The 113,496-nt window shown below is 68.5% G+C and carries 104 protein-coding genes (2 of these 104 running past the window's edge); 41 read left to right on the top strand and 63 right to left on the bottom strand.

Annotated features, from left to right (window positions below; translation table 11 throughout):
• From MicroSTF_RS13360 to MicroSTF_RS13345, 4 genes are all read right to left on the bottom strand, one after another.
• Positions 1-23: the beginning of an NAD-dependent epimerase/dehydratase family protein gene (locus MicroSTF_RS13360; RefSeq protein ID WP_021200220.1), read on the bottom strand. 1,012 nt of this gene lie to the left of the window's left edge; the window shows 23 of its 1,035 coding nt (coding positions 1-23); the start codon lies at positions 21-23; the stop codon falls past the left edge of the window.
• 19 nt (positions 24-42) lie between these two features.
• A complete protein-coding gene (locus MicroSTF_RS13355; protein ID WP_021200219.1) occupies positions 43-948 on the bottom strand; it encodes a carbohydrate ABC transporter permease in 906 nt (301 codons plus the stop codon).
• A complete protein-coding gene (locus MicroSTF_RS13350; RefSeq protein WP_021200218.1) occupies positions 945-1,850 on the bottom strand; it encodes a carbohydrate ABC transporter permease in 906 nt (301 codons plus the stop codon). Before MicroSTF_RS13350 ends, MicroSTF_RS13355 begins: the two co-directional genes overlap by 4 nt.
• A 75-nt stretch (positions 1,851-1,925) precedes the next feature.
• Entirely contained in the window at positions 1,926-3,167 is a 1,242-nt protein-coding gene (locus MicroSTF_RS13345) for a sugar ABC transporter substrate-binding protein (protein WP_322956212.1), read from the bottom strand.
• 189 nt (positions 3,168-3,356) lie between these two features.
• Between MicroSTF_RS13345 and MicroSTF_RS13340 the strand changes: the two genes are divergently transcribed.
• The 3 genes from MicroSTF_RS13340 to MicroSTF_RS13330 are packed head-to-tail and all read left to right on the top strand — an operon-like array spanning position 3,357 to position 6,585.
• On the top strand, positions 3,357-4,541 hold the full coding sequence (locus MicroSTF_RS13340) for an ROK family transcriptional regulator (protein WP_021200216.1): 1,185 nt from the start codon (positions 3,357-3,359) through the stop codon (positions 4,539-4,541).
• Positions 4,538-5,566, top strand: coding sequence for a Gfo/Idh/MocA family protein (locus MicroSTF_RS13335; RefSeq protein WP_021200215.1), 1,029 nt, complete (start codon positions 4,538-4,540; stop codon positions 5,564-5,566). Before MicroSTF_RS13340 ends, MicroSTF_RS13335 begins: the two co-directional genes overlap by 4 nt.
• A complete protein-coding gene (locus MicroSTF_RS13330; protein ID WP_292768266.1) occupies positions 5,563-6,585 on the top strand; it encodes a Gfo/Idh/MocA family protein in 1,023 nt (340 codons plus the stop codon). Before MicroSTF_RS13335 ends, MicroSTF_RS13330 begins: the two co-directional genes overlap by 4 nt.
• A gap of 138 nt (positions 6,586-6,723) precedes the next feature.
• On the opposite strand, the gene MicroSTF_RS13325 is transcribed toward MicroSTF_RS13330, so the two are convergent.
• Both MicroSTF_RS13325 and MicroSTF_RS13320 read right to left on the bottom strand, forming a co-directional pair.
• Entirely contained in the window at positions 6,724-7,179 is a 456-nt protein-coding gene (locus MicroSTF_RS13325; protein ID WP_322956208.1) for a hypothetical protein, read from the bottom strand.
• A 199-nt stretch (positions 7,180-7,378) separates the two neighbouring features.
• Positions 7,379-9,487 carry a hypothetical protein gene (locus MicroSTF_RS13320; protein WP_322956207.1) on the bottom strand — a complete coding sequence of 703 codons (2,109 nt, stop codon included), beginning with the start codon at positions 9,485-9,487 and terminating at the stop codon, positions 7,379-7,381.
• 461 nt (positions 9,488-9,948) lie between these two features.
• Here MicroSTF_RS13320 and MicroSTF_RS13315 point away from each other — a divergent pair, with 461 nt between their 5' ends.
• The gene (locus MicroSTF_RS13315) at positions 9,949-10,953 is read left to right on the top strand and encodes a magnesium and cobalt transport protein CorA (RefSeq protein ID WP_029258864.1); all 1,005 of its coding nucleotides are present in this window, start codon (positions 9,949-9,951) and stop codon (positions 10,951-10,953) included.
• A gap of 10 nt (positions 10,954-10,963) precedes the next feature.
• On the opposite strand, the gene MicroSTF_RS13310 is transcribed toward MicroSTF_RS13315, so the two are convergent.
• The 7 genes from MicroSTF_RS13310 to MicroSTF_RS13280 all read right to left on the bottom strand — a co-directional run bounded on the left by MicroSTF_RS13310 (position 10,964) and on the right by MicroSTF_RS13280 (position 17,612).
• Complete coding sequence (locus MicroSTF_RS13310) at positions 10,964-11,431, bottom strand: hypothetical protein (RefSeq protein WP_322956204.1); 468 nt, start codon at positions 11,429-11,431, stop codon at positions 10,964-10,966.
• Complete coding sequence (locus MicroSTF_RS13305; protein WP_136024597.1) at positions 11,428-12,336, bottom strand: LssY C-terminal domain-containing protein; 909 nt, start codon at positions 12,334-12,336, stop codon at positions 11,428-11,430. The genes MicroSTF_RS13310 and MicroSTF_RS13305 overlap by 4 nt, the downstream gene beginning before the upstream one ends.
• Before the next feature lie 55 nt (positions 12,337-12,391).
• Complete coding sequence (locus tag MicroSTF_RS13300; RefSeq protein WP_322956202.1) at positions 12,392-14,215, bottom strand: glycoside hydrolase family 15 protein; 1,824 nt, start codon at positions 14,213-14,215, stop codon at positions 12,392-12,394.
• Positions 14,216-14,221: 6 nt separating this feature from the next.
• Positions 14,222-15,541, bottom strand: coding sequence for a hypothetical protein (locus MicroSTF_RS13295; RefSeq protein ID WP_322956200.1), 1,320 nt, complete (start codon positions 15,539-15,541; stop codon positions 14,222-14,224).
• A gap of 3 nt (positions 15,542-15,544) precedes the next feature.
• Positions 15,545-16,498: an NmrA/HSCARG family protein gene (locus MicroSTF_RS13290; RefSeq protein WP_322956199.1), complete on the bottom strand. Its 954-nt coding sequence runs from the start codon at positions 16,496-16,498 to the stop codon at positions 15,545-15,547.
• Positions 16,499-16,563: 65 nt separating this feature from the next.
• Positions 16,564-17,199 (bottom strand): NADPH-dependent F420 reductase, encoded by a 636-nt coding sequence (locus MicroSTF_RS13285; protein ID WP_322956197.1) that lies wholly within the window; start codon positions 17,197-17,199, stop codon positions 16,564-16,566.
• Between the two features lie 32 nt (positions 17,200-17,231).
• A complete protein-coding gene (locus tag MicroSTF_RS13280; protein ID WP_322956195.1) occupies positions 17,232-17,612 on the bottom strand; it encodes a nuclear transport factor 2 family protein in 381 nt (126 codons plus the stop codon).
• A gap of 94 nt (positions 17,613-17,706) precedes the next feature.
• On the opposite strand from MicroSTF_RS13280, the gene MicroSTF_RS13275 reads away from it, so the two are divergent.
• Entirely contained in the window at positions 17,707-18,405 is a 699-nt protein-coding gene (locus tag MicroSTF_RS13275) for an alpha/beta hydrolase (RefSeq protein ID WP_021200203.1), read from the top strand.
• 50 nt (positions 18,406-18,455) lie between these two features.
• Here the strand turns inward: MicroSTF_RS13275 and MicroSTF_RS13270 are convergent, their stop codons facing one another.
• Positions 18,456-18,995 carry a hypothetical protein gene (locus tag MicroSTF_RS13270; RefSeq protein WP_029265613.1) on the bottom strand — a complete coding sequence of 180 codons (540 nt, stop codon included), beginning with the start codon at positions 18,993-18,995 and terminating at the stop codon, positions 18,456-18,458.
• 37 nt (positions 18,996-19,032) lie between these two features.
• Positions 19,033-20,166, bottom strand: coding sequence for an MFS transporter (locus tag MicroSTF_RS13265; RefSeq protein WP_322956192.1), 1,134 nt, complete (start codon positions 20,164-20,166; stop codon positions 19,033-19,035).
• Positions 20,167-20,348: 182 nt separating this feature from the next.
• Here MicroSTF_RS13265 and MicroSTF_RS13260 point away from each other — a divergent pair, with 182 nt between their 5' ends.
• From MicroSTF_RS13260 to MicroSTF_RS13240, 5 genes are all read left to right on the top strand, one after another.
• Positions 20,349-21,086, top strand: coding sequence for an SGNH/GDSL hydrolase family protein (locus MicroSTF_RS13260; RefSeq protein ID WP_021200191.1), 738 nt, complete (start codon positions 20,349-20,351; stop codon positions 21,084-21,086).
• Positions 21,087-21,188: 102 nt separating this feature from the next.
• Positions 21,189-21,929, top strand: coding sequence for a peptidase E (locus MicroSTF_RS13255; protein ID WP_029258853.1), 741 nt, complete (start codon positions 21,189-21,191; stop codon positions 21,927-21,929).
• Entirely contained in the window at positions 21,926-23,281 is a 1,356-nt protein-coding gene (locus tag MicroSTF_RS13250; RefSeq protein WP_021200189.1) for an anaerobic C4-dicarboxylate transporter family protein, read from the top strand. The genes MicroSTF_RS13255 and MicroSTF_RS13250 overlap by 4 nt, the downstream gene beginning before the upstream one ends.
• Positions 23,282-23,301: 20 nt before the next feature.
• Positions 23,302-24,627: a threonine/serine ThrE exporter family protein gene (locus tag MicroSTF_RS13245; RefSeq protein ID WP_322956187.1), complete on the top strand. Its 1,326-nt coding sequence runs from the start codon at positions 23,302-23,304 to the stop codon at positions 24,625-24,627.
• 174 nt (positions 24,628-24,801) lie between these two features.
• Complete coding sequence (locus tag MicroSTF_RS13240; protein ID WP_322956185.1) at positions 24,802-27,279, top strand: LuxR C-terminal-related transcriptional regulator; 2,478 nt, start codon at positions 24,802-24,804, stop codon at positions 27,277-27,279.
• Positions 27,280-27,349: 70 nt separating this feature from the next.
• On the opposite strand, the gene MicroSTF_RS13235 is transcribed toward MicroSTF_RS13240, so the two are convergent.
• The 3 genes from MicroSTF_RS13235 to MicroSTF_RS13225 all read right to left on the bottom strand — a co-directional run bounded on the left by MicroSTF_RS13235 (position 27,350) and on the right by MicroSTF_RS13225 (position 36,113).
• Positions 27,350-32,563, bottom strand: a complete 5,214-nt coding sequence (locus MicroSTF_RS13235; RefSeq protein ID WP_322956183.1) for an isopeptide-forming domain-containing fimbrial protein — start codon at positions 32,561-32,563, stop codon at positions 27,350-27,352.
• 251 nt (positions 32,564-32,814) lie between these two features.
• Positions 32,815-35,346, bottom strand: a complete 2,532-nt coding sequence (locus tag MicroSTF_RS13230) for an ABC transporter permease (RefSeq protein WP_322956182.1) — start codon at positions 35,344-35,346, stop codon at positions 32,815-32,817.
• Positions 35,346-36,113: an ABC transporter ATP-binding protein gene (locus MicroSTF_RS13225; RefSeq protein WP_322956180.1), complete on the bottom strand. Its 768-nt coding sequence runs from the start codon at positions 36,111-36,113 to the stop codon at positions 35,346-35,348. Before MicroSTF_RS13225 ends, MicroSTF_RS13230 begins: the two co-directional genes overlap by 1 nt.
• 108 nt (positions 36,114-36,221) lie before the next feature.
• On the opposite strand from MicroSTF_RS13225, the gene MicroSTF_RS13220 reads away from it, so the two are divergent.
• The 7 genes from MicroSTF_RS13220 (at position 36,222) to MicroSTF_RS13190 (ending at position 41,371) form a co-directional block, all read left to right on the top strand.
• Entirely contained in the window at positions 36,222-37,454 is a 1,233-nt protein-coding gene (locus tag MicroSTF_RS13220; protein ID WP_322956178.1) for a sensor histidine kinase, read from the top strand.
• Positions 37,442-38,080, top strand: a complete 639-nt coding sequence (locus tag MicroSTF_RS13215) for a response regulator (RefSeq protein WP_136024589.1) — start codon at positions 37,442-37,444, stop codon at positions 38,078-38,080. Before MicroSTF_RS13220 ends, MicroSTF_RS13215 begins: the two co-directional genes overlap by 13 nt.
• Positions 38,081-38,129: 49 nt before the next feature.
• Positions 38,130-38,891: a LysM domain-containing protein gene (locus MicroSTF_RS13210; protein ID WP_322956175.1), complete on the top strand. Its 762-nt coding sequence runs from the start codon at positions 38,130-38,132 to the stop codon at positions 38,889-38,891.
• A gap of 206 nt (positions 38,892-39,097) precedes the next feature.
• Positions 39,098-39,460 carry a PadR family transcriptional regulator gene (locus MicroSTF_RS13205; RefSeq protein WP_021200180.1) on the top strand — a complete coding sequence of 121 codons (363 nt, stop codon included), beginning with the start codon at positions 39,098-39,100 and terminating at the stop codon, positions 39,458-39,460.
• Between the two features lie 2 nt (positions 39,461-39,462).
• Positions 39,463-39,834 (top strand): DUF1048 domain-containing protein, encoded by a 372-nt coding sequence (locus MicroSTF_RS13200; protein WP_021200179.1) that lies wholly within the window; start codon positions 39,463-39,465, stop codon positions 39,832-39,834.
• Complete coding sequence (locus MicroSTF_RS13195) at positions 39,831-40,607, top strand: ABC transporter ATP-binding protein (protein WP_322956171.1); 777 nt, start codon at positions 39,831-39,833, stop codon at positions 40,605-40,607. The genes MicroSTF_RS13200 and MicroSTF_RS13195 overlap by 4 nt, the downstream gene beginning before the upstream one ends.
• A complete protein-coding gene (locus tag MicroSTF_RS13190) occupies positions 40,604-41,371 on the top strand; it encodes an ABC transporter permease (protein WP_322956169.1) in 768 nt (255 codons plus the stop codon). Before MicroSTF_RS13195 ends, MicroSTF_RS13190 begins: the two co-directional genes overlap by 4 nt.
• Positions 41,372-41,566: 195 nt before the next feature.
• Here the strand turns inward: MicroSTF_RS13190 and MicroSTF_RS13185 are convergent, their stop codons facing one another.
• From MicroSTF_RS13185 to MicroSTF_RS13170, 4 genes are all read right to left on the bottom strand, one after another.
• Positions 41,567-41,950: a RidA family protein gene (locus MicroSTF_RS13185; RefSeq protein ID WP_021200176.1), complete on the bottom strand. Its 384-nt coding sequence runs from the start codon at positions 41,948-41,950 to the stop codon at positions 41,567-41,569.
• A 24-nt stretch (positions 41,951-41,974) separates the two neighbouring features.
• Entirely contained in the window at positions 41,975-43,510 is a 1,536-nt protein-coding gene (locus MicroSTF_RS13180; RefSeq protein ID WP_322956166.1) for an N-acyl-D-amino-acid deacylase family protein, read from the bottom strand.
• Between the two features lie 62 nt (positions 43,511-43,572).
• Positions 43,573-44,826: an amino acid aldolase gene (locus tag MicroSTF_RS13175; protein WP_322956164.1), complete on the bottom strand. Its 1,254-nt coding sequence runs from the start codon at positions 44,824-44,826 to the stop codon at positions 43,573-43,575.
• A gap of 2 nt (positions 44,827-44,828) precedes the next feature.
• Entirely contained in the window at positions 44,829-46,178 is a 1,350-nt protein-coding gene (locus MicroSTF_RS13170; RefSeq protein WP_029265625.1) for an MFS transporter, read from the bottom strand.
• 157 nt (positions 46,179-46,335) lie between these two features.
• Here MicroSTF_RS13170 and MicroSTF_RS13165 point away from each other — a divergent pair, with 157 nt between their 5' ends.
• The 3 genes from MicroSTF_RS13165 to MicroSTF_RS13155 are packed head-to-tail and all read left to right on the top strand — an operon-like array spanning position 46,336 to position 48,091.
• Positions 46,336-47,052, top strand: a complete 717-nt coding sequence (locus MicroSTF_RS13165; RefSeq protein WP_021200172.1) for a helix-turn-helix transcriptional regulator — start codon at positions 46,336-46,338, stop codon at positions 47,050-47,052.
• Positions 47,049-47,687 carry a bifunctional 4-hydroxy-2-oxoglutarate aldolase/2-dehydro-3-deoxy-phosphogluconate aldolase gene (locus MicroSTF_RS13160; RefSeq protein ID WP_231479842.1) on the top strand — a complete coding sequence of 213 codons (639 nt, stop codon included), beginning with the start codon at positions 47,049-47,051 and terminating at the stop codon, positions 47,685-47,687. The genes MicroSTF_RS13165 and MicroSTF_RS13160 overlap by 4 nt, the downstream gene beginning before the upstream one ends.
• Positions 47,684-48,091: a rhodanese-like domain-containing protein gene (locus MicroSTF_RS13155; RefSeq protein ID WP_029265628.1), complete on the top strand. Its 408-nt coding sequence runs from the start codon at positions 47,684-47,686 to the stop codon at positions 48,089-48,091. The genes MicroSTF_RS13160 and MicroSTF_RS13155 overlap by 4 nt, the downstream gene beginning before the upstream one ends.
• 150 nt (positions 48,092-48,241) lie before the next feature.
• Here MicroSTF_RS13155 and MicroSTF_RS13150 read toward each other — a convergent pair whose 3' ends face one another.
• From MicroSTF_RS13150 to MicroSTF_RS13130, 5 genes are all read right to left on the bottom strand, one after another.
• A complete protein-coding gene (locus tag MicroSTF_RS13150) occupies positions 48,242-49,717 on the bottom strand; it encodes a lipase maturation factor family protein (RefSeq protein ID WP_036331186.1) in 1,476 nt (491 codons plus the stop codon).
• A 149-nt stretch (positions 49,718-49,866) separates the two neighbouring features.
• Positions 49,867-51,075, bottom strand: coding sequence for an ABC transporter permease (locus MicroSTF_RS13145; protein ID WP_029258842.1), 1,209 nt, complete (start codon positions 51,073-51,075; stop codon positions 49,867-49,869).
• Positions 51,072-51,782, bottom strand: a complete 711-nt coding sequence (locus tag MicroSTF_RS13140) for an ABC transporter ATP-binding protein (protein WP_021200167.1) — start codon at positions 51,780-51,782, stop codon at positions 51,072-51,074. The genes MicroSTF_RS13145 and MicroSTF_RS13140 overlap by 4 nt, the downstream gene beginning before the upstream one ends.
• Positions 51,779-52,834 carry a peptidoglycan-binding protein gene (locus MicroSTF_RS13135; RefSeq protein WP_081859691.1) on the bottom strand — a complete coding sequence of 352 codons (1,056 nt, stop codon included), beginning with the start codon at positions 52,832-52,834 and terminating at the stop codon, positions 51,779-51,781. The genes MicroSTF_RS13140 and MicroSTF_RS13135 overlap by 4 nt, the downstream gene beginning before the upstream one ends.
• Entirely contained in the window at positions 52,831-53,589 is a 759-nt protein-coding gene (locus tag MicroSTF_RS13130; protein WP_322956158.1) for a hypothetical protein, read from the bottom strand. The genes MicroSTF_RS13135 and MicroSTF_RS13130 overlap by 4 nt, the downstream gene beginning before the upstream one ends.
• Before the next feature lie 136 nt (positions 53,590-53,725).
• On the opposite strand from MicroSTF_RS13130, the gene MicroSTF_RS13125 reads away from it, so the two are divergent.
• Positions 53,726-54,391: a response regulator transcription factor gene (locus MicroSTF_RS13125; protein WP_021200164.1), complete on the top strand. Its 666-nt coding sequence runs from the start codon at positions 53,726-53,728 to the stop codon at positions 54,389-54,391.
• Between the two features lie 5 nt (positions 54,392-54,396).
• Positions 54,397-55,674, top strand: coding sequence for a sensor histidine kinase (locus MicroSTF_RS13120; protein ID WP_322956155.1), 1,278 nt, complete (start codon positions 54,397-54,399; stop codon positions 55,672-55,674).
• A gap of 6 nt (positions 55,675-55,680) precedes the next feature.
• Here the strand turns inward: MicroSTF_RS13120 and MicroSTF_RS13115 are convergent, their stop codons facing one another.
• Genes MicroSTF_RS13115 through MicroSTF_RS13090 form a run of 6 tightly spaced genes read right to left on the bottom strand, consistent with a single transcriptional unit; the run spans position 55,681 to position 61,993 of the window.
• Positions 55,681-56,535: an ABC transporter ATP-binding protein gene (locus MicroSTF_RS13115; protein ID WP_322956153.1), complete on the bottom strand. Its 855-nt coding sequence runs from the start codon at positions 56,533-56,535 to the stop codon at positions 55,681-55,683.
• A complete protein-coding gene (locus tag MicroSTF_RS13110; protein WP_136024583.1) occupies positions 56,532-57,326 on the bottom strand; it encodes an ABC transporter ATP-binding protein in 795 nt (264 codons plus the stop codon). The genes MicroSTF_RS13115 and MicroSTF_RS13110 overlap by 4 nt, the downstream gene beginning before the upstream one ends.
• 3 nt (positions 57,327-57,329) lie before the next feature.
• Complete coding sequence (locus MicroSTF_RS13105; protein WP_021200160.1) at positions 57,330-58,178, bottom strand: ABC transporter permease; 849 nt, start codon at positions 58,176-58,178, stop codon at positions 57,330-57,332.
• Positions 58,175-59,125, bottom strand: coding sequence for an ABC transporter permease (locus tag MicroSTF_RS13100; RefSeq protein ID WP_322956149.1), 951 nt, complete (start codon positions 59,123-59,125; stop codon positions 58,175-58,177). The genes MicroSTF_RS13105 and MicroSTF_RS13100 overlap by 4 nt, the downstream gene beginning before the upstream one ends.
• Positions 59,126-59,130: 5 nt before the next feature.
• The gene (locus MicroSTF_RS13095) at positions 59,131-60,774 is read right to left on the bottom strand and encodes an ABC transporter substrate-binding protein (protein WP_136024581.1); all 1,644 of its coding nucleotides are present in this window, start codon (positions 60,772-60,774) and stop codon (positions 59,131-59,133) included.
• A gap of 34 nt (positions 60,775-60,808) precedes the next feature.
• The gene (locus MicroSTF_RS13090) at positions 60,809-61,993 is read right to left on the bottom strand and encodes a C45 family autoproteolytic acyltransferase/hydolase (RefSeq protein WP_021200157.1); all 1,185 of its coding nucleotides are present in this window, start codon (positions 61,991-61,993) and stop codon (positions 60,809-60,811) included.
• 103 nt (positions 61,994-62,096) lie between these two features.
• Here MicroSTF_RS13090 and MicroSTF_RS13085 point away from each other — a divergent pair, with 103 nt between their 5' ends.
• The gene (locus tag MicroSTF_RS13085; RefSeq protein ID WP_322956146.1) at positions 62,097-62,984 is read left to right on the top strand and encodes a MurR/RpiR family transcriptional regulator; all 888 of its coding nucleotides are present in this window, start codon (positions 62,097-62,099) and stop codon (positions 62,982-62,984) included.
• A 97-nt stretch (positions 62,985-63,081) separates the two neighbouring features.
• Here the strand turns inward: MicroSTF_RS13085 and MicroSTF_RS13080 are convergent, their stop codons facing one another.
• From MicroSTF_RS13080 to MicroSTF_RS13065, 4 genes are all read right to left on the bottom strand, one after another.
• A complete protein-coding gene (locus MicroSTF_RS13080) occupies positions 63,082-63,990 on the bottom strand; it encodes a glycine betaine ABC transporter substrate-binding protein (RefSeq protein ID WP_322956144.1) in 909 nt (302 codons plus the stop codon).
• A 52-nt stretch (positions 63,991-64,042) separates the two neighbouring features.
• Entirely contained in the window at positions 64,043-65,038 is a 996-nt protein-coding gene (locus MicroSTF_RS13075; RefSeq protein ID WP_322956142.1) for a proline/glycine betaine ABC transporter permease, read from the bottom strand.
• Positions 65,038-66,339 carry a quaternary amine ABC transporter ATP-binding protein gene (locus tag MicroSTF_RS13070; protein WP_021200153.1) on the bottom strand — a complete coding sequence of 434 codons (1,302 nt, stop codon included), beginning with the start codon at positions 66,337-66,339 and terminating at the stop codon, positions 65,038-65,040. The genes MicroSTF_RS13075 and MicroSTF_RS13070 overlap by 1 nt, the downstream gene beginning before the upstream one ends.
• A gap of 353 nt (positions 66,340-66,692) precedes the next feature.
• The gene (locus MicroSTF_RS13065; protein WP_036271531.1) at positions 66,693-67,904 is read right to left on the bottom strand and encodes a class I SAM-dependent methyltransferase; all 1,212 of its coding nucleotides are present in this window, start codon (positions 67,902-67,904) and stop codon (positions 66,693-66,695) included.
• A 90-nt stretch (positions 67,905-67,994) separates the two neighbouring features.
• Here MicroSTF_RS13065 and MicroSTF_RS13060 point away from each other — a divergent pair, with 90 nt between their 5' ends.
• The 7 genes from MicroSTF_RS13060 to MicroSTF_RS13030 all read left to right on the top strand — a co-directional run bounded on the left by MicroSTF_RS13060 (position 67,995) and on the right by MicroSTF_RS13030 (position 74,617).
• Positions 67,995-68,987: an ABC transporter ATP-binding protein gene (locus MicroSTF_RS13060; protein WP_021200151.1), complete on the top strand. Its 993-nt coding sequence runs from the start codon at positions 67,995-67,997 to the stop codon at positions 68,985-68,987.
• The gene (locus MicroSTF_RS13055) at positions 68,987-70,720 is read left to right on the top strand and encodes a polyketide antibiotic transporter (protein WP_322956139.1); all 1,734 of its coding nucleotides are present in this window, start codon (positions 68,987-68,989) and stop codon (positions 70,718-70,720) included. Before MicroSTF_RS13060 ends, MicroSTF_RS13055 begins: the two co-directional genes overlap by 1 nt.
• The gene (locus MicroSTF_RS13050) at positions 70,621-71,136 is read left to right on the top strand and encodes a helix-turn-helix domain-containing protein (RefSeq protein WP_322956137.1); all 516 of its coding nucleotides are present in this window, start codon (positions 70,621-70,623) and stop codon (positions 71,134-71,136) included. The genes MicroSTF_RS13055 and MicroSTF_RS13050 overlap by 100 nt, the downstream gene beginning before the upstream one ends.
• A gap of 186 nt (positions 71,137-71,322) precedes the next feature.
• Positions 71,323-71,712, top strand: a complete 390-nt coding sequence (locus tag MicroSTF_RS13045; RefSeq protein WP_029258829.1) for a GntR family transcriptional regulator — start codon at positions 71,323-71,325, stop codon at positions 71,710-71,712.
• Entirely contained in the window at positions 71,709-72,623 is a 915-nt protein-coding gene (locus tag MicroSTF_RS13040; RefSeq protein ID WP_322956134.1) for an ABC transporter ATP-binding protein, read from the top strand. The genes MicroSTF_RS13045 and MicroSTF_RS13040 overlap by 4 nt, the downstream gene beginning before the upstream one ends.
• Positions 72,623-73,309, top strand: a complete 687-nt coding sequence (locus MicroSTF_RS13035) for a hypothetical protein (RefSeq protein WP_297557098.1) — start codon at positions 72,623-72,625, stop codon at positions 73,307-73,309. Before MicroSTF_RS13040 ends, MicroSTF_RS13035 begins: the two co-directional genes overlap by 1 nt.
• 198 nt (positions 73,310-73,507) lie before the next feature.
• Positions 73,508-74,617, top strand: coding sequence for an FUSC family protein (locus MicroSTF_RS13030; RefSeq protein WP_031207473.1), 1,110 nt, complete (start codon positions 73,508-73,510; stop codon positions 74,615-74,617).
• 14 nt (positions 74,618-74,631) lie between these two features.
• On the opposite strand, the gene MicroSTF_RS13025 is transcribed toward MicroSTF_RS13030, so the two are convergent.
• Complete coding sequence (locus MicroSTF_RS13025) at positions 74,632-75,222, bottom strand: ArsR/SmtB family transcription factor (RefSeq protein WP_021200144.1); 591 nt, start codon at positions 75,220-75,222, stop codon at positions 74,632-74,634.
• 74 nt (positions 75,223-75,296) lie between these two features.
• Here MicroSTF_RS13025 and MicroSTF_RS13020 point away from each other — a divergent pair, with 74 nt between their 5' ends.
• Complete coding sequence (locus MicroSTF_RS13020; protein ID WP_029258826.1) at positions 75,297-76,610, top strand: MFS transporter; 1,314 nt, start codon at positions 75,297-75,299, stop codon at positions 76,608-76,610.
• 33 nt (positions 76,611-76,643) lie between these two features.
• Here the strand turns inward: MicroSTF_RS13020 and MicroSTF_RS13015 are convergent, their stop codons facing one another.
• On the bottom strand, positions 76,644-76,862 hold the full coding sequence (locus tag MicroSTF_RS13015) for an SCO4848 family membrane protein (protein ID WP_297557099.1): 219 nt from the start codon (positions 76,860-76,862) through the stop codon (positions 76,644-76,646).
• 69 nt (positions 76,863-76,931) lie between these two features.
• Here MicroSTF_RS13015 and MicroSTF_RS13010 point away from each other — a divergent pair, with 69 nt between their 5' ends.
• The 4 genes from MicroSTF_RS13010 (at position 76,932) to MicroSTF_RS12995 (ending at position 82,287) form a co-directional block, all read left to right on the top strand.
• The gene (locus tag MicroSTF_RS13010; RefSeq protein WP_231479796.1) at positions 76,932-77,612 is read left to right on the top strand and encodes an RNA polymerase sigma factor; all 681 of its coding nucleotides are present in this window, start codon (positions 76,932-76,934) and stop codon (positions 77,610-77,612) included.
• The gene (locus MicroSTF_RS13005; protein ID WP_029258824.1) at positions 77,609-78,064 is read left to right on the top strand and encodes a hypothetical protein; all 456 of its coding nucleotides are present in this window, start codon (positions 77,609-77,611) and stop codon (positions 78,062-78,064) included. The genes MicroSTF_RS13010 and MicroSTF_RS13005 overlap by 4 nt, the downstream gene beginning before the upstream one ends.
• Before the next feature lie 57 nt (positions 78,065-78,121).
• The gene (locus MicroSTF_RS13000; protein ID WP_315072562.1) at positions 78,122-79,693 is read left to right on the top strand and encodes a S8 family peptidase; all 1,572 of its coding nucleotides are present in this window, start codon (positions 78,122-78,124) and stop codon (positions 79,691-79,693) included.
• A gap of 143 nt (positions 79,694-79,836) precedes the next feature.
• Positions 79,837-82,287 (top strand): CHAT domain-containing protein, encoded by a 2,451-nt coding sequence (locus MicroSTF_RS12995; protein ID WP_322956126.1) that lies wholly within the window; start codon positions 79,837-79,839, stop codon positions 82,285-82,287.
• A 253-nt stretch (positions 82,288-82,540) separates the two neighbouring features.
• Here MicroSTF_RS12995 and MicroSTF_RS12990 read toward each other — a convergent pair whose 3' ends face one another.
• The 5 genes from MicroSTF_RS12990 to MicroSTF_RS12970 are packed head-to-tail and all read right to left on the bottom strand — an operon-like array spanning position 82,541 to position 87,022.
• Positions 82,541-83,317 carry a DeoR/GlpR family DNA-binding transcription regulator gene (locus MicroSTF_RS12990; RefSeq protein WP_021200137.1) on the bottom strand — a complete coding sequence of 259 codons (777 nt, stop codon included), beginning with the start codon at positions 83,315-83,317 and terminating at the stop codon, positions 82,541-82,543.
• Positions 83,317-84,171, bottom strand: coding sequence for a class II fructose-bisphosphate aldolase (locus MicroSTF_RS12985; RefSeq protein WP_322956124.1), 855 nt, complete (start codon positions 84,169-84,171; stop codon positions 83,317-83,319). The genes MicroSTF_RS12990 and MicroSTF_RS12985 overlap by 1 nt, the downstream gene beginning before the upstream one ends.
• A complete protein-coding gene (locus tag MicroSTF_RS12980) occupies positions 84,168-85,112 on the bottom strand; it encodes a 1-phosphofructokinase family hexose kinase (protein WP_322956122.1) in 945 nt (314 codons plus the stop codon). The genes MicroSTF_RS12985 and MicroSTF_RS12980 overlap by 4 nt, the downstream gene beginning before the upstream one ends.
• Complete coding sequence (locus MicroSTF_RS12975) at positions 85,109-86,101, bottom strand: ROK family protein (protein WP_021200134.1); 993 nt, start codon at positions 86,099-86,101, stop codon at positions 85,109-85,111. The genes MicroSTF_RS12980 and MicroSTF_RS12975 overlap by 4 nt, the downstream gene beginning before the upstream one ends.
• Positions 86,102-86,125: 24 nt before the next feature.
• A complete protein-coding gene (locus tag MicroSTF_RS12970) occupies positions 86,126-87,022 on the bottom strand; it encodes an SIS domain-containing protein (RefSeq protein WP_021200133.1) in 897 nt (298 codons plus the stop codon).
• Positions 87,023-87,347: 325 nt separating this feature from the next.
• Here MicroSTF_RS12970 and MicroSTF_RS12965 point away from each other — a divergent pair, with 325 nt between their 5' ends.
• Genes MicroSTF_RS12965 through MicroSTF_RS12955 form a run of 3 tightly spaced genes read left to right on the top strand, consistent with a single transcriptional unit; the run spans position 87,348 to position 90,524 of the window.
• Positions 87,348-88,592: an extracellular solute-binding protein gene (locus MicroSTF_RS12965; RefSeq protein ID WP_021200132.1), complete on the top strand. Its 1,245-nt coding sequence runs from the start codon at positions 87,348-87,350 to the stop codon at positions 88,590-88,592.
• Between the two features lie 31 nt (positions 88,593-88,623).
• A complete protein-coding gene (locus MicroSTF_RS12960) occupies positions 88,624-89,595 on the top strand; it encodes a carbohydrate ABC transporter permease (protein ID WP_029258818.1) in 972 nt (323 codons plus the stop codon).
• Between the two features lie 2 nt (positions 89,596-89,597).
• A complete protein-coding gene (locus MicroSTF_RS12955) occupies positions 89,598-90,524 on the top strand; it encodes a carbohydrate ABC transporter permease (RefSeq protein WP_315072541.1) in 927 nt (308 codons plus the stop codon).
• Positions 90,525-90,605: 81 nt separating this feature from the next.
• Here MicroSTF_RS12955 and MicroSTF_RS12950 read toward each other — a convergent pair whose 3' ends face one another.
• Together MicroSTF_RS12950 and MicroSTF_RS12945 are read right to left on the bottom strand one after the other, a co-directional pair.
• Complete coding sequence (locus tag MicroSTF_RS12950) at positions 90,606-91,772, bottom strand: ROK family protein (protein WP_029258817.1); 1,167 nt, start codon at positions 91,770-91,772, stop codon at positions 90,606-90,608.
• Positions 91,773-91,936: 164 nt separating this feature from the next.
• A complete protein-coding gene (locus MicroSTF_RS12945; protein ID WP_021200128.1) occupies positions 91,937-92,236 on the bottom strand; it encodes a chorismate mutase in 300 nt (99 codons plus the stop codon).
• Between the two features lie 62 nt (positions 92,237-92,298).
• On the opposite strand from MicroSTF_RS12945, the gene MicroSTF_RS12940 reads away from it, so the two are divergent.
• A complete protein-coding gene (locus tag MicroSTF_RS12940) occupies positions 92,299-93,516 on the top strand; it encodes an AI-2E family transporter (protein WP_322956117.1) in 1,218 nt (405 codons plus the stop codon).
• Between the two features lie 63 nt (positions 93,517-93,579).
• Here MicroSTF_RS12940 and MicroSTF_RS12935 read toward each other — a convergent pair whose 3' ends face one another.
• The 14 genes from MicroSTF_RS12935 to MicroSTF_RS12875 form a co-directional block, all read right to left on the bottom strand.
• A complete protein-coding gene (locus MicroSTF_RS12935; RefSeq protein WP_322956115.1) occupies positions 93,580-94,494 on the bottom strand; it encodes an ABC transporter substrate-binding protein in 915 nt (304 codons plus the stop codon).
• Between the two features lie 81 nt (positions 94,495-94,575).
• Positions 94,576-95,301 carry an ABC transporter permease gene (locus MicroSTF_RS12930; RefSeq protein ID WP_322956113.1) on the bottom strand — a complete coding sequence of 242 codons (726 nt, stop codon included), beginning with the start codon at positions 95,299-95,301 and terminating at the stop codon, positions 94,576-94,578.
• Positions 95,298-95,981 (bottom strand): ABC transporter permease, encoded by a 684-nt coding sequence (locus tag MicroSTF_RS12925; RefSeq protein WP_021200124.1) that lies wholly within the window; start codon positions 95,979-95,981, stop codon positions 95,298-95,300. Before MicroSTF_RS12925 ends, MicroSTF_RS12930 begins: the two co-directional genes overlap by 4 nt.
• Positions 95,978-96,850: an ABC transporter ATP-binding protein gene (locus MicroSTF_RS12920; protein WP_021200123.1), complete on the bottom strand. Its 873-nt coding sequence runs from the start codon at positions 96,848-96,850 to the stop codon at positions 95,978-95,980. The genes MicroSTF_RS12925 and MicroSTF_RS12920 overlap by 4 nt, the downstream gene beginning before the upstream one ends.
• 79 nt (positions 96,851-96,929) lie before the next feature.
• The gene (locus MicroSTF_RS12915; protein ID WP_021200122.1) at positions 96,930-97,232 is read right to left on the bottom strand and encodes a DUF427 domain-containing protein; all 303 of its coding nucleotides are present in this window, start codon (positions 97,230-97,232) and stop codon (positions 96,930-96,932) included.
• A 178-nt stretch (positions 97,233-97,410) separates the two neighbouring features.
• Positions 97,411-98,847 (bottom strand): NAD(P)/FAD-dependent oxidoreductase, encoded by a 1,437-nt coding sequence (locus tag MicroSTF_RS12910; protein WP_322956109.1) that lies wholly within the window; start codon positions 98,845-98,847, stop codon positions 97,411-97,413.
• Between the two features lie 247 nt (positions 98,848-99,094).
• Positions 99,095-100,327, bottom strand: a complete 1,233-nt coding sequence (locus MicroSTF_RS12905; protein WP_322956108.1) for an RHS repeat-associated core domain-containing protein — start codon at positions 100,325-100,327, stop codon at positions 99,095-99,097.
• A gap of 156 nt (positions 100,328-100,483) precedes the next feature.
• Positions 100,484-101,089, bottom strand: coding sequence for a hypothetical protein (locus tag MicroSTF_RS12900; protein WP_136023609.1), 606 nt, complete (start codon positions 101,087-101,089; stop codon positions 100,484-100,486).
• Positions 101,090-101,306: 217 nt separating this feature from the next.
• Positions 101,307-101,825: an RHS repeat-associated core domain-containing protein gene (locus MicroSTF_RS19220; protein WP_416338488.1), complete on the bottom strand. Its 519-nt coding sequence runs from the start codon at positions 101,823-101,825 to the stop codon at positions 101,307-101,309.
• Positions 101,826-103,584: 1,759 nt separating this feature from the next.
• Positions 103,585-104,118: a hypothetical protein gene (locus MicroSTF_RS12895; protein ID WP_322956105.1), complete on the bottom strand. Its 534-nt coding sequence runs from the start codon at positions 104,116-104,118 to the stop codon at positions 103,585-103,587.
• A gap of 5 nt (positions 104,119-104,123) precedes the next feature.
• Positions 104,124-104,861 (bottom strand): RHS repeat-associated core domain-containing protein, encoded by a 738-nt coding sequence (locus tag MicroSTF_RS12890; RefSeq protein ID WP_315069037.1) that lies wholly within the window; start codon positions 104,859-104,861, stop codon positions 104,124-104,126.
• A 216-nt stretch (positions 104,862-105,077) separates the two neighbouring features.
• Positions 105,078-105,575, bottom strand: coding sequence for a hypothetical protein (locus tag MicroSTF_RS12885; protein ID WP_136023616.1), 498 nt, complete (start codon positions 105,573-105,575; stop codon positions 105,078-105,080).
• Positions 105,572-107,458, bottom strand: coding sequence for a hypothetical protein (locus MicroSTF_RS12880; RefSeq protein ID WP_322956102.1), 1,887 nt, complete (start codon positions 107,456-107,458; stop codon positions 105,572-105,574). Before MicroSTF_RS12880 ends, MicroSTF_RS12885 begins: the two co-directional genes overlap by 4 nt.
• Before the next feature lie 18 nt (positions 107,459-107,476).
• Complete coding sequence (locus MicroSTF_RS12875; protein ID WP_029268205.1) at positions 107,477-108,061, bottom strand: biotin transporter BioY; 585 nt, start codon at positions 108,059-108,061, stop codon at positions 107,477-107,479.
• A gap of 30 nt (positions 108,062-108,091) precedes the next feature.
• Here MicroSTF_RS12875 and MicroSTF_RS12870 point away from each other — a divergent pair, with 30 nt between their 5' ends.
• Positions 108,092-109,663, top strand: a complete 1,572-nt coding sequence (locus tag MicroSTF_RS12870; protein ID WP_322956100.1) for a class I adenylate-forming enzyme family protein — start codon at positions 108,092-108,094, stop codon at positions 109,661-109,663.
• Positions 109,660-110,904 carry a beta-ketoacyl-[acyl-carrier-protein] synthase family protein gene (locus MicroSTF_RS12865; RefSeq protein WP_322956098.1) on the top strand — a complete coding sequence of 415 codons (1,245 nt, stop codon included), beginning with the start codon at positions 109,660-109,662 and terminating at the stop codon, positions 110,902-110,904. The genes MicroSTF_RS12870 and MicroSTF_RS12865 overlap by 4 nt, the downstream gene beginning before the upstream one ends.
• A gap of 12 nt (positions 110,905-110,916) precedes the next feature.
• Here the strand turns inward: MicroSTF_RS12865 and MicroSTF_RS12860 are convergent, their stop codons facing one another.
• From MicroSTF_RS12860 to MicroSTF_RS12850, 3 genes are all read right to left on the bottom strand, one after another.
• Positions 110,917-112,023, bottom strand: coding sequence for a lactonase family protein (locus MicroSTF_RS12860; RefSeq protein WP_322956096.1), 1,107 nt, complete (start codon positions 112,021-112,023; stop codon positions 110,917-110,919).
• Between the two features lie 9 nt (positions 112,024-112,032).
• Positions 112,033-113,319 carry an adenylosuccinate synthase gene (locus MicroSTF_RS12855; RefSeq protein ID WP_029260850.1) on the bottom strand — a complete coding sequence of 429 codons (1,287 nt, stop codon included), beginning with the start codon at positions 113,317-113,319 and terminating at the stop codon, positions 112,033-112,035.
• Between the two features lie 115 nt (positions 113,320-113,434).
• Positions 113,435-113,496, bottom strand: partial view of a hypothetical protein gene (locus MicroSTF_RS12850; protein WP_021200112.1) — the end only. Its footprint extends 316 nt past the window's final position; only the last 62 of its 378 coding nucleotides appear in the window; its start codon lies beyond the right edge, outside the window — the gene reads right to left on this strand; the stop codon is at positions 113,435-113,437.

Here is a 113,496-nt window from a genome sequence, read left to right as displayed (position 1 = left end):
GAAGTGAACTGGTGCTGAGTCATGTGGTGCTTTCCCTTCTTCTCAGCCCTTGATGCCCGTACCGGCCACGCCCTCCTGCACGTACCGCTGAGCGATGAGGTACGCGAGGAAGATGGGCAGCAGTGCCACGACGGATCCGGCGAGCATGGTGCTCAGCGGCACGTTCTGCTGCTGCAGCGACGAGATGCCGACGGTGAGTGTGAACATCGCGTTGGACTTCGCGATGATGAGCGGCCACAGGAAGTCGTTCCAGTGCCACAGGAAGACGAAGATGCCGAGCGTCGCCAGGATCGGCTTGCACAGCGGCAGCACGATCCGCAGGAAGATGCGGAACTCCCCGGCGCCGTCGATGCGTGCGGCCTCGAACAGCTCGTCCGGCAGCCCCTGGATGAACTGCCGCATCAGGAACACGGCCTGTGCGTTCGCGAGCGACGGCAGGATCAGGCCCCAGTACGTGTCGACGCCACCGAGGTTCGCCATCAGGATGAACGTCGGGATGAGGGTGACATGGAACGGCACCATCACCATCGCGAGGAACGACCAGAACATCACCTCCTTGCCGCGGAAGCGCTTCTTGGCGAACGCGTAGCCGGCGAGCGCCGAGAGGAACAGCACCGCGACGACCGAGACGAGCGAGTAGATGAGGGTGTTGCCGAGCCAGCCGAGGATGTTCTGCCCGGCGAGCACCTGCTCGTAGGCGTCGAACGAGATGTCCTGGAAAGGCAGCAGGGAACCCGGGAGCTCGACGACCATGCCGGGCTTCAGGCTCAGCACGACCATCGCGTAGAAGGGGAAGAAGCTGAGGATGCCGGCCAGGCTCAGCCAGATCCATCGCCCCACGATCCCCCAGCCGGTGGGCTGCAGCGCGCGGTAGGCGCGGCGCTGCTTCGTCGACGTCTTCGGCGGCGTCGCCGGGGTCTGGGTCGGCGGCTGCAACAGAGCGGTCATTTCTGCTTTCCGATCACCAGGCGCTGGATGAGCGCGACGACGAGGGTCATGACGAACAGGGCCACACCGATCGCGGCCGCGTAGCCGTAGTCGAAGTAGCGGAAGCCCTGGTCGTAGAGCATGTAGACGAGCGAGTAGCTGGCGTTCGCCGGCCCGCCCTGGGTCATCACGTAGATGACGTCGAACACCTGGAACGCGGCGGTCGTCTCGATCACCGCCAGGAAGAAGAACGTCGGCCGCAGCACCGGGAGGATCACGTAGCGGAAGCGCTGCCAGGCGTTGGCGCCGTCCATCAGCGCCGCCTCTTCGAGCTCGCGCGGCACGTCCTGCAGCGCGGCGATGAGGATCATCATCCCGTAGCCGAATCGCGACCAGACGCCGACGACGACGATCGCGGGGATCACCAGGACGGTGCTGCCGAGCCAGGATCCGCCGAGACCGAGGGGTGCCATCAGCGCCGACCAGGGTCCGTTCGCGGAGAAGATCCAGACGAAGATCGACCCGGCCAGCACGAGCGAGGTGATGACGGGGAGGAAGAAGATCGAGCGGAAGAAGCGTGCGCCGCGGAAGGCCCGACGCACGCCGAGGGCCATCACGGTCGAGAGCACCAGCGCGATCGGCACGGCGCACACCGTGTAGATGAGCGTGGTGCCCATCGCCCGCCAGAACAGCGGGTCGGCGATCATGCGCTGGAAGTGGTCGAGACCCCGCCACGAGATCTCACCGGTGATGTCGTAGTCGAAGAAGCTCAGCGCGACTCCGGCGATGCTCGGGCCGAAGCGGAAGGCGATGAACAGGAGGAAGGCGGGGAGCACGAACAGGAACGCGATCCGCGCCTCTCGTCGTGCGAGCACCCGCGTGACCCGCCCTGCGGGCTTCTTCGCCGTGGTTGCCGTCGTCATCAGTGGTACCTCACGTGGGGGGAGTGAAGGGGTGCGGGGGCGTGCGGAGTTCGGGCTCCGCACGCCCCCGAGGTGTTACTTCTTGGCCAGCGGCGCCGCGGCGGTCGCGGCATCCTTCAACGCGTCCTCCGGCGACTTGTCGCCGAGGAGCGCTGCCTGGATCTCCGGCGCGAGCACGCCCATCAGCGCACGGGACGAGGCGTTGAGCTCGCCGACCGTCGTGTCGGGAACATACTTCTCGACCTCGCCGAGCAGCGGGTCGTCCGCGTACAGCGGCTCGGTGGTGCTGAGTGCGGAGAAGTAGCCGGCGGCCTTCAGGTACGGCTCGACGACGTCGGCGCCGGTGGCGTACTCGACGAACTTCGCCGCCGCGTCCTGCGCTTTGGAGCCCTTGAGCACCGAGAGCGATCCGACCGTGCCGTAGGCCACGGACTCCTTCTCGGTCAGCGGCGCCATGACCTTGACGTTCTCCTCGCCCCAGAAGGGCACGACCTCGTTGACCGCGTTGTTCCACGTGCACGCGACCTTGCCCTGGGCGACGGCGGTCTGCTCGAGCGGGACGTTGGTGGTGAGCGCCTCGGGGTCGAGAGCACCCGCCTCGGCCAGGTCGGTGAGGAAGGTGAGCGCCTGCACGCCTTCCTTGCTGTCGAAGCCGACGTCGCCGTCCTTCGTGTAGACCTCGCCACCGGCCTGCCACAGCAGCGGGTAGTAGGTGAGGTTGAGGGTGTTCTCCGCGGATGCCGGGTAGTTCAGGGCGTACATGCCCTTCTCGGTGAACCGGGGGGCCATCGCGGTGACGTCGTCCCAGGTCTCGGGGTACTCGGTGACGCCCGCGGCCTCGAACGCGGCGGCGTTGCAGATGAGCGGCTGCGCGCTGGTGAGGATCGGGGCTCCGAGGATGTCGCCGTCGAGCGTGACCGACTTCTTCACGTTGGGCAGCAGGTCGTCCTGACGCTCCGTGCTCAGCAGGTCGTTGAGCGGGGCGATCGACTTCTGGTACGCCGCGAGCTGGTCGGGGATCAGGTAGACCACGTCGGGTCCCTTGCCGGCCGCGATCGCAGTCTGGAGAGCCTCGTCGCGGTTCGCCCACGGGAAGATCTCGTACTTCACGTTGATGTTCTCGTTCTGCTTCTCGAAGTCGGCGATCGTCGAGTCCCAGAAGTCCTTGTGCACCGCCTCGTCGGCGATGACCGGGTAGAGCCAGACGGTGATGTCCTGCTCTCCCTCTGCGGTGTTGCCTCCGCCGGCCGAACATCCGGCCAACAGGGTGGCGGCCGCGATTCCCGCGACGACGCCGGTGATCTTGCTGACGCGCATGGTGCTCCTTTGCTTATACCGTGCTGAGTACGGTTCATTATGACACTGCAATGGGATAATTCGTCAAGTACAAGTTCTCAGAGCCATGTTTCCGCCGTGTTTCCCGTTCGAGAACATCAAAGCTTGATCTGAGAATTGGGTGTGCTAATTTGATCGCACCCGACGACGGAGATGAGGAAGGGACCGCACATGGCCGTGAACAGCCCGCTCTCGATCGTCGCGCGATCCGCTCTGCAGCTGCGCGACTCGGGGCCCGCGACCGTGAACGATCTGTCCCGCTCGCTCGAGATCTCGCGCACGTCGGTCGAGAACGCGGTGACCGTGCTGGCCGACTCGGGCCTGATCGTCGACGCCCCCGCCCAGAACGGCGGCGGTGCCGGACGCCCCGCCCGTCGCTATTCGTTCCACGGTGCCGCCGGGACCGTCGTGGGCGTCGACATCGGTGTCGCGAGCGTTCGCGTCGTGCTCGCCGATCTGTCAGGGGTCGTGATCGCGCAGCGCAGCTACTCCGGTGTGGCCGAGCAGCTCGACGGCGCAGCCAAGCTCGCGGCCGTGATCGACGACGTGCGCCGCACCCTCTCGGTCGTGTCGATCCCCGCATCGAAGGTACGAGCGGTCGGGGTCTCGCTCCCCGGCATCGTCGACGATGCGGGACGCGTGACCACCTCGGTCGTGATCCCGGAATGGTCGGGCATCGACATCGGCTCGCAGCTGCGGCACGCGTTCGGCTGCCCCGTCGCGGTCGACAACGGGGTGCGGCTCGCGGCCGTCGCCGAGCACCATCTCGGGGTCGCGCAACTCGTCGACGACGTGATCTACTTGTCCGTCGGCAACCGGATCGCGATGGGACTGATCCTCGGCGGACGACCGCGCCGCGGCATCCACAACGCCGCGGGCGACATCGGCCGCCTCGCCTTCCGCGGGCTGAACACCGAGACGGGCCAGATCACGTGGCGCACCGCCCCGACCGCCGCCGAGGTGTTCGCTCTGGCCCGCGGGGGCGATCCCGCCGCACAGCAGGAGCTCGACGCCTTCATCGACGAGCTCGCGCACGGCATCGCCACCCTGACCATGACGGTCGACCCGGCCATGATCGTGATCGGCGGCGGGCTCTCCGCCGCGCACGAGCAGCTGCTCGATCCGCTCCGGGCGGCTCTGCCCGGCCACCTGGGCCTGCCCTTCCAGGTGCCGATCGCCGAAGCACGGCTGGGCGCCGAAGCCGCCGCGCACGGAGCCGTCGTGCACGCGTTCCAACGGCACGCCGCCGAGATCTACGGCATCGAGGACATGCCGGCGCCGCCCATCACCCCACTGCCGCTCGAACCGGCGGGGGCGGAAGACACCGTCATCGACACAACCGAGGAGAAGCAGTGAGCACGTTGAAGGTCGGACTCATCGGCGCGGGCGGCATCTCCCGCGTGCATGCCGACGCCTGGCGGGCACTCGGGGCGGAGGGGTACGTCACCTCTCTCGTCGGAGCGGAGGAGATCGCCGAGGAGTACGGATTCGAGCTCGTGCCCGACGTCGACACCCTCATCGGGCTGGTCGACATCGTCGACATCGTGACCCCCAGCAGCACCCACGCCGACTTCGCGCAGCGCGCCATCGCCCGGGGACTCGACGTGATCTGCGAGAAGCCGCTCGCAGCGACGGCCGAAGCCGCGGCGACCGTGGCCCGATCCGCCGAAGAGGCCGGGGTACGGCTCTTCCCGGCCCACGTCGTGCGGTACATGGGTGAATACGCCCAGATCAAGGCCGGCATCGACGCCGGGCGGATCGGCACGCTCGCCGTGCAGCGGTTCAGCCGTGCCGGCTCCGCCCCGCAGACGCCGTGGTTCTTCTCCGAACGCGCGGGCGGGGGCGTCATCCGCGACCTGATGATCCACGACATCGACCAGGCCGTCTGGTTCGCCGGCCCCGTCGCGAGCGTCTACGCAGTGCAGAACCCGCCGACGATCGACGACCGCGTTCCCGCCCCCGTCACGTCGCACGTGGTGCTCACGCACCGCAGCGGCGTCATCAGCCACATCCACGGCAGCTGGGTCGCTCCGGGCATGCCGTTCCGCACGAGCGTCGAGGTGTCGGGTTCCGATGGACGTCTCCGCTACGACAGCGCCGAGGACCAAGCGCTGCGCACCGACGCCGTGCTCCCCGCGGGCGACGCCGACTACCTGCCGCCGATGTCTCCGCAGGAGAGTCCGTACTACGCCGAGATCGCCGACTTCGTCGCCGCGCTGCGCGAGGGGCGCGAGGCGAGGGTCAGCCCTGCAGACGGCATCGAGGCGGTCGCCGTCGCCGAGGCCGCATACGCGTCGATCGCTTCCGGCGCCCCCGTGGCGCTGTCCGAACACCGTGCTCCTGAACTTTTCGCGCCCGATGCCGAGGAGGCCGCCCGATGACCGCTTCCGCCCCGCTGCGCATCGCCGTGCTCTCGTTCGCGCACACGCATGCCCTCAGTTATGTGCACGCGCTGCAGACGATGCCGGGAGTGGAGCTGATCGCGGCCGACCCCGACGGCGCTTCGGCTCCCGACGACGCCCCTCGCGGCGCAGACCTCGCGTCCGAGCTGGGCGTCGCCTACGTCGAGACCTACGACGAAGCCTTCGCCTGGAAACCGGATGCGGTCGTGATCGCCGCCGAGAACTCCCGGCATCGTGCCCTCGTCGAGCGCGCGGCCGCGGCCGGGGTGCACGTACTCTGCGAGAAGCCGCTGGCCACGACGGTCGCCGACGCGATCGCGATGCGCGAGGCGTGCGACCGCGCCGGCGTGATCCTGATGGTCGCCTACCCGGTGCGGTTCGCGCCGAGCGTGCGCGAGGCGATCGCCGAGCTGCGCAGCGGCCGTCTCGGCACGATCCTCGGTGTCACCGGCATCAACAACGGCAAGCTGCCGCAGGATCGTGCCTGGTTCACCGATCCGGAGCTGGCCGGAGGCGGCGCACTGGTCGACCACGTCGTGCACTGCGCCGACCTGCTCGACGAGCTGCTGGGTGAGCGCGCCCAGTCGGTCCGCGCCGTGTCCAACAGCATCCTGCACGCGCAGAGCGAACTCGACGTCGAGACCGGCGGACTCGTGACCATCCGGTACCCGAGCGGGGTCATCGCCACGATCGACTGCTCCTGGAGCTGGCCGATGAGCTCGGCCACCTGGGGTGGACTCACCCTGCAGGTCGTCGCCGAGCGCGGCACGGTCACGGTCAGTCCCTTCGCCAAGGGGGTCGCCGGGCACGATGCGCACGGCGAGACCTGGAGCCCGGTCGGCGCCGACCTCGACGCGCTGCTGCTCGACGAGTTCGTGCGCGCCGTGAGCGAGGGGCGCCAACCGCAGCCCGACGCCGGCGTGGGCATCCGCACGGTCGAGATCGCCACGGCCGCGCAGGCCTCCGCCGCCCGCGGCGGCGCGGTCATCGCCCTCTGACGCGCCTCGCGACGGACGATAACCACAGCCGCGGACACAGCCGTCACGAGCTCACCCGAACCGAGCGGTGAGCTCGTGAACCTGGTCACGGTTGATCGTGCAGGTCCCGGCGTGCGACAGCACTCCGTCTGGCGTCGTCTACTCCTTGCAGAAGTAGGCGACGTCGGAGGCGAACGCGGTCCCGCGCTCCGCAAGCTCCTGGGATATCTTCGTCGCATCCGTCCCGGCCGGCAGCGCCCTGATATCCACCGCGTACCCGTCCATGGCTGTCGCGTAGTCGGGAGTCAGACCGGAGTCCGCATCCTCTTGTCCGCTGATGAACCTCTCGCGGATCTTGTCGACCAGCGAAGCCGCAGCTGCGGGGTCGGACTTGACGAGTTCGGAAGCCCTCTCGAGATCAGGCACCACATCGGCGGCGACCTTCTTGAGAGCCGTGCACATGGCGAGCTCCGCAGTGCTGAGGGTGCTCGCCGACGTGCTCGTCGGTGCCCCCGTGGGCGACCCTGCGGGTGCACCCGAGGAACTGGTGCACGCGGCAAGCAGACCCGCAGCCAGAACCAGTCCACCGAGAGCTGCTGCTGTCTTCGTCTTCATGAGATGACCTCCGGTCCTCGACGTTCGCATCATCCGGATGGACACTCACTGAGCGTGATGCGTAACGTGTTACGCGATCATCCCTGAACCGGACTATGCATCTGCCGAGGCCGCGAGCGAACGGCCGGTCGGAGCGCTCCCGACTGGCCTTCCTCGACGCTCCCGCCTCGGTCCGCGTCAGCTCACGTGTCCGTTCAGATCAGCTCACGTCGTGGCGAGCCCCACGGCGCCCGCGGAGGACGAGCCCTGCACCGACGGCGATGACCAGCACGGCGCCCACGATGCCGCCGATCGCGACTCCGCCTCCCGTGGTCGCAAGGCCGGCAGCGGGGGGCGGGACCCGGTCGTGCGTGGTCGTGCAGGCGGTGCTGCACCCCGGGCTGGTGACCGTGTTGACGAGGTCACCGTCACCGCGCGTTCCCACGGTCACCGAATACGTGATCGTGACCACGTCGCCCACTGCCAGGTCGCCTCTCCACGAGAGCGTCCCCGCGGCCACGTCGAAAGATGCGGCACCGGCAGAAGCGGAGGCATCACCGTTGTAGGCGGCGTCGTCCAGCACCTCGGCGAGATCATCCTCGAGCACCGCTCCGGGAACGGACGCCAGACCGCGTTGGGTCACCGTGAGCGTGTAGGCGATGACGGAACCCGCCGCCACCGAGCTGCCAGACCTGGGGTCCGACTCCTTGGTCACGATGTAGCCGCCGACCGGTGTCTCCGTGGTGTCCGGAGGGGTGATGACAGGGGGCTTACCCGGGGGCGTGCCTGTCCCCGTCGCCGTGTTGACCACCGCGCCCGCGGCGAGATCGGCCGGCGTGATCGTATAGGGCCGGTCCGCCGTGCACACCACCGACTCCGCCGGGGCGAGCGCGTCCGGATCGCAGGTGATTCCGATACCTGCAGCAGCGAGCCTGTCGTCGTCGATCGTGAGTCCCGCGAGCGGAGTCTCGCCGGTGTTGGTGAGTTCGAACTCCCACGTGATCCGGTCGCCCACATCGTCGTAGCCGTTTCCATTGGCGTCGACGACTCCGGTGACCCTCTTGTCGAGGCTCATCCCGGGCACGAGCGGGTCATTGAACACGGTGCAGACCACGGCGACGCCGGCGATCTGCGGAATCGTGACGCTCCCCGACGGACCGGTGCCGGAGCCGATCGTGGCCCCCGCGGGTCCCTGCGCATCGACGCACTCCCAGCGGGATCCGTAGTCCGCGAGAGTCGTCGTTCCCGCGGCGGTCTCGCCGAAGTCGTAGGTGGCGTTCGGCTGCACGATCACCGATCCGGCGGTCTCGGCCGGCGACTGCGTCTGCAGCCCGGGCTCAGCCCCCTCGGTGACCCCGATGCTGCCTGGTCCCGGCACGATGCCGCCGCCGGTGATCGAGAGGGCGAACTGATCGGTGGGCTGCACCCGCCCCGCCACGTTCTTCTGCACCGTCAGGGTCGGCGGCGCACCACAGGTCGCGAAGTCCGTCATGTTCGAGGCGACGGCCCCCGAGACCGGCACGTTCCCGACCAATGCCCCGGTGGTGGCGTTCACCCGGAGGATCGGTCCCGCGCCTCCACCGATGTACACCTCGCCGGTCCCACCGAAGGCGATGGCGGCATAGGTCACACCGGCGACGGGCTCGATCGTCGTGAGCAGCGACGAGGTGAGTGCGGAGTTCGACCCCGTCGAGGGGATCGAACCGTCGACGCGGATCAGCGCACCACCGGTCGGTGTGCTGCCCACGATGTACATCTGACCGAGGGTGTCGAACGCGAAGTCGCTGTTGGTGAGCGCGATGCCGTCGGGCAGACGGATCGTCGAGGCGACGCCTCGATTCGTGTTCGTCACGGGGTCGTAGACGGCGATCTGGTACTCGGTGCCGCCGGCGCCGATGCCCCCGTAGTAGTAGAGCCCGCTCGTCGGGCTCACCGCCCCGCCGACGGCCGAGTAGCCCGTGAGCACCTGGGCCGGTGTGGAGTCGAAGGAGTCGGTCGCGAGCGTGTAGTCGTACACGGTCCCCGCCTTGGTGAACAGGAAGTTCCCCCCTCCCGGCGCGATGCCCAGCTGATTGACGACGTTGTCACCGGGAAGGTCGACCAGCGCGGTCGCCGCCCCCGTCGTCGCATCGATCTGCCAGAGATCGCCGTCACCCGCACCCTGGTTGGTGACGTAGACCGTCGACCCCGTGCACTGCAGGACCGGCGCCGCCTGAGCGGCGGGTGCGGCGGCGATGGAGGCCCCGACGAGCCCGGCCGACACCATCAGCACGGCGGCGATCCCACCCCGCAGACCGCGGGCTCGAGGACGACTGAGGGCAGCGGACATGGAGTCTCCTTCGTGCGGCGCATCGCCCGCACACACCGGGCGCACGAAGAGGCTGCGCCGGGAGTGGACGGATCGATGCGGAAAGGGGCGACGCCGGACTCTCCGCATCGCTTCGAGGTCCGATGCTACTAGCAGGTAACGTGCTACTCCACCTCTCGGCGAGCAGAATACTGCTCTGATCGGGGGGCAGGAGCGCGACCGGGAAGCCTCACAGCAGACAGGAGTATGCTGACGTGTTGGGTCGTTCGGCCCGAAGAGTCCCGAAAGGCGGTGATGGCGATGTCCGGTGATAGTTACGACGCCGCCTTCGCTGCGTCGCGACTCCCTGCGCTCGCGCGTTGACCTTCCGGTCCGCTTTCGCACGTCCTTCTCCGCAGCCGTCGGCGGCGTCATCCGCCCCCTGACGAAACCCGCGCACGGATCTCTCTGCTGCCGTGCACCTGCGAGAACGGAGCCGCATCATGGCGCTCATCGACAACGGCGTGTACGTCCACGGACGTCGCGTGGAGACCCCCAAGAACCTGGACGAGACCTACCGGATGCTGGACGCCGCCGGGGGCATCGCCTGGATCGGCCTGTACCGGCCCAGCCCCGAAGAGGTGGCGTCCGTCGCGCGCGAGTTCGACCTGCATCCCCTCGCCGTCGAGGATGCGCTCTCAGGCCACCAGCGCTCGAAGGTGGAGCGCTACGGCGACACCCTGTTCGCGGTGCTGCGTCCGGCTCGCTACCGCGACGAGCAGGAGTCGATCGAGTTCGGCGAGCTGCACCTGTTCGTCGGCCCCGACTTCGTGGTGACGATCCGGCACGCCGAGTCGCCCAACCTCGCCGCCGTGCGCGCACGCATGGAGGCGAACCCCGAACTGCTCGCGATGGGGCCGGAGGCCGTGCTCTACGCGATCCTCGATGAGGTCGTCGACGGCTACGAGCCGATCGTGGCGGGTCTGCTGAACGACATCGACGAGATCGAGGACCAGCTCTTCGGCGACGGCGACGACGACAGCGCGCTCTCCCGCCGCATCTACGAGCTGTCCCGCGAGGTCATCAACTTCCAGCGCGCCGTGCACCCGCTGAACGGGATGCTGGAGTGGCTGCGTCGGGGATCGGCGAAGTACCGCATCGACGAGGAGCTGCAGCGTTCGCTGCGCGACGTGCTCGACCACACGATCCGCGTCAACGAGAAGATCGACTCGTTCCGGGCGATCCTCGAGAACGCGCTCACCGTGCACTCCGCGCTGGTCGCACGCCGCCAGACCGAAGCCGGGCTCGCGCAGAACGACGAGATCAAGAAGATCTCCTCCTGGGCGGCGATCATCTTCGCCCCGACGCTGGTCGGCACGGTGTACGGGATGAACTTCGACGTGATGCCCGAGCTGCACTGGGCCTTCGGCTACCCGATGGCCATCGGCGCGATGGTCGCGTTCGCCGTCGGCCTGTTCGGGGTGTTCAAGTACAAGAAGTGGCTCTGACCCGACGGCCTCACCCGAGTGGCTCACCGGTGCTGATGAAGCGGGGGTCGTTGCGCCGGGCGAAGCTCCGGGCGCTCTGCGCCGACAGGGCGAGCAGCACGAGGATGTCGAGCGCGACGCTCGCGAGCGAGGTGCGGAACGTGACGGGGATGCCGGCGTTCCACCAGTCGAGGAAGACGACGATGATGCTGAGCGAGGCGAAGCTCATCGCCACGATGCGGGCCCAGTTCGACCCGGCGAACACCAGGCCGGCGAGCACACCGTAGAACAGGTACCAGACGCCGAGCGCGCTGAACCCGACGATGAGGAGGATGTCGGCGACATCCGGCGGAACCAGCACGGTTCCGTCGCCGGTGGAGAAGATCTCCTCCCTGATCGCTGTCCAGTTCAGCACGTAGACGAGGATCGAGACGAACCCCCAGATCACCCGGAGCGACATCAGCACCGTGCCGAGGCCGGTGGCCAGAGGACGCTTCACGACAGACCCCGCAGCTCGGTGACCGGCGCCTCCTCGACGGCCTCCTCCGCGGCATCCGCCGACCGCGCCTGCACCACGCGGCGGAGATCGACCACGGGCAGATCGCCATCGGTGTGGATGCTGTCACCCCCGCCGTTTCGGGAGTGGTATCCCGTGGAGAAGTCACGGATGATGACGATGCGCACCCCGGTGTGCGCCTCGCGAAGAGTGCGGACGATGTGATCGCGTTCGATGTCGATGTCCGCATCGATCTTGTGGGTGATCTGGAGGGTGAACAGCGAGAACCCGACCGCACGGTCGAACGTGCCGGCGGCCACCCAGTCGACACGGTGCCCACCTGGCAGCATCCAGCCGTCAGGGCAGCGCCAGAATCTGACATGGTGCCGCTTGGCCGGGTTGCCCTCGACCTCCTGCTGATAGGCGAGATCCTGCCGTCTCCCGAACAGGAAGAGCGGGCTGACCGGTGCCTCGTCGTAGCTGCGCCTGAGCATGGTCGACGACACGATGCGCCAGGTCGATGCGGCCGTGATGTCATCGGCGCGTGTCCACCCAGCCTCGGCCATGCACCGGGTGAGCTGCTCCTCGGTGCCGAGGACGGCGAGGTTCACCGGGTCTCCGAGCAGGCCGTCGCTCGTTCGCGCCCGCCCGATGAAGTAGCTGGGCACGTAGATGCGCGTGAGGATGGAGTGCAGTCTCGGCAGCACGAGGTAGGCGAGGATCAGCCAGAACGCCACCGCGAACCCGATGGCCCACCAGCCCCACGAGAACGCCTCCGTGATGATGAGATACGCGAGCCAGATCGCGGCGAGACCGGCGAACACGAAGAAGACGTCGTCGAGAGCCGCGTTGACGGAGAACCGTCGGCGCGGGACCAGAGGGTCCCGCCGCTTGATCGGTTCCGTCATGTCCACATCCTAGGAACTGCGCGCTCGGGTGAGAAGACGCCGAGGGACCGCCCCTTCAGCGCGACCTCTCCTCTGCGGAGCCGAGATCCGCCAGGGCCAGCGCATCCGCTGCACGCACGAGCGCGAGGTGCGAGAAGGCCTGCGGAGTGTTGCCGAGTTGCCGCCCCGCCACCGGGTCATACTCCTCCGACAGCATCCCCACGTCGTTCGCGAGCCCGCACAACCGCTCCATGAGGGCATGCGCATCCGCACGCCGCCCCGTCAACGCGTACTGCTCGACCAGCCAGAACGAGCACGCCAGGAAAGCACCTTCCGAGCCCGAGAGTCCGTCGACCCCCGTACCGGTGCGATACCGACGCACGAGCCCGTCGGACATCAGCGTCTGCTCGATGCGTGCGACCGTCGCCAGCATCCGGGGATCATCCGGCCGGCAGTACCCCACCTGCGGAAGGAGGAGCAGCGAGGCGTCGACCTCGGTGGTCGCGTAGTGCTGCACGAAGTGACCGTCGACGACACCGTCGCGATCGATCTCCTCGCGCATCCGATCCCGCAGCCCGCGCCAGCGCTCCACGGGGCCTTCGAGCCCGTGCTCCTCGACCGCGCGCACCGCGCGATCGAACGCCGCCCACATCATCACCCGTGAGTGCGTGAAGAGACGGGGTTCGCCCCGGATCTCCCACAGTCCCTGATCCGGGCGCTCGATCTGCTCGGAGGCGAATCGGACCAACTCGCGCTCCAGAGGCCAGGAGAAGCCCGACTCGTTGAGTCCCGCCGCCCGCGCGGCCGACAGCGTCACCAGCACCTCGCCTACGACGTCGGCCTGATACTGGTCCGCCGCACCGTTGCCGATCCGCACCGGTGCGGAACCCTCGTATCCCGGGAGATTCGTCAGCACGCGCTCCAGGAGATCTCTCTCCCCCGCCGGGCCGTACATGATCTGGAGGTCGGCAGGGTCCCCGGCGACGGCCCGCAGCAGCCATTCCCGCCACTGCCCCGCCACCCCGAGGAACCCGTGGGCGAGCAGCGCTTCGAGGGTGAGGGCGGCATCGCGCAGCCAGACGTAGCGGTAGTCCCAGTTGCGCACGCCCCCGATCTCCTCCGGCAGGGCCATGGTCGCCGCGGCGGCGATCCCGCCCGTCTCGTGGTTGGTGAGTGCCCGCAGGATCAGCAGCGACCGGACCACCTCGTCCCGGTGCGGGCCGTCGTGCGAGATCCGATCGGCCCAGTCCTGCCACCAGGCCTTCGTGGCGTCCAGCTCGTTCTGCACGTCGAGCGCATGGGGGAGGTCGAGGTGCGAGGGGAACCACGTCAGCTGCAGGTCACGCACCTCTCCGGCGTCGACCGCCAGCTCGCCCCGGTGCTGATAGTCGATCGGCTTCAGCGGTGCACCGCGCAGGGCGAGGGCATCCGGGCCACCCATCGCGACCAGACAGGGGTCTCCCTCCGGCCCGACCTGGCGCACCCAGGGCATCACCCTGGCGTAGTCGAAGCGGATGCTCAGCCGCTGCTCGAAGACCATGGAGCCGCGCACTCCCACGATCCGGCGGACCAGATCGGTCCGCCGGATCGCCGCATCGGGATCGAGTCCCATCGGCATGAAGTCGTGCACCTCGGCGACCGCATCGCCGCTCTCCCATCGGGTGACCAGCACGAAGGTCTCCCGGTCGTAGCGTCGCGTGCTCGTCGCAGCGGGGTCGGTCGGATGCAGCAGCCACCGCCCGTGGGACTCGTCGCCGAGGATCGCCGCGAACGTCGATGCCGAGTCCAGCCGCGGCAGGCACAGCCAGTCGATGCTGCCCGCGCACGACACCAGCGCCGCCGTGCGGCAGTTGCTCAGCAGCGCGTAGTCCTCGATGCGGACGCCCGCCTCATCCCCCACGGCGCCTCATCCCCTCGGGCCGGACGATCGGAGGCCGATGTCCGCGCTGTCGATGTCCGCACTGTCGAGCAGCGACACGGCCCTCGAGCCCGCTCCCGTGGCGCGGACGCCACCGGCTATCGACACCTCGCCCACACGTCCCCCCACTTCCAGTGTGACCACGTTAGCCCCCGCGGTGACGAGCCGTCCGCCGATGCGGAGCGCGTCGACGGATCCCGTCCCCGTCACGCTCAGCGCGATCGCCGGGAGCATCATCTGCACGCCTTTGACGAGGCTCAGCCCCTCACCGCCGCTCGTCGTGACATCGCCATCCACCGCAAGCCTCCCCATCGGCCTGCTGATCTGGATGCCGATCGACCCGTCGCCCGTCGTGCGGATGCTCTGGAACCTCGCCTCCCGCAACGTGCCGTCGTAGAGGTTGAAGCCCCGGGCACCCTTCCCCGTCGTGACGATCGGCGCGCGCACGTCGAGGGTGTCGATATCGCCGAAGTTCACGACCCCGATACCGCTCGGCCCGTGCGACGCGACCTCTCCCGTGGCGATCCAGGTGCCCACCGATCCCCAGTTGTCGAGCACCATGTCGTTCGGTCCGTACGTCGTGACGGCCCCCGCGGTGCGCACCGCGTCGACCGTCGCCCCGCTGAGCACGAACACCCCGGCCGAGATCAGATCCGGCGTCCCCGCCGGGATCGCCCCGTCGGTGTGCACCTCTCCGGTGCGCAGTCGGGTGACGTGCACGGTTCCGCCCGCACCGCGCCCGTCCCGATCTCCGTGTCCCCCGACGAAGATCCCGCTTCCGTACACCGGCTCAGCCTCCGTCCCCGCAGAGATCTCGAGCAGTTCCGCCGTCAGCTCCACCTCGGGATCCGCCTGCCGGTTCCACAGCGTGAAGCCTCCTTGCAGGACGTCCACGCCGAACCCGTGCGGACGGTGGAACCGTCCACGCAGGTCGGCGGTGAGCACCCGCACGTTCTCGGCCTGCACGTGCCCGCCGCGCACACGGTCCTCCGCCAGGATGACGATCTGCCCCCGCGTGGTGACGTTGCGCAGCGTGAGGGTGCCGAGATCGGTCACCCCGGTGTCGTTGAGGATCGCCGCCTCCTCATCGGCCGTCAGGATCGAGATGTCCTCGAGCGTGTTGTCCGAGGTCAGCCGCACACCCCTGGCCCCGAACTGCAGGGTCCCTCCGCGAAGACTCACACCGGGCGCGAGGGTGAATCCCGGCGCCCCGACGATGCTCCCGCGCACCTCGATGTCCTCGACACCTGCGCTGACGGCGGCCAGCAGCTCCCGAGCCGTCGAGACGGTCACCGTGTGTTCGCTCATCGTCTACTCGGCCGTCAGCAGCGCGACGTTCTCCTGAGCCCACGTGCGGAAGTCCTTGAGCCCGGGAACGATCTTCCGCAGTGACGTCAGGTCGCGCGCCCCGGTGAACTCGGCGTCGAAATCGCCGTAGTACTGGAACATGTTGCCGAACTCGTCACTGCCGGGAGCGCCTGACCTGCGCGCGTCGTCGTACGCGATCGACCGGAATCGCACGGGTTCCCCGAGCACGTCGCTCAACACGGACGCGTACTCGGCTCCCGTCAGGTGGTCCCCCGCCAACCCGACCGTCCGGCCGATGTACTCGTCGCCCGCGGCCAGGATCGCGAACGCGGTCCGTCCGATGTCCGAGACGTCGACCGCCGACATCCGCTTCCCGTCCTCGAGCGGAAGCGTCAGCGTCAGCACACCGTCATCCTCTCGACGCGCCCCCATCGCGGAGGCCGCGAGGTTCTGGAAGAAGAATGCCGTGTTCAGGTAGGTTGTCGGCACTCCTGCCGCGGCGAAGAAGGCGTTGCCCTCGCCCTTCGCGTCGAAGTGCGGCACGTTGTAGTGATCCTGCAGCACAGGCATTCGCGGATCTTCCAGGGGCAGCAGATCGCGCGTGTCCTCCAGCGTCGACCACACCACGTGGCCGACGCCGCTCGCGGCGGCGGCGCGGGCGAGCGTCGCGATCTCCGCGAGCTCCCTGGCAGCGGATCCGTGCGCCCAGAAGTTCGTCACCAGGAACGCGCCATCGACGCCGGTGAGTGCGGCGACCACGCTCGGCTCGTCGGCGAAGTCGGCCTGCACCACCTCCACTCCGCGTGCGGCGAGCGCGCGTGCGGCCGGGGACGCCGGGTCGCGCGTGAGCGCGCGGACGGCGAATCGCTGCTCGGGGTCGGCGAGGATGGCGTCCACGACGCCACCGCCCTGGGAACCGGTCGCACCGGCGACCGCGATCTTCTTCTGTTCGTTCATCGGCTTTCCTTCTGTTGCTCTTCGTGCGGTTGCAGTTCGTGCGGTTGCGGGTTCGGGAAGATCCATCACAGGGCGGCGCGGGCCTCCTCCGCGGTGACGGTCCGGCCGAGCCCACCGATCTCGTGCAGTTCGCCGTACACCTCGATGCGCACGGACTGGTCGAGTCCGCCGACGTTCACGGGTGCGAAACCGGCGGAGCGGATCAGCGAGGCGACGGCCTCCCCGGCCGCACCGTCGTCGGTCGTATAGAGGAGTGCGATCGCAGGATCCTGCCGAGCGCTCACCTTCATCGATTCCGCGCCCAGCGTTCCGAAGGCCTTCACGAGGGATGCTCCGGCGGGGAGCTTCTGGGCCAGGATCTGCCCCGAGGACTCCTCGGGCGCGAGGATCTTCACGTATCCGCCGTTCCCGTCCGGGCCGAGCGGATTGGAGGGATCGACGACGATCTTGCCGTCGAGAGCGTCGCGGTTCTCGTCGATCAGCTTCTTCGACACGTCGAACCAGACGGCGAGGATGACGATGTCGGCAGCGGCGATCGCGGCGGGCACCTCGGCCGCACGCGCACTCCCGCCGACCGCGGCGGCGAGCGACGCCGCCTTCTCCAGGTCGCTGCCGGCGATGATCAGGTCCTCTCCTGCGTCCGCGAGGTCCTGGGCGATGATGCTGCCGATCTTTCCGGTTCCGATGATGGCGGTGGTCATGGTGATCTCCTGTAGGTCTTGTGCGGTCGGTGCTATGCGGACTTGTTGAACATGTAGCGGCTGATCTTCCATCGGCCGTCTTCGACGGCGAAGGTGAACAGCTCGCGATTCGACTCCGGCGTGGTGGTCGACGTGGCGCGGACGGTCTGGGTTCCGTTGCTGCGGGTCAGCGCGGCGGCCGCGGTGTCGCTGAACACGGTCACCTCGTCGATCGTGAACACCACCGCGAGGTGGATCGCCGCGAACACGGCGTCGTAGGCCTCTGCGAGCTCGGGGCCCACGGCCGTGGGCAGCGTCGTCGGCATGAACATGCCATCTTGCGTGTAACATGACACGGCAAGCGCGGTGTCATCGATATTGAGTGCCCGCTCGTAGGTGGCGAGCAGCTCGCGGATATCTTCTTCGGCTGACATGGTGTCCCTCTCGGTTCCTGCGATGCCTAGATTACTTTCCGTGGAAAGTATATGGTCGGAGTACGGTAACCGATCCCACGCAGGAGGTATTCCCATGACCACGAAACCGACGATCATCCTCGTTCACGGATTCTGGGGCGGCGCCGCCCACTGGGCGAAAGTCATCGTCGAACTGCGGCGACGCGGGTACGAATCGATCCAGGCGGTCGAGAACCCGCTCACCTCGCTCGCCGACGACGCGGAGCGCACGCGCACGATGATCCGGCAGGTCGACGGCCCTGTCCTCCTGGTCGGGCACTCCTACGGCGGGGCGGTCATCACCGAGGCAGGAGACCTGCCCAACGTCGTCGGACTCGTCTATGTGGCGGCCTTCGCTCCGGATGCGGGCGAGAACCCCGGGCAGATCAGCGCGGAGCACCCGCCCGCAGCGTTCGAGAACATCGCACCGGACAGCGACGGCTACCTCTGGGTCGCCCAGGACAAGTTCCAGGAGAGCTTCTGCCAGGATCTGACGGACGACGAAGCGCTCGTGATGGCCGTCACCCAGAAGGCACCGCTCGCCTCCACGTTCGGCGACGACGTCACCGCACCCGCCTGGAAGGTCAAGCCCACCTGGTACCAGGTGTCGACCCAGGACCGCATGATCCACCCCGACAACGAGCGGCGCATGGCGGCGCGGATGTCACCGCGCAAGATCGTGGAACTGGATGCCAGCCATGCCTCGCTCGCCTCGCACCCCGCCGCGATCTGCGATCTGATCGACGACGCGACAACCGCCCTCGCCGGCGCCTGACCCCCGATCGACCGTCGGATGCCGCGGGCCCACGCCGCGGCATCCGACGGTCACTTCTCGTCGGGACCGCTGATGTGGTCGAGCAGTTCGTCGAGCGTCTCGAAATCGATGCTCTCGGAACCGTCGAGCTCTCGCACCTCGACCCCGTCGACGTCGAGCTGGTCGTCGAGCTGCACGAGGATGCGCGACTCGGGGAACTGCTTCGGCGCGACGAAGGCGAGCAGCACGGCGTCGGCGAACACCACGACCGAGGTCGCCTCGAGGTCGTCTCGCAGGTCGATCTGCTCGACCACGGACTCGTCATCCACCGCATCATCGATGTCGGTCGCCACCTCGTCGATCACCGCGCGCCAACGGGATTCCCCGACGGAGAGGATGCGCGAGACGGCCGCGATCAGCACATCGAGATCGACGTCGTCGCCGTGTTCGTCATCGTCGTCGAGCTCCGGGTCGATGTTGACGTTGACCACGGTTCCCGCCGCGTCGATGCTCGCCCGTCCGTAGACGAGGCCGTTCTCGGCGATGGGATCTTCGAGCAGCCCGCTCTCGACGATGCGGGCCAGGAGGGAATCGAGCGCAGGCGAGGTCATGCCTCCAGTCTTTCGCATCGCCCGGGTTCCCGGGCGGTCATCGCGCGCGAAGGAGGGGAGCGAGGAGCACACCGACGGCCGCCAGAGCGGCAGCCGCGACGAGCACCCCGGGCGCTCCGGCCTGCGCGTAGGCGAAGCCGGCAGCCATGGGACCGACGAACGCCCCCAGGTTCAGCGCTGCCGTGGCATAGGCGCCGCCGAGCACCGGGGCACCCGACGCCTGCCCGACGATGCGGGCGATCAGGGCCGAGCCCACGGCGAACGACAGCATGCCCCCGACCGCGGCGCCGAAGAACACCCCCGGCACGGAATCGACGGACAGGGCGAAGACGCTCCAGGCCGTGGCCGTCACCGCGGCACCCACCACGATCCAGCCCCGCTCGAAGCGGGCCGCCCATCGGCCGGTCGCGGAGACACCCACGAAGGCTCCCACCCCGAAGGCGGCGAGCAGCAGGGGGATCCCGGTCTCCTCCACCCCGGCATCGGCACCGATCACAGCGAGGAATGTGAAGACGCCGAAGGTCGCGGCGTTCACGAGCACCGCGAGCACCACGGCGACGACCACCGGGCGACGCCTCAGTTCCCCGAGCTCTGCACGCACGGCGATCCTCGGCGAACGCGGCACCGCGACGAGAGTGCGGTCCCGCAGCAGGGCGACCACAGCGGGCAGGCACAGCAGCGCGACGGCCCAGAAGGTCGAGCGCCAGCCGTACGCATTCGCGAGCGCCGCACCGGCAGGGACGCCGACGATAGTGGCCAGGGTCGTGCCCGAGAGGAGGACGGCGACGGCGCGCGTCACCGTCGCCGGATCGACGACGGCCCGGACCGTCGCCAGAGCGATCGCGAGGAATCCCGCGTTCGCCAGGGCAGCGAGCACGCGCGTCGCGAGCAGCAGCCAGAAGGAGGACGCGAGCGCGCCGACGACGTGCGCGGCGATGAAGACCACCAGCAGCAGCACGAGAGCGCGCCGCGGAGCCCAACGGCTGGCGAAGACCGCCATGGTCGGGGCGCCGATCACCATGCCGACCGCGAAGGCCGAGGTCAGCAGGGCCGCCGTCGACGGATCGACATCGAGATCGACGGAGAGGGGGAGGAGGAGGCCGGCGAGCATGAACTCGCTGGTGCCCTGGGCGAAGATCGCCAGAGCCAGGACGGGGACGAGCAGGGGCATGGAGCATCCAGACACGAAGACGCCGCTCGAATCGCACAGCGCGATGAACAGCGGGTGAGAAGGGTCGACAGCGGATGCGGGGAGCGCGCGGAAGGCGCTCGACCCGCGATCTACGGTCTGTCGGACTCAGGGCTCACGGTCCCAACCTAGCCGATGCCGAAGCGGCCGATAGGCTCGGTGCCGTGTCGAACGCCGAATCCTCCGTCTCCGCATCCGCCGCCTCCGACCTCCGCCGCATCGCCGCGGCCCTCGCGGATCCGGAGCCGCTGAACTGGGTCATCACGGGCGACTCGATCACCCACGGGCTAGTGCACACACAGGGCGGGCGCAGCTACCCGGAGCACCTGCACGAGCTGATCCGCGGCGAACTGGAGCGCGTGCGCGACGTCGTGCTGAACACCGCGATCAGCGGCAACCGCATCGTCGACCTCCTCGGCGACTGGGACCGTCGCGTCGCGTCGTGGCACCCCGACGTCGTCACGCTCATGATCGGAACGAACGACGCCTCCGACGGTGGACCGCGCGAGGTCATCACGGCGGACGACTACGCCGCGTCGCTGCGGGAGTTCGTCGAGCGGGTGCGCGGGCTCGGGGCGATCCCGGTGCTGCAGACCCCGCCCGCGATCGACACCCGCAACGCCCCGGAGCGGGCGCGCATCGGCGAGTTCGCCGATGCCGTGCGGCACGTCGCCGCGAGCGAGGACGTGATCCTGGTCGACCAGTACGCCCGCTTCGCCGATATCGGCGCCGGTGGCGTCCCGTGGGGGCTCATGAACGATCCGTTCCACCCGAACACCGAAGGGCATGCGGCCCTCGCGCTCGAACTCGCGCACGTGATCGGCATCCGCCCCGACGGGCCCCGCGCGCGCACCTTCGCCCTGCTCGAAGGAATGGTCGCGACCGCCCGGCTGAACGGCTAGACCGCTCGGACGCCCTCACCCTCGGTGGACGAAAGGCCTCTGGACGCCGCCGCAGGCCCCCGCTAGGTTGAGCGCATTCGCAGTCGTCGGAGAGGTGGGGGCATGTCTCACGTGGTGGCAACAGGGGCCGGGAAGGCCATGATGGAGCGTCGGAACGACCCGACGCACGATTACATCCTCGAGCTCACCGGCAAGGAGCGACCCCGCGTCCTCTTCGTCGGCACGGCCACGGGTGACGACAGCGCGTACATCGTGAGCTTCTACTCCACCTACGACTCCGACAGGTGCGCGCCACACCACCTGCCGCTCTTCCACCGCGCGGTCGACGACCTCGCCGGCTTCGTCAAGGGCTTCGACGTGATCCACGTCGGCGGCGGGAACACCGCGAACATGCTCGACGTGTGGAAGCGGCAGGGCCTCGACGAGATCATGCGCGAGATGTGGGAGGACCCCGACTCGAATGTGGTGTTCACCGGAGGCAGCGCCGGGGGCATCTGCTGGTTCGAAGGCGGCACCACCGACAGCTACGGTCCCACCCTGCAGGTCCTTCCCGAGGGACTCGGGTTCCTGCACGGCAGCTTCTGCCCGCACTACGACGCCGAGGACCAGCGCCGTCCGCTGTTCCACGCCTCTCTGCTGAGCGGCGAGCTCTCCACCGGGTACGCGGTCGGCAACCTCCAGTCCCTGCACTTCGAGAACTCCACCTTCGTGACCGCGGTCAGCCCCGTGGAGGACGCCCTCGCGCTGCGCGTCGAGGCCATCGACGGCAAGATCGTCGAGACCGAACTCCCCACGACGGTACTCGCCGGGAACGCCCCGATCGTGAAGGGACCGTCGTCATGAACGACAACGTGTGGATCCTCGTCGCCGAGCTGATCGTCGTCATCGGCGCCATCTACATGGGCACCCGCACGAGCGGGATCGGGCTCGGCGTGTGGGGGCTGGTCGGCGTGGCCGTCCTCATCTTCTTCTTCGGCGAGGCGCCCGGCAATGCGCCGGTCGATGCGGTGTTCATCGTCATCACCGTCATCACCGCCGCATCGACCATGCAAGCCGCCGGCGGCATCGACTGGATGGTGTCGGTCGCGGCGAAGGTGATCAGACGCAGGCCGAGATCCGTGGTCTTCCTCGCCCCGGCGATGTCGTTCCTCTTCACGGTGGGTGCCGGAACGGGGAACATCTTCTACCCGTTGCTGCCCGTCATCTACGACGTCTCGTATCAGCAGAAGATCCGTCCGGAGCGGGCGCTCTCGGTCTCCGCCGTCGCCTCGCAGGTCGGCATCCTGTGCTCCCCCGTCTCCGCAGCCACCGCCTCGATGGTGGTGCTGCTCGCCCCTCAGGGAGTCGACCTCGGCGGGCTGCTGCTCATCATGTGGCCGGCCTCGATCGTCGGGCTCTTCGTCGCCGCACTCGTCATGATGCGTCACGGCAAGGACCTGGAGGACGACCCCGAGTTCCAGAGGCGCCTGGCCGACCACCAGATCAAGCCGCCGGAGACCGACGCCCACGAGAAGAAGCTGCCGTCGACCGCCGTCCTCTCCGCCTCGCTGTTCCTGGCCGGCGTCGGCGTGATCGTGCTCTTCGGCCTGTTCGAGAATCTGCGTCCGGTCATCGGCACCGACGACGCCGGCGACCCGGTTCGACTCAGCGTCACCGTGATCATCGAGGTCGTGATGGGCATCATCGCCGCCCTGATCTTCGTCTTCTGCAAGGTGAAGGCAGCCGACGTGCCCAAGCAGCCCACGTTCCCCGCCGGCATCGTCGGCGCCATCGCGCTCTTCGGCATCGCCTGGCTGGCGAACACGTTCGTCGCCGCGAACCAGACCCTCATCGTCGACGGACTCGGCTCGGTGGTCTCCGGGTCTTCGGCTTTCCTCGGCGCGCTGCTGTTCGCGCTGGCGCTGTTCGCGGTCGCGATGCTCACGACCAGCCAGTCGAGCGCCACGAACGCGATCGTGCCGATCGGCATCACGATCGGCCTGCCCGCCTCGCTCCTGGTGGGGCTCTGGCCGGCGGCGATGGGCATCTACACGCTGCCGGCCAACGGCAGCCAGGTCGCGACCGTGGCGTTCGACCAGACGGGAACCACCAAGATGGGCAAGTTCGTCTTCGACCACTCGTTCCAACTGCCGAACCTCATCTACGTGGCCGTGGCGATCATCGTGGGCGTGCCGCTCTCGTTCCTGTTCACGTGAGCTGAGCGGTCGTCCACGACATGACCGACGGCGTCGACCGGACCGCACTGCGACAGTTCCTGCTCGGGTTGGCGCAGGGCATGAACGCCTCGGCCGAATCGGTCGACCGCATCCGCGACACGATGACCGACGTCGCGAAGGCCTATGGTGGCGGTGACGCCGACTTCGTCGTGCTGCCGACGATCATCCTCGTCGAGACCGGGGAGTCGGAGGAAGCCCGCGTCGCGATCCGCTCCGCCACGAACGCCTCTTTCCGCTTCGATCAGATCGCCGCGCTGTACGAACTGATCGGCCAGGCGCGGACGGGGGCGATCCCGCCACTCGACGGCATCAGACGGCTGAACGAGATCGGAGCCATGCGCCCGCGGCTCGACTGGTTCACGCGCACCCTGGGTCACGCCATCCTCACCACCGGGCTCGCCCTGCTGCTCGCGCCGACCTGGCAGGGCGTGATCGTCGCGTTCGTGCTCGGCTTCGGTATCGGGCTGCTCAAGCTGGTGCGGTCGCCGACACTCCAGCTGATCCTGCCCATCGCCGCCGCGTTCGTGTGTGCGGCGGCAGTCTTCCTCCTGGCCGAGGTGATCGAGATCGGCGATCCGATCCGTCTTCTCATCGCGCCGCTGGTGACGTTCCTCCCCGGCGGCGTGCTGACCACGGCGACGGTCGAGCTGGCGGCCGGACAGATGATCTCCGGCGCCTCCCGCCTGGTCTACGGCTTCGTGCAGCTGGCCCTCCTGGCGTTCGGCATCCTCGCCGCCGGCACCGTGGTGGGAGTGGAGTCGCGATCGTACGAACCGTTGGAGGCCACCTCCCCCCTGCCGTGGTGGGTGGCGATCATCGGCATCCTCGTCTTCGCGCTCGGCAACTATCTGCATTTCTCGGCGCCGCCCTCGACCTTCGGCTGGGTGCTGATCGCCCTGGTCGTCGCGTATTCGGGGCAGTGGGCAGGCAACGAGTTCGTCGGCCCCACGGTCGGAGGTTTCGTCGGCGCGCTCGTGATGGCCCCCGTCGTCTTCTGGATCGCGGGGCTCCGGCACGGGGCGCCGTCGCAGCTCACGTTCCTGCCGGCGTTCTGGCTGCTCGTCCCCGGAGCGGCCGGTCTGGTCGGACTCACCGAGGCGGTCGCCACCGACGGCGGACTCACCGACTTCGTCGCGGCCCTCGTCTCGGTCATGTCGATCGCCCTCGGTGTGCTCATCGGCACCGCGCTGTACCGCGTCGTGCATCATGGTGCGGAAGAGATCGTGCAGTTCGCCGTGGCCCTGCCCGCGCCCGACGAGACCACGTCGACTCCGAGATTCTGGTCACGGCTCACGGCTCCGTGGCGTCGGTCGGCCGACCGCTGACGCGACCGGACGGCGCAGAGTCCGGCATCCCTCCCCCGGGTATCACCGGCACTCCCTCCCGCTGGCTTGCCCCTCTGGCTTGCCCCTCTGAGATTTCGGAATATCGTAGGGGTGGGGACCTGGGGAGGTACGGTGTCGGCATTTGTCGCGCAGGGGGACGGACATATACCGCGAGTGTCGGCGCACGCGATCAGTCGTCCACGACTGATCGCCGCGCTCGAGACCGAGACGCCGTTGACGCTGGTCCGGTCGGCATCGGGGTCGGGCAAGACCACCGCCCTCGTCGATTGGGCGGCCGCGACCACCTCACGTGTCGTGTGGATCACCGTGACGCCTTCCATCGCGACCGGCGACGCCCTCGCCCGCGCGCTGCTGCGGGTACTGCCGGGCACGGCTCCCGCGCACTCCGCCGCCGCGGAAGACGGCTGGGCCGCCGTGACCTCGCGTCTGTGCGACGTGGACGGTCCACTGGTCGTGGTGCTCGATGATGCGGCCGCCGTCGACCGCGAGGGCGTGTTCGCACTGTGTCGAGCCGTCGCCACCACCCCGCTGACCCGCCTGATCGTCGCCACGAACCGCCCCAGCCCCTTCGACAGCGAGGGCCTCGACCTCGTGATCGACACGACGCTCCTGGCCCCCGAAGAGCTCATGTTCGACGCCGAGGAGATCCGCCGGGCGCTCGATGTCGACGAAGACACGGCCATCGCCACGCGCGAAGCGACGGGAGGGTTCCCCGCTCTCATCCGTGCGCTGGCCCTCCGCGGCGCCGGAACGGACGCGGTGTCGTTGCGCGCCGCCACCACCGTGATCGAGGACTACCTGCAGGATCGGCTCGCCGAATGCGCCTTCGATCGGCAGACCCTGCAGGGCCTGTTGCGGATCAGCGTCACGGAGTCGGTCGACGTTCCGCTCGCGGTGGCGCTGACGGGTGACGCCGAGATCCCCAGAGCCCTGGACCAGGCCGAGACGTTCGGCTTCGGTCGCTGGGCCGCCGACGGGCGCAGCGCCTTCGCCCTGACGCCGCTCACGCGAGGCATGCTGCGCCGCGAGCTCCGCCGGGTCGCTCCGCACGAGATCCCCCAGCTGCGGCGCGTCGCGGCAGAAGGTGCGGTGCGCCGCGACCTCCCGCTCGAGGGACTCCGCCTCGCCCTGGAGGACGACGACCTGCGCCTCGCGACGCACGTCACGATGTCGGGATGGAACCGGCTGCTCCACCGTGATCGGAATGCGGTGGTCGAGCTGCTCGGGGATGTGCCCGTGGCGCGGCTCAAGCGGGAGCCCCTCGTGGCCATGCTGCTCGGGATGTGCCTCAAACCCAACCGGCTCCGACGCCAGCGCGGGCTCCAGCTGCTGCGCATGGCGGTGGCGGCGGCGAACGCCCGCCGCACGACGCTCTCGGCCACAGAGCGGATCTTCATCTGGGCGGCCGAGAGCGCGTCGCTGCGAGCCATCGGTCGACCGGAGCGGGCAGCCCAGGTGGCGGCGCGCGCACTGGCGCTGTTCCACGAGACCCCCGAATCGCAGTGGCAGCAGTACGCCCGCGACATGCCGCTGCTGTGCACCCATCTGGGCATCTCGCTCTATTACGGCGGAGAGCAGGAGGAGGCCATCCGGCTGTGGGAGGAGGCCACCGCCCTGGCCGCGGCGCACGGGAGCACCAACACCTTCCACGGGATATGCCTCCTCGCCGGGGTCCACGCCCTGAACGGGGATCTGCCGGAGGCGCGTCACTATGTCGGTCTCATCCGCGACGGCGAATGGGACCCGGTGCTCCTCGACAGCTATCGGGGCACCTACTACCGGGTGGCCGAGGCGATGCTCGCGGTCGAGGACGGCGACATCGCCGCGGCGAAGCGGCACATCCGCTTCTTCGAACCGTACCGGGCGACGAGCGAGCACTGGACGACGATGGCCTCCGTGGAGGCATGGATCGCTCTGCACGAGGGTGAGGCCGCTGCCGGACTGGAGCGCCTGGAGTCGTTCGTCCGTCTCCGGGGAAAAGAGGCGAGTGCACCTCACGTGCGCCACGCCCTGTCGCGCCCGAGGACGCTCCTGCACCTCGCCCTCGGTGATGTGAGCACCGCCAGGAACATCGTGCAGCGGGATACGCTTCCCGACCGTTTCGGCACGGTCCTCAAACGGGCGCGTCTGGCACTCGTCGACGGCAGGACCGCCGACGTGGTCCGGCTTCTGGGGCAGACCCGCCTGCGCCCGTCCACCGCCCGAGAGCGCGCCGAAGCAGCGGCCGTGCACAGCGCCGCGCTGCACCGGGTGTCCGCTGCGGCCGCGCAGCCGTCGAGCGAGGCCCTGAACGCCCAGCTCACCGACCGGGGACTCACCACCCCGCTCGTGCTCCTGGGCGCCGAGGACTTCGGCGCCGTGCGATCCGATCTCGACCCCACCGGTCGGGCGACCTTCCCGCTGCGATCGGCGTTGCCGTCGTTCGCGACCCGGCCACGACTGTCATCCCGCGAGCAGATCGTGCTGCGCGCCCTGACGTCGGGAGCGCCGCTGCCGGCGATCGCCGACGAGCTCCGCGTCTCGCAGAACACGCTCAAGACCCAGCTCCGCAGCATCTATCGCAAGCTCGGCGCGCACAACCGCGCCGAGGCGATGGAGCAGGCGGCGCGCCACGGCCTGCTCGCGGAGTGACCCGCGGTCCCGCGGGAACGCGGAAGGCCTCGTCCGTCGCATGCGACGGACGAGGCCTTTCCCGTGTCCGCTAGACCTGCGCCCGGCGACGACGCACGATCAGCAGCACGGCACCGCCGAGCAGCAGCGCGATCGCGAGAGCCAGCACCCACGGGGCCAGCAGGCCGCCGGTGAGAGCGAGCGGCGTGAGCACCGGGTTCTCGGTCACGCTCGTCGGCGGAGTGATCGTCTCGCCACCGGGAGGCGTGGCCGTCCCCACGGCCACGTTGCGCAGATTCGCTCCGGCGGCGTCGGCGTGCACGGTCACGGAGTACGTGATCGTGACGCTCTCGCCCTCGGCGAGGCTGCCGGACCAGCGCAACTGCGTGCCTTCCACCGTGGGAGCGGCCACCGTGCGTGCGGATGCCGTGCCGTCGCTCACGACGGCGGTCGCGCCGGCGCGGAGGTCGGCGTGCCGCAGCACTCCGGAGAGATCATCCGAGATGACGACCTCGTCGAGGCCCGTCTCGCCGGTGTTCGTGCCGACGAGCGTGTACGTGACGACGCTTCCCGTGGCGACGGCCGTACCGGTTCCGGGATCGGCGGTCTTGACGAACGCGAAGCCGGGGGTGCCGACAGGGTTCTCCGTCGTGACGGGCGGAGGCGTGATCACCGCACCACCCGGCGGGGTGGCGGCACCGGAGACCGTGTTCGCGATCGTCGCACCGCCCGCGTCGCCGTTCACGGTGACCGAGTACGTGATCGTGACGCGCTGGCCCACGGCGAGAGCGCCCGTCCAGGTGAGCGCGTCGCCGTCCACGACAGGAGCCGGGGCTGACCCGTCGACCACCGTCGCGGTGGCGTCGCCGTTGTAGGCGGCGTGGGCGAGCACGCCCGACAGGTCGTCGCCGATGCTCACAGGCGCCAGTGCGGTCTCACCGGTGTTCACGCCGGTCACCGTGTAGGTGATGACGCTGCCGGGGTCGACTCGGGTTCCCGAGGAGGGGTCGGCCGACTTGCGCACCTCGAAGCCGGGCTCGTTCACCGGATGCTCCGTCGTCGCGGGAGGCGTCTCGATCGGCGGCACACCTCCCGGCGGGGTCGCCGAGCCCGAGACCGAGTTCGCGATGACCGTTCCCCCGGCGTCGGCCTGCACGGTCACGGAGTACGTGATCGTGACGGTCGCACCGACGGGGAGGACACCATCCCACGACAGCCGGTCACCGGTCACCACAGGGGCGGTCGCCGCGGTGGTGCCGATCCTGGCGGTCGCGTCGCCGTTGTAGTCGGCGTGCGAGACCACTCCCGAGAGGTCGTCGACGATCGTGACCGGGGCGAGGATCGTCTCGCCGGTGTTCACACCGGTCACCGTGTAGGTGATGACACTGCCGGGGTCGACCGCGGTGCCCGCCGCCGGATCGGCGCTCTTCGACACCGAGAATCCGGGCACGTTGACGGCGTTCGTCGTGATGCCGGGCGGCGGGGTGATGACCGAGCCACCCGGCGGAGTGGCGGTCGCGCTCGCGTTGTTCTCGAGCACGGATCCCACGCCGTCGGCCCCGACCGTCACGGAGTACGTGACGGTGACGGTCTGGCCGACCGCGAGCGCGCCCGACCAGCGGAGCTTCGCTCCGGCGACAGACACCGCAGCGGCGGGCAGCCCGCCGATCATGGCCGCGGCATCGTCGTTGTACGACGCGTACGGCAGCACCTTCGACAGGTCGTCCGTGATGTCGACCGGGTCGAGGGCGGTCTGGCCGGTGTTGACGGCCGTCAGCGTGTAGGTGAGCACGTCACCGGGGTCGACGGCGGTGCCCGGTGCCGGATCGGCCGTCTTGGCGAACGTGAAGCCGGGTGCGTTGACCGGATGCTCCGTCGTCGAGGGCGGCGGGGTGATCGGCGTGCCCGGGGTCGTCGGGCTGTCGGGGTCGCTCGGGTCGGTCGGGATCAGCGGAGTCGCCGTGCCCGTCGCCGTGTTGGCGACCGTCTCGCCACCGGCGGTCGGATCGACCGTCACCGAGTAGACGATGACGACGTCCTGGCCCGGGCGCAGCATTCCGCTCCAGGACAGGGCCCCGCGAGCCACGCTCACGTCCCCGCGGGTGGCGGTCACGTCGTCGTTGTACGACGCGTGGGCCAGCGCACCGCGCAGGTCGTCGGCGATCGAAGCCGGGTCGAGCACGGTGTCACCCGTGTTGGTGCCGGTGACCGTGTAGGTGATGACGCTGCCGGGATCGACGCGCGTCCCGGTGACGGGATCGGCCGACTTGGTCACCGTGAATCCGGGGGTGGCGACCGGGTGCTCCGTCGTCGACGGGGGCGTCGTCACCGGGGTTCCCGGTGTGGTCGGGCTGCCCGGGTCCGTCGGGTCGACCGGAATGAGGGGTGTGCCCTCACCCGTGACGGTGTTGCGCAGCAGCACACCGGTGGCATCCTCGTCGACCGTGACCGTGTAGGTGATCTCGACCCGAGCGCCGGGAGCGAGCGTCCCCTTCCAGGTCAGGGTGGTGCCGTCGAGGGCGATCGCGCCGGTCGAAGCGGTCGCGTCGTCACCGTACCGGGCGTGCGCGAGCACGGCCGACAGGTCGTCGACGATCGTCGCCGGATCGAGCGTCGTGTTGCCCGTGTTGACACCCGAGATCGTGTAGGTGATCGTGTCACCCGCACGCACGGCGGTACCGGAGGCCGGGTCAGCGGACTTCACGACCTCGAAGCCGGTGTCCACGACCGGGTGGTTCGTCTCCACCGCCGGCGGGACGATCGGCGTTCCCGGGGTCGAGGGACCGGCGGGGTCGGTCGGGTCGACGGGGATCTGCGGCGTGGCGGTGCCGGTGGCGACGTTGTGCAGCAGCGCCTTCTGGACACCCGCGTCGACGGTCACCGAGTAGCGGATCGTGACGGAGGCTCCGCGGGGCACCTCACCCGACCAGGTCAGCGTGCTGCCGGTGACGGTGACGGAGCCGCGGTCGGCGGTGACGTCGTCGTTGTAGCCGGCGTCGTCGAGCACACCCGAGAGGTCGTCGACGATGCGGGCCGGGTCGAGGTCGGTGTCACCGGTGTTGGTGCCGGTGATCGTGTACGTGACCGTGTCACCGGCCGAGACCGCCGTGCCCGACGCGGGATCGGCGGACTTGCTGATCGTGAAGCCCGACCCGATGACCGGGTGCTCGGTGGTGACGGTCGGCGGGACGATCGGCTCGCCCGGCACCTCCGGCCCCTCGGGATCACCGGGCTTCGGCGTGGTCGGCGTCGCGGTGCCGGTGACGGAGTTCTTCAGGATCTCTCCCGAGGCGTCCGCATCCACGGTCACGGAGTACGTGATGGTCACAGCCTGCCCGGGGGCGAGCGCGCCGGTCCAGGCGAGGTCGTCACCGGTGATGGTCGCGGCGCCCGTGGTGAGGGGCGCGCCGGCGACCGAGGTCGCGATGTCGGAGTTGTAGGCGGCGTGCGCGAGCACACCGGACAGGTCGTCGGCGATCGACGCGGGGTTCAGCGTGGTCGCCCCCGTGTTGGTCCCGGTCACCGTGTACTCGATGACCTGACCCGGCTCCACGACCGTTCCCGCTGCGGGGGTGGAGGTCTTGGCGACGGTGAAGCCCGCGACGGGGTGCTCGGTGGTCACGGGCGGGGTGACGGGCGGAGGGAGCGTGCCGGGCGGGGTGCCCGAGGCGGTGACGCTGTTGGCGATCCGCTCACCCTCGACGCCGGCGTCGACGATGACCGAGTAGGTCACGGTGAGCACCTGACCGGGCTCGAGCGCACCGGTCCAGGCGAGGTCGTCACCTGTGACGGTGGCGGCCCCAGACGCCACGGGCGTGCCGTCGATCTTGGTGACGACATCACCCTGGTACTCGGCGAACGCGAGCACGCCGGAGAGGTCGTCGTTCACCTGCACGGGGTCGAGGACCGTGTTCCCGGTGTTCTCGGCCTCGACCGTGTACGTGAGGCGCTGGCCGGCCTGCACGGCGAGGCCGTCGGCGGGGTCGGACGTCTTGCGCAGAGCGAGGCCGGGCACGAGTCGCACGTTCGTGAACGTGCACGTGACGTCGGTGCCGCGCGAGCCCGACGGCTGCGTCACCTCGCCCGAGGCGGTCACCGCCACCGGGGTCGTGGTCCCGTTGGGGTTCACCTGCACGCAGTCCAGCGACTCGGCGTACCGGGTGCGATCCGTCGTGCCGGATGCCGCCTCGGACAGGCGGAAGGTGTCGCCCTGGTTGGTGAAGATCGGGCCCGCGTAATCGGGCTGCAGGCCCGTGCGCTCTCCGCGCGTGGTGGCGTCGGTCTGCGCGACCTGGTAGCCGGCGGGCGACTGCACGCGCAGCGCGAACTGGTCGGTGGCCGAGTGGCGCCCCGCGGGGAGGTCCTTCTTCAGCGTGAGGGTGTTCGGGAAGGTGCAGCTGGACATGTCGGTGGGAGCGAAGGACCCGAGCGACGTGGTGTTGACGGTCTGCCCGCGGGGCAGGTCGACCTCGATGATGCGGTTTCCGCCACCGGACGCGGAGACGAAGATGTGTCCGAGGTTTCCGAACGCGATGCCGTTGCCCTGCACACCGGTACCCATGTCGTGCACCTGCTTGGCCTCGATGGTGGCCGTGCTCGGCGTGACCGTGGCGGGCAGGTCGGCGGAGTAGATGAAGTTGTCCGCGACCAGGACGAGCTGACCCGAGGCGCTGAAGGCCATGTCGCCGTTGGCGCCGAACGCGCTGCTGCCGGCGGTCGGGCGGAGGGTTCCGACCTGCACGTAGGTCTGCGGCGTGAGGTTCTCCTCCCACGCGTAGATGTTGATCGCGCCGTTGATCGTGCCGCTGGCGAAGTAGTAGACGCCCGTGTCGGGGTGCACGGCGCCACGCAGCACCGACGAGTTGAGGGTGAACGACGTGCGCGTGGTGACGTCGGTCACACGGTCGTGCTTGGCCAGCACCTTGCTTCCGGCGGCGTTGGTGACCGTGTAGGCGTACTGGCCGCTGGACGAGATGCCCAGGGCGTTGTTGGAGTGGTCGACGCCGAGGGTCGTGGCACCGAGCGTTCCCCCTTCGCCGGGGGCACCGCCCTGCTCGTTCACGACGAACTCGCGCACCTCGGTCGCGCTCTGCACGTACACCGCTCCGGGGGTGCAGAGGAACGGATCAGCCGCAGCTGCCGGCGCTGCCGTCAGCGTCCCGCCGATGAAGACCATCGACGAGGCGACGAGCGCCGTGCTCACGGCGCCGCCGATCAGCTTTCTCGCGCGGCCCCGCCAGCGGCTGCGCCGCTCGGACGGAAGGCCATCGGATGTGCGGTCCTTGCGGGCAACACGAAACGCCATGACTGTCTCCCCATTCATCGCTTCCCCGGCGCGCACTCGCGCACGGAAGCCCCCGCCCCCTCAGGCGACCGCCGAGCACCATTCGGGCATGGTGAACTCGGTCCGGGCCACCGCCAGCCTGCCCGTCGGCCGAGACGCGATCCTGCCGATCCCGGAGAATTCACCCCGCCTTTTCACCCCGTACGACGGCTTCCCCCGTTCCCGCGAAGAGGGGCGCACCGACGACTCCGGCGCGCCCCTCCGCAGCGTGGCTACTGCCGGGACCCGATCTCGTCGATGGGACGGGTGCGCATGGTCGCCGTGGTCCCGACCCACATCGCCACGAGTGCCAGCGCGCCCATCGCCCCGACGATCAGGAACGACCCCAGCACGGGCAGCGCGGGGATCGGCTGCCCCGAGATGCCCATGCTCACGCCGATGAGCGGAGGGATCGCGACGACCACGCCGAACACCATCGCGATCACCGCCACGAGCACGGCCTCGATCCGCATCATCGAGCGCACCTGCCCGCGGGACGATCCGATCAGCTGCAGCAGAGCCAGCTCCCGTGAGCGCTCACCCGTCGCCATTACGAGCGTGTTCACCACGGCGATCGCGATGTAGCCGAGGATCACCAGCAGTGCGACGAGGTTCACCCACCCGTTCTGGGCGTGCGCTCCGGCCCCCGCGGCCTCCTGCCCCGATCCGTCGGTCACGAGCAGACCGCGCGCCTCCAGCGCGGCCCGGACCTCGCCGGTCGCCGCCTCGTCGACCGCCACGAGCGCGAAGGAATCGAGACCCGTCGTGGTGTGGGCTCTGACCTCTTCGGCGGCCATGGTGAGGTCGCCGAAGCCCAGACCCCGCTCGTACACCGCGACGACCGTGGCCTTTAGCGGCGAACCGTCTCCGAGGTGTCCGACGACCGTGCCGCCGATACCCAGCCCGAGCGTCTGCGCGGCATCCGTGCTCACCGCGACCGTCGCGATGCCGTCGAGGTCGGCGAGCGATCCTTCGCGCACGCGGAGATCGAGACTGTGCGCGATGTTCTCCGGGTCGACGCCCTGCAGCACATGCTCGGCACGCTCCAGCTTGCCCTCGAAATCGAACGAGTCCACCACCGCCGCGCTGAGTGCGACCCCCGACGCCTCGATCACCCCCGGCATCTCGCGGATCACGTCGACCGCCTCCGGCGAGAGTCCCGACGGCGCGGCCACCCGCAGGTCGGCGATCACCCCGGCGCTGGCCTGGGTCGCCGCCTCCGCGGCGATGATCGACGGCGCCCCGATCTGCACGAGGCCCAGCCCGATGCCGAGAGCGACCGGCAGGATGGCCGACGCCAGCCGCCTGCTGTGCGCCGCGGCGTTCGCCGACGCGAGGAAGCCCGCACACGACGAGCGACGCAGCACGGTGCCGACCAGCCGGACGCTCAACGACACCAGCCACGGGCCGAGCACCGCGAGCGCGACGATCAGCAGCATGGCCGCACCGGCAGCCGCGCCGGCGGCGACCTGCCCGCGCACGACGAGCGGCACCGTCGAGACCGAGATCCCCGCGGCGGCGAGCACGATTCCGGTGATGATGCGCGGCAGACCGATGGCCGGAGCGCCCGTCGCCGATTCCCGCAGCGCTTCGACCGGATCGAGCTTCGCGACCCGGGCCGCCGCGATGCGCGCCGCACCCCAGGCCGAGGCCAGCACGAGCAGCACCGCGCCGACGGCGGGGAGAGGACCTGTGGCCAGGGCGAAGTCGCCGGGGATCACGCCACCGGATACGAAAGCCGCCTGCAGCACGGTCGACAGCAGGTATCCCGGCGCGATGCCGAGCAGCACCGCGACGGCCGAGACCCACAGCACCTCGCGGGCGACGAGCGCGTGCACCTGGGACGGACTCGCCCCGACGGCCCGCAGCAGCGCGTAATCACGGCGGCGCGACTGCACCGACAGCGACAGGGTGCCCGCCACGATGAACATCGCCACGAGGATGCAGGTGCCGACGAACGCGCTGCCGATGGCCACGAGCGTCGAACGCGCGGCGCCCGAGTCGAGGAACTCGACGTCGCCGCGGGCGTCTCCCGTGCGGGCGATCAGGTCGGGGAAGGCCTCGCGGATCGCACCGGCCGTCTGCTCGGGGTCGACGCCCGAGACGAACACGCCGAGTGCCTGCGCGGCCCCCTCGTGCGGGTCGAGCTGGTCGATGCGACGCTCGCTGAGGAACACGTGCGCTCCTCGCTCCGGCATCACCGGTGCCGCGACCTCGCCGACCACGCGGTACTCCGACGGGACGCCGCCGTGCGCGAGGACGACCCCGTCGCCCACGGCAAAACCGCTGCCCGCGGTGACGACGACCTCGTCGGCTGCCGCGGGCTCCTGACCCTCGCGCAGCTCGAAGCCGGTCAGCGCAGTGGAGGGCCACGGGTGCGCCTCGACCAGGACGGAACCGCCGGCACCGGCATCCGCACCGGCATCCTGCAGTGAGAGCGGAATCGTGACGTCGGCCACGACGCGGTCGACTCCGGGAAGAGCGGCGATGTCGCGCGCTGCGTCGGCGGGCAGCGGCACGCGTTCCCGCAGGGGAACCGGCAGGTCTTCCGGCACATCGACCTGCTGCGGCGCACCGACCACCACGTCGACCGCGGCATAGCGTTCCGGCGCCAAGCCTCCGCGCATGCCGGATTCGACGAGGACTCCGAGGCCCGTCACCAGTGCACTCGCTACGAACACCGCGACCGCCACTCCCACGAAGCTCCCGCGGTGATGGCGAAGATCGGCACCGACGAGTCGACTCAAGCCCAGCGTGCCCGACATCACCACTCCCCCAATGCGCTCATGCGGGCGTTGATCTGCGCGGGGTCGGCACCGTCGAGGTATCCCGCGAAGGCTCCATCGGCGAGGAAGATGGTGCGATCCGCGTGCGCGGCCACCACCGGGTCGTGCGTGACGACCACGACCGTCTGATCTAGCTCGCGCGCCGTGTGCGCGAGCAGGTCGAGAACCTGCTTGCCGGAGCGGGAATCGAGCGCGCCGGTCGGCTCGTCGCCGAACACCACATGCGGCCGGGTGATGAGCGCGCGGGCGATCGCCACCCGCTGCTGCTGGCCCCCGGAGAGCTCGGAGGGGCGACGACGGCGGTACTCGATGAGCCCCACGGCGTCGAGCAGGAAGTCGAGCCACTGCGCCTCGAGTCGACGGCCGCCGAGTCGCAGCGGCAGAGTGATGTTGTCTTCGACGTTCAGTGCGGGGAGCAGGTTGTACGCCTGGAACACGAAGCCCACGTGATCGCGGCGGAAGGCGGTGAGCTGGCGTGCCTTCAGCCCCGAGATCTCGGTTCCGCCGAGGTGCACGGTGCCACTGCTCGGCCGGTCGAGTCCTGCGGCGCTGTGCAGCAGGGTGCTCTTGCCCGAGCCCGAAGGGCCCATGATCGCGGTGAACGTGCCCTTCGCGATGGCGAGGTTCACGCCACGGAGGGCCGTGACGCGGCTGGCACCTGTGCCGTAGGTCTTGACGACGGACTGCAGCCGCAGTGCTTCGGAGGGCCGCGCGTCGACGGCCGGGGAGAGTGGGGTGAAGGTCATGATCCGACGCTAGGGACGGGGCGGACGGCATCCCATCCCGCCCGCTGCCGCTTCGATGGTGGTGCTGGCTATACCGTGCCGCTCCGACCGCTCGGGCAGACTGTGAGAGTGAAGGACGGACGGATGCGGCGATGGCTGCGCGCGTGGGGATACCTGGCCGTCGAGGCCGGAGTCTCGATCGCCTCCGTGGTGTTCCTCTGCCTGGGCATCGTCCTGCTTCCCTTCATGATCCTCACCGGCGGCGTGCTGCTGATGCCCGAGACCGTGCAGAGCCTGCACCGCTGGACGGACCTGAACCGCCGTCGTGTCGGCGCCTACCGGGGCGAGGAGCTGACGCCGATCGGCCACGTGCTCCCGCCGGCCTCGACCATCGACGATCGTCTGCGCTTCGCTTTCTCGCGCGCCACCGGCCGCGACGTGCTGTGGCTCGCCGTGCAGGGGCTCCCCGTGCTGTTCGTCTCACTGCTGACGATCTCGCTGCCGGTCGCGGCGGTCAACACCCTCGCGATCACCTACTACTGGCAGTTCGCTCCCGCCGACGACCCCGTGGGTTCGGTGTACCCCGTCACGTCCTGGGAGCTCGCGGCCACGATGCCGCTGCTCGCGGCGGCGTACGCGATCCTGTCCATCCTCCTGATCCCCGCGGTCGCACGGCTGGTGTCGTACGTGTCGGCGACGCTGCTCGCGACGCCGGAGAAGTCGCGCCTCGCCGCACGGGTCGACGCCCTGACCCTCAGCCGCGCCGCCGCGCTCGATGCCCACGCGGCCGAACTGCGGCGCATCGAGCGCGACCTGCACGACGGTGCGCAGAACCGCCTGGTCAACGTGGTGATGATGCTCGGGATCGCCGAGCGCGCGCAGGAGACCGGCGGCGACGTGCTCGAACCGCTGCGGCGAGCGCAGGATGCCGCCAGCGATGCGCTCGCCGGACTCCGCCGCACGGTGCACGACATCTACCCGCCGATCCTCGACGAGCTCGGGCTGGAGGGGGCGCTGGCGTCACTGGCCGGGCGCAGCGCCGTGCCCTGCACGATCGAGACGTCGCAGGTCGGACGCGTCCCGGCCGCCGTCGAGTCGGCCAGCTACTTCGTGGTGGCCGAGGCTCTGACCAACGTCAGCAAGTACAGCGACGCCACGCGGGCCGCGGTGCGGGTCGAACGGGAGGGGGAGGTGCTGCTGATCACGGTCGAGGACGACGGCGTGGGCGGAGCAGCCGAACGCCCGGGCGGCGGCGTGGCCGGCATCCGTCGTCGCCTCGAGGCCTTCGAGGGTGGGCTGGAGCTGTCCAGCCCGGTCGGCGGCCCCACCATCCTGAGAGCGGAGCTGCCATGCGGATCGTGATCGCCGAAGACGACACCCTGCTCCGCGAGGGGCTGGCGCTGCTGCTGCGCAGCGAGGGGTTCGAGGTCGTGGCGGCCGTCGACAACGCCGAGGCATTCCTCGCCCGGCTCGACGAGGCCGATGCCGCCGTGGTCGATGTGCGGATGCCGCCCACCTTCACCAGCGAGGGGCTGAAGGCCGCGGCCGAAGCCAGAGCCCGCCGCCCCGGTTTCCCCGTGCTGGTGCTGTCGGCCTACGTCGAGGATCGGTACGCCGGTGAGCTGCTGGCTGCCGGAGCCGACGGCCTCGGCTATCTGCTCAAGGAGCGTGTCGGCAAGGTCGCGGCCTTCATCGATGCCCTGCACCGCGTGGCCGCCGGCGGCACGGTGATGGATCCCGAGGTCATCTCGCAGCTGATGAGCCGCCGTCGCGCCGACGATCCGGTGCAGACCCTCACGCCCCGCGAGCGCGAGGTGCTGGGCCTCATGGCCGAGGGGCTCGACAACGGCACCATCGCCGAACGGCTCTTCGTGACCGAGACCGCGGTCAGCAAGCACATCGGCAACATCTTCGCCAAGCTCGGCCTCGCCGCAAGCGACAGCGGCCACCGGCGTGTGCTCGCCGTGCTCGCGTACCTGCGCAGCTGACGACGCCCGCTCTGGCGCCGCGGTGCCGAGCGATGCCATGCTGTCGGGGATGAAGCGCAACACCAAGATCACCACTGCCGTCGTCGTCGTGGCCGTCGCCGGGCTGGTCGCCGTTGCCGCTCCCGCCGTGATCAGCGCCGCACCCGCCGTCGTCGACGCGGCCTCGTGGGCGTCGGAACGCTTGGTCGCCGAACCCTCCACGGCCCCGACGAGTGCCGCCGACGCCTCTGATCCGGTCGGATACGTCGATCTGGGCGACGGCATCAGCGTTCCCGCCGGCGGACCGGGTGATTGCACCACCAACGCGTTCATCAACATCGGGAGCGACGACGGCTCCCCGGCCCACGGGAAGCTCCTGGGCGAGCTCGTCGACATGGGCGCGTCGGAACTGGCACGCGGGCCGGTCACCCTCGATGCCGACGGCCAGATCTTCTCTTACGAGGTGCAGGCCGGAGACAGCCTCATCGCGATCGGCGAGCGCTTCTGCGTCGACTACGTCACCGTCGGCAGCTTCAACCACGTGCGCGGCAGTGAGCCGATCGCTCCCGGGGACGTGCTCTACCTGCGACCGGACCCGACGCTTCCGTTCGTCGACATCTACTCGCCGTACAACGCCGAACCCGGGTCTTCGACCATCCCCTACTACGACGGAGTGGCAGCGTTCTCGACCGCTGTCGCCACCGCAGACCTGGGTGCCGCGCGGTGGCTGTGGCAGCGGCTGGAGAAGGACATGCCCCCGGAGACGGCGGCCGTGATCTCACAGGCCCTGAGCATCGACGACCTGGCGCTGCTGCGCCGCATGTTCCCGTAGCAGCGCTTCCCCCTCTCCGCGCTTCCCCTCTCCACGCCTCGCCTCTCCACCCTCGCCGTCGACGGTCGTTCTCGCGCGCCCGGAACCGCTTCGGGATCTCGTCCGAAAAAGTTTGGTATTCGGTGTTGCTAAGTACCGGTACTCGGTGTTACTTTGTACCGGTACCCAGCAACACTGAGTACCAACCGAAACGAAAGGAGGACCTGATGGGCAAGCAGATGACCGAGATGCTCAAGGGCACTCTGGAGGGCATCGTTCTGGCCCTCCTCGCCGAGCAGCCGGCGTACGGGTACGAGATCACCACACGCATCCGCGACCACGGGTTCACCGACATCGCCGAGGGCACGATCTACGCACTCCTCGTGCGCATCGAGCAGAAGAACCTCGTCGACGTCGAGAAGGTCCCGAGCGAGAAGGGTCCGCCGCGCAAGGTGTACACCCTGAACGCACAGGGCCGGCAGGAGCTCGAGGAGTTCTGGAAGACCTGGGACTTCCTCGCGCAGCACATCGCACAGCTGAACAAGACCGACACCGACAACACGAGCACCACCCCGAACAAGGAGAACTGATCATGGCCGCAAAGTGGATCGAAGCGCTCACCGGATCGCTCGAGCAGAAGAAGCAGTACAAGCAGGCCAAGGCCCGCATCGACGCCCTCCCCTCGCCGTACCGCGAGGTGGCGAACGCCCAGTACCGGTACTACCTGTACTACGGCGGCATCACCGACGGCGACACGATCGTCACGATGTTCCTCGACCTCGCCGACCTGTGGGAGCGCGCCGCAGTCGACGGCACCCCGGTCAGCGCCATCGTGGGCGATGACCCCGTGGAGTACGCCGAGGACTACGCCCGTGCCTACGGCGGCACGCAGTGGATCGACAAGGAGCGCGCACGCCTCATCAAGGCGTTCGACGACGCGAAGAAGAAGGAGAACGAATCATGACGAACCCCGCCATCTCGGTGCGCGGCATCGAGAAGTCGTACAAGGATCTGCACGTGCTGCGCGGCGTCGACTTCGAGGTCGAGAAGGGCAGCATCTTCGCCCTCCTCGGCTCGAACGGCGCCGGCAAGACCACCATGGTGCGCATCCTCTCCACCCTGCTGAAGGCAGACACCGGCACGGCGACCGTGCAGGGCGTGGATGTCGCCTCCGACCCGGTCGGCGTCCGTGAGCGCATCAGCCTCACCGGACAGTTCGCCGCCGTCGACGAGATCCTCACCGGACGCGAGAACCTCGTGCTGGTCGCGAAGCTGCGGCACCTGCCCGACGCCGGGAAGGTCGCCGACGACCTGCTGGCGACGTTCCGTCTGACCGATGCCGGCGGCCGCAAGGTCGGCACCTACTCCGGCGGCATGCGTCGCCGGCTCGACATCGCGATGAGCCTGGTCGGCGACCCCGAGGTCATCTACCTCGACGAACCGACCACGGGCCTCGACCCCGAAGCCCGCATCGAGGTGTGGGACGTGGTCAAACAGCTCGCGAACAGCGGCACCACCGTGCTGCTCACCACGCAGTATCTCGACGAGGCGGAGCAGCTGGCCGACCGCATCGCGATCCTGCACGAGGGTCGCATCATCGCCGACGACACCCTCGCCGGCCTCAAGCGGCTGCTCCCCGCCGCCAAGGTCGAGTACGTCGAGAAGCAGCCCACCCTCGAGGAGATCTTCCTCACCCTCATCGGCCCCAAGGCCTCCGGAAAGGAGAACGCAGCATGAGCACGCACTTCGCCGCCGATACGGCGACACTCACCGGCCGCTCCATGCGGCACATCTTCCGCAGTCCCGACACGACCATCACCACGGCGGTCACCCCGATCGCGCTGATGCTCCTGTTCGTCTACGTCTTCGGCGGTGCACTCCAGCAGAGCACCGGCACCGACAACTACGTGAACTACCTGCTGCCCGGCATCCTGCTCATCGCGATCGCATCCGGCATCGCCTACACGGCGTTCCGGCTGTTCACCGACATGCAGAGCGGCATCTTCGAGCGGTTCCACTCCATGCCGATCGCGCGATCGAGCGTGCTGTGGGCGCACGTGCTCACGTCTCTCACGGCCAACGCCATCACCCTGGCGATCATCTTCGGCGTCGGATTCCTGATGGGCTTCCGCACCGGGGCGAGCTTCTGGGCCTGGCTCGGAGTCATCGGCATCCTGATGCTGTTCACGCTGGCGCTCACGTGGCTGGCGATCATCGCGGGTCTGAACGCCAAGACGGTCGACGGCGCGAGCGCGTTCTCGTACCCGCTGATCTTCCTGCCGTTCATCAGCTCGGCATTCGTGCCGACCGACACCATGCCGGCTCCGGTGCAGTGGTTCGCCGACAACCAGCCGGTCACCTCGATCGTCAACACCATCCAGGCGCTCTTCGCCGAGAAGCCCGTCGGCGACGACATCTGGGTCGCCCTCGCCTGGTGCGTCGGCATCCTCGTGGTCGCCTACGTGTTCGCGATCATCTCGTACCGGAAGAAGGTCAGCTGATCTTCGCCCAGCGAGACGGGACGCTCCGACCGGGTCACTCGACCCGGCCGGGGCGTTTCGCCGCGCTCGGCGAGGTGTCGGACCTCGGCGTAGCTTCGGACCTCGGCGTAGGGAGGAGTTCCCCCTCTCGGGAGGATCCTTCCGCCCGGATGCTCCTCCCGACGCGGAGAACTCCGCCCGGGAGGAGGCGCGGGATCACGCCTGGCGCAGAGCCGCGACCACGTCGATCTCGACGAGGATGTTCGCCAGTTGCGAGCCCACGGTTGTGCGCACGGGGTACGGCGCGGTGAAGAACTCCTCGTAGGCCTCGTTGAACTCGGCGAAATCGGCGAGGTCCTGCAGATGCACAGTCGATTTCACGACGTCGTCCGTGGTCAGCCCGTGCACCGCGAGCACCTTCTGGATGTTCCGGAGCACCTGGCGGGTCTGGTCGCCCACGCTCGCGGGAACCGCGTGGTCGTTCGCCGCATCCTGTGGTCCGAACCCCGCAGTGTAGAGGAATCCGTTCGCGACCACTCCGTGGCTGTAGGGGCCGGCGGGCGTGGGTGCCCCGTCTGCGTAGAATCCGGTCTTCGGCATCTTTCTTTTCCTTTCGTTGACGATTCAGGTCTGAGGTGAACGGCGGAGCCCGCGGCCCGGCAGGGCACCGGTCAGGCACCCGTCAGCGAGAACACGGATACCGGCGACGAACACGTCGTCGATACCCGCACCGCGACCCCGAGGGTTCTCGTAGGTGGCGGTATCGGTGACCGTCTCCGGGTCGACAACCACGAGGTCGGCGATCGCCCCGGCCACGACGGCGCCCCGACGCCCGAGACCGAAGCGTCGCGCAGGCAGCGCCGACAGGTGGTGCACCGCATCCGACCACGTCCAGCTCGCCCGCTCCCGCACGTATTCGCGCAGGAAAAGCGAGAACGAGCCGGCCGCTCGCGGATGGGGATGGGCGCCGATGAAGATCCCGTCGGAGCCGCCCATCTGCCCGGGATGCCGGAAGATGCGAGCGAGTTCCGCTCCCGAGCGAGGGCTGCGTACTGCCATCACCGCGCTGCACTCCAGACGGCAGGCGGCGAGCGCATCGAGGGCGAAGTCGACCGGTGCGACGCCGGCACGGGCGGCCGCCTCGCGCAGCGTGAGCCCGTGCGCCCACGCCCACTCGGGCGCGGCGAGGTGAGCGAGTGTGATCATGTCCGCCCATTCCGGGCCGAGGCTGGCGCTGCGTTCCGCCCGCAGCGTGCACAGCTCGCGCAGCTCGGCACGGCGAGAAGGATCCGCGATCACCGCAACCGCCGCCGCCACCGGCAGTGCCGACACCGCAGGTGGGAGCAGCGGCATGCCCAGCAGCGTGCAGCCGCGGGTGTAGGGGTAGGCGTCGAAAGTCGCGTCCACACCGGCGGCACCCAGCGCATCGAGCTGATCCAGCACGATGTCGGCGTCGGCGTGGAAGTGCGAGATGTGCACGGACAAAGGAGATCCCGCATGCGCAGCGGCCATCCGGGCGATCTCCGCGATCTCCTCCATACCGGCAGCCGTGTTCGCCTCATATCCTCCGCGCATGTGCGTCACGTACACTCCGCCGGCACGCGCGACCGGTTCACAGAGGGCGGCTATCTCCGCCGCGTCCTGGAAGAGACCGGGCGTGTAGTCCAGACCGGTCGAGAGCCCGAGGGCGCCGTCGGCCATGCCTTGCGCGACCAGAGCACGCATGCGTCGGCGCTCGTCCTCGCTCGCTGAACCAGCCTTGCGCCCACACACCTCGAAGCGCACGGTGCCCGCCGGTACGAGATAGCCGGCATTCACTGCTGAGATCCCGTCGACGGAGGCGAGGTAGGCGTCCACGCCCCCGCCCCGAAAGGTGGGGTGCGTCCCGTTGATGGCGGCGAAGTACTCCGACGCGTACTCACCGCTGCCCGGCGCGTACGACACTCCGTCCTGGCCGGCGATCACGGTCGTGATCCCCTGTCGCAGCAGAGCGAGAGTGACGTCCGGATCGTTCAACAGGCCATCGGCATGCGAGTGCACGTCGATGAATCCGGGGATCACCAGGCGATCAGAGACGTCGATCATTTCGTCGCCGTCATGCGCATCGACCCGACCGACCTTCGTGACGAGCCCGTTCTCGATCGCGACATCAGCGCGCATCGGGCCTGTCGCGTCGACGACTGAACCGCCGCGGAGAACTGATCGAATCATCATCGCTCCCCTCAGAAATAGGTGCGGACGAGGCCGGTCACGACGTCGGATCCGGCGGACTCGACGACCGGCAACACGCGCCACTTGTCGAAGGCGGTGCAGGGGTGCGACAGCCCGAGACGAACGACCGAGCCGATCGCGAGAGACTGTTCCGAGCGGACGTACGAGTGCTGATCGTTCATCGCCGAGACCTCGCCGTGCAGCGGCTGCCAGGGCCCGGCGACACTTCTGGACCAGGAGCGCGGGATCGGCAGACCTTCGTCGTAGGGCAGGTCTCGCTTCCCGGCGTCGACGAGAGCCAGTCCCGGTTCCGGCGCCGACACGACGCGCGCGATCGCGTGCATCGCGTTCAGGAATCGAGGAGAGTCTTCCGCCTGCACTGCCCCCTCATCGCACGGCGAGATGCCTCGATAGAAACCATCGTCATGCACGATGTAGGCGCCGGAGCGAAGGGTGAAATGCGTACGGTCATCGCGCGCGGTCGTCCCCCAGACGTCAGCGACGACATCGAAGTAGGCACTGCCGCCGGCGGTCACGAAGAGCTCGCCGGCGTCGTAGAGAGGCGTGATCGCGGAGTGCAGTTCGAGCTGGGACTGCAGGTACGCGCGGACGGCCGCGAGAGCCGCGGGGGAGCGATCGTGCGCGAGGCTCCCCTCGTATCCGGCCACTCCGGCGAGGCGCAGCACGGAGGATGCGGCGATGCGCTCAGCCACGCGCACGGCCTCCGCGATCGACCGCGCACCCGTGCGACCCCCTTCGCCGCCGAGCTCGACGCAGACGTCGACCGGGCGCGGTGTCGCGGTGGAGAGCAGAGCCGCCTCCATCGTCTCGACCGTCGCAACCGAATCGGCCCAGCTCACGAACCGGAAACCCGGATCCGCCAGCTCCTGCGCCAGCCACGCCAGCGCCGGCCGATCGACGGCGGCGTTCGCGAGCATCACCGAATCGACGCCCAGATCGCGGGCGGTACGAACCTGCCCCATGGTCGCGAAGGTGATGCCGAGCGCGCCCGCATCCCTCTGCCGCTTCCACAGCGCAGGCGCCATGGTGGTCTTGCCGTGGGGCATGAGGGCGAGGCCCCGCTCCGCGCACCACTGCGCCATCGTGGCGACGTTCGCCGTCATCGCTGCGTCGTCGAGCACGATCAGCGGAGTCCAGAACTCCTCGAGTCGTGGGGCTGTCGCGAGGAACTCCGTCACCGTCAATCCGGCCGCACGCCCAGGTAGGCCCTTGTCGCGCGCGGTGAGCACTCCTGCGTCATCCATCGTCATCGCGTCTTCACCGGCGTGCTCGTCTTCAGCTCGTGCAGGCGCCCCGCACCCTCGACATCGGGCTGGACCGAGGCCACCAGTGTGGCGATCACACCGACCACCGCGATCACCGCCGCGTACACGACGACCGGCCAGAAGGCGCCTCCGGCAGCCGCCACCAGTGCCGTGCAGATCAGCGGGGCGAGGCCGCCGCCGAGGGTGTTGGAGATCTGGTAGCCGATGTTCACGCCTGTCGTCCGAGCCTCCGGATCGAACATCTCCACGAGCATCGTCGAGAGGGTCGCCTGCATCGCAACGCCGAAGACGACGAACCCGAGGATCTGTCCGAGCCAGATCAGCCACATGTTCCCCGTGCTGAACATCATGAAGGCCGGATAGACCATGGCCGCGAAGCCGAGACAGCCAATGATGTAGACCGTCCGCCTGCCGATGCGATCGGAGATCGCACCCCACAGCGGAGCGACGACGATCTGCAGCAGACCCACGAGCATGGTGCCGGCGAACCCCATCCAGGCCGGCAGATGCTGGTTCGACACGATGAACGCCAGACCGTACGTGAGGATGACGTAGCCGGCGATCGACTGCGGCAACCCGATGAGGATGCCCATGATCGCGTTCTTCGGGTGACGGAAGACCTCGATGAGCGGGTTGGGCTTCTTGCCCGTGGTGGCGAGGAGAAGCGTCTGCGTGTCGGTGAACGCCTCAGACTCCTCGAGCTGGCGACGAAGCAGCACTGCCGCGATCGCGAGCACGATCGAGAAGACGAACGGGATGCGCCACCCCCACTGCAGGAACCACGATTCCGGCGTGAGCCCGAGACCTGCCATCAGACCGCCCGAGACCACGTTGGCGACACCCGCACCGCTGATGAGGAAGGCTCCGTAGAGCCCTCGCTTGCCGGTCGGCGCGGCTTCGACGACCATCGTGGCCGCACCGCCCATCTCGCCGCCGACGAAGAAGCCCTGGCAGAGCCGGAAGAACAACAGCAGCAGCGGTGCAGCGATGCCGATCATCTGGTCGGAAGGGATCAGGCCGATGCCCGTGGTCGCTACCCCCATGCCGATGACCGTGCTCATGAGCACGACCTTGCGTCCCCGGCGGTCGCCGACGATACCCCAGATGATGCCGCCGACCGGACGGAGGAAGAATCCGACGGCGAAGGTCGCGAACGACGACAGCTGGGCGATGACGGGGTCGTTCGAGGAGAAGAACACCGCGGGGAACACTGCCGCAGCCGCGAGGCCGTAGAGGTAGTAGTCGTAGTACTCGATCAGCGTTCCGATCGCCCCACCGGCGATCGTCTTGCGCTGCTTCGGGGTCAGGCCAGATGAGGCGACAGTGGCCATCCGGGGCTCCTTCTTCGGGGAATGCAGGGCCGCATACGTTGCGGTCCGGCCTCGACGGATCGTCTGGGCGTGGATAAACTAACAGCGGAATAGACAATCTGTCTATCACTCGTATTTTTTGTACGCCTGTATCGTTGCTCCGGATTGGAGTCACAGAATGTCGACATCGACGACAGCAGAGAACGCGGTTGCAGCCCTGGCCGATGATCTCGCACGGGAGACGTACGAGAGTGCAGAAGAGGTCCTCCGCCTCTATCGACCCGTGCTCCGTGCCCTCGCCACCGCGGCCGGACCGACCGTCGAAGTCGTGCTCCACAATCTCGACGGCACCGACGTCGACCTGGGTCACACGATCATGGCCATCGAGAACGGGCACGTCACCGGGCGCGCTGTCGGGGGCCCCTCGACCTCTCTCGGTCTGGACGTGCTCAAGGACCGCCGGGGGAACCACGACGCCTTCGGCTACACCGGCTACACCAGCGACGGGCGGGAACTGCGCTGTTCCTCGGTCTACTTCCACAATGGCGCCGGCGACATCATCGCGTCGCTGTGCGTGAATGTCGACCTCAGCCCGCTGCTCCTCGCCCGCAAGACGCTCGACGCGCTCCTCCCGGCGCCCGTACCCGCGAACGCTCCGAAGGAGCACTTCGGCGCCGACCTCGTGTCGGTGATGGATTCGATGATCACCGAAGCCATCCGCGAGATCGGGCGACCCCTCGAGAGCATGTCGCGCGATGACAAGATCACCGTGCTGGAGCGGCTGGATCAGCGTGGTGCCACACAGATGCGCAAGTCGGTGGAGGCCATCGCCAAGCGCCTGGGCATCTCCCGGGTGACCGCCTACTCGTACCTCGAAGAGGCCAGGACGCGATGACAGGACCGACAGGGAACATGATGGACAACTCCGGCTTTGATGCGATCTTCGGTGGCACGCGCCTGATGGCGATCCTGCGCGGCATGGGGGCGGAGCGCAGCCTCGCCCTGTCGACCACCGCGTGGAACCTCGGGATCGACGTCGTAGAACTCCCCATCCAGACCCCCGACGACGTCGAGGCGCTGCGCGTGGTCGCCGCCGCCGGACGCACGCGCGGCAAGGCCGTCGGCGCCGGCACCGTGGTCTCGGCCGAGCATGTCGCGCAGGCGCTCTCCGCCGGCGCCACGTTCACCGTCAGCCCCGGGCTCGATCTCGACGTCGTGCGCGCCTCGCACGAGGCCGGAATGCTCAGCCTTCCCGGTGTCGCCACGGCCAGCGAGGTGCAATCCGCCACTTCCGCGGGACTCACCTGGCTCAAGGCGTTCCCCGCGTCCGTACTCGGTCCGCAGTGGCTCACGGCGATGAACGGCCCCTTCCCCCAGGCACGATTCGTGACCACGGGTGGCATGAACGCGGCCAACGCCGCCGAGTACCTCGACGCCGGCGCCCATGTCGTCGCCGTCGGCTCGGCGCTGGAAGACGCCGCGCAGCTGCCGCAGCTCGCCGCGCTGCTCGGTGCGGGCGCGCGGCGATGAGCTCTCTCGACGCGAGGCTCGCCCACGTTGACGCTCGTCTCGCGTACGAGATCGATGTGGTCGCCGCCCGCGAAGCCGTGGCCACTGGAGAGGCGGTGCTGGTCGATACGCGGCGCCTCGAGTCGTGGGATCACGGCCACATCGCCGGGGCGGTGCATCTGCCCACGAGCGACGTCGACGCACGGCTCGCGACGCTTCCCCGCGATCGCACGCTCATCGTCTACGGCTGGGGCCCCGGGTGCAACGGCGCCACCTCGACCGCCCGAGTGCTGCTCGCCGCCGGGCTCGATGTGCGCGAGCTGCTCGGCGGCTACGAGTACTGGGTGCGCAACGGTTTCGAGGTCGAGTCGTCCGGGGTCGTCTCCCGGCGTCGTCCCGACCCTCTGGTCACGGCCGAACCCTGACGGCGTCCCGGCCCGTCCGCCCTCTCGTTCCGGTCGCACTTACTGTCGCCAAAAGGCCGCCCGCACGACAGAAAGTGCGACCGGAACGAGGGAGCGGGAGCGCCGGAGGGGACGGAGTTGGAGGGAAGGGACCGAGGACTGGGGGAGGCGTCACCGGAGCCCGAAGGGCGCGAGCACCACACGGCGGTCCGTCCGCACCCACACCGCACCATCGGCACGCTTCTCGGCGCGGGTGGCGAAGCGGTAGCGGTACGACACCGCACGCACCCACCGCGGTCTTTCGCCCTCGAACGGGTCGATGCGCAGCAGCGCGAGGGTCGGAGCATCCGCTTCCAGCAACCGCACCAGGAAAGCGGTGAACCAGTCGTCGAGCGAATGCCCGAGCGGAAGGAACCACATCAGCCAGTCGAGCCGCAGATGGTAGGGAGCGAACTGTCGCGGCATCCTGCGCACATCACCGGGCTTGCCCCGGAACTCGTACTCGCGCCACTCCACCCCCTCTTCGTCGGCTGAGCCCTCGACGATGATCTCGATGCGCTCCTTCGTGACCGTGCCGAATGCGCCGTAGGCGTTGGCGAGCTGCCAGCGGTTGAAGCTCGCGTTCATCAGCTGCCGCCGCGCGAAGAGGTTGCGCAGCGCCGGCACGCTCAGCACGACATACAGCAGCCCGACCGCCGAGGTGACCACGACCCAGGCCAGCGGCATCCCGTCGATGATCCAGGGAGGATCGGTCCGCGGGGCGGCCACGGGCATCCCGACTCCCGGCAGCCCGATCACGGAGAACGCGATGACCATCGTCGCCGCGTTCAACCACGCGAAGTTTCCGGTGACGACGAGCCACAGCTGCGTCAGGATCACGATGGATGCCGCCACCGCACCGACGACCTGCGGTACCGGGCCGCGCACCCACAGCGCCAGGACCGGCGCGAACAGGAAGATCGGCACGACCAGCTGCGCGAAGTGGTTGCCCAGCACCTCGCCGCGATGGAACCAGCGCGGCAGCAGATGCGCCTGCCTGCTGAGCGGACCCGGCATGGGCTGCGTCTCATGGTGGTACATGAGTGCCGTCAGGTCGCGCCATTCGCGTCCGCCGCGGATCTTGATCATCCCGGCACCGAACTCGAGCCGGAAGACCAGCCACCAGAACAGGACGATCACGACGGTGGGCGGCGGCTGATCGCCCGAGCCGAGGAACGCCGCGAGGAACCCCGCCTCCAGCAGCAGCATCTCCCACCCGAACGAGTAGAACGTCTGCCCGATACTGACGATCGACATGTACCCGAGCCACAGCGCGAGGAAGCACAGCATCGGAACCCACGGCGGCCCCCACTGCGGGATGCCGACCACGAGAAGTGCCGCGACCACGATGCCGGCCGCGCACAGCAGCACGAGGCGGCGGTCGGTATAGCGGATGCGCGAGAACAGGGTCGGATGCAGCATCCGTCGTCTCGCCTTGTCGCGGCCGACCCATTCGAGCAGCGCCGGCGCGGGAAGCAGTCCGTGTTCGCCCAGCAGCGGCCGGAACTGGTTCAGGCTGGAGACGAACGCGACGAGATACAGCGCCGCGATGCCGCGCTGCAGCACCTCGCGCGCGAATCCGAAGTCGACCGCCGCGAACCCGTCCACGGCCACAGGCTACGCCCGGGCTCGTGAACGGGTCAGGGGGTTGCACCGCGTCGGGAGGAGGTCTCCGCGTCGGGAGGAGGTCTCCGCGTCGGGAGGAGCCTCGAGGTCGAGATCTCCTCCCGAACGCGAGATCTCCTCCCACCGCGCACTCACACCGTGCGCAGCGCCGACGTGGGCGAGAGGCGGGCGGCGCTGATCGCCGGATACAGCCCCGCGATCACACCGACCACCAGCGCCACGGCCGGGCCCCCGACGAGCACCACGAGGGGTATCGTCGCCGCCTGCCCCTGGATGCCGGCGTAGACGAACACCCCCGCGGCCCCCAGCAGCAGACCGGCGACGCCCCCCAGGCCGCCGAGCACGATCGCCTCCGCCACGAACTGACCCGCGATCTGACCCGAACGCGCGCCGAGCGCCCGCCGGAGTCCGATCTCGCCACGCCGCTCCAGCACCGCCACCACCATGGTGTTCGCGATGCCGATCCCTCCGACCAGCAGCGCGATCGCCGCGAGACCGACCGCGAGGCCGGACAGCGAGTCATCCGCGGTGTCCCGCGCCCCGGCGAGGTCGCCGAGTCCGGTCACCTGCACATACGGGGACGACGGATTCGCGGCGCGCGCGATCGCGTCTCGGACCTTCTCGCCCGTGCCGCCGTCGGCCATGCGCACGTAGATCGAGGCGATCGTGTCATCGCCCTTCGCCGACACGTGCTCGGCCGCCCAATGATCGCCGAGGAAGGCACTCGCGTCGATGTCCTCCGCGAGCCCGGCCGAGTCGAGGATCCCGATCACGGTGTACCACTGCTCGCCGATCCACACCCGCACGCCCGGCTCCGTGATGCCCATGCGCGCAGCTGCCGCTGACCCGAGCACGGTCACCGGCAGGGAGCGGTCGGTCTCGTCGAACCACGACCCCTTCGCGACCGATCCCTCCACCGACGAGAGGAAGTCGGGACTCGCCGCATACGCGGTCAGCCCGTTGCCCTGGCTCTTCGGCATGAGGTCGTTGCGATACACGCCGGTACCGTCCGGCACCTTCTCGAGCACCCCGACCTGCTCCACCCCCGTCACCCGCTCGATCATCCCGCCGGCCGTCTCGGGCAGTGCGACCGGTTTGTTGTCCGGCCCGTACCCCGGCTGCACCACGATCATGTTGGCGCCGAGCGCGTCGAGCTTGGCCAGCAGCTCCGCCTGGTTCGACGCGGCGATGCCCGTGATGGCGGTGAGTGCCGCGATGCCCACGGCGACGCCGAGCGCCGACAGGGCCGTGCGCATCTTGCGGCTGCGCGGTCCGATGAGCGCCGTACGGATGCTGTCCGCGACGCTCAGCCGCGGCATCCGCTCCCCTCGGCGCCTCATGCCGCGACCTCTTCCCGATCCGGTGAGCCCGTATCGCTCACGATGCGTCCGTCGTGGATGCCGACCTGCCGCTGCGTGCGCTCCGCGATGTGCGGGTCATGAGTGATGATCACGACCGCAGTGCCGGAGTCGGCGATCGAGGTGAGGAGTTCGAGGATGCGGTCGCCCGTGGTGGAGTCGAGCGCCCCCGTGGGCTCGTCGGCGAAGAGCACCGACGGATTCCCGACGATCGCGCGGGCGATGGCCACCCGCTGCTGCTCCCCGCCGGAAAGCTGCCCGGGCCGGTGCTTCATGCGGGCGCCGAGACCGACCCGTTCCAGGGCGGCCGCGGCACGCACCGCGCGCTCCGCAGCAGGCACTCCCGAGTAGAGGAGTCCGAGCGCCACGTTGTCGACCGCGCTGAGCGCCGGCAACAGGAAGAACTGCTGGAACACGAAACCGATGCGGCGAGCGCGCAGCACCGCCCGCTCGCGCTCGGCAAGGGCTGCGGCATCCGTCCCGTCGATCAGCACGGTGCCGCTGGTGGGATCGTCGAGCGTGCCCATGATCGAGAGCATCGTGCTCTTGCCGGATCCGGATGCCCCGACCACGGCCACCAGTTCTCCGCTCTCGATCGCGAGACTCATGCCGTGCAGCACGCGCAACGGCGGACTTCCCGGATACTCCTTGATCACGTCGACGAGCTCGACCACGGTGTCCGGCGTCATCGCGCCACCACCACGGCGTCGCCGGCAGCGAGGTCTCCGCCCGTGACCTGCACCTTGGTGTCGGCGATCAGTCCGACCTCCACGGCGACCCGTTCGACCTTGCCGCCCTTGCGCAGCACGTCGACCGCATAGCCTCCGTCGGTCGTCGCCACCAGGGCGGTGACCGGCACGACCAGCGCATCCTTCACCTCCGAGGTCGCGAACACGACCTTGACCGCACGCAGTCCGATGCCCTCGGCGACGGCCGGATCGTCGAACTCCACGTTCGCCGTGGCGGGCGTGGTCTCGCCCTCCTTCTCGGTCGGCTGACCACCGGGGTCGACGGCGGTCACCGTCGCGGGCACCTCCGTCCCGTCCGGCAGCACCACGGTCACCCGGGTCCCCGGCAGGATCTCGCGGGCCTGCGCGTCGGTGAGCTTGGCGACCACACGCAGGGTGGTGCTGGTGTAGGTCAGCGGACTCGTCCCGGCGGGGTCTCCCAGCTTTCCTTTCACCGACTCGATGCGCACCGATGCGGCGGTGATCGCGACCACGTCTCCCAGCTTCACGATGCCGTCCTGCGGCACCCCGAGCGACTTCTGCCAGGCCTTGACGTTGGTCTCCGTGACCGCGGTGAACTCGTCGTCCACCGTCATGTTCCTGCCGAAGCCGAGGTCGGCGAGCGCCTGCTCCAGCTGGCGCACGTCCGGGCCCTTCTCGACGCCGACGCCGAGGTCGCGCCAGAACGGACGGTCGCCGCGCATCGCGATCACCGGCTTCCCGTCGACCTCGTAGATCGCCTGGCCGACGCCGATCACCTCACCCGCGGTGGGCAGGCGTGTGATGGTCCCCCCGCGCCCCGGCAGCGCGATGGACGCTCCGTAGCTGAGGGTGCCGTTCAGCCGCAGGTCGGAGGTCAGCGTGGTGAGCTCGGCCGTGGCGGTGACCGGCTTCTCGGCGTCGTCCGGAGACTCGGCCACCGAGCTCCACGGCTGCAGCACTGCGAGTGCCACCGCCGCGGCCACGAGCAGCACCCCGACCGGCAGCAGCACCTTCGTCACCCGGCGGCTCATTCTTCGCCTCCGGAGGGCATGACGGTCGCCGCGGTGAAGGCGCCTTCGAAGTATTCGCTCATCAGGGCGAACCAGTCGAAGTCGACGGCTTCGATGCTCTCCTGCGTGAACATGGGCGGCATGTCGCCCGCCTTCTCCGCACACGCCTCGAGGAGGGTGCGCGCCTCGTCTTCGGTGATGCCCGTCGGCAGCGTCAACATGCCGTCGGAGTCGGGGTCGGCGAAGTCCGTGAAGCCGTTGTCCCGTGCGCACGACGCGAAGGCGAGCCCGGCCTCCGTGAGCTCCTCGGGGGAGATCATCTGCGTCTCGGCGCCCGCCTTCATCGAGATGTCCGGCTCCGGCTGCGTGAACTCGGGGACCTTCTCCTCGCACGCCTCCCACGCCGCGCGCTGGCCGCCGTCCTCGGGGTAGCCGGATGCAGCTGTCGAGGCCATCCACGTGCCGTCGTCGTCCGTGAAGATCATCGTCATCGCCATCTCCTCTCCGGCGCCGGCAGAGGCGGTACTGTCGCTCAGCGTGCCCATCGCCCCGTCACCGGGAGCATCCGGCATCAGCAGCCCGACCTGACCGCCTTCGACGATCTTCGCCGTCTGGCCCTCGTCGGTCAGGCAGCTCACGAACCGCGCAGCGGCCGCATCGTTCGCGCCGTTCTTCGCCTTGTCGTCCCCGGACGGGGCGGTGCACGCAGAGAGCGCGAAGAGCGCCACGACAGCGGGCATCACCACCATGGACCGGCGTGCTTTCGAGTCGAACATGACTTTCCCTTTCTCGCGGTCGCAGCTCGTCCGCGACGTGCAGTCAGTTCTACGGATGCGCTGGTTTGCTGGGGGTATGACGGCGCCTAACCGGAAACTAACCGCGCACCGCGCACCCTCGGAGACGGGAGGTGCCATGCGACTGCTGCTGGTGGAAGACGAGGCCGACCTGGCCGACACCCTCGCCGACGGCCTGCGCCGGGAGGGATACCTCGTCGACGTGGCGCGCGATGGGGCGAGCGCCCTGACCGCCGCCGCATCGAACGATGTGGACGTGATCGTGCTCGACCGTGACCTGCCCGTGCTGAGCGGCGATGCCGTGTGCCGCACCCTCGTGGCGCAGGAGTACCCGGCGCGCATCCTGATGCTCACCGCCGCCGGCACCCTCAACGACCGCGTCGAGGGCCTCGACCTCGGTGCCGACGACTACCTCGCCAAGCCGTTCGCGTACGTCGAGCTGCTCGCGCGCCTGCGTGCTCTCGGCCGCCGCGGACACTCCGCGCGCGCGAGTGCGGTGCTCGAATTCGCCGGGGTGCGCCTCGACGTCGTGCGGCGCATCGTGGAGCGCGACGGCACGCCGATCCGCCTCACGCTCAAGGAGTTCGGGGTGCTCGAGACGCTTCTCGCGGCGGAGGGCGGCTACGTCAGCGCCGACGATCTGCTCGACGAGGTGTGGGACGAGCCGCACGAGCGCACCCGAGGCGTGGTCAAGATCGTGGTGCACACGTTGCGCCGCAAGCTCGGGGCTCCCGAGGTCGTCCAGTCCGCGGCAGGGCACGGGTATCGAGTGGGGACGACATGAGACGCATGAGCTTCCGCACCCGGCTGGTCGTCACCATCGCGGCCGTGTTCATCGCCGCGGGTGCCGCACTGCTCTCGGTGCAGTACCTGGTGGTGCAGTCGCTGTTCGCCTCGGCCATCGACACGACGGCCGCGACGTGCGTGCCCGCACTCTCGGTCACACAGGTCGCACCGGGGACGCCGGCCGCGGACAGCACCGACATGAGCGGCGTCTCCCCGCTCACCGAGAGCGGCGATCTCCTCTACGGCACGACCGGCACCGGATGCGCCTACTTCGCCGAGACCGCCGATGTCACCGGCTTCGCGGTGGCCACGCCGATGCAGACCGTCGCACTCGACGCCGTGGAAGGAGCGGTGCTGCAGCAGTCGACGTTCCTCGCGGACGAGGTCGGCAGCGGGCTCCTCCTGTGGTCGATCGTGGTGCTCGTCGCCTTCACCGGTGTCGCCGCCGCGATCGCGTTCTGGCTCGCACGGCGCTCACTTGACCGCATCGGCGAGGTCACCGCCGCAGCCCGCGACATCTCGGAGCGCGACCTCGGGCGCCGCCTCGATCTGCCGGGCCCCGACGACGAGATCAAGGAGCTGGGCGACACGATCGACGGGATGCTCGACCGGCTGCAGTCGGCGTTCACCGCGCAGGATCGCTTCGTGGCCAACGCCTCGCACGAGCTGCGCACCCCGCTGACCACGACCAGGACCGCCTTGGAGATCCCGCTCGAACAGGGGGCGGTGCCGGCGGACCTGCAGGCCAACATGCAGCGCGCGCTGCGGGCCACCGAGCAGAGCGAGCGTCTCATCACGGCCCTGCTCGCCCTCGCCCGGGCCCACACCGGGCTGGACGAGGTCGAACCTGTGCAGTTGAGCACGCTCATCGAGGACCAGGTCGACGACCTCGACGCCCAGGAGATCGAGGTGCACGCGAACCTGCGCGACCTCACGGTCGAGGGCGATGCGGTGCTGCTGGCCAGGGCCGTGCGCAACCTGCTCGAGAACGGCATCCGCCACAACGTGCCCGGCGGTGAGCTGTGGGTGCGATGCCGGCGGGAACGCGGACGAGCCGTCATCGAGGTCGAGAACACCGGGACGCCGATCACCCCTGCCACCGTGCAGCTGCTCACCGAGCCGTTCTACCGCGGCGATGCGAGTCGCACCTCGGCCGGCCCGGACGGCACCGGGCTGGGACTCGCGATCGTGCAGAGCATCGCCAAGACCCATGGCGGCGAGGTGCGTCTGCGCGCCCGCAAGGGCGGCGGCCTGATCGCCGCGATCGTCCTCCCGCTCTGACCCGACCTACCTCCGGTCGCCCCGACCGACGACCTCCATGCGTTGCGTGAAGGTCATCCGGTCCTGCACGACCCGCTCCGGGTCCCACCCCGGGCCGGGCGTCGAGGCGATGAGGAGCTGCGAGTACGGGTGTTGCGGGCTTCTCAGCACCTGGCCGGTCTCTCCCTGTTCGACGACCGTGCCGCGGAACAGCACGAGCACGCGGGAGCAGAGCTCGCGGATGACGGCGAGGTCGTGACTGACGAACAGATAGCTCACCCCCGACTCGCGCTGGATCTCGGCGAGGAGTTCGAGCACCTGCGCCTGCACGGAGACATCGAGTGCGGACACGGCCTCGTCGAGCACGACGAGGCGCGGAGACACCGCCAGTGCGCGCGCGATCGCGACGCGCTGCCGCTGACCGCCCGACAGCTCATGCGGCTTCGCGTCGGCGTGCCGCTCCGTCAGCCGCACGCGATCCAGCAGCTCTCCGATCGTGCGGTCGATGTGCGCGCCCGCCCCCTGTTCCCGCAGACGCAGGGTGCGCCGCAACGCCTCGCGCACGGTCAGCCGTCGATCGAGCGAACCGTTCGGGTCCTGGAACACCATCTGCACCGCACGAGCCCTCGCACGGCGCTCGGCTCTGCCCCGCGGCCTGCTCAGGCGGTCGACACCGTCGATCACCGCCGACCCCGCGTCGGCGCGTTCCAGACCGACGAGGATCCGAGCGATCGTCGACTTGCCCGAACCCGATTCACCGACGAGGCCGAGCGCCTCACCCGATTCGATGGCGAAGCTCACTTTGTTCACCGCGACGACGCGCTCGGCTCCCGGACCCATCCGAAAGGCCCGATACAGCTCGGAGACCTCCACCAGACTCATGACGCCTCCTTCGTGTCGAGCACCGGGGCCGCGGCGATCAGCGAGAGCGTGTACGGATGGACGGCGTCCGCGAACAGCCCCGGTGTCGTCAGCGTCTCGACGATCTCGCCCTGCCGGAGCACATGGATCCGATCGCAGATCGCTCCGGCGAGCGCCAGGTCGTGGGTGATGAAGAGCATGCCGAGACCACGGTCGCGGATCTGCCGTTGGAAGATCGCGATGATCTCGGCCTGCGTCGTCACGTCGAGCGCACTCGTCGCCTCATCGGCGAGCAGGAGCGCGGGATCGGTGCTCAGTGCGGAAGCGATGACCACGCGCTGGAGCATGCCGCCCGAGAGCTCATGCGGGTACTGTCGCATTCTCCGCTCCGGGTGGGTGAGTCCCACCGCGGCGAGGAGCTGGACGATATGCGCCTCGGCGCGACCTCGTCGCCAGCCGTGCACGCGGACGAGTCGTTCGGTGAGCGAGTCCCCGATGCGGCGCACCGGATTGAGCGCGGCGCGCGGATCCTGCTGCACCAGCGAGACGGAATCGGAGCGCACTCGGCGCCGGGTGCTCCCATCGGCGGCGACCATCTGGGTGCCGTCGACGCGGATGCTCCCCTCGATCGACGCCTCATCGCCGTAGAGCGCGAGGACGGCGCGAGCCGTCGTGGACTTGCCCGAGCCCGACTCTCCCACGAGTCCGACGAGCTCACCGCGGTCCACCGTGAGGCTGACACCGGCGAGGATCCGAACCGCGTCGTCTCCTTCGCCGAAGGCCAGGTCAAGGTCCTGGATGTCGAGGAGCATCTTTCATCCCTTCGCAAGCAGTCGGTCGGCCACGCGCACCCCGGCGACGTTCACCGCGATGACGACGATGGCGATGGCGGCACCGGGGACGAGCGTGGGAAGGAACTCCCCCTGGATGATTCCGGGTTGCCCCTCCTGGACCATCAGGCCCCACTCCGAGCTCGGAGGCTGCGCCCCGAACCCGAGAAAGCTGAGCGTCGCGAGACTCATGAGGGCTTCGCCGAAGAGGACGACGAGATACCCGACGAGCGGAGGGAGCAGGTTCGGGATGACTCCGCGCACGCAGATCGTCAGGCCGCCGAGCCCCTGAACCCGGTACGCGTCGATGTAGGGCCGCGTCATCTCGCTCAGGGCCAGGCTGCGCGTGTACTTCGCGATGACCGGCGCGTATGCGAGCGCGAGCGCCACGATCGCCGTGGCCGGCCCCTTGCCGAACACGGCGATGACGAGCACGACGAAGAGCAGCCCGGGGAACGCGAACATCACGTCGGTCGCGCGGGCCAGGACCGTATCGATCCATCCGCCCCGCCACGCCGCCAGGACACCGATCGCCACTCCGAGCACGGTGGCGAGCGCGAGCAGCACCACCGGCCCGACGAGCGTTTCACCCGCTCCGATGAGGAGCCGGGAGAAGAGGTCGCGTCCGAGCTGGTCCGTGCCGAGCAGGTGCTGTGCGCTCGGCCCTTCCCAGATAGCGGCGAAGTCGACGCTGTCGGCCTGGTAGGGGGCGAGGAGCGGGGCGAACGCGGCCGCCGCCGCGATGAGTGCGAGAAGGCCGCAGGAGATCCAGAAACCGAGGTCGGATCCGGACCGCCGACGGCGGCGCACCCGCGGGAGGATCACGGAGGTCATGCGGACACCGTCCTTCGTCGGATACGGGGGTCGAGCACGGGAAGGAGCAGATCGACGATCGTCGTGACGATCATGTAGGCCACGACCATGAACAGGAGCACCGCCTGCACCACCGGGAAGTCGTGCGTGTTGATCGCGTCGACGAGGAGCGAGCCGACGCCGGAGATCCCGAACACCGTCTCGACCGCGACCGTTCCGGCGATCATGCTCGCGATGACGAGCGCGACCATGGTGATGATGGGTCCCCAGGCCCCGCGCAGGACGTGATCGCGCACGATGTACCGCTCGCGGAGACCCGAGGCACGGGCGGCCTCGACGTGCTCCGAGGAGAACTGCTCGATCATGGACTGTCGTGTCACGCGGCTCACGATGGCGAGCGCGGTGATGGCGAGGGTGAGTGCCGGGAGTGTGAGCGCATACAGACGATCGAGTCCAGCGGACCCCGCACCTGCCACGGGGAACCATCGCAGTTCCACGGCGAAGAACGCGACGAAGGCGATTCCCAGCACGAAGGAGGGGATGCTCGCGGCGAGAGTCGTGAATCCGATGATGGCGGTATCGGCCGCCTTTCCTCGGCGCACGGCCGCGACGATGCCGATGCCGATGCCGACGACGATGAGCACGACGGCCGCGTAGGCGACGAGCGACAGGGTGATGGGCACCCTCGCCGCCAGGAGCGCGCTCACGGGCTGGTGGTACTGGAACGACTGTCCGAAGTCGCCGGTGAGGACTCCGGAGGCCCAGTGCCAGTACTGGACGAGCATCGGCTCGTCCAGGTGGTACTGGGCCCGGACGCTCGCGATCCGCTCCGGGGTCAGGTTCTCGGGGTTGCCGATGAGGAACGTGACCGGGTCACCCGGCGCTGCGTACATCGCAGCGAAGATGATGAAGGAGGCGATCACCAGCGTGAAGACCATGCCGGCGAGCTTGCGGAGCGCGAATGGCATCGTGACTACCCCTTCGCGCTGCCGAGATCGACGGCCCACGGGTAGTAGATGAACGCCGCAGAGGCGGGGACACCCGTCACCGTCTTCGACATGATGAGCGTCGACGGCGTCGCGACGACCGGGATCCACACCGCGTGCTCCACCCAGCGCTTCTGCAGCTCTGTCGTGATCTCGGCGCGCTCGACGTCATCGGTCGCGGCGTAGCCCTCGTCCACCAGCGCATCGTATTCCGGGTCGGAGAAGACGCCGAAGTTCACGCTCGCATCGGACGCGCCGTTCTTGTAGAAGCCGAGGGGGTCGTTCTTCGAGATGTAGTACTCGTCGGGCCACAGATCGGCCTGGCCTCGGAGGTCGGGGTCGGAGTAGAAGTCGCCGTACTGCACCTGCGGGATCACGGTGATCTCCGCCTCGAGCCCGATCGATTGCGCCGCGGCGACCAGCGCATTCGCGATCACGTTGTGCGTCGAGGAGCCGTTCGAGGCGACGACGATCGGGGCGGAAGGGGCGCCGGCCTCGGCGATCAGGTCCTTGGCCGCCGCGAGATCGGCCTCGCTCGGCTTCGCGGGCGCGCCCTCGAGAGCGTCGTAGGCCTGCTCGAAGGTGTCGACCTCGTATCCCCATGCTCCCGAACCGACGGGTGTCTTCCATGGCTGGGCGAGACCGCCGAAGGCAGCCGTGGCGACACCGGTCCGGTCGAGGGCGAGCGAGAGGGCCTGACGGATGCGCTCATCCGTCAGTGCGCCGCGATCGGTCGCTTCGAGCACCCATGCGTTCGTCGAGGGTCCTTGATAGACGGACACGTCGGCGCTGCCGATGAAACTCCGGGCGGCGCCGGCGTTCTCGAGGAACGACCCCTGGGCCTCACCGGTCGTGACCGAGTTGGCTATCGCGGTCTCGTCGGCCCATCGGAAGACGACCTCGTCCGTGAGGGCGTCGACGTCGGAGTCCCAGTAGTCGGGGAACCTGGTGATGGTGAGCTGCGACCCCGCGTCCCACGACGTCACCTGGTACGGCCCGCTGCACGCGGAGGCCGAACCGGGGCTGCCGAAATCCTCTCCTTCGGCTTCGATCACACGCGGGTTCCAGACGATACCGCCATCGCCCGCCATCGCCTGGAGCAGGATCGCATCCGGCTGCGATGTCGTGACGGTGATCTGGTCGGCGCCGGTCTGCTCGATCGAGACCACGTTCCGGTACTCGTCGGATTCGGCGGCACCGTCCTCGGAGTGGCGCTGCATGCTCCACACGACGTCCGCCGTGCTCACGGGGCTGCCGTCGTGGAACAGCGCCCCCTGCCTGATGGTGAAGACGAGATGGGTGTCGTCGGTCCACTCGGCGTCCGATGCCAGCCCGGGGCCGAGGGTCAGGTCGGGCTGCACCTGCATGAGCCGGTCGCAGACGTTCGCGAGAACCGTGTCGTCGGCGGTGGTCGCATCGATGTCGGCATCGAGTGTCGTCGGCTCTCCGCCGAGCATCCACGTCACGCTCTCGAGCGGGCCGGAGGCGGCGGGTGTCGTCGCGCCGAAAGGCACGTCGAGCGCGGCGTCGCCGTCTTCGCCCTTCGAGCCCGAACTGCATCCGGCGAGCACGAATGCCGAGGCGGCGAGCACGCCGATCGTCACGGTGATGGGGTGATGCTGCTTCTTCATTGAACGCTATCTCCTCGGGTTCTCAATCTGTCGGTCAGGGGGAGGGGAGTTCGACGTGCGGGCCGTCGTAGAGGTTCCAGGGCAGCACCTCGTACTCGGTCTCGCAGGGGAATCCGTTCGCGACGCGGTACTCGCCGGTGGTGAGGTCGACACAGCTCGAGAGGAGCGTCGACCACTGCTTCACCGAGGGGGAGTCGGGATGCGGATGCGTGCAGACACCCTCGGGGAAGCCGAGGTGATCCGACATCGCCTCACGCACGAGCGCGTAGCTCTGTTCGGGGTTCTCCGCACGAGCGACCGCCGCCAGCCCGGCCTGGACACGCGGCAGACGAAGCAGCGAATCCGCTGCCACCGGAAGGTAGGACCCGGCGAGCTGCGGCGGCACGGACGCCTGGAAGTGGTTGGTGTGCGCGATCACGCCGCGTTCGGGATAGATCCAGTCCACGCCGCTCGGCGTGGTCTCGAGGTCGATGCCGAATCCGCTGCGGTCGGCGAGGAGCGCATTGCTCGCGATATGGGGACGGGTCTTGACCAGCATCCTGAGCGCGCTCGCGATATCGCCCTGATCGAGCACGAGTCGGCGGATCAGGGTCTGCGGCACGCCGACCGCCGCTCCGAAGCTCCCCCCGAGCCCGTTGGCGTTCAACGAGATGCCGGCGGAGTTGGCACCGTGGCGTCCCACCTGCCCGGCTTCCACCTGCATGATCACCGTGGGAAGCGGATCCTGCACGACGCGGACGATGAGGGTCGTTCCCGCGGTGCGCGTGCGCCAGTCCCAGTTCTGCCCGACGAGCGTGTGACCGGTGCCGCTGCCCTCACCCGTCAGGAAGAACGACGTGCATCCGTCGACGGCGTCGTCGCGCTCGTCGTCGGCGGCACGGGCCGTGGTGCTCGTGACTCGCGACGGTCCCTGGTGGTCGTAGACGAACTCGCCGCGCACGTTCAGCGTGACGATCTCGGCGAAGGCGACACCCGCCCCCTCCGCGATCCCCCGCATCTCCTCGACGAGGTGCGGCGCGATCTGCTCGCTGATCGGAACCCATCGCGAGACGGAATCCGTGATCGCGGCCCAGCTCATGCCGGTCTGCTGGGTCAGCGCTTCCGTGTAGTACTCGATCGAGCCGGCGATGAGGTCGGCGGCGGCCTCGCCGTATCGGCGCCCGCGCTCGCGGGGCGCCCCACTGATCTCGATCGTGCGGATCGGTGTCATGGCCGCCATGTGACCTCCCTGTCAGGTGCGCCTGTTGCGCAATGTGGTTGCACCCGAGATGATTGAATCATCCGTTACGGATGATGCGCCTCTCGAACAGAATGATACAGCAATGGAACCGTTTGTAACAAGCGATACAGAGAACCCCGCGCTCTCCGGCCTCCGCGCGCGCATCACCAGGACGTGGAACGATCTCTCGAAATCCGAACGTGCCGTCTGCCGCGTGCTCTCATCGACGTCAGCCGAGCACATCCTCTATGCGAGCGCCGCCGAACTGGGCACCCAGAGCGGCACCTCGAACGCCTCCGTCGTGCGCACCCTGCAGAAGCTCGGATACTCGGGCCTCTCACATCTGAAGCAGGAGGTGGCCGCTCCGTTCTCGAGCAGCGTCTCGCCCGAGGTGCGCCTCAAGACCCGCATCGAGCACATCGGCCAGGATCTCGCCCGCATCCAGCAGGAGACCTGGGATGAGGCGGCGTCGCTCATCGAACTCGCCCGCAGCTCGAACGACGACGACGCGTATTCCGCCGCCATCACGCTGCTCATGCGCGCCGAGAGCATCTATTGCTACGGCCTCGGCGCCTCCGGGATCGCCGCCGAGAACCTCGCACTGCGCCTACGACGCACGGGACTCTCCACTCGACGGCTCAGCACCGACGGATTCCGCCTCGCAGACGAGGTCCTGAACCTCGGGGCGAAGGACGTCCTCGTCATCTTCGCGCCTGGACGGGTCACCCGCGACATCGATGTGCTCCTGGACCACGCGCAGTTGATGGGCGCCGGCGTCATCCTCGTGACCGACGAGCTCCACGAGAGGCTCTCCTCCCGTGTCGACGCGATCCTGACCGCACCGCACACCCCCACAGGGCTGACCTCCGAGAGCCTCTCGGCGATCCTGATCTCGGACGTGCTGGTCCAGGGCATCTCCGCCGTCGCCCCCGATGCGGCACTGCGTTCTTCACAGCTGCTCAACGACGTTCGGGCACGACTGGGCTACTGAGCCCCCACGCAGAAGCTCCGGTCGCCCTTCCTGTCGCCCGGCGGACCGGGAAGCGGCAGGAAGTGCGACCGGAGCACACCTCTGAGGCGGGTTCGCGTCAGCTGGTGACGGCCCAGTCGAACTGGTCGCCGTACTCCTTCAGCCACGCGTCGACCGCGTCGGCTTCCTTGCCCTCGCCGTACTCGTTCACCACGAGGTCTTCGAGTGCGCCGTACTGCGCGTCGTCGAGCTTGATCTTCTCGATCAGCTCAGCGGCATCGGGGAACTCCTCCGCGAAGCCCTTGGTGCCCAGGAAGTGCAGGCCCTCGGCCTTGCCCATGGCGCCCTTCGGGTCTTCGAGGTCCTTCACGGGGAAGGCATCGTTGGCCCAGAACGGACGCCACAGCGTCACGACGATGTCCTCCTGCTTGTCGGTCGCGGTCTTCAGCTCGGTGAGCATGGCCGCGGTCGACGAGGTCACGAGTTCGTACTCGCTGTCGAGTCCGTACTCGGGCATCATCTTCTGGGTCTGGGCGGTGAGACCGGCGCCCGGCTCGATGCCGTAGATCTTGCCGTCGAACTCGGCACCCTTGCCCACGAGGTCCTCGATCGAGGTGAGCTCGGAGTACTCGGGCACGGCGAGCGTGAGCTTGGCGTTCTCGTAGTACTTGCCCAGATCCTCGATGTCGTCGCCGTACTTCTCCATGTACGAGGCGTGGGTGAGTTCGGGCCACGCCGACGGGTACATGTCGACGTCACCCTGCGCGAGTCCGGTGTAGAGCGGTCCCGCCTCGGTGAGCGTCTTCATCTCGACCGTGTAGCCGATCTTCTCGAGCTGGTCCTGCAGCAGGTATGCGGTGCTGAGGCCGTCGGTCCACGAGGGCAGGAAGCCCAGCGTGATCGTGCCCTTGTCGTCGGCCGAGCCGTCGCCGCCGCCCGTGCCGCCCGCGCCGTCGCCGCTGCATCCGGCGAGGGTGAGCGCCGCTGCGGCACCGAGCGCTGTGATTGCGAGGATCTTCTTCTTCATGTGATTTCTCTCTCTTGCGTTCCGTATGGGTGTTGTTTCGTAGGGGTGTGAGTCAGTGCACTCCGCCACCGACGGCGTTGCGTCGCGGAGCGACTTCGGCACGTTCCGCCGCAGCCGCGGCATCCTGCTGCTCGATGACCTCGGGAGCGGGAGCGGATGCTGTTCCGCCACCGTTCGGAGTGCGTCGACGCTCGATCATGCCGAGCAGCGACGACCGGTTCTCGCCCGGCGCGCCCAGCGCCGCGGTGACGCGGTCGAGGAAGACCGCGATCAGCACGACGCCGAGGCCGGCCTCCACGCCCTTCGGGATGTTGATCGTCGAGATCGCCTCGACGACCATCTTCCCGAGACCGTCCGCGCCGGCCATACCCGCGATGACCGCCATCGACAGTGCGAGCATGATGACCTGGTTGACGCCGGCCATGATGGTCGGCATCGCGAGCGGCAGCTGGATACCGCGCAGGATCTGGCCGGGCTTCGCACCGAAGGCCTGTCCCGCCTCGACGGTCTCGGAGTCGACGCCACGGATGCCGAGCTCGGTCAGGCGCACGCCCGGAGGCAGCGCGAAGATCACGGTGGCCACCAGGCCTGGCACCACGCCGATGCCGAAGAACACGATCGCGGGGATCAGGTACACGAACGCCGGCATGGTCTGCATGAAGTCGAGCACGGGCTTGAGCACCGCGCGCACCGTGGCGTTGCGCGCCGACCAGATGCCGAGCGGCACGGCGATCAGTACCGCGATCACGGCGGCGACGAGCACCAAGGCGAGAGTCTGCATGGCGGGGACCCAGAGGTCCATCCCCACGATCAGCGCGAACGACATGATCGTGCCGATCGCGAGCTGCCACGAGCGCACGACCCAGGCTATGAGTGCGGCGATCACGATGATGACCACGAAGTTCGGGGCGAGGAGCGCTCGGGTGAGACCGTCGACGAGGAAGCTCATCACGAACGAGATCACATCGAGCAGGCCGTCGAGGTTGTCCTTGATCCAGTCGACAGCGGACTCGATCCAGGTTCCGATGGGAATGCGGAAGCCATCCATCAGCGCACCTCCTCCGTGGTCGGGGCGTCGACCGGGTCGGCGGTCCACCCGTCATCGAGCACGGCATCGATCTCGGCCTGGGGCATCGGCATCATCGGCAGGGTGATCTCCTCGGTTGCGCCGGGCCCGGGGCCGAGGGCGGCGAGCAGGGTGACGCGCGGGATCACACCCACGAGACGGCCGTCGGCGTCGATCACGGCGAGCGGCAGCGGAGACTCGACGGCGGGGACGAAGAGGTTCATCAGCACGTCGTCCTCGCGCACGCTCTGCAGCACGGGCTTGATGATCGAATCGAGGGTGGTCGCGCCGTTGCGCACGAGCTTGACCGCATCCCGGTCGGTCACGACGCCCACGAGCTGCCGGTCGCGGCCGACGACGTAGGTGGCCGACATGTACGCGTCGCGCATCTGCCGCAGCGCCGTGCGGGGGCCGGCGGTGTGCGGCACGACGGGGCGCGGGCGCTCCATCACGTTCGCGGCGGTGAGCACGCGAGCGCGGTCGACGTCCTGCACGAACTGCTCGACGTAGTCGTTGGCCGGGTCCATCAGGATGTCCTCCGGCGTGCCGATCTGCACGATACGGCCGTCGCGCATGACCGCGATGCGGTCGCCCAGGAACATGGCCTCGTTCAGGTCGTGGGTGATGAAGACGATCGTCTTCTGCAGCTTCTGCTGCAGTTCGAGCAGCTGCTCCTGCATCTCGCGGCGGATCAGCGGGTCGAGGGCACTGAACGCCTCGTCCATCAACAGGATGTCGCTGTCGGCGGCGAGCGCACGGGCGATGCCCACGCGCTGCTGCATTCCGCCGGAGAGTTCGGAGGGGAGCTTCTCGCCCTGGCCCTCGAGGCCGACCAGGGAGAGGATCTCCTCCGCCTTGGCCAGACGCTCGGCCTTGGGAGTGCCCTTGAGCTCGAGCGGGTAGGCGACGTTCGCGGCGACCGAGCGGTGCGGCAGCAGTGCGAAGTGCTGGAACACCATCGAGATGCGGTCACGACGGATCTCGCGGAGCCTCGATGACGGGATGCCCGTGATCGGGTCGCCGTTGACGGTGACGGTGCCGTCGGTGACGTCGTGCAGGCCGTTGAGCATGCGGATGATGGTGGACTTGCCCGATCCGGACAGCCCCATGATGACGAAGATCTCACCGCGGTTGACGGTGAAGCTGGCGTCGATGACCGCCGCGGTACCGGCATCCGCGACGGCGGCACGGCTCTCACCGGCTTTCAATCGACGGACGGCGGTGTTCGGATTCTTACCGAAAACCTTGTACAGATGGCGCGCTTCGAGAGCGATTTCGGACACGTTTCCCCCGCGGCTCGCCTTCGGGTGGCTGAGCCTGCTTCGGTTACGCCCGGGTGAGGCTCTCGGGGCCGTTCGACGTGTTCGCTGTGGCGGCACAGACGGCGGATTTCGGATCCGCCGCGATAGAGCATCGACCGTACGTCCACGCCTCTTCGCAGCACAGCTCATCGAAAGAAGGACGTGGTCGCGGACTGGTCTTCGGGCCGTCAGGCCCACGTTCCAACGTAACGAAATGGCCGATCAGGGGCAAATCCTGGGTCCGCGGCGCGCTCGGGTTTCCGTCGCTGACCGGGGAATTGCACGGGTATTCAACAATCCCTCCGCGTGGCTGGCGGCAGGCCGGAATCGCCCTCTCAGGAGCCGCGGATGCTGCGTGTCACGGTGAACTTCGGTGTACGTTCCACCTGCACCGTCGCACCGACCAGCCGGGTGAGTTCGGGGCGGTACGCGAGCGAAGAGTTGTAGACGGTGAAGAGTTCGCCGCCCGGTCGGAGCAGGCGTGCCGCGGCCTCGAACAGGCGGGTCGCCGCCCCCGTGTGGATGCTCGCGCCGAGGTGGAACGGCGGGTTCAGCAGGATCACGTCGAAGGAGGCGTCCGGCAGCTCGGAGGCCGCGTCGTCATGGGTGACCGTGACCCGGTCGGCGACGCCGTTCGCGGCGACCGTCGCCTGCGCGGATGCCACAGCGGCGGCGGATCGGTCGGTCGCCGTCACACGTGCATCGGGGTGAGCGAGCGCGTACGAGACGGCGAGCGCTCCCGTGCCGCAGCCGAGATCGAGCACGCGTGGCGCGGCGGCCGGCGGCTGAGCACGGAGCGCGTCGAGCAGCACACGCGTGCCGATGTCGAGGCGCGCGCCCGCGAAGGCTCCGCCATGGGCGACCAAGGTCAGCCCGTCATGCTGCGCGGTCACGGGGTACGGCGGATCGACCGGGACCGGCAGGGCTTCCGACGCCACGATCAGACGCGACTTCCGCTCGGCGCGTTGGGGCTGAACCCGCGCGAAGCTGCGTCCCAGCACCTCGTTCTGCGTGAGGGTCATGTGCTTCACCCGCCCTCCGGCGACGAGCACCACGTCGGGAGCCGCCCAGCGGGCGACCGCATCCGCGATCTCCTCGAGCTCCGCGAGCGCCTTCGGCAGCTGCAGCAGCACCAGTTTCGCGCCGGTGAGCAGTTCGGCATCGAGCTCGCGGAGGTGGAACGGTCGGCCGAAACCCAGACCATCCGACTTACCCTCGGCGTGTTGCGGGGCGACGCGCCGCACCGGGGCGTCCTCGTCTCCGTCTCGGCCGTCCGCGACGGAGAGTCCGAGCTCCTCGGCGTTGCGCAGCAGAGCCCGCCGACCGGTCGCGAGGTCCTGATGTACGCGGATGCCGTGTCTCCCGGCGGCGACGAGAGCGAGGGTGATCGCACCGTACTCCTCACCGATCACCACGGTCTCGGAGCCGGCGACATCGAGCGCGAGCGCCCGTTCGACGAGCAGCAGATCGGTCGCGTCATGAGCCTGGAGGTTGTCCGCCTCGACGTCGGGCCAGCGGCGCAGGCGGCTGTAGGGGAACTCCGGCACCAGCCCACTGTACGCGGCGGCCGTAAGGATTTCGCATGCGTTGTTTTCGCCCGATTCACAAGTTTGTGAATCGGGCGTACGCTCCCGCGCATGACCACCGTCATCACCACCCGGAACCTCACCAAGCACTACGGCCACGTGCACGCTCTCGACGGCCTCGACCTCACGGTCGAACACGGCCAGGTGCACGGCTTCCTCGGCCCGAACGGTGCGGGCAAGTCGACCACCATCCGCGTCCTCCTCGGCCTCGCGCGGCGCACCGGGGGCGAGACGACCGTGTTCGGTGAGGACCCCTGGAATCGCGCGGTCGAGCTGCATCGACGCATCGCGTACGTTCCCGGTGACGTCAGCGTCTGGCCCAACCTGTCGGGAGGTGAGGCCGTCGATCTGCTCGCCCGGCTGCGGGGAGCGCACACCAAGGACCCCGCCTACCAGCACGAGAAGAAGCGGCTGATGGACGCGTTCCAGTTCGATCCGCGCAAGAAGGGCCGCGCCTACTCGAAGGGAAACCGGCAGAAGGTCGCCCTCATCGCGGCGTTCGCGGTGCCCGCCGACCTCTACATCCTCGACGAGCCCACCAGCGGCCTCGATCCCCTGATGGCGGTCATCTTCCAGCGCGAGGTCGCCCGTGCGCATGCGAACGGTGCGACCGTGCTGCTGTCGAGCCACATCATGAGTGAGGTCGAGCAGTTGTGCGACCGGGTGTCGATCATCCGCGCCGGCCGCATCGTCGAGACCGGCACGCTCACGGAGCTGCGGCATCTCACGCGCAGTGACGTGTCGTTCACCCCCTCCGGAGCCACCCTCGAGCAGGTCGCCCGCATCCCGGATGTGCACAGCCCGGAACAGCAGGGCGACCGCATCCGCCTCGCCGTCGACAGCGACCGCACGGCCACCGTGCTCCCCGCGCTCGCGGCCCTCGGCATCAGCGACCTGCGCGTCGCGCCGCCTTCGCTCGAGGAGCTGTTCCTGCGCCACTACGGCGATGACCTCGCGACGCTCGAGGCCGCGGAGGACGGTCGGACGGACGACGCGAGCCCCTCCACCCGCCGCGAGCGGCGTGCGCAGAAGGAGCGTGCGTGATGAGCGCCTTCGGAGTGCTGCTCCGACAGCGGCTGCGGCGTGACCGGCTGCAGCTGACCCTGTGGATCGTCGGCACGGCGCTGATGGCGTTCGCGGGGTACGCCGGCGTCAGCCAGTCGTACGCCACCCTCGCCGACCGGCAGAACATCCTGGCCGCGGCGCTCGCGAACCCGGTGATCCTAATGTTCCGCGGCCTCCCCTCCGGCACATCCGAGGGCGCCTTCCTCGCCTTCGAGGTGCTGCCGTGGCTGGCGCTGCTCGCCGCGCTCATGAGCACGTTCCTCGCCGTGCGGCACACCCGCGGCGATGAGGAGGCCGGGCGCGCCGAGCTCGTGTGGGCGACTCCGGCCGGACGCCGCCTGCCGACGATCGCCACCATCGTGCACGGCATCCTGGCGAACGTCGTGCTGGCCGCGCTCACAACGCTCGCGCTGGTCGCCACCGGACTCCCGGCGGGAGGATCGCTCCTCACCGGAGCTGCGGCCGCGTCGTGCGGCATCGCATTCCTCGGCATCGGCCTGCTGGCCGCACAGTTCATGCGCACCTCGCGCGGGGCGAACTCCCTGACGGTCTGGGTGCTCGTGGCGACGTTCCTGATCCGCGGCATCGGCAACGCGGCAGGAACCCCGAGCGATGACCTCACGAGCATGACGAGCGCCTGGCCCGCCTGGCTCTCCCCCTTCGGCTGGGTCGAGCAGACCCGCCCGTACGACACCGATATCGTCTGGCCGATGCTGCTCGGGCTCGGTTTCGGGTTCGTGCTCGCCGGTGCCGCCGTCGCCCTGCAGTCGCTGCGCGACATCGATGCCGGTTTCGTCGCGGAGCGCCTCGGCCGGGTCTCGGCACGACCGTCCCTCGCCTCGCCCCACGCCCTGGTGTGGCGGCTCACCTCCGGCTCGATCGTGGGCTGGGCGATCGGAGGCGCCATCACGGGTATCCTCGCCACCACGCTGAGCGGGCTGGTCGACCAGATCTCGGGCGAGAATCCGGCCGTCGCCGACATTCTGAAGAAGATCGGAGGCGCGACGGGCGGACTCGACGAGGTCGTCGTCACGGTATTCTTCACCCTGCTCGGGATCCTGGCCGCGTGCTGTGCCGTACAGACGGTGGTGCGCGCACGACAGGAGGAGGCCCACGGCACCGCCGAGGCCGTGCTCGCCACGCCGGTCGGTCGCGTGCGCTGGCTTGCCGACTTCGTGATCGTCGGGATCGTCGCGGTGCTGATCGTGGTCGCCGCCGCGGTGCTCGCCGGCTGGGCGGGTGTCTGGTCGAACGGCGGCGACGCGTCGCTCTACCGCATCGTCGCGGTGGCCGGGCTCGGCCAGGCGGTCGCGGCGGCGATCTTCGCGGTGCTCACTGCGCTGGTGTTCGTGCTCCTCCCCCGGGCGACGACAGCGGTGGCGTGGAGCCTCGTGCTGCTCGCGGCCCTGCTCGGCATGTTCGGCCCCCCTGTTCGGTCTGCCGGAATGGAGTGCGAACCTCTCCCCGTTCGCCGTGACCCCCGTGGTGGACGGCAGCGGCGTGGACGTGCGCGGCCTGTGGTGGCTGATGCTCGCGCTGGCCGCTGGAGCCGCGGGATCCCTGGCCCTGATGAGGCGGCGCGAACTCGCCCCCGGAGCATAGGAGGACTCCGATGGCCGACGACAGCACCGACGACCTCGACCCCGAGGCGTCGATTCGCCACAGCGACTCCCACCGCGGGATGGAACCCGCTGAGCAGGCCGCGGCCATGATGACCGCGGCCGGGATGCCACGCATGCCCGCCCGCGTGATGATGGCGCTGATCGCCGCCCCCGAGGGCGGATACACCGCCGCCCAGCTCGGCGAGCGCCTCGGGGTCTCGGCAGCCGCCGTCTCCGGTGCGGTGCGCTACCTGCAGCAGCTGCACTTCATCCAGCGCCGCTCACGGCCCGGCGACCGGCGCGACCGCTACGAGTTCGTGCACGATCCGTTCTACAGCTCGATCGTCGGGAACATGCCGGTGTACTCGCGCCTGTCGGAGTACATCGACGACATCGCCGCCGCGCACGACGACGACCGGGGCGCGCATGACCGGGCCGTCGAACTGGCCGAATTCTTCCGCTTCCTCTCCGTGCGCATGCTGCAGATCGTCGAGGACTGGCGCGAGCACCGCCGCGACGGCGACTGACCGCAGCATCCACCCGTCGGCCGAAACGGAGACCATCCGCGTGCGCTCCGGCGTGCCGCGCGTCGACGCGCCGAGCCCGAGACGAATGCTCTGGGTTTTCGCACGCGAGACGACGAGGGTTGACACCCGCGCGGGTTGCATGGTTACTTAGTCGAGTAAGTAACCCACTAACCCAGCGGAGGACTCGTGATCGAAGAAGGCAAGCCGCTCTTCCTCCAGATCGCCGAGCAGATCGAGGACTCGATCGTCGACGGCTCGCTCGCCGAGGAGGCGCAGGCCCCTTCCACGAACGAGCTGGCCGCGTTCTATCGCATCAACCCCGCCACCGCAGCCAAGGGAGTCGCCATGCTCACCGACAAGGGAGTGCTCTACAAGCGCCGAGGCATCGGCATGTTCGTCGCCGACGGCGCCAGGGAGCTGCTCCTCGGCGAGCGCCGTGCCGCCTTCGCCGACCGCTACATCGACCCGCTCCTCGCCGAGGCCCGCACGCTCGGGCTCGGCGCCGAAGACCTCGCGGCCCTGCTCCGGCATCGCGCCGCACTGACCACCGACGCAGAAGGGAAGACCCCCGCATGACCACCGTCATCGAGGTGCAGAACCTCAGCAAGCGCTACAAGGAGAAGCGAGCCCTCGACAGCGTGTCGCTCGCCATCGAGGGTGGCGCCATCTACGGCCTCCTCGGTCGCAACGGGGCAGGGAAGACGACACTCATGTCGATCCTCACGGCCCAGAACTTCGAATCGTCCGGCACCGTGAAGGTGTTCGGCGAGCACCCGTATGAGAATGCGCACGTGCTCAGCCGGATCTGCTTCGTCCGCGAGAGCCAGAAGTACCCCGACGACGCGTACCCCAAGCACGCCTTCAAGGCTGCGAGCCTGTTCTTCCCGAACTGGGACCAGTCGCTCGCCGACGAGCTCATCGCCGAGTTCCAGCTGCCGATGAAGCAGACCATCAAGAAGCTCTCCCGCGGACAGCTCTCCGCGGTCGGCGTCATCATCGGACTCGCCTCGCGCGCCGAGATCACGTTCTTCGACGAGCCCTACCTCGGCCTCGACGCCGTCGCCCGGCAGATCTTCTACGACCGTCTGGTCGAGGACTACGCCGAGCACCCGCGCACCGTCATCCTCTCGTCGCACCTGATCGACGAGGTGTCCAACCTCATCGAGAAGGTCATCGTGATCGACAACGGCCGGATCCTCCTGAACGAGGACACGGATGCGGTGCGTGACCGCGCCGTGACCGTGGTGGGTGACGCCGCGAAGGTCGACGCCTGGGTGGGAGCCCGCGAGGTGCTGCACCGTGAGGCGCTCGGCCGCGTGGCCTCCGTCACCGTCCTCGGTGCCGTGTCCCCGGCGGAGCGTGCGGAGATCACGGCCTCCGGGCTCGACCTCGCGCCAGTCTCGCTGCAGCAACTGATCGTGCGCCTCACCCAGAAGGCCGAGGCCGACTCCACCAGATCGGCCATCACGAAAGAGGAGGTGCGCTGATGCGACGCACGCTCAACGTCATCCGCCTGCAGATGATCAATCGACAGACGTTCATCTGGGTCCCGCTAATCATCCTCGGCGCAGCGACGGCGATCTCGATACTGATCTACGGGATGATCCCCGACGACATCGCGATCTACGGTGGCGGAGGACAGGCGCCCCTGTGGTACTTCTTCGCGATCGGCATCTCTGCGATGACGCTCACGTTCCCGTTCTCTCAGGCGATGAGTATCACGCGACGCGAGTTCTTCCTCGGCACCATGCTCACCGCCATCATCGCCAGTGCGCTCATGGGGATCCTGTTCCTGATCGGCGGAGGGATCGAAGTCGCCACGAACGGCTACGGCGTGAACGGGTGGGTGTTCCACATCCCCTGGCTGTGGGAGGCGGGTCCGCTCGGGGCCTTCGTCGTCTACTTCACGCTCGCGCTGTTCTTCTTCGTGGTCGGCTTCACGGGCGCCACGATCTACAAGAGCTGGGGGCTGACGGTCCTGACGATCACGTGGATCGCGCTGGCACTGATCCTCGTCGGAATCGTGTACCTCGTGACCAGGCTCGAGCTGTGGGGACAGGTCTGGACCGGGATCGGCGATCTGGGGGCCCTCGGCCTCGCGCTGTGGGGCCTCGTGGTCACCGCGGCCCTCATGGGCGTCTCGTTCCTCGCCTTCCGCAGAGCCATCCCGTAGACCCGACCTCCTCGTCGACGCCGGTCGCCCTCCCGGGCGGCCGGCGTCGCGTGTGCGCGCTACCCGTAGGCGCCCGGGGACGCAACCCGCTCGCCCCCGACGCACAGGACGCATAGGCTCGCGGAACCACCCGCCCCGACAGCGCCGACCCCGACCGCGCCCACCCCGACCGCGCCGCCCCCCGACCGAGAGGACGCCGTGCCCCAGACCCGCACCCGGCTCCGGGTACGACGAGCAGGAGTCCAACGCGCACTCCACGACGCCGTCCGCCCCGCCCGCCTCCTGCTCGTGGCCAAGACGACCCTCGCGGTCGGACTGGCCTGGATGATCGCCCCGCACATGCCCGGGGTCACCGACGAGTACCCCTACTACGCTCCGCTCGGGGCCCTGTTGAGCATGTACCCGACGCTGATGGGTTCGGCGAAGTCGAGTCTGCAGACGCTGCTCGGCCTCGCCACGGGCATCGGGCTCGCCACGATCGTGGTGCTGACGATCGGCCCGACCTGGTGGAGCATCCCGCTGGTGGTCGGGGTCGGAGTGCTGCTCTCCGGCACGGGCTGGTTCGGTGTCGGTCGCGAGTACGTGCCGATGGCCGCGCTGTTCGTGCTGATCATCGGCGGGCAGGACGCCGATGACTACTCGCTCGGCTACCTGACCCAGACGGCCGTCGGGGTGATCGTCGGGTTGCTGGTGAACCTCATCATCGCGCCGGCACCCCTGACCGTCGCGGCAGCCGGGCGGGTGGCGGCCTTCCGGGAGCAACTGGCCGCGCACCTGCACGACATCGGCTCCGCGGTCTCGGAGTCGTGGCCTCCGGAGCACGAGCAATGGGCCGACGATGCGGCCTCGCTCGCCGACACGTCCTCCGCGCTGCGCTCGGCTCTGACGGAGGCGGACGAGAGCAGACGCGGCAACCCTCGCGCCAAGGGCCATCGCACCCGGATCCAGCAGAGCCACGATGAACTCGCCGCCCTCGACCGCATCGCGCACCTCATCCGCGACATCTCCGACGAGATCGCCGACACCATCTGGGATCGGCCGGCCGGCCTGGCGCTCGACCCCGCCCTGCCGGATCCCCTGTCCGCGGCCTGTCACGCGGTCGCCGACGTGATCGCTCGCGGTGACGCCTCGTCCAGTGACGATCACCGCGCTCGCGGAGAGGCGGCCCGTGCGATCCGACTGCTTCTCGAGACCGTCGACGACCGCACCATCGATGTCCGGCGGTCGATGGGACCCGGCGTGCTCACCGCCATGCATCTGCGGCGGATCCTGATCCTGAGCGGGACGCCCGCCCCGGCGGAGGAGTAGCAGCCTGAGCCGCGTCAGATGGTGTCGTCGGCGGCGATCAGATCCAGTTGCCAGTACCGGCCCTCGGAGTCGGAACTGTCGTGGGCATCATCGGCAGCGCTCAAGACGTCGTTGATCTTCACCATCACATCGTCGAACTCCGACTCGGTGAGCCGGATGGTGCGCTGGGTGAAGGCAGCGTGCACCTCGGCCGTGCGCCCGGCCACGTACTCCGGGGTCCAGGCCATCACCCGGCGGATCAGATCCTGATGGTCCTCGACGAGGGCGGCGATCACCGCAGAGCCGAGAGCCTCGTCGGCGACGGGGCTCTCGGGCCCTCCGACGTTGAGCGCACCCTTGTGTCCGGTCCAGACACGATCGCGCCGATCGCGGGCCTTGTCGGGCGCCTCTTCGATGAGCCCGGCGTCGGCGAGCGCGCGCAGATGGAAGCTCGCACTGTTCGCCGGCACACCGAGCTCGGCGGCGATGTCGGCGGCGCGGAGGAACTCCCGCCGCGAGAACAGCCGGATCATCTGGCGCCGCAGTGGGTGCGAGTAGGCCTTGAGCATGGCCGAGGTCATCCAGACGGGATCGTCGCTGGTGCTCTTCGCGGTGTCCTCCGTCATGTGCCGATCTTACCCGCACCCAGAATTGCGCAATAAGAGTTGCGCAATAGTTCTTGCGCATCTATTCTCAAGACATGACCACCGTCACCGCGCCCCACCGCCTGTGGCGCAACACCCGATACCTCACCTGGCTGGTGAGCGACACGAGCAAGGGCCTCGCGGCCTCGCTGTTCGGCTTCGCCATCCCCCTGCTCGCACTGATCGTGACGAACGATCCCGCCCAGGCCGGCATCATCGGCGGTGCCGGCATGGTCGCCCGACTCCTCATGACCCTGGCCGGCGGCGTGCTGGCCGACCGCCACCGCCGCATCGCGTTGATGCTCCTCGGCTCCCTCATCGGCATCGTGCTCGCGGGCGGCTTCACCCTTCTCGCCCTCGGTGATGCGATGACGTTCGGGTCACTGCTGGTGATCGACGTGCTGCTCGCCGCGCGCAGTGGACTCTTCGACGTCGCGGGCGAGAGTGCGATCAAGGAGATCGTGCCCGACGACGCGATGGGCCGTGCCCAAGCCGCGAACCAGGGACGCGATGCCGCTCTCCAGCTCGCAGGCGGTCCGCTCGGCGGCCTGCTGCTGGGCGTGGGCGGATGGCTCGTCGGCGTGGTCATGACGCTGTGTCACGCGATCGCGGCCCTGACCGCGTGGATGCTGGGGCGTCAGGTGCGCCGTGCTGGAATGATCGACACGGGTGCGGATGACGTCGCCGAGCCGAGTACCGTCGTCGAGCCCGGTGTGGCCGTGAAGCCGAACGCCTGGGCGGAACTGCGCGAGGGATTCGGCTGGCTGCTCTCCCGCCCCGACCTCGGCGGAGTGCTGCTCATCACGACGGTCATCAACCTCGGCTTCAACGCCACGATCACGACCATCATCTACGCCCTCCAGCAGGACGGCTACTCCGAGCTGCTGATCGGCACCCTGAGCGCGTCGATCGGAGCCGTGATGCTCGTGGGCGCGGTCTGTGCACCGCTGCTCGTGCCGAGGATCAAGGCCGGCGTCCTGACCATCGCCGGACTCACGGTCGTCTCGATCGGCGCGATCGCCCTCTCGATGGTGACCGATCCCTGGGCCATCGCGGTGGTGCTCGGCGCCTCGGTCCTCCTGATCCCCGCGCTCAACGCCGGGATGATGGGCTACTTCATGGTCGCCACCCCGAGCCATCTGCTCGGTCGCGCCAACAGCGCCGCCGGAGTCCTCGGCATGGGTGCGATGCCGCTCGCACCGCTCATCGCGGGCTTCGGGCTCGCGTGGATCGGGAGGGAGTGGACCATCCTGATCTGCGCCGCACTGTGCCTGATCTCGGTCGTGCTCGCCGTGAGCAACCGTGCGCTGCGGGCGCTCCCGGTCGAGTCAGGCTGGGCCGCGCACGCGAAGCAGTACGAGACGGTTTGACGCCGCGCGGCGGCGAGGCCCGACTCTTCCGGCCTAGAGAACGCCGGTCAGCGCCGCGATACCGGCGAGCAGGGAGACCAGGGCGAGCACGAGCGCGATCCCGATGAGCACCGCGTGCACCTTGAGGAACGCGGTGGCCCTGCCGTTCTCATCCCGCGCCCGCGGATCCTTGGCGACGCGCTTGTAGAACTGCGGCCAGACGAGAGCGTTGAAGGCGGCATTGAGGAAGAGCACGACGGCGAGGGGGATCACCCCTCCACGCTATCGGCGTCACCTATGCGCGCGACCCACCGGGGAGCCGCGGGATTCTTGGATGCAGACATGTATCAGAAAGCCCTTGCCGCGCTCCTGGTAGGTGTGATCACAATGGGCTTCATGATCGACGGTGCACCCGGCACCGCTCACGATCCTGCCTCGGACGACGGGCGCGCACGCTGGGAGCGCGCCGCGGATCTGTTCGGTGCATGGCGCGAGAGCGACGGCCGCGCGATGGACGAGCTCGTACGGCTGATGACGCCCGTGCTCTGGCACGTCGTGCGCGCGTACGGGCTCGAACGCACGCTCGCCGAAGACGTCGTGCAGACCACGTGGCTGCAGCTCGTCCGCGGCCACGGGTCGATCAGCGATCCTCGCGCCGTGTCTGCCTGGCTCACGACCACCGCGCGCCGCGAGGCCTGGAAGGTCGCGAAGGCGCATGGCAAGGTCGACACGGCCGAAGCAGACGACCTCGACACGCTTCTTCCCGAGCAGGCCTCGGCTGAGGAGCACGCGGCGCTCGGCGACGAGAACCGTCGCCTGTGGTCGGCCGTGCGCCGCCTCAACGAACGCTGCCAGAAGCTGCTGCGTGTGATCGCTTTCGAGGATCGCCCCGACTATGCGCGCATCGCCAGCGACCTCGCCATGCCCATCGGAAGCATCGGCCCCACACGCAATCGGTGCCTCGCCAAGCTGCGCGCCCTGCTGGACGCGCCGCCGACAGCGCAGACAGGGGGACTCGCATGACCGAGCATGAGGATGCCCAGATGTTCGCCCGGCTCCGCTCCCTGTGGAGCGAGATCGATCCGATGCCCGCCGGCCTGATCGATCGCATGGTCGCCGCGGTCGCCGCCGACGGCCTGAACCGCGAGTACGCGCTTCTGACCCTCGTGGAGGGACAGTTCGGCGCGGTGCGGGGCGAAGCGGATGCGCTCACCCTGCAGTTCAGCGACGGCTCCACGAGCATCCTGCTGCACGTGACGACCACCGCGTCCGGTCACCGCCGCGTCGACGGCTGGGTCGACACCGCTGCCGCGGAGATCGTGCTGACGCAGGGCGAGAAGACACGGTCGGTCTCGCCGGAGGAGACAGGACGCTTCGTGTTCGACGATGTGCCTCCCGGCCTCACACGCGTGAGCCTGACGACCGTGATCGGGGACGAGACGCGCACCCTCGCGACCCCGCAGTTCGAGCTGTGATCGCGGGCACCGCCCGTCGATGAGGACGCGGGGTGACCCGCACGGAGAGGATGACGCATGGATCAGCCCAAGGGATGGACCTGGCAGGACCGCGCGGAGGGATCGATCCGCCGGGGCACGGCACTCGACCCGAGCACGGAACCGGTGGACGGCATCCGCGCGTTTCCGACGGCGTACCTGCCGGAGCGGCTGCTGATCACCCGCGCCCTCGGCGACGAAGAGGCCTACGACCGCGAGGTGCGCACCCTGCGTGATGCAGCCGACACCTTCGGATGGCAGCTCGAGATCGAGGACGGCACCCGCTCGGCACTCGACGGCGAGCTGGTTCCGGGAGTCCCCGGCTTCCTGCGCGCACGGCTGCGCACCCCCGACGAACCGGTCCGCGGCGAATCGCCCGTCGCACCCGACGCCTGGCGCGTGCTCCAGCGCGCCCGCCGCATGTCCCGCTCCACGATGCCGCGCACGAGCCTCGACCACGTGCTGTCCATCGACCCGGTCGGGCTCAATCCGTTCACCCGGACGAACCCGTTCACCCGCACCAACCCGTTCACGCGCACCAACCCGGTGCGCGGCGCCGGAGGGGGCGCGGGCGGCAGCGACGACTACCTCGAGCCCGGACGCGGCGCGCGACAGCCCGTCACCTGGTTGGGCCCCGCTCCGGTGCGCGGGCCCGCTCCGAAGCGCGGACGGCGGCCCGTCGTCGCGGTGCTCGACACCGGCTGCGGCGAACACGCCTGGCTGCCCGCCGACATCGTCACCCGCACGGTCGACCTCGACGGTGTGCCGGTGGGGCTGACCGACGACGCCGACCCGGAGCGCTACCCCGACCTGTACGGGCAGCTCGACGGCGAGATCGACGCGGTCGCCGGGCACGGCACCTTCATCGCCGGGCTCGTCCGACAGGCGGCCCCGGATGCCGACATCCTCTCGATCCGGGTGGCCGGAGCCCTCGGAGTGGTCGACGAGAGCACCCTGCTCGAGACCGTCGCCCAGGTCGTGACGCTGCTCGCCCGCCACCGGGAGGATCCGAACACGGGCTTCCCGATCGATGTGCTGAACCTGTCGCTCAGCTACTACCACGAGACACCGACCGACGGACTCTTCAGTCTCACGCTGTACCAGCTGCTCGCCAAGGCGCGCGAGCTCGGATGCGTGGTGGTGTGCTCGGCCGGGAACGACGCGATCGACCGCCCCTCCTTCCCCGCGTCGCTCTGGCCCTGGCCTGGTGCCGACAACGGCATCCACCCCGACAAGGACGCGCCGCTCGTGTCGGTCGGAGCTCTCAATCCGTCGGCGCAGTCGGTCGCCCTCTTCTCGAACATCGGCCCCTGGGTCCGGGTCTATGCACCGGGCGCGGCCGTGGTGAGCACGTCACCCGCGTTCGTGGGCGGCACCCAGGCGGTGACGAGGGCCGACGTCGACGGTCTCCGCCGCGAGACGATCGACCCCGACGACTATCGCGGCGGATTCGCGATCTGGAGCGGCACCTCCTTCTCCGCCCCGTACGTGGCCGCGCGCGTCGCCGCGCAGCTCGGCACCGTGCCGGTCGGCGGTGTCAGCCCCGGAGCCGCGGCGAAAGCCGTCGCCGCGGTGCTGAAGTCTCTTCCGGATCCCGTGGACTCCGCCTGATCGATCGCGCCTGATGCACCCGGCCTGATGTACCCCCGGGACGAGCCGTCCGTACCGATGCGGGCGGCCCGTCCTGGTGCGCGGGGTGCTCCGCGGAATCCGGGCTCTTCCCTTGCAGACCCGACGCACGGCATTCTGGAGGGATGCCCCTGTCCGCGATCGAGCTGCACCGGCGCGGCGTCGAAGCGGCGAACGCCCGACGATTCACGCAGGCACGACGCGCGCTCGACACGGCATCCACCCGCACCGACGACCCCGACCTCCGCGCGCGCATCGACGGCACGGTCGCCTACGTGCTCGCGCAGACCGGAGAGCCCGCGGCCGCCGAGCAGCTGTGCCGCGAGGCCCTCGGCCGAACGGGCCTCCGTGCGGAGACGATCACGGTGCTCAGCGGCCAGCTCGGCACACTTCTCATGCACGGCGGACGGCTGGCCGAGGCGGAAGTCGAACTGACCCGCGCCATCGACACGCTCACGGCGATCGGAGACGAGACCACCGAGCTCGCGAACTGTCTGATGAACCGTTCGGTGGTGCGGATGCAGCAGCGCGAGCTCGAGACCTGCGTCGAGGATCTGCGGCGCGCGGTGGCCGTGTACGAGGCGAACGACGATGACGAGCCCCTGGCCGAGGCGCGGCACAATCTCGGCTATGCGGCGCTGCTCGGGGGCGACCTCGTCACCGCGCTCACCCTGATGACCCGTTCCCGTCCGAAGCTCGCCGCGATCAGCGACCTCGCCGCGGCGATCAGCGACCTCGATCGGGCGGAGGTGCTGCGCGACGCGGGCCTCACGACCGAGGCCGAGACACTGCTCGAGCAGGTCGCCGCCCAGTTCGGCGCGCAGCGGATGCGGCAAGCCAGGGGCGAGGCCGAATTCCACCTCGCCCGCTCGCTGCTGCGACATGATCCCGCCGCCGCAGAGCGGGCGGCCCGCAGCGCCGCCCGACGTTTCACCGCACTCGGGAATCACGGGTGGGCGGCGCGTGCCGAAGCGGTGCGCCTCGAGGCGCAGCAGCGGGCGAAGCCGCACCGCCCCATCGACGGCGACGATTTCGCGCGCACCGCGAAGGCGCTCGACCAGGGCGGCTTCCACACCGAGGCGACAGGACTCCGCCTGAGCGCTCGGCGTGACGGTTCCGGCCGGCTGCCACGGCTGGACGATGCGGCCCCGACGCCCCTGCGCCTGCGTGCACACGAGGTGCGCGCCGCTCGCGCCGCAGCCGCCGGTCGCGACCGCGATGCCCTCCGGGCAGCCGCCGATGGCCTCGATCTGCTCACCGCCTGGCAGCAGTCGTTCGGCGCTCTCGACCTGCAGGCGTCGGTCGCGATGCACGGCAGCGACCTGATGTTCGCTGGACTCTCCGCGGCCGCTCGACGGCGCGACCCCGCCCTCCTGTTCGAGTGGTCGGAGCGTGCGCGGCACCTCAGCCAGCAGGTCGCCCCGGTGCGCCCCCCGCACGACGAATCCCTCGCGGTCGATCTGGCGGAACTGCGCATGCTCCGTGCCGAGCTGGCCGGCGCCGACTGGACGACGGATGCGAGGGTGCGCGCCCTCCGTGATCGGGTGCGCGAACGACAGTGGGCGGCGACCGGCTCAGGCGGCACGCGCGAACGGCTCGGACTCACGGAGGCGATGGCGCTGCTCGATCCCGACCTTGCCGTCCTGTCATACGTGTTCACCGGCACCGATCTGCATGCGGTCCTGGTGACCACCGCGGGTGCGACCGTCGTCGATCTGTCCTGGTCGCGGGTGCAGTCGGCGCTCGACGGCCTCCGCGCCGACCTCGACATGGCCGCCCTGACCCGTGGCGGCCTGATGGGCGAGGTCACTGAACGGGCGCTCGCCTCGCGCCTGGCGATCCTCGACGCCGAGCTCCTCGCGCCGCTGCTGCTCGCCGCGCCGTCCGCAGCGAGACTGGCCATCACGGTACCCGGAGCGCTCGGTGGAGTTCCGTGGGCGATGCTCTCCGGCATGTCGGGCACCCCGTTCACGCTCGCGACATCCGTCTCGCGCCTGCTGGCCGGCCCCTCCCGCACGATCACGCGGCCGGCCTCGGTCGGATTCGCCGCCGGTCCGCGTGTCGCTCGCGCCGGTGACGAGGTCGAACGGGCAGCGGCGGCCTGGCGACGCGCCGGGGTGGCACCGCAGACCCTGCTGACCGGGGAGGCGACGGTCGCCGCGGTCACAGAACTCGCCGCAGCCACCGATGTGCTGCACATCGCCGCGCACGGCAGGCACGCGGTGGACAACCCGCTGTTCTCCGGATTCGAGCTCGCCGACGGCATCCTCTTCGGCTATGACGTCGATCTCATTCCGCGGGTCCCGGCGACGGTGATCCTCTCGGCCTGTGAGCTCGGACGCTCGTCGGTGCGCTGGGGCGAGGAGGCATTGGGCATGACGCGGGTGTGGCTGCACGCCGGTGCCGACTGCGTGATCGCCGCCCCCGTCGCGGTCCCCGATGATGTGGCCGGCGATCTGCTCAGCGCTGTGCACACCGGTCTCTCCGCGGGTGCCGCACCGGCCGTCGCGCTCGCGAGGGCCGCGGTCGACACCGGCGTGAACGCGCCGTTCCAGTGTCATGGAAACGGATTCTGACTTTTCCTCCATTCGGTGTATCAGAACCGATGCCGCACGCTCCTGTTCTTCGGAAGGTGCCATGCGAAGGGCCTCGAAGGGTGAGGCGCGAGGGAGGCGCAGTCGGATCTGGGGATCAGGCGCACTGGGGAGCGCGAGTACGACACGGACACCATCTGCTCGGGGGCGTCGCGGCATGCAGCCGCGACACCCTCAGAGGGCCTCGACGATCTGGGGACGTCGGGGCCCTTGGGGTGTCCGACAGCGTCCGGGCTCAGGCGACCAGCACCGCGTATCCGGCCGCGCGGAGGGCGGCGAGCACCTCGGGATCCGCTCCGGCGTCCGTGATGACGGTCGGGAAGAGGTCGACGCCGCCGACCGTCGAGAACGCCTCCACGCCGAGCTTGCTGCCGTCGGTCACCACGACCGCACGCCGGGCCCGCTCGGCCATCATCCGGTTCACCGCGGCTTCGCGCTCGTCCTGCGTGGTCGCACCGGCGACGGCGTCCATCCCGTTCACGCCGATGAAGGCGATGTCGAGCCGCACCCCGCGCAGCAGCTGCTCCACGAACGGGCCGACCAGTTCGTAACTGCGCGAGTGGATGACGCCGCCGGTGACGACGACCTTGATGTCGGGGCGGGTGGCGAGCTGGGCGGCGATGTTCACGGCGTTGGTGACGACCGTGATGCCGCCGTTGCCCGAGAGGTCGTCGCGCGCGGCGAGCGCTGCGGCGATGGCGGTCGTGGTGGTTCCGCCCGAGAGTCCGACGACCATGCCGGGGGCGACCAGGCCGGCGGCGGTCTGCGCGATGCTCGCCTTCTCGTGCGTGCGCAGGTGGCTCTTGTAGCGGATGGGCAGCTCATAGGCGACGGTCTGCGCCACCGCACCGCCATGGGTGCGGGTGAGCAGGCGCTGCTCGGCGAGGGTGTCGAGGTCTCGGCGTGTGGTCGCCGACGAGGCCTCGAACCGTTCGACCAGCTCTTCGACCGTGACCTCGCCCTTCGCGGCCAGGAGGTCGAGGATCGCGTTCAGCCGAGCCGCCCGCTTCATCAGGCGACCGATTCCGCCGGCTGCAGCGCGAACAGCCGCAGCATCCGCGCCGCTTCACCGGCGAGGGCGTCGCGGGCGGGGGCGAGGTACTTGCGGGAGTCGACGAGACGCTCATCGGCGTCGAGCTTCTCGCGCACCGCCCGCGTGAAGAACCCGTTCAGATGCGTGGAGACGTTGATCTTCGTCATGCCCGCCCGCACGGCGTCGGCGATCACGGCATCCGCGACGCCGGAGGACCCGTGCAGCACCAGCGGCACCGGCAGGGCCTCGTGCAGTCGTGCGATCAGGTCGAGGTCGAGGGACGCCGTGCGGTCGGTCATCGCGTGCGAGGAACCCACCGCGACCGCGAGCGCATCGACACCGGTGGCCGCGACGAACGCACGCGCCTCGTCGGGGTCGGTGCGCACACCCGGAGCGTGCGCCCCGTCCTTGCCACCCACCTCTCCGAGCTCGCCCTCGACGTAGACCCCGGCCTCGTGCGCACGGGCAGCGACCGCCGCCGTGAGAGCCACGTTGTCGTCGTAGGGCAGGGCGCCGCCGTCGAACATGACCGAGCCGAAGCCCAGCGCGATGGCCTCGTCGACCAGTTCGGGCCGCTCGGCGTGATCGAGGTGCACAGCCACGGGCGTCTGTGCACGCCTGGCCACCGCGAGCGTGGCCAGCGCGATGGGCTCGAGCCCGCCGTGATAGTCGGCGCAGTTCTGCGAGATCTGCAGGATGACGGGCAGCTGCGCGAGGGCGGCGGCCCGCACCAGCCCCTCGGCGGTCTCGAGGTGGATCACGTTGAAGGCGCCGATGCCGGTGCCTTCGGCGGCAGCGGCGGAGACGAGGTCGCGAGCGGAGACGAGGGTCACGAAGGGTCCTTCCGGAACGATTCAGGATGGGGATGCGAGATGCGGAGCTGTTGTTCGAGCTCCGTCCAGCGCGACGAGATGTCGCCGGCCAGCGGGGTCAGCACCGCGGCGGCGGACCAGGCGGTGGCCCGGCGGAGAATCTGCTCGGGATCGCGCACCCCCTCGGCGTACAGCACGGCGCAGGCGGCGACCCCGGCATCACCGGCGCCCGTCGGGTTGCCCGCGAGGGGTTCGTCGAGGCGAGCGTGCACGAGTGCGGACGCCGTGACCGCGAGCATGCCCTCGGCCCCCAGCGAGAGCAGCACGAGTTCGGCGCCCCGGGCGATCAGCGATCGGGCCCCTTCGACAGGGTCGGCGATGCCTGTGGCCTCGACCAGCTCGGCCGCGTTGGGCTTGAGCACTGTGGCTCCGGCCTCCGCCGCGCGCAGCAGAGCGGGTCCGGAGGTGTCGACGATCACCGGCACTCCGGCGTCCTTCCCCACCGCGATGAGCATGGGGAGCAACGACTCCGGCGCGCCAGGCGGCACACTGCCGGACACGACCAGCACACGCGCACCCGACAACCGTTCGACGACTTCGGCGAGCAGCGCCGCCCATTCGGCATCGGTCGGATTCGCACCCCGCTCGTTGATGATCGTGGTGTCGCCGAGCGCCTCATCGACCACCGCGATGCTGCGGCGGGTCTCCGCGGCGACCGCCACCAGCGCGTTCGGCACACCGCTCGTGCGCAGCTCCGCGGCGAACTCCTCGCCGACCCGACCGCCCACGGTGGTGACCGCGAGCACGTCCGCACCCTCGGCGTGCGCCACCCGCGCGACGTTGAGTCCTTTGCCGCCGGCACGAGCGGCCCCGGCATCCGCCCGGTGCGTTCCGCCCTCGACGAGCCGATCGACGCGCCAGGTGAGGTCGAGGGCGGGGTTCGGAGTGACGGTGAGGATCATGTGAGCTCCCGTGCGCGGAGGGCGGCGCCCAGCAGCCCTGCGTTGCCGGAGAGCTCGGCGGGGACCAGCGCCGGGATGCGATGGAAGCTGAGCCGGGCGGCCAGGCGCGTGCGCAGCTCATCGAACAGGGCGCCGCCGGCGCGGGAGAGTCCGCCGCCGATGACCACTGCTTCCGGCGCCACGACGGCGGTGAGCTGAGCCAGAGACATCGTGAGCGCGTCGAGCGCGGAGTTCCAGATCTCCGCGGCCACCTCGTCGCCGGCCGCCGCGCGGGCGATCACGTCCTTCGCTCCGTCCGGAGCGATCCCGGTTGCCTCGCGATACCGCCGGGCGATGGCACCGGCCGAGGCGACGGCTTCGAGGCAACCGCGTGCGCCGCACGCGCAGATCGGCCCGTCCGCGATCGGGGAGTGCCCGATCTCACCCGCGTAACCGCCGGCGGTGTACGGGACGCCCCCGACCAGCAGCGCACCGGCGATCCCCGTGCCGATCACGAGCACCACCGAATCGGCGTAGTCGCGCGCGCCACCGAGTCGGCGTTCCGCCCAGCTGGCGGCACGGACATCGTGGTCGAAGGCCACGGGCAGCCCGAGGCGTTCAGCGGCGAGGTCGCGCAAGGGCGAGTCGTGCCAGCCGAGGTTGCTCGCGAAGACGCCCAAGCCGGCATCCGCATCGACGATCCCGGGCACGACGAGTCCCACCGCCTGCGGCACGACAGAGGGGTGCGCGGCGCGGAGCTCCTCGGCCAGCACCTCGAGACGCTCGAGCAGCACCTGCGTGCGGTCGCCCTCGGCGATCGGCGTGGGCGTGCGGCGCAGTCCGAGGGCGGTGCCGTCGGCGTCGAACAGGGCCGACTTGATGTCGGTGCCGCCCACGTCGAACGCCAGCACGGGGGCACCGACGCCGAGCGTGCGCACGGCGGCGAGCTTCTCACCGGTCGCGTCTCGCTCGACGTCGGGAACGGCATCCGTCCCGTCAGCTCGGGTCATGGTCAGCTCCGGCGGCGGGTTGCGTCATGCATCCAGGATGACGGATCGCGTGAGGTTGCGGGGCTGGTCGGGGTCGAGGCCGCGAGCGACGGCGCGGTCGAGCGCGGTGCGGTGCAGGCGCACGAGGTCGGCGAGCGGGTCGATCGACCGCTGCTCGAAGCGGGCGCCGGTGGCCTCGACCTGCGCAGCGAGTCCCTCGGGAGCCTCGCCGAACTGCCAGGTGACGCGGCCAGGGGCCGCGATCGCGATCGGACCGTGCCGGTAGTCCATCGAGGGGTACGCCTCGGTCCACGACTGCGAGGACTCTCGCAGCTTCAGCGCGGCCTCGTGGGCGAGGCCGATCGTCCATCCGCGTCCGAGGAACGTGTACTGCTCCGCGTCGCGCAGCTCGTCGTCGCCGTCCTCGGCGAGCACGGCCTCGGCATCGGCGATGGCGCCGGAGAGGTCTTCGCCGAGCGACGCCCGGAAGAGCGCCAGCGCGGTGGTCGCGAATCGCGTCTGCACGACCGACTGCTCATCGGCGAACGGGAGCAGCACCGCCTCGTCGGCGAGCGAGACGAGCGGCGAATCCGGATCGCCGATCACTCCGATGGTCGGGATGCGCCCCTTGATGCGGTCGACGAGCTCGAGCACCTCGCTCGTGGTCCCGGAACGGGTGAGGGCGACGACGGCGTCGTATCCGCGGTCGAGGAAGGCCTCGGACGCCGCGTAGGCGTCGGTCTCACCCTGACCGGCGGACTCGCGCAACGCGGCGTACGACTGCGCCATGAACCACGACGTGCCGCATCCGACGACGGCGATGCGGGCCCCCGATGCGGGGAGCAGAGCCTGCTCGGCCTTCAGATCGGCCGCCCGCGCCCACATCTCCGGCTGGGAATTGAGTTCTTCGCGCATGTGTGCGCCGGGCAGCGATTCGGACATCGAGGTGCCTTTCTGGCGATAAGTTGCAGACTTGTGATCGTTTGAAGCCTAATTCGATCATAGTATGGCGTCGAATCACAACACCAGCAGCTTTACCTTGATTTGTTTGTTCTCCTGACAAATAATCAGACGAGTTCCACCCTCGACGTCGACCCCGGCCGAAGTCGAGAGCCCCGAGCCCCGGCTTGAACGATCGCGGCTGCCTCATGGCGAAACGATCACCCACGCACTGTCGCGTGATGTGCTTGCGACTGTGCACCACACCCCCTCCCGAAGCGGCCCTGCCGCCGAGGGTTCGGACATCACAGTGAGGAATGCAATACACATGAAGAAGTCACTGCGGTTCGGCGCCGCCGCCATTGCGGCCGTCGCCACGCTCTCGCTCGCTTCGTGCGGGTTCGGCGGTTCGTCCGGCGACAGCGGAGGCGGGGACGGCTCGACCACCCTCGACCTCCTCGTCCCCAGCTACTCCGACGGCACCAAGGCCAACTGGGAGACGGTGATCGACGGGTTCGAGAAGGCCAACCCCGACATCAAGGTCAAGCTCGAGGTGCAGTCGTGGGACAACCTCGAGAAGGTCGTCTCCACCAAGATCCAGGCCGGCGAGGCACCGGACATCTACAACGGCGGACCCTTCGCGGGCTTCGTCGGCGATGAGCTGCTCTACCCGACGAAGGACGTCGTCTCCGACGACACCTACTCCGACTTCCAGGAGTCGTTCCTCAAGAACGCCGAGGTCGACGGGACCGCCTACGCGCTGCCGATGATCGCCTCGGCGCGCGCCCTGTTCGTCAACAACGCGCTGCTCGACCAGGCCGGCGTCGAGGCGCCGACCAACTGGGATGAGCTGCTGGATGCCGCCACCAAGGTGTCCGCACTCGGCGGCGGTGTCGCCGGCTACGGCATGCCGCTCGGATCGGAAGAGGCGCAGGCAGAAGCGGCCGTGTGGCTGTGGGGCGGCGGCGGATCGTTCGGCGATGCCTCCGAGATCACGATCGACACCCCGGAGAACCTCCCCGGTGCCGAGCAGATCAAGAAGATGATCGACGCCGGTGCGACGCAGGCCGACCCGGGTTCCACGCAGCGCTCCCCCCTGATGGACATCTTCATCCAGGGCAAGATCGGCATGCAGGTCGGCCTCCCGCCGACGGTCGGCCAGATCAAGGAGAACAACCCCGACCTGGACTACTCCATCGTTCCGATCCCGACGAAGGACGGCTCGCCCTTCACCCTCGGCGTCATGGACCAGCTGATGGCGTTCCAGAACGATGGTGACAAGCAGGAGGCGATCACCAAGTTCTTCGACTACTACTACTCCGCCGACGTCTACGTGCCGTGGGTGCAGGCCGAGGGCTTCCTGCCGGTCACCAAGTCCGGCGCCGAGCAGCTCTCCGGCGAAGAGGCCCTCAAGCCGTTCCTCGACGTGCTGCCCGACGCGCAGTTCTACCCGTCGACGAACCCGAAGTGGTCCGCTGCCGACGGTGCGTTCAAGTCGCTGTTCGGTCAGATCCAGTCGAAGCCGGCACAGGACGTGCTGACCGAGATCCAGGCACAGGTCGACGCGGGCTGAGCCCGCTGATCGGAGAGGTTCGGGTACCCGAATGAGCCAGAAGACAGAGTCCTCGAACCTCGCGGGGGCGGCGACGAGCCGCCCCCGCACTCCGAAGACCCCGGATGCCACGCGTGGCAGGCCGGGCGGAAAGGATCTTCTCCAAGCGCTGCCGTGGATCGCACCGGCGCTGCTGCTCATCATCGGCGTCGTGCTGTTCCCCGCCGGGGTGATGTTCTTCAACTCGACGCGTGACATCTCCCTGTCGGGCCTCGACAAGGGGTCCGTGGGCTTCGACAACTTCGTCACGGTCTTCACGTTCACCGAGTTCTGGCCGATCTTCTTCCGCACGATCGTGTGGGTGGTCGCGGTCGTGACCCTCACGGTCGTGATCTCGCTCGGTCTGGCGCAGATCCTGAACAAGGCCTTCCCCGGGCGCCAGCTCGTACGCATGGCCGTGATCGTGCCGTGGGCCGCATCCGTCGTGATGACGACCATGGTGTTCTACTACAGCCTCGAGCCGTACTTCGGCATCTTCAACAAGTTCCTCTACGACATCGGGCTCTCCGATGACGCGGTGGGCTACGGCTGGACGAAGAACCCCGCGACGGCCTTCACCTGGTCGATCGTGATCGCGATCTTCGTGTCGCTCCCCTTCACGACCTACACGATCCTCGCCGGACTCCAGTCGGTCCCGGCCGACGCGATCGAGGCGGCGAAGATGGACGGCGCCGGCCCTGCCCGCACCTACTGGTCGATCGTGCTGCCGCAGCTGCGCAGCGCTCTGGCCGTGGCCATCCTCATCAACATCATCAACGTCTTCAACTCGCTGCCGATCCTGAAGGTGATGACCGGGTCGATCCCCGGCTACGGCGCCGACACGATCATGACCCTGATCTTCAAGTACATCGAGCTGCAGAAGAAGGTCGATGTCGCGAGCGCCCTGTCGGTGGTCGCGTTCCTCATCGTCATCGTGATCGTCGCGGCGTACGTGAAGATCGTCAAGCCCATGAAGGAGGTCTGATCATGACCATGACCGAGACCGAGCTCGTGACCACCGCCGGAGGCCGCGGTCGTCGCATGCCGCCGACACCCGGCCGCAAGCGCCGCTACACCGAAGACCAGGTCACGCTGCCCCGGGTGATCCTGCGCACCGTCGCCGGTCTCCTGGTGCTCGCCATCTTCGTGCTGCCCTACCTGATCATGTTCTTCGGCTCGGTGAAGACCAAGTCGCAGATCCGGTCGGTCGATCCGACCTACCTCCCGATCGAGTGGCACTGGGAGAACTACATCTCGATGTGGTCCACCCCCGAGACGCCCCTGCCGTACAACCTGATCTCGACCATCGTCATCGCCGTGTTCGCGACGCTGCTGGTCCTGCTGGTCTCGCTTCCGGCGGCGTACTACACGGCGCGCTTCAAGTTCCCCGGCCGCATGGTGTTCCTGTTCCTGGTCATCGTCACGCAGATGCTGCAGCCGGCCGTGCTCACCTCGGGTCTGTTCCGCCAGTTCACCGTGCTCGGACTCGGCGACACCTGGATCGCGATGATCTTCATCAACGCGGCCTTCAACCTGTCGTTCGCGGTGTGGATCATGCACTCGTTCTTCGCCGGCATCCCCAAAGAGGTCGACGAGGCCGCCCAGATCGACGGCGCCGGGCGCTTCACCGTGCTGTTCAAGATCAACCTGCCGCTCGTGTGGCCGGGCATCGTCACCGCGATCGTCTTCACCTTCGTCGCCTGCTGGAACGAGTTCGCCGCGTCGCTCGTGATCCTGTCGACCGACAAGAACCAGCCGTTGTCGGTCGCTCTGACCAAGTTCGTCGGTCAGTACGAGACGAGCTGGCAGTACGTGTTCGGCGTCTCGATCGTGGCGATCCTGCCGGTGGTCATCCTGTTCATGCTCATCGAGAAGCGTCTCGTCGGTGGCTTGACGGCGGGCAGCGTCAAGTAGCCCTCCGCATCCGCGCGTCGACATCCGCTTGACGGCTTCCGCCCGATGGGAGCACCCGTCGGGCGGATGTGCGTCTGCCGGTCAGGAGCGCGACGTCGATGCCGCGCGCAGCTGCTCGGGATTCCAGCGCACGCCGAGCGCCGACGTCAGTGCGGCCTGGGCGGCTCCGGCGGCGAGCGACACACGAGGATCGGCGTAGCGCACCGGAACCTGCGCCGTGCCGCGGGCGGGGTACTCGGTCTCACGGCGCACGCGATCGAGGAAGCGCGGTCCGAGCTCGGTTGCCGGGCCGCCGATGACGACCTCGATCGGGTCGAGCAGCGCGCCGATGAGCTTGACGGCTCTGGCCAGCGCGCGAGCCCCCTCATCGAGTTGCTCCTCGTCGGCCTGAGCCGCGAGCGCGCGGATCTCCGGGGCATCCATGGCGTCGGAGAACTCGTCGCCGAGCATCGCCCCGAGAGCGGCGGCCGATTCCAGGCAGCCGCGCTGCCCGCATCGGCAGGCGCGCGCGGCGTCGCCGAACACGACCTGCACATGTCCGATCTCACCCGCGCGGTCTCGGGGGCCGGGAGCCAGCTCGCCGTCGAGGGTGACGGCCGCGCCGACACCGCCGCCGAGATGGATGAAGAGGCGGTAGCCGGACGGCGACTCCTCCATACCCGCCTCGGCGATGGCTTCGGCGTCGACGTCGTTGATCAGCAGCACGGGCGCTCCCAGCACACGCTCGAACCGGTCGGCGAGGGGGACGTTCTGCCACTTGAGCTGCACGCTCTCGAGCACCGACCGCCCATCGGTCGTGCCCGGCAGCTGCACGCCGGCGGCGAGGAGCCGTCCGCCGAACTCTTCCGCCACGGCCGACACCGCCTCGTCGAGGGTGCGGTCGCGGTTCTCGGCGGTGTAGCTCACGCGACGGAGGTCGACCTCGGTGCCGTCGAGCGCCACGAGAGCGATGTCGGCGTGCAGGGGCTGGATCACCAGCACCAGGATCAGGTGATGGTCCGCATCGACGCTCAGAGTGGTCGCCCGTTTGCCACCGGTGCTCGCCGCCTGCTCCCCTTCGACGATCAGCCGGTTCTCGATGAGTTCGGCGACCAGCGATGACGCGGTAGCGGCGGTCAGCCCGGTCGACCTCGCGATGCCCGCGCGCGTCTGCGTGCCCGGATTCCGGAAGACCAGCTGCAGAGCCCGGCGCAGGTTCGCACGCCGAACAGACGCCTGGGTGTCGAGGCCGTCATCCGTGCTGAGCATGTGTTCCCGTTCCGACGCTCGCCCGTCGCGAGCTGTTGACAGATCGTGGCGCGATCCGTAGTCTCTCCCTAAGTTTATTCATTGAACTTAGTTGGTCAATGAATCTCACAAAGCTCCGGACGGGCGAGTGCTGCACACACCGTCGCCCGTCCGGCTCCTCCTCCTCAGCGGCTCTCGGCCGCTTCGGTGTGGTGACGGATGACCTCTGCCACCACGAAGTTGAACCACTTCTCCGCGAACTCCGGGTCGAGGTGCGCTTCCTCGGCGAGAGCACGCAGCCGGGCGACCTGCTGTTCCTCCCGATTCGGGTCCGATGCCGGCATCTCATGCTCCGCTTTCAGATGCCCGACCTGCTGAGTCGCGCGAAATCGCTCGGCCAGCATGAAGATCAGTGCGGCGTCGATGTTGTCGATGGTGGCGCGAAGCCGGAGCAGTTCGGCCTTCGGGTCCTCGGCGGCGGTCATGCCCCTACTCTAGAGCCGCGTGACATCCTGGTTTCGATCCATGGCACCGCTATCGTGAGCACATGAGCAACGAAGAGCCGCCGGAATCCGCGCCCCACGACGACGACGCATCCGCCGCGACTCCCGCCGCGCCGGCGACCGGCCGTCGCAAGGCCGCACCCGCATCCGTGCCGGCCGTCGCAGACGCTCCGATCCCGGTCGTGATCGAGCCGACGACGCCGAGCCGTTCGTTCTGGACGCGCATCGACCGCCCGTTCGTGTTCGGCTTCCTCGTGACGCTGGGTGGACTCGGGGCGATCGTGATCGGCCTCGCGCTGTCGAACCTGTCGACCGTGCTCATCTACATCGCCCTCGCCCTGTTCGGTGCGCTCGGACTCGACCCCGCCGTACGGTTCCTGGAACGCCGTGGACTCTCGCGTGTGATCTCGGTGGTCATCACGATCCTCGCACTCATCGTGGTGTTCGCCCTCGTGCTCTGGATGATCGTTCCCGTCGTGATCGATCAGATCGTGAGCTTCGTGCAGTCCGTGCCCGGCATGATCAAGGACTTCACACACAGCGACATCTACGCGACCCTCGAAGCCCAGTTCGGTGACCAGTTCCAAGAACTGGTCACCCAGGTGCAGTCCTTCCTCACCGACTTCGGCAACCTCGCGACGATCGGCGGCGGCGCCCTGGCCGTGGGCGCTTCGATCGCCACCAGCATCTCCGGAGCCATCGTCGTGCTCGTGCTGACGTTGTACTTCCTCGCGTCGCTGCCCTCGATGAAGCAGGGTCTGCTGCGTCTCGCCCCCGCCCGCGACCGCGCTCGTGCCGGCGACATCACCGACCAGATCACCGACTCGGTCGGCGGCTACGTGATGGGCATGGTCGTGCTCGCGTTCTGCAACGCGACGCTCGCGTTCTTGCTCTACCTCTTCCTCGGGTTGCCGTTCCCCCCGCTGATGGCGGCCATCGCCTTCTGCATCACGTTGATCCCGTTGGTCGGCTCGGTGCTGTTCTGGATCCTCGGCACCTGCCTGGCGCTGTTCACCAACCCGATCGCCGCCCTGATCTTCGCGGCGATCTACCTCGTCTACATGCAGATCGAGGCCTACGTGATCACCCCTCGCGTCATGAACAAGGCGGTCTCGGTGCCGGGTTCTCTCGTCGTGATCGGTGCTCTCGCCGGCGGCACGCTGCTCGGTCTGCTCGGGGCGCTGGTCGCCGTGCCGGTGACCGCGTCGATCCTCATCATCATCAAACAGGTTCTCGTCCCGAAGCAGGACGCCCGGATCTGACCCGCCCGCAACGCAGAAGCGCCCGGACCCTCAGGGGCCCGGGCGCTTCTGCGTGGTGACGACTCAGCTGAGGTCGTTGTCTGCCAGCCACTTCTTGGCGATGTCCTCTGCCGACTTCTGGTCGACCGTGCTCTGCACGTTCAGCCCCACCAGCTCCTCGGCGGTGAGCTTCTTGCTGACCGCGTTGATCACGTCGGAGATCTCGTCGGCGACGTCGCTCGATGCGATCGGCACGACGTTCGAGGCCAGGATGATGTTCTCCGGGTCTTCGAGCGCGACGATGTCTTCGGTCTGGAAGGCCGGGTCTGCCGAGTAGATGTCGGCGACCTGGATCTCACCGGCGAGCAGGGACTCGAGCGTGGTCGGGCCGGTGGCCGAGAAGCCGAGATCGACGCCGTAGACCTCCTTGGCCGCAGCCGGACCGTACGGACGCTGCTCGAACTCCGGAGCGGCACCGATCGTCACCGGGGTCGTGACCTTCGAGAGGTCGCCGATCGTGGTGAGACCGTTTTCCTCGGCGAAGCTCTTCAGCACGGTGTAGGTGTCCTGGTCAGAGGCCTCGGCGTAGTCCAGAGCGGTCAGCCCCTTGGGCAGAGCTTCCTTCAGAGCGGCGTAGACGTCTTCCGGGCTGGTGGCGGTCGCGTCCTTGTCGAGGTACTCGAGCAGGTTGCCGGTGTACTCCGGGAACAGGTCGATCGCGCCGGACTCGATATCGGGCATGTAGGCGTCGCGCTGTCCGATGTTGAACTGGCGGTCGACCTTGATGTCGGCACCCTCGAGAGCCTGCGCGTAGATCTCGGCGATGATCTCGTTCGAGTAATACGCCTGCGAGCCGATGACGATCGTGTCGCCGCCGGAGCTCGAGCCTTCGCTCGGGGCGTCGAGCGGGTTGCTGTTCGCGCAACCGCCGAGGACGAGCACCGCGGCGAGCGCGGCACCACCGGCAAGGGCGAGTCGTGACTTACGTGCTGTGAACATGAGGACTTCCTCTTCTCTGGGACAACGGGGATGGTGCTGTGGGACGGTGTGAGGGCTGTGGGATGAGTCGGATGATGGGCGTCAGGCGGTGGCCGGTGCCGGCGAGGCAGCGGCCGCGCGCGAGCGACGTGTGGTGGTCGGTGCGCGAACCCCCGCGGGGACGGCGGCGTGCTGGAGCAGGGCGAAGATCAGGTCGACGACCAGGGCGAGCACCGCGACGAGGATCGCCCCTCCGAGCACCTGGTCGAACTTGCGCAGCGGGATGCCCTGGATGATCGGCCAACCGAGTCCGCCGAGATTCACGTAGGCGGCGATCGTGACCGTGGCGATCACCTGCAGGAGAGCCGCGCGGATGCCGCCGACGAGCAGCGGGAGACCGAGCGGGACCTCGACCTTCCAGAACACCTGCCACTCGGTCATGCCCATCGAACGCGCGGAGTCGAGCACGCGACGGTCGATGGCTTCGAGGCCGGTGTAGGCGCCGGCGAGGAGCGAGGGGATCGCGAGGAGCACGAACGTGATGATCGCGGCCTCGGGAACGCGGAGCACGCCCAGGATCAGCACGAGCAGCACCATGAGACCGAAAGACGGGATGGCACGTGCCGCGCCGGAGACCGCGACCGCGATCTCACGGCCCTTGCCGGTGTGACCGATGAGCCACCCCAGGGGAATCGCGATGATGCCGGCGATGAGCACCGAGATCAGCGTGTAGTACATGTGCTGGCCTAACAGGATGGGCAGCGAGTACGGCCCCTCCCAGCGGTCAGGGGAGAAGAGCCAGGCGAAGGCGTCGGTGAACACGTTCATGCGGCGGTCCTCAGGGTGGCGGCCTGTCGTGCGGCCGACGGTGTCTTCGCCGCGCGCGTCCACGGCATCAGTGCGCGACCCAGGAGAAGGAGCAGCAGGTCGATCACGAGCGCGATCACGACCACCGCGATGACGCCGGCGAACACCTCGGCGAGGATGCGACGCTGCAGGCCGTTGGTGAACAGGTAGCCGAGGTTGTTCACCCCGACCAGGATGCCGACCGTGGCGAGGGAGATGGTGCTGACGGCTGCCACGCGGAGACCGGCGAGCACGACGGGTCCGGCGAGCGGGAAGTCGACGGTCCAGAACCGGCGGAAGCCGCCGTAGCCCATCGCGGTGGCGGATTGCCGGATGGCGGGGTCGACCGAGTCGAGGCCGTCGGATACCGCGCGCACCAGGATCGCGACCGCGTAGATCGTGAGGCCGATGATGAGGTTCACGGGGCTGCGGGCGGGATATCCGGCGACGGACGGGAGCAGGATCAGCAGCGCGAGCGAGGGGATCGTGTAGAGGAGTCCGGTGAGAACGATGACCGGCCCCTTCACCAGCTGATAACGCCATGCGACCCACCCCAGCGGCAGCGACAGCACGAAGCCGAGCACGATGGCGATCGCGCTCTGCTGCAGGTGGATCCCGGTCAGCTCGAGGATGAGGCCGAGATTGTCGCCGATCCAGTTCACGGAGCGCCCTTCGTCGCGCTCTCCTCGCTCAGAAGCGCGTCGGTCACGGCATCAGGAACATCGATGATCGCCCCCTGGGTGCGACCCTCGCCGTCGACCACCACGGTGCCGTGCGGCGTCTGCTTGAGGTGCAGAGCACGGCGTCCGCGTTCGGCGCCGATGAACGCCGAGACGAAGTCGTCTGCCGGGTTCTCGATGATCTCGCTGGGGCTGCCCACCTGAACGATGCGCGCGCCCTTGTCGAGGATGACGACCTGGTCGCCGAGCAGGAACGCCTCGTCGATGTCGTGCGTGACGAACACGACCGTCTTGTCGAGCTCGCGCTGCAGCCGCAGGGTCTCCTGCTGCAGGTCGGCCCGCACGATGGGGTCGACCGCACCGAAGGGCTCGTCCATGAGCAGGATGTTCGGGTCGGCGGCAAGGCCGCGGGCCACACCGACGCGCTGCTGCTGACCGCCGGACAACTGGCTCGGGTACCGCTCGGCGAGTGCCTGGTCGAGGCCGACCGTGTCGAGCAGTTCCCGTGCGCGCTTATGGGCGGCAGCCTTCTTCACGCCGGTCAGGCGCAGCACCGTGGCCACGTTGTCGATGACCGTGAAGTGCGGCATGAGGCCGGAGTTCTGCATCACGTAGCCGATGCGTCGACGCAGGGCCACCGGGTCACCCTGGAGCACGCTCTCGCCGTCGATCTCGACCTCGCCGGAAGTCGGCTCGACCATGCGGTTGATCATGCGGAGCAGAGTGGTCTTACCGCAGCCGGACGAGCCGACGAACACCGTGGTCTTGCGCGAGGGCAGCACGAGGCTGAAGTCATTGACGGCGAGGGCGCCGCCGGGGAAGCGCTTGGTGACGTTGCGGAACTCGATCATGGGCTGGTCTCCAGTCGGTCGATCGATGTGCGAGCGGACGAGTATTGCTCTTCAGATGTCTACGGGGCTCTTCTGATGGCTACGGGCCGACCTCGACGCGCGGATCGAAGGCGACGAACCCGGAGAAGTCCTTGCCCACCCGATCGAAGGCGGAGGGGTAGGGATTCGGATACGACCAGGCGTAGTCGGTGTGGAGCTCGCCCTCGGTCTGCACCGAGTAGTACTGAGCGGCCCCCTTCCACGGACAGGTGTAGGGCGTGGGGCTCTCGACGAGCACTCCGGGCGTGATGGACGCCGGTGGGAAGTACCAGTTCCCCTCGATGCGGGCGAGATCACTCTCGTCGGCTTCGGCGATGACGGTTCCTGCGAGTACAGCCTTCATGGTCCTGCCTCCTCGGATGTGGGTATGAGCGTATAAGACGGTGCGGACATCGGGGGTGAGGGTTGCGCCGCGGCCGTCAATATGAGAAACAATCCGGATCCTGTTCGACGCGATCGGAAGAACGGATTGCCACGGACGGCGGGATCAGACCCCGATGCGGGTCACGCCCCAGTGTCGATCAGGCGGAGTCGCGGCCGTACCCCTCGAGCAGTCGCAGCCAGATCTCGCTGATCGTGGGGTACGACGGCACCGCGTGCCAGAGGCGGGCGATCGGGACTTCGCCGACGATCGCCACGGTGGCCGCATGAACGAGTTCGGCCACCTCGGGACCGACGAACGTCGCACCGATCACGACGTCGCGGTCGGTGTCGACCACGAGCCGCGCCTGGCCTTCGAAGCCGTCTTCGTAGAGGCTCGCGCCGGCGACCCAGCCCAGGTCGTAGTCGACGGCCTTCACCGCGATACCGGCCTTGACCGCCTGGGCCTCGGTGAGCCCCACGGAGCCGACCTCGGGGATCGAGAACGTGACCTGCGGGACGGCGGCCTGGTCGGCGGTGGCGACGTGACGGCCCCACGGGGCGTCGTCGACATCTTCGCCCTGGGCGCGGGCGACGATCACATCGCCGGCGGCGCGCGCCTGGTACTTGCCCTGGTGGGTGAGGAGCACGCGCCCGTTGACGTCGCCGACCGCGTACAGCCAGTCCGATCCGGGGACGCGGAGCGTGTCATCCGTCTCGATCCAGCGGCCGGGTTCCAGTCCCACCACGTCGAGGCCGATGTCACCGCTGCGGGGTGAGCGACCCGTCGCGGCGAGCACCTCGGTCGCGGTGATCTCCTCACCGCCGTCGAGGGTGATGGCCACGCCGTTCGCGCCGCGATGCACGGATGTCGTTCCCGTGCCGGTGCGCACATCGACGCCCAGTTCCTTGAGGCCTGCGGCGACACGCTCGCCCGCGAAGGGCTCCATCCCGCCGAGCAGGCCGCTGCGGGCGATCACGGTGACGGTCGAGCCGAGTGCGGCGTAGGCGGTCGCCATCTCGACGGCCACGACGCCTCCACCGATGACGGCCAGGCTCTCGGGAAGCTCTTCTGCGCTGGTGGCCTCGCGGCTGGTCCACGGGGTGGATTCGCGCAGTCCGTCGATGGGCGGGATGACGGCGTCCGATCCGGTGCTGATCGCGACGGCGTGCCGAGCTTTGAGCACGCGCTCCGCGCCGTCGGCATCCGTCACGGTCACCTCGCGCTCACCCGTGATGCGGCCGTGGCCGCGGGCCAGGTCGATGCCGGCCGAGTCGAGCCACTTGACCTGACCGTCATCCGACCAATTGCTGGTGAACGAGTCGCGACGGTCGAACACCGCGCGCACATCGAGCTTTCCGGTCACCGCCTGGGAGGAGCCTCCCACGTGCTGCGCAGCACGGAGCGCCTGCGCCGAACGCAGCAGCGCCTTCGACGGCATGCACGCCCAGTAGGAACACTCGCCTCCGACGAGCTCGCTCTCCACGATGATCGCGGTGAGTCCGCCCTGCACGGCGCGATCGGCGACATTCTCGCCCACCGGACCACCGCCCAACACGATCAGGTCGTACTCGTCGGTCTTCTCCGCAGCGTTCATGCGTCGCACCTCTCCGTGAGCCGGTTACGTGGCCCAGTCTCGCTCATGAGCAACGTCGAGTCACGGGTGAGTTGTTCCCGGCGGCGTGGCGCGGGGGAGGTGTAGACGCGGATCTAGGTGAAGTGCTGAACCATTCCTATCGTCGCGCCGGTCAGCATGAGCAGCCCAATGAGTACGCCGAATGCGCCGACGACGCCCATCATGAACGGCTTCTGGCGGCCTGCGGATGCTTGAGCGATTCGCTCAGTCAAAGCAATACGACGTCGACGTCGACACCGCAGCCTGCCCCGGCGCCGTCCACACATCCGTCAAACCCGTGAACCGCCAACCCAAGGGTTCCACCACTCTTCCCGCTGAGGTCGTGTCCGTTGATGGGGTCGGTGGGCCAGGAGTAGTCGTTCGCACCGCCGCCTTCGATGGGGTCGACTTGCAGGAACCTCCCGAGGGCGGGGACGTACAACCGCACCCCCATCTCGACCACCAGCGCCGACCCGGCCGACTCCGCCGGCTTCAACGCACCCTGATGCCAGAGTGTGTTCCCCGCCACCTGACCGGTGTCATCCGACGCGACCGTGCCGATCGCGAACGAGACCGGGTCCACGGGCTGACCAAACGGGTCCCACAACAACAGTGCACTCGTCGTGGCCCCGGTGCGGGTTACGAGGCCGTGTCCACCCAAACCGGGGAACGACCACGTCACCACCCCGGCCTGGTTCGTCCACGACACCCCGCCCGGCAACCCGACACTCCGGGTCAACTCCGCACCGGACTTCTGACCCCACACCGCATCACCACCCGCCGCATACAGGTAGCTCGTCGTCACCGCCGGATCCGCACCCGCCGGATCCATCGACCGCGACACGATCCTGCCCGACGCATCACGGACAATCCGCACCACCGTGCCATCGTCATACGTCGTCCCCACATGCCGGTTCGCGGCGTCATACGAGAACTGCATATCGCCCAGACGAACAGTGTTCCCCCGCACGTCATACACAATCTCCGACGCCGCCAGACCATCCGCCACCGTCGTCGCACCCGGGACCGCACCCGTCACCGACGACGACAACAACCGATCCGCCCAGTCATAGCAATACGACGTCGACGTCGACACCGCAACCTGCCCCGGCGCCGTCCACACATCCGTCAAACCCGTCCGATTCCCCGACATCCCCGCCGCCGCATTCGGACCACACCCACCCGACGACCCGAACCCATACGACAACTCATGCCCCGGAATCACAGCCGACACCAGTCGTCCCGCGGTGTCATACCCGTACGTCGACGAATACGACGTCGACCCCATCGACGACTGCTGCTTGACCACACGACCCGACTGCGAACGCACCACAGCATCCGACACGACCTGCCCGCCGACCAGCCACTCCTGGCCGATCACGCGCTCAGCCGCATCCCGACCCACACTGCTCAGCGCCGACCCATCCGGATACGCGACCTGCTGCAACTCCACACGTGTCATCCGACGCGACCGTCGAATCGTTCGTCAAGCCTTCAAATGCCGCGCCACTCGTGACACATCTGTACCCAGCGCCAGCGACCTGAGTGGTCTCTCGTTCGTATGGCTAGTTGCGTGATGAGCGCAGTCAGCGTGATGAGGATAATCAGTTGGTGCTTCTCAAGATAGACACCGTCGAGCTACCTTATCCAGCAGAGTGAGAAACTCAGAATAATTGAGCGGATCGACGGGAATTTGAACTCCGAACAAAGGATGATCCTCTGGCAAGCGCACGTCGACAGGTAAGCCTCGACGAGAGTCGAGTACTTGAATCCCGTACCCATAGACGATCCGCGAAAGACCAAGATTTGAGTGCCACTTAGGATCCTCAAGTGAGAACCCCATGATCACATGCGACTGGTACGAGACGTTCTTCTTTCCCCAGACGAAGAAGTCCCATCGCAGCTCTGGATGGCGATCGATCATCAAGTCACCCAGCAGCAACGCAACATCTTCGCACACGGACTGTGAGCGTCGATCGAGGTGATTACTGTCAGCGACAGGCACCATCGTTTCGATAAACCAGTCATTCAGCGACTGCACCGACTTATCACTGCCGTCGAATTCGATACCAGAATTTGCCAAGAGCGTGTGAAGTATCGCAATGCGATCGGGCTTTTGCCGCATCGACTGCTCGAACTCGGCGCGAGCGACAGAACGCGGCAGCTCAGCGAGCGACCACCACGGCATTGACTCGTTCAACGGATACTCCGCCCAACTGTTCATGGTATGACCTGCCACCGGATTCCGTTCTGAGTAAGGAAGCTCTTTAGAGGACCGCTAGGGCCCGCAAGTCCTGTCGTGGGACTCGCTGTGAAGTACCAGCGGACGCTTGTGAGATCGCCGGACGCAACCAACGCCGCGTCTTTCCGGACCTGAAGCCTAACGGAGCTTGTCAGCGAGGTGTAGCCGACCTTCGTCTCGATCCCGATGCGTCCCGAAGTTAGCACATCGATTCTTCGCATCCCCAGCCCCGGCACTGTAAAGGTCTGCTCGATCTTAGAACCAAGATTCTGCCTATTGATCTTGTCGCGAAATGCGTTGCCGTTTTGTTGATTCGTTCTGAGTGTTGTCCCCTAGTGTTCGTCGAGGATCGCGTACCGAAGTAGCTTGTGCTGGTTGGGGTGGTTAGCCCCAACCGCGCCCGCAGCGTCGCGAGATTAGGAATCCCTCCGCATCCACCTTCTACGCCACAGGGCATCCACCTTTCACCGCTGAGGTCGTGTCCGTTGATGGGGTCGGTGGGCCAGGAGTAGTCGTTCGCTCCACCACCTTCGATGGGGTCGACCTGCAGGAATCGTCCGAGGGCGGGGACATACAACCGCACCCCCATCTCGATCACCAGCGCCGACCCTGCCGACTCCGCGGGCTTCAACGCCCCCTGATGCCACAGTGTGTTCCCCGCGACCTGACCGGTGTCATCCGACGCGACCGTGCCGATCGCGAACGAGACCGGGTCCACGGGCTGACCGAACGGATCCCACAACAACAGTGCACTCGTCGTCACCCCGGTGCGGGTCACGAGACCGTGTCCACCCAAACCGGGGAACGACCACGTCACCACCCCGGCCTGGTTCGTCCACGACACCCCACCCGCAACCCGAGACTCCGGGTCAACTCCGCACCCGACTTCTGACCCCACGCCGCATCACCACCCGCCGCATACAGATAGTTCGTCGTCACCGCCGGATCCACACCCGCCGGATCTGTCGGCCGCGACGCAATGCGTCCGTCCGAGCGGGTCACTGACCTTAGTGTGCGCGCCAACGCCGCCCCGAGTCGTCTCGGTCGTCTACTCCACAGTGAACAACTCCGCCAGCGCCGCCCATAGCTGATCAGCATCTAGGCCGCGAGTGTCGGTCTGGTCAGAGCGCCAAAGTCGACCCCGCCTCCATACCGCTCGCGGACCATGCAAACGATACGAAACTCTTGCAACTTGCCGGAACCTCGCAGGTTCCGGCACCCCGTCCCGCAATCGGGGCAGGAAGCCCTGTTCGCCAGCCGATGCTTCGAAGGAAACGATCGCAAAAGATCGATCGAAGGAGATACGTCGATTCGGGTAGAGAGACGGCTCAACATAGTCGTAAGCCTTGTCAACATCCGGAACGACCGCAGGTGACAACCAATCATCAAAGATGATGACCGGCCAACGAACATCCATACCACTCACCACCAGCCTTGGAACGGCCGATGTCGCCCAATACCGCTGCCCGCGCCGCCCCCGGGGTTCCGAAAGTGGTAGTGCGGTAGCCGCCGAACGATGGGGTTCCTTGATACAGATGTGGGCATACGGTGACTGTGGATCCCGAAAGCTCTTTGCCCTCTGAACAGGAAGTCAGTACCGCGACCGCCTCCTCCCGAGAAACGCACGCCAGTTCCGGTACCGGCAATGTTCTGGTAGCGCCACGACGTTAGCTTCATTGCACCTCCTGCAAGACCACCGCCAAGACCACCCAATGCGGTACTCGCTGCTAGACCACTCCAGCTGAAGGTTCGTGTACCCGCATTGAGTGCGGTATACGACAGTGCTGCAGTTGCTGCACCCGCAACTATGCCACAGACGATTGACGCGGCGCAGGCGAGACCAGCGGCTATGCCGCCGACAACGATTCCAACGTTCAGCGCGACCCGCCACCACTCCGCTTTCCCAGTGAGATCTTCCTTGTTAATAGGGTCGGTTGGCCAGACGTAGTCGTTGTCAACGCCACCCTCAATGGGGTCGACTTGCAGGAAGCGTCCGAGGGAGGGGACATACAACCGCACCCCCATCTCCACCACCAGCGCCGAACCCGCCGACTCCGCCGGCTTCAACGCCCCCTGATGCCACAACGTGTTCCCCGCCACCTGCCCGGTGTCATCCGACGCTGTCGTCCCGATCGCGAACGACACAGGATCGACCGGCTGGCCAAATGGATCCCACAACAACAGCGCACTCGTCGCCGCCCCGGTGCGCGTCACCAAGCCGTGCCCACCCAACCCGGGGAACGACCACGTCACCACCCCCGCCTGGTCCGTCCACGACACCCCACCCGGCAGGCTGACGCTCCGAGTCAACTCCGCACCAGACCTCTGGCCCCCGCCGCATCACCACCCGCCGCAAACAAGTAGTTGGTAGTTACAGCCGGGGCATCACCCGCCGGATCGATCGTCCGCGATGCCATGCGCCCGATCGCATCGCGCGCGAACCGCACTGCTCCGACCAGGCTCGATTCTGGACCTCCTCAAACCCACGCCAGACCGGCTCCGATGACCATGACGATGACCGCGGCTCCGTACGTAACGGCGTACTCGACGATCACTCTCCGGCGCTCGACGGGCAGGTTTCGCGGACGCTTCTCTGCGGGCGCCTCATCAGATGACGAAGGCAGAGAACCGGTCTCACCCCCGTTATCGACCGGCTCGCTTGTCGTTCCCACCCGGACACGGTTGTAAATCAGCCGGCCCACCGCGGCCGCAGCCACCGCAACACCAAGCCAAATGAACGCCGCACCCAATCCGCTCCAGCTGTCAGCGGGAAGACAGGAATCTGCCCATCCAATCAATGAGCTTCCGCTGGCGAACAACACGATGAAGCCGGTAAAACCTACCATCCAAAGGGGCGCGGCGTTCATGAGACCGCGGCGGAAGCCTTTGTCGTGCCGGTATACAGCACGCATCAGCAATACCAGCCAGGAGCTGAGCACGACTGCAATAACTCCAAATCCAAAGGCGACGAGATACGAAGCTCCGGACGGAACACAACTGGAGTCCATCACTATCCTTACCAATAGAAGTTGAACATGATGGCGCAGCCTGCTCCGAGCCCACCCACGGCTCCGAATCCTCCAGAAAAGCCAGTATTCAATCCGTCGGGATCTGTCCCATAAGCCGAGCCCTCCACGTATCCTCCTGCCCCAAAGGCAGCACTGCAATTTCCGGTAATCGACGTGGTTCTGGTTGTGGGCCCGTTGAATGATACGCCCGATGATACAGAACCAGTAAACGAACCTTTCGGTCCAACACCGACACCCCAGTGGTCGTTACCAATCTCGGCACAAATTGCGAAGCAGCCCGTAGCCGCCCAACCAGATTTCGAGTTTTTCGCGATATCGCTAACGAGCGTATCCCATTCGCGACCCTGCTGATTGCTCCAGAGCGCCTTCCGTGATCGTTCAGCACTTAGCTCTATTCTCTTAAAGTAGCTCAGTTGCCGTTTGATGACTTTCGTTATCGACTTTCTGCCACCATCTTCGCGCGGAGCTATAGACCACTTCTTCCCGCTGAGGTCGTGTCCGTTGATGGGGTCGGTGGGCCAGGAGTAGTCGTTCGCCCCACCACCCTCGATCGGGTCGACCTGCAGGAACCGCCCGAGGGCGGGGACATACAACCGCACCCCCACCTCCACCACCAGCGCCGACCCGGCCGACTCCGCAGGCTTCAACGCCCCCTGATGCCACAGCGTGTTCCCCGCCACCTGCCCGATGTCATCCGACGCAGTGGTGCCGATCGCGAACGTCACCGGGTCCACGGGCTGACCGAACGGATCCCACAACAACAACGCACTCGTCGTGGCCCCGGTGCGAGTCACGAGCCCGTGTCCACCCAAACCGGGGAACGACCACGTCACCACCCCGGCCTGGTTCGTCCACGACACCCCACCCGGTAACCCCAGACTCCGGGTCAACTCCGCACCAGACTTCTGTCCCCACGCCGCATCACCACCCGCCGCATACAGTCACTCCGTGGCGCCAGCCTCGCGCTGATTCGAGATGCCACGTAGGCGCGTCAGTCCGGTAGAGATAGCGCCGTCGACCCGCTCCAGGTACTTTTGGGGAGTCTTATCTGATCTTCGCATTGGCGCCAGGAGCCGCAGGCTTCCGTATCTCTCATCCAGCGCATGAGCCTCTAGCGCGGCCTCCACTTCAGAAGGCGGGTCGTCCAGCTCGGTCCAGTTATTGCGAATTCGGATTAGATCCGCGATAAGAAGCGTCTCGCGTTCGATCTCAGAGGGAAAACTCTGCTCAAACTCGCTCTCCAGGATCACATGCCCCCGCTCATAGTCGTCTGAAAGCAGGAGTCCGATCTCCTCTTCCTCGGCGCTTGCGGCTCCCGCCTTGATCCTTGCTAATTCGACTTCGACTACGTCACTGATGCCAAGTTCGCCGAAATGATGGAGTTCTGCGACCACCCCCATTGTCATCAGATGAGGTCCAAAAATCTCAAGGTAGTTCACCGTCTTGACCCCCTCCAAAGCTGGTGTGTCAGGTTCCCGCCACGTACGAACCACTCTTGTGTTCCCGGGCGGCCATTAGTGGACATGGGCATACGCACGAAGGTAGTCCTCACGCCGTCGCCACCCCGGCCTCTGGTTACGGTAGCGCTAGTTCTGATCGACTTCCGAATCAACGCAGAACTGCCATACCCATGCCAGCTGTCCTGTTTCAAGGCGCTACCTGTAGGTCGAGCTCTGATCACTGACTGATAGCCGTATTCACGCAAGACGCGCGTCTCTGCACGAGCAACCAGCGATGCCACTCTGGTCAGCTTCGCGGCCTGACTACTGACTCGCACCGCACCAAGAACCAGTCGCGCAGCCAGCAGCCCGACCTTGATCGCCGCACCAGCAGCCGTCCCAACTCCAGGTACGAACATTATCGCTGTCGACACCACGTCCAGCGCGAAGAGCCAATCGAACTCACCGTCCAAGTCGGCGCTTCCGATCGGGTCGGTGGGCCAGACGTAGTCGTTGTCCACACCGCCTTCGATCGGGTCGACCTGCAGGAACCGTCCGAGGGCGGGGACATACAACCTCACCCCCATCTCGACCACCAGAGTCGACCCGGCCGACTCGGCAGGCTTCAACGCCCCCTGATGCCATAGCGTGTTCCCCGCCACCTGCCCGGAGTCATCCGACGACACCGTCCCAACCGCGAACGAGACCGGATCCACCGGCTGACCAAACGGATCCCACAACAACAACCCGCTCGTCGTGGCGCCGGTGCGAGTCACCAAGCCGTGTCCGCCCAAACCGGGGAACGACCACGTCACCACCCCGGCCTCGTTCGTCCACGACACCCCACCCGGCAGGCTGACGCTCCGAGTCAACTCCGCACCGGACTTCTGCCCCCACGCCGTGTCACCACGCGTCGCATACAGGTAGCTCGTCGTCACCGCCGCATCGGCACCCGCCGGATCCATCGACCGCGACACGATCCGTCCGGTCGCGTCCCGCACGATCCGCACCGTCGTGCCATCGTCATACGTCGTCCCGATGTGCCGGTTCGCGGCATCGTACGAGAACTGTATATCGCCCAGACGAACCGTGTTCCCCCGCACGTCATAGACAATCTCCGACGCCGCCAGACCATCCGCCACCGCCGTCGCACCCGGGACCGCACCCGTCACCGACGACGACAACAACCGATCCGCCCAGTCATAGCAATACGACGTCGACGTCGACACCGCAGCCTGGCCCGGCGCCGTCCACACATCCGTCAGACCCGTCCGGTTCCCCGACATCCCCGCCGCCGCATTCGGACCACACCCACCCGACGACCCGAACCCATACGTGAACTCATGCCCCGGAATCACAGCCGACACCAAACGGCCCGCCGTGTCATACCCATACGTCGACGAATACGACGTCGACCCCATCGACGACTGCTGCTTGACCACACGACCCGACTGCGAACGCACCACAGCATCCGATACGACCTGACCGCCGACCAGCCACTCCTGACCGACCACCCGCTCCGCCGCATCACGACCCACACTGCTCAGCGCCGAACCGTCCGGATACGCGATCTGCTGCAACCGCTGCAGGGCGTCATACGTCACCGACGCGAGCTGCTGCCCATCGACCGTGACCGTCTTCACCTTGCCGTCGGCATCGTACGTGTACGCGGTCACCGACGCCGCACCACCGGCAGGAGTCGTGGAGATCTGCGTCACACGCCCGGAAGCCGGGTCGTATGTGGGCGTGGTGACCGTGCCCCACACATCCGTGTAGCTCACGGTCCGACCGAGCAGGTCGGTGACCGTCGTGATCGTCGAGTCATTCGGCGAACCCGCGACCGACACTCCGCCCGTGACGGTGGTGTATCCACCGTTCGTCACTCGAGCTTGCGCGGATTCCTAGACCGCAGAAACCGTCCGCACCCGCCGGCCGTCGGCGAACGCACGCGGGTAGGCCCGTCGGAGTGCGACCACGACCAGCGTCGCCGCGACCACCTTGATCAGGTCTCCCGGCAGGAAGGCGAGACTCGACAGCGCGGTGGGTCCGAGCGGCACGCCGGTCACGAGCGCCTGCACAGGGATGCCGAATGCGTAGACGACGAGCACCCCTCCCACGAAAGCGGCGATCGCGGAGCGCCACCAGGTGAAGCGACCCGTGCGCATGAGCAGGCCGATCACGACGACCCCGGCGATCCAGCCGACGAGGTACCCGGCACTCGGTCCGACGAACACGCCGAGGCCTCCACGACCACCCGCGAGAACCGGAAGTCCGACCGCGGCGAGCGCGAGCACCAGGACCACGGCGAGTGGCGCGAGACGCGGCCCCAGCACGAGTCCGGCGAGCATGACCCCCAGGGTCTGCGCCGTGATCGGCACGCCGCTCGGAAGGGGCACGATCACCGTGCCGAGCACGACGATCAGTGCGGCGAAGACCGCGATGCGGCCGAGCGAGGCGCTTGTGTCGGTGGCGCGGGGCTTGGTCATGAATCCTCCTGAACGCCGTTCACCTGAACGGTGTTCATTAAAATAGGGACGCCCGCCCTCCGCACGCAAACCCGCCCAGGAGTCCTCACGTCTCTCACCCCGACGCTGCGCCGCATCGCCGCCGACGACCCCGACCGCCCGGCGATCGTCGGCCGCGATGCCCACCTGACGTACGGCGAGCTCCACACCGAGTCGCGCCGAATCTCCGCTGCCCTCCGTGGCATGCTCGCGAGCATCCCCTCGACGTCCGGAGCGGACGGCCACTCGACCCACCCGCCGATCGTCGGTATCTGCCTGTCCGCCGCATTCGACACGGCGCGCGCCGTCGTCGCGGTGGAGGCGGGCGACCGCATCCTCACCGTCGTCGACGCGCAGTGGCCCGTCGCTCTGCAGATGCAGTCGATCGTCACATCCGGGATGGCTGCCATCATCACGGATGTTCCTCACCTCCGGCACGCTCTGCGCGCGAGCGGGTGGCCCGGTCTGGTCTTCGACCTCGCCGACCTGCTGGACGACGGATCATCCGCGCCCGGGGCACCGACCGACGACGCTCCGACCGACGGCCCTCCGATCGACACCCCGTTCCTGCTGCTGACGTCATCCGGTACGACGGGCGCGCCGAAGGCGTTCCTCAAGACGCGAGCGCAGTACGCGGCGAACATCGAGGTGTCGCGTGAATACCTGGGGGCGGGTGACCGCGTCACGACCTTCGCACCCGGGCCGATGTCGTACAGCCTGACCCTGTACACACTGTTCGAGGTACTCGCCACGGGCGGTCAGCTGCACGTCGCCGACGGCCTGGACGAGCTGTGGCTCTCCTCCCGCGTGCACGACGAGCGCATCACGCGCCTCGTCACGATCCCCGCGGCGGTGACGACACTCGTCGACGCAGCCCTCCGCCATCCGGGACGGTACGACGGCATCGAGCTCATCGTCACGGGAGGGGCGGCGCTCTCCGCATCGACGCGAGCCGACGTCGCCGAGGCGCTCCCCCATGCCCGGAGCATCGGCTACTTCGGCACCGGCGAACTCGGCTTCATCGGCGACGATCGCGCCGGCGACGAAGCCATCCGGCTCTACCCGCAGGTCGAGGCCCGCGTCCGTGGCGATGACGGCGACGACCTGGCTCCCGGCGAGCTCGGCAGTCTCTGGGTGCGCTCGCCCTCCTGCTCGACCGACTACCTCCCAGGGACGACACCGACGGTGTTGACGGACGCTGACGGCTGGGCGAGCGTGCACGATCAAGGGCGACTGCGCGGGCGCGACTTCACGTTCGTCGGCAGAAGAGGCGACGTCGTCACCACGGGCGGGCACACCCTCGCACTCGACGACGTGGAGCGCGCCTTCGACGGGATGCCCGGCCTCAGCGCCTGTTGCGCGATCACCGAGAGCGACGAGCGTCTCGGCACGCGGATCGCGCTGGTCGTCGAGGGCGTCGCCCCACCCGCCGCGGAGCTGCGCAGGTGGGCGAAACAGCATCTCGCCTCGGCATCCGTTCCGCGCCGCTGGTACGCACTGTCGGAGCTTCCGCGCACCTCCGGCGGGAAGATCCGTCGCGCCGCCGTCGCGGATCTCGTCGCGCTCGGAAAGGAGCGAGCATGAACGGCAGGCGATCCGTGGTCATCACCGGTGTCGGCGCGGTCACACCGAGCGGACTGACGGTATCGGCGTCGTGGGCGTCTGTGCGCGCGGGACGAAGCGGCATCACCCGCCTCCCTCCGGAGATCTCCGGCTCAGGCCCTGTGCAGGTCGGCGGAATGGTGCGCGGTTTCACCACCCCTGTCGATCTGGCGGCATCGCTCGCCCGGCACCTCACACCGATGCAGCAGTGGGCGATCACCGCCGCCGATGAAGCACTCGCCGACGCGGGCGTCCCCGGGCAGCCGTGGCAGGCGGATGCCGGGCAGGTGATCGTCGCGACCGGTTCCGGGCCGGTAGATGCGACCGTGCGAGCCGCGGGCGCGCTGCGGGACCACGGGGCGCGTCGGGTGCCGCCGGGGCTCACGGTGTACGGAACGGCGGATGCGATCGCCGGCGTGCTCAGCAGACGATACGGATTCCTCGGTCAGACCCACGCGGTCGCCGCGGCCTGCGCGAGTGGAGCGGTCGCGATCGGGGAAGGTCTGCGCCGAATCCGTCACGGGTATGCCGACAGGGTGCTGGTCGTCGGGATGGAGGATTGCCTCGGCCCGCTGCATCTCGCTGCCCACGCGAACCTCCGCTCGGTCGCGACGGGCTTCGGCGACGACCCCTCGTCGGCCTCACGCCCCTTCGACCGCGCCCGCACGGGCTTCGTCATGGCGCAGGGCGCGGCCGCCGTACTGGTGGAATCCGCCGATGCCGCACGGGAGCGCGGCGCTCGAACGCTTGCGACGATCGCCGGATTCGGCGCGACCAGCGACGCACATCACGCCACCGCGCCCGACCCTGCCGCCGCGGGGGCGACGAGAGCGATCGCCGCCTGCCTCACCGACGCCGACACGGACGCTGCAGAGGTCGACCACGTGAACACGCACGGCACGGGCACCGTCCTGGGCGATGAGGCCGAGCTGGTCGCGCTCACGCAGGCGCTCGGCCGGAGAGCATCGTCCGTTCCCCTCACCGCGACCAAGTCGACGACCGGACACCTGCTCGGCGCGGCCGGCGTCGCCGAGGCCGTCATCGTCGCGATGACGCTCCGCGATCAGGTGTTGCCCCCGACGATGAATCTGTCGCATCCGTGTGCCGACGACTGGGACTTCGTACGCGACAGGGAAAGACCGCATCCGGTCCGCACCGTGCTGTCGACCTCGTTCGGCTTCGGCGGCCACAACGCGGCGCTGATGTTCACCGCGAACGACTGAATCGCGGCGAGGTCAGCGCACGGGAAGGAAGTGCGTCGGGGTCGGAACCTGCGCCTCGTGACGGATACCGAGGGGCGCGCCCGTGCGCTCGTCGAGGTCGATCAGCGTGATCGTGTCGGAGCGCTGACCGGCGACGAGCATCTTGCCCTCGTGCACGAGATGGTGCCGCGGCCAGTCGACACCAGAATCGGCGAGCGCCACGGATTCCAGAGACTCGCCCCCACCCCGCACCCGCAGCGCGGCGATGGTGTTGCTGCCGCGCAGAGCCGTGTAGAGGAACTGTCCGTCGCGCGTACGTGCGAGTTCTGCCGGGAAGTCCGTCCCCACCTCGGCGATCGGGCTCGTCAGGGTCACCGACACGACACTCCAGATGCCGTCTGCCGCGCGCGCGAGGGTGAAGACCTCGCAGGAGTACTCGGTGACCACGTGCAGGTGCCCGCTAGGGTGCAGGACCATGTGCCGCGGTCCGGTGCCGAGCGGGAGCACGACCTCGTGGTCGAGCACGAGCCCACCGCCGCTCTGCCGCCAGAACCGCACGAGGTCGAAGCCGAGGTCGGTCGTGGCGACGCGTCCGTCGGGCAGGAAGACGGCAGCGTGCGCGTGGGAGACGCGGTCGCCGCCCACCCCGTACGGGTCGATCGCGGCGACGCCGTCGCCGGGCGGAGTCGCAGCGGGAGCATCCGGGTCGGCGTCACCGAACAGTGCTGCGCGGAGCGCCGCCGCGGCATCCGGCTTCGGAGGCACGATACGGCCTTCCGCATCCAGGTCGAACCGCACCACGCGACCGTCGCCGTAGCAGCTGGCGATCAGGGCCGAACCGTTCGGAGCCACCGCGACGTGGCAGACGTACTGGCCGACCGACGCGGGCGCACCCAGCGGCGCAAGGGCGGCTTCCCCCGCGCGGGAGAACGCCTGCACCGCGGAGTCGCCCTCGAGTGCCGCGTAGACGACATCGAGGGTCGGATGCTGCGCCAGCCACGACGGCGACGGCGTCTCGACCACGGCACCGCGGTAGGCGAGAGTCGAGGCCTCGCGGCCCTCATCCCCCGCGAGCAGGCCGATGCCGTCGGCCGAGCCGTCCATCGCGGCACCGTAGCCGCCCAGCCAGAAGCGCGTCACGGGCGCGGGTCAGTCGAGCAGACCGTGGCGGACGATGACCTGGTCGCGCTCCGGGCCGACGCCGATCACCGAGATGCGCGTGTTGCTCATCTTCTCGAGCGCCAGCACATAGTCCTGCGCGTTCTGCGGCAGGTCCTCGAAGGTGCGCGCGACCGAGATGTCTTCGTTCCAGCCGGGGAAGTACTCCAGGATCGGCTTCGCGTGGTGGAAGTCGGTCTGGTTGACCGGCACCTCGTCGAAGCGTTCGCCATCGACGTCGTAGGCGACGCACACCGGGATCTGCTCGAGACCCGTGAGGATGTCGAGCTTGGTGAGCACCAGGTCGGTGATGCCGTTGATGCGCGTCGCGTAGCGAGTGATGGGAGCGTCGTACCAACCGACGCGGCGCGGACGGCCGGTGGTGGTGCCGAACTCGAAGCCCTGCTTGCGCAGCCACTCGCCCTGCTCGTCGAAGAGCTCGGTCGGGAAGGGGCCGGAGCCGACGCGGGTCGTGTATGCCTTGACGATGCCGACGATGCGGTCGAGCGCACCGGGGCCGACGCCCGCACCGGTCGCCGCGCCTCCTGCAGTCGCCGAAGACGAGGTCACGAACGGGTAGGTGCCGTGGTCGATGTCGAGCATCGTGGCCTGGCCGCCCTCGAACACGACGACCTCGCCGCGGTCCAGGGCCTGGGCGATCAGGTAGCCGGTGTCGGCCACCATGGGCCGCAGCCGCTCGGCGTACGACAGCAGGTCTTCGACGACCTCGTCGGCGGTGATCGCACGGCGGTTGAAGATCTTCACCAGCAGATGGTTCTTCTGGTCGAGGGCGCCCTCGACCTTCTGGCGCAGGATGTTCTCGTCGAACAGGTCCTGCACACGGATGCCCACGCGGTTGATCTTGTCGGCGTACGCCGGGCCGATGCCGCGGCCGGTCGTGCCGATCATGCGCTTTCCGAGGAAGCGCTCGGTGACCTTGTCGAGCGTGCGGTGGTACTGCGTGATGATGTGCGCGTTGGCGCTGACCTTGAGTCGCGAGACATCGATGCCGCGAGCGGCGAGCGCCTCGAGCTCGAAGAACAGCACCTCGAGGTCGACCACGACGCCGTTGCCGATGACGGGCGTCACGCCCGGAGACAGGATGCCGGAGGGCAGCAGGTGCAGCGCGTACTTCTCATCACCGACGACGACGGTGTGCCCGGCGTTGTTGCCGCCGTTGAACTTCACCACCCAGTCGGTGCGCTCACCGAGAAGATCGGTGGCCTTGCCCTTTCCTTCGTCGCCCCACTGCACGCCGACGATAACGATTCCTGGCATGGGTAACCCCCTGGCTTTCGCCGGGTTTGCACCGGCCGATGAGCTGGCCCTCTTCGGGCGGTCCCATCCTATCGGGAGGGCTTCGGTGCGCCTTTCGGGGGAGCGTCGGGGGCGGTCAGAACACGTACAGCTGGCCGAGGATCAGAATGACCACGAAGAACGCGACGGCGATCGCGC

It is taken from the genome of Microbacterium sp. STF-2 (genome assembly GCF_034650155.1).
In the GTDB taxonomy this organism is placed as follows: domain Bacteria; phylum Actinomycetota; class Actinomycetes; order Actinomycetales; family Microbacteriaceae; genus Microbacterium; species Microbacterium maritypicum_A.
The sequence above is the reverse complement of the archived record's forward strand: the minus strand, read 5'-3'. Positions and strand labels throughout refer to the sequence as shown.

What these genes read in the sequence shown, in the direction of transcription:
- MicroSTF_RS13355 (WP_021200219.1), bottom strand. Translation starts at nt 948, where the DNA reads ATGACCGCTCTGTTGCAGCCGCCGACCCAGACCCCGGCGACGCCGCCG.
- MicroSTF_RS13350 (WP_021200218.1), bottom strand. Translation starts at nt 1,850, where the DNA reads ATGACGACGGCAACCACGGCGAAGAAGCCCGCAGGGCGGGTCACGCGG.
- MicroSTF_RS13345 (WP_322956212.1), bottom strand. Translation starts at nt 3,167, where the DNA reads ATGCGCGTCAGCAAGATCACCGGCGTCGTCGCGGGAATCGCGGCCGCC.
- MicroSTF_RS13340 (WP_021200216.1), top strand. Translation starts at nt 3,357, where the DNA reads ATGGCCGTGAACAGCCCGCTCTCGATCGTCGCGCGATCCGCTCTGCAG.
- MicroSTF_RS13330 (WP_292768266.1), top strand. Translation starts at nt 5,563, where the DNA reads ATGACCGCTTCCGCCCCGCTGCGCATCGCCGTGCTCTCGTTCGCGCAC.
- MicroSTF_RS13325 (WP_322956208.1), bottom strand. Translation starts at nt 7,179, where the DNA reads ATGAAGACGAAGACAGCAGCAGCTCTCGGTGGACTGGTTCTGGCTGCG.
- MicroSTF_RS13320 (WP_322956207.1), bottom strand. Translation starts at nt 9,487, where the DNA reads ATGTCCGCTGCCCTCAGTCGTCCTCGAGCCCGCGGTCTGCGGGGTGGG.
- MicroSTF_RS13315 (WP_029258864.1), top strand. Translation starts at nt 9,949, where the DNA reads ATGGCGCTCATCGACAACGGCGTGTACGTCCACGGACGTCGCGTGGAG.
- MicroSTF_RS13305 (WP_136024597.1), bottom strand. Translation starts at nt 12,336, where the DNA reads ATGACGGAACCGATCAAGCGGCGGGACCCTCTGGTCCCGCGCCGACGG.
- MicroSTF_RS13295 (WP_322956200.1), bottom strand. Translation starts at nt 15,541, where the DNA reads ATGAGCGAACACACGGTGACCGTCTCGACGGCTCGGGAGCTGCTGGCC.
- MicroSTF_RS13290 (WP_322956199.1), bottom strand. Translation starts at nt 16,498, where the DNA reads ATGAACGAACAGAAGAAGATCGCGGTCGCCGGTGCGACCGGTTCCCAG.
- MicroSTF_RS13285 (WP_322956197.1), bottom strand. Translation starts at nt 17,199, where the DNA reads ATGACCACCGCCATCATCGGAACCGGAAAGATCGGCAGCATCATCGCC.
- MicroSTF_RS13280 (WP_322956195.1), bottom strand. Translation starts at nt 17,612, where the DNA reads ATGTCAGCCGAAGAAGATATCCGCGAGCTGCTCGCCACCTACGAGCGG.
- MicroSTF_RS13275 (WP_021200203.1), top strand. Translation starts at nt 17,707, where the DNA reads ATGACCACGAAACCGACGATCATCCTCGTTCACGGATTCTGGGGCGGC.
- MicroSTF_RS13270 (WP_029265613.1), bottom strand. Translation starts at nt 18,995, where the DNA reads ATGACCTCGCCTGCGCTCGATTCCCTCCTGGCCCGCATCGTCGAGAGC.
- MicroSTF_RS13265 (WP_322956192.1), bottom strand. Translation starts at nt 20,166, where the DNA reads ATGCCCCTGCTCGTCCCCGTCCTGGCTCTGGCGATCTTCGCCCAGGGC.
- MicroSTF_RS13255 (WP_029258853.1), top strand. Translation starts at nt 21,189, where the DNA reads ATGTCTCACGTGGTGGCAACAGGGGCCGGGAAGGCCATGATGGAGCGT.
- MicroSTF_RS13250 (WP_021200189.1), top strand. Translation starts at nt 21,926, where the DNA reads ATGAACGACAACGTGTGGATCCTCGTCGCCGAGCTGATCGTCGTCATC.
- MicroSTF_RS13245 (WP_322956187.1), top strand. Translation starts at nt 23,302, where the DNA reads ATGACCGACGGCGTCGACCGGACCGCACTGCGACAGTTCCTGCTCGGG.
- MicroSTF_RS13235 (WP_322956183.1), bottom strand. Translation starts at nt 32,563, where the DNA reads ATGGCGTTTCGTGTTGCCCGCAAGGACCGCACATCCGATGGCCTTCCG.
- MicroSTF_RS13230 (WP_322956182.1), bottom strand. Translation starts at nt 35,346, where the DNA reads ATGTCGGGCACGCTGGGCTTGAGTCGACTCGTCGGTGCCGATCTTCGC.
- MicroSTF_RS13225 (WP_322956180.1), bottom strand. Translation starts at nt 36,113, where the DNA reads ATGACCTTCACCCCACTCTCCCCGGCCGTCGACGCGCGGCCCTCCGAA.
- MicroSTF_RS13215 (WP_136024589.1), top strand. Translation starts at nt 37,442, where the DNA reads ATGCGGATCGTGATCGCCGAAGACGACACCCTGCTCCGCGAGGGGCTG.
- MicroSTF_RS13210 (WP_322956175.1), top strand. Translation starts at nt 38,130, where the DNA reads ATGAAGCGCAACACCAAGATCACCACTGCCGTCGTCGTCGTGGCCGTC.
- MicroSTF_RS13205 (WP_021200180.1), top strand. Translation starts at nt 39,098, where the DNA reads ATGGGCAAGCAGATGACCGAGATGCTCAAGGGCACTCTGGAGGGCATC.
- MicroSTF_RS13200 (WP_021200179.1), top strand. Translation starts at nt 39,463, where the DNA reads ATGGCCGCAAAGTGGATCGAAGCGCTCACCGGATCGCTCGAGCAGAAG.
- MicroSTF_RS13195 (WP_322956171.1), top strand. Translation starts at nt 39,831, where the DNA reads ATGACGAACCCCGCCATCTCGGTGCGCGGCATCGAGAAGTCGTACAAG.
- MicroSTF_RS13190 (WP_322956169.1), top strand. Translation starts at nt 40,604, where the DNA reads ATGAGCACGCACTTCGCCGCCGATACGGCGACACTCACCGGCCGCTCC.
- MicroSTF_RS13185 (WP_021200176.1), bottom strand. Translation starts at nt 41,950, where the DNA reads ATGCCGAAGACCGGATTCTACGCAGACGGGGCACCCACGCCCGCCGGC.
- MicroSTF_RS13180 (WP_322956166.1), bottom strand. Translation starts at nt 43,510, where the DNA reads ATGCGCGCTGATGTCGCGATCGAGAACGGGCTCGTCACGAAGGTCGGT.
- MicroSTF_RS13175 (WP_322956164.1), bottom strand. Translation starts at nt 44,826, where the DNA reads ATGGATGACGCAGGAGTGCTCACCGCGCGCGACAAGGGCCTACCTGGG.
- MicroSTF_RS13170 (WP_029265625.1), bottom strand. Translation starts at nt 46,178, where the DNA reads ATGGCCACTGTCGCCTCATCTGGCCTGACCCCGAAGCAGCGCAAGACG.
- MicroSTF_RS13165 (WP_021200172.1), top strand. Translation starts at nt 46,336, where the DNA reads ATGTCGACATCGACGACAGCAGAGAACGCGGTTGCAGCCCTGGCCGAT.
- MicroSTF_RS13160 (WP_231479842.1), top strand. Translation starts at nt 47,049, where the DNA reads ATGACAGGACCGACAGGGAACATGATGGACAACTCCGGCTTTGATGCG.
- MicroSTF_RS13155 (WP_029265628.1), top strand. Translation starts at nt 47,684, where the DNA reads ATGAGCTCTCTCGACGCGAGGCTCGCCCACGTTGACGCTCGTCTCGCG.
- MicroSTF_RS13145 (WP_029258842.1), bottom strand. Translation starts at nt 51,075, where the DNA reads ATGAGGCGCCGAGGGGAGCGGATGCCGCGGCTGAGCGTCGCGGACAGC.
- MicroSTF_RS13140 (WP_021200167.1), bottom strand. Translation starts at nt 51,782, where the DNA reads ATGACGCCGGACACCGTGGTCGAGCTCGTCGACGTGATCAAGGAGTAT.
- MicroSTF_RS13135 (WP_081859691.1), bottom strand. Translation starts at nt 52,834, where the DNA reads ATGAGCCGCCGGGTGACGAAGGTGCTGCTGCCGGTCGGGGTGCTGCTC.
- MicroSTF_RS13130 (WP_322956158.1), bottom strand. Translation starts at nt 53,589, where the DNA reads ATGTTCGACTCGAAAGCACGCCGGTCCATGGTGGTGATGCCCGCTGTC.
- MicroSTF_RS13125 (WP_021200164.1), top strand. Translation starts at nt 53,726, where the DNA reads ATGCGACTGCTGCTGGTGGAAGACGAGGCCGACCTGGCCGACACCCTC.
- MicroSTF_RS13120 (WP_322956155.1), top strand. Translation starts at nt 54,397, where the DNA reads ATGAGCTTCCGCACCCGGCTGGTCGTCACCATCGCGGCCGTGTTCATC.
- MicroSTF_RS13115 (WP_322956153.1), bottom strand. Translation starts at nt 56,535, where the DNA reads ATGAGTCTGGTGGAGGTCTCCGAGCTGTATCGGGCCTTTCGGATGGGT.
- MicroSTF_RS13110 (WP_136024583.1), bottom strand. Translation starts at nt 57,326, where the DNA reads ATGCTCCTCGACATCCAGGACCTTGACCTGGCCTTCGGCGAAGGAGAC.
- MicroSTF_RS13105 (WP_021200160.1), bottom strand. Translation starts at nt 58,178, where the DNA reads ATGACCTCCGTGATCCTCCCGCGGGTGCGCCGCCGTCGGCGGTCCGGA.
- MicroSTF_RS13100 (WP_322956149.1), bottom strand. Translation starts at nt 59,125, where the DNA reads ATGCCATTCGCGCTCCGCAAGCTCGCCGGCATGGTCTTCACGCTGGTG.
- MicroSTF_RS13095 (WP_136024581.1), bottom strand. Translation starts at nt 60,774, where the DNA reads ATGAAGAAGCAGCATCACCCCATCACCGTGACGATCGGCGTGCTCGCC.
- MicroSTF_RS13090 (WP_021200157.1), bottom strand. Translation starts at nt 61,993, where the DNA reads ATGGCGGCCATGACACCGATCCGCACGATCGAGATCAGTGGGGCGCCC.
- MicroSTF_RS13085 (WP_322956146.1), top strand. Translation starts at nt 62,097, where the DNA reads ATGGAACCGTTTGTAACAAGCGATACAGAGAACCCCGCGCTCTCCGGC.
- MicroSTF_RS13080 (WP_322956144.1), bottom strand. Translation starts at nt 63,990, where the DNA reads ATGAAGAAGAAGATCCTCGCAATCACAGCGCTCGGTGCCGCAGCGGCG.
- MicroSTF_RS13075 (WP_322956142.1), bottom strand. Translation starts at nt 65,038, where the DNA reads ATGGATGGCTTCCGCATTCCCATCGGAACCTGGATCGAGTCCGCTGTC.
- MicroSTF_RS13060 (WP_021200151.1), top strand. Translation starts at nt 67,995, where the DNA reads ATGACCACCGTCATCACCACCCGGAACCTCACCAAGCACTACGGCCAC.
- MicroSTF_RS13055 (WP_322956139.1), top strand. Translation starts at nt 68,987, where the DNA reads ATGAGCGCCTTCGGAGTGCTGCTCCGACAGCGGCTGCGGCGTGACCGG.
- MicroSTF_RS13050 (WP_322956137.1), top strand. Translation starts at nt 70,621, where the DNA reads ATGGCCGACGACAGCACCGACGACCTCGACCCCGAGGCGTCGATTCGC.
- MicroSTF_RS13040 (WP_322956134.1), top strand. Translation starts at nt 71,709, where the DNA reads ATGACCACCGTCATCGAGGTGCAGAACCTCAGCAAGCGCTACAAGGAG.
- MicroSTF_RS13035 (WP_297557098.1), top strand. Translation starts at nt 72,623, where the DNA reads ATGCGACGCACGCTCAACGTCATCCGCCTGCAGATGATCAATCGACAG.
- MicroSTF_RS13025 (WP_021200144.1), bottom strand. Translation starts at nt 75,222, where the DNA reads ATGACGGAGGACACCGCGAAGAGCACCAGCGACGATCCCGTCTGGATG.
- MicroSTF_RS13020 (WP_029258826.1), top strand. Translation starts at nt 75,297, where the DNA reads ATGACCACCGTCACCGCGCCCCACCGCCTGTGGCGCAACACCCGATAC.
- MicroSTF_RS13010 (WP_231479796.1), top strand. Translation starts at nt 76,932, where the DNA reads ATGTATCAGAAAGCCCTTGCCGCGCTCCTGGTAGGTGTGATCACAATG.
- MicroSTF_RS13005 (WP_029258824.1), top strand. Translation starts at nt 77,609, where the DNA reads ATGACCGAGCATGAGGATGCCCAGATGTTCGCCCGGCTCCGCTCCCTG.
- MicroSTF_RS13000 (WP_315072562.1), top strand. Translation starts at nt 78,122, where the DNA reads ATGGATCAGCCCAAGGGATGGACCTGGCAGGACCGCGCGGAGGGATCG.
- MicroSTF_RS12995 (WP_322956126.1), top strand. Translation starts at nt 79,837, where the DNA reads ATGCCCCTGTCCGCGATCGAGCTGCACCGGCGCGGCGTCGAAGCGGCG.
- MicroSTF_RS12990 (WP_021200137.1), bottom strand. Translation starts at nt 83,317, where the DNA reads ATGAAGCGGGCGGCTCGGCTGAACGCGATCCTCGACCTCCTGGCCGCG.
- MicroSTF_RS12980 (WP_322956122.1), bottom strand. Translation starts at nt 85,112, where the DNA reads ATGATCCTCACCGTCACTCCGAACCCCGCCCTCGACCTCACCTGGCGC.
- MicroSTF_RS12975 (WP_021200134.1), bottom strand. Translation starts at nt 86,101, where the DNA reads ATGACCCGAGCTGACGGGACGGATGCCGTTCCCGACGTCGAGCGAGAC.
- MicroSTF_RS12970 (WP_021200133.1), bottom strand. Translation starts at nt 87,022, where the DNA reads ATGTCCGAATCGCTGCCCGGCGCACACATGCGCGAAGAACTCAATTCC.
- MicroSTF_RS12965 (WP_021200132.1), top strand. Translation starts at nt 87,348, where the DNA reads ATGAAGAAGTCACTGCGGTTCGGCGCCGCCGCCATTGCGGCCGTCGCC.
- MicroSTF_RS12960 (WP_029258818.1), top strand. Translation starts at nt 88,624, where the DNA reads ATGAGCCAGAAGACAGAGTCCTCGAACCTCGCGGGGGCGGCGACGAGC.
- MicroSTF_RS12955 (WP_315072541.1), top strand. Translation starts at nt 89,598, where the DNA reads ATGACCATGACCGAGACCGAGCTCGTGACCACCGCCGGAGGCCGCGGT.
- MicroSTF_RS12950 (WP_029258817.1), bottom strand. Translation starts at nt 91,772, where the DNA reads ATGCTCAGCACGGATGACGGCCTCGACACCCAGGCGTCTGTTCGGCGT.
- MicroSTF_RS12945 (WP_021200128.1), bottom strand. Translation starts at nt 92,236, where the DNA reads ATGACCGCCGCCGAGGACCCGAAGGCCGAACTGCTCCGGCTTCGCGCC.
- MicroSTF_RS12940 (WP_322956117.1), top strand. Translation starts at nt 92,299, where the DNA reads ATGAGCAACGAAGAGCCGCCGGAATCCGCGCCCCACGACGACGACGCA.
- MicroSTF_RS12935 (WP_322956115.1), bottom strand. Translation starts at nt 94,494, where the DNA reads ATGTTCACAGCACGTAAGTCACGACTCGCCCTTGCCGGTGGTGCCGCG.
- MicroSTF_RS12930 (WP_322956113.1), bottom strand. Translation starts at nt 95,301, where the DNA reads ATGAACGTGTTCACCGACGCCTTCGCCTGGCTCTTCTCCCCTGACCGC.
- MicroSTF_RS12920 (WP_021200123.1), bottom strand. Translation starts at nt 96,850, where the DNA reads ATGATCGAGTTCCGCAACGTCACCAAGCGCTTCCCCGGCGGCGCCCTC.
- MicroSTF_RS12915 (WP_021200122.1), bottom strand. Translation starts at nt 97,232, where the DNA reads ATGAAGGCTGTACTCGCAGGAACCGTCATCGCCGAAGCCGACGAGAGT.
- MicroSTF_RS12910 (WP_322956109.1), bottom strand. Translation starts at nt 98,847, where the DNA reads ATGAACGCTGCGGAGAAGACCGACGAGTACGACCTGATCGTGTTGGGC.
- MicroSTF_RS12905 (WP_322956108.1), bottom strand. Translation starts at nt 100,327, where the DNA reads ATGACACGTGTGGAGTTGCAGCAGGTCGCGTATCCGGATGGGTCGGCG.
- MicroSTF_RS12900 (WP_136023609.1), bottom strand. Translation starts at nt 101,089, where the DNA reads ATGAACAGTTGGGCGGAGTATCCGTTGAACGAGTCAATGCCGTGGTGG.
- MicroSTF_RS12875 (WP_029268205.1), bottom strand. Translation starts at nt 108,061, where the DNA reads ATGACCAAGCCCCGCGCCACCGACACAAGCGCCTCGCTCGGCCGCATC.
- MicroSTF_RS12865 (WP_322956098.1), top strand. Translation starts at nt 109,660, where the DNA reads ATGAACGGCAGGCGATCCGTGGTCATCACCGGTGTCGGCGCGGTCACA.
- MicroSTF_RS12855 (WP_029260850.1), bottom strand. Translation starts at nt 113,319, where the DNA reads ATGCCAGGAATCGTTATCGTCGGCGTGCAGTGGGGCGACGAAGGAAAG.